This window comes from Micromonospora sp. WMMD1076, from assembly GCF_029581475.1.
GTDB lineage: Bacteria > Actinomycetota > Actinomycetes > Mycobacteriales > Micromonosporaceae > Micromonospora > Micromonospora aurantiaca.
The window spans coordinates 4,530,408-4,645,116 of sequence record NZ_CP120862.1 but is presented as its reverse complement, the minus strand read 5'-3'; the positions used below and the strand labels follow the sequence as shown (position 1 = coordinate 4,645,116).

The 114,709-nt window shown below is 73.7% G+C and carries 98 protein-coding genes and 1 pseudogene (2 of these 99 only partly in view); 53 read left to right on the top strand and 46 right to left on the bottom strand.

Translation table 11 applies throughout. The features are described 5' to 3' along the window. The 4 genes from O7622_RS22070 to O7622_RS22055 all read left to right on the top strand — a co-directional run. Positions 1–1,233, top strand: the 3' portion of a protein-coding gene (locus O7622_RS22070) for an iron ABC transporter permease (RefSeq protein WP_282310096.1). The gene continues 516 nt to the left of window position 1, outside the view; the window shows 1,233 of its 1,749 coding nt (coding positions 517–1,749); its start codon lies beyond the left edge, outside the window; it ends in the stop codon at positions 1,231–1,233. Beyond that, positions 1,221–2,042, top strand: coding sequence for a creatininase family protein (locus O7622_RS22065; RefSeq protein WP_282310095.1), 822 nt, complete (start codon positions 1,221–1,223; stop codon positions 2,040–2,042). Before O7622_RS22070 ends, O7622_RS22065 begins: the two co-directional genes overlap by 13 nt. 41 nt (positions 2,043–2,083) lie before the next feature. Beyond that, complete coding sequence (locus O7622_RS22060) at positions 2,084–3,538, top strand: lyase family protein (protein ID WP_282310094.1); 1,455 nt, start codon at positions 2,084–2,086, stop codon at positions 3,536–3,538. A 95-nt stretch (positions 3,539–3,633) separates the two neighbouring features. Beyond that, positions 3,634–4,533, top strand: coding sequence for an ROK family protein (locus O7622_RS22055; protein WP_282310093.1), 900 nt, complete (start codon positions 3,634–3,636; stop codon positions 4,531–4,533). A gap of 136 nt (positions 4,534–4,669) precedes the next feature. Here the strand turns inward: O7622_RS22055 and O7622_RS22050 are convergent, their stop codons facing one another. The 18 genes from O7622_RS22050 to O7622_RS21965 form a co-directional block, all read right to left on the bottom strand. Further along, positions 4,670–5,527, bottom strand: coding sequence for a CoA ester lyase (locus O7622_RS22050; RefSeq protein WP_282310092.1), 858 nt, complete (start codon positions 5,525–5,527; stop codon positions 4,670–4,672). 12 nt (positions 5,528–5,539) lie between these two features. After that, complete coding sequence (locus O7622_RS22045; protein WP_282310091.1) at positions 5,540–7,003, bottom strand: dihydroorotase family protein; 1,464 nt, start codon at positions 7,001–7,003, stop codon at positions 5,540–5,542. Positions 7,004–7,025: 22 nt separating this feature from the next. Further along, entirely contained in the window at positions 7,026–8,432 is a 1,407-nt protein-coding gene (locus tag O7622_RS22040; protein WP_282310090.1) for an MmgE/PrpD family protein, read from the bottom strand. After that, the gene (locus tag O7622_RS22035) at positions 8,425–9,264 is read right to left on the bottom strand and encodes a cyclase family protein (RefSeq protein ID WP_282310089.1); all 840 of its coding nucleotides are present in this window, start codon (positions 9,262–9,264) and stop codon (positions 8,425–8,427) included. Before O7622_RS22035 ends, O7622_RS22040 begins: the two co-directional genes overlap by 8 nt. A gap of 31 nt (positions 9,265–9,295) precedes the next feature. After that, on the bottom strand, positions 9,296–10,495 hold the full coding sequence (locus O7622_RS22030; RefSeq protein WP_282310088.1) for a CoA transferase: 1,200 nt from the start codon (positions 10,493–10,495) through the stop codon (positions 9,296–9,298). Further along, on the bottom strand, positions 10,488–11,345 hold the full coding sequence (locus tag O7622_RS22025; RefSeq protein ID WP_282310087.1) for an IclR family transcriptional regulator: 858 nt from the start codon (positions 11,343–11,345) through the stop codon (positions 10,488–10,490). The genes O7622_RS22030 and O7622_RS22025 overlap by 8 nt, the downstream gene beginning before the upstream one ends. 45 nt (positions 11,346–11,390) lie before the next feature. Further along, positions 11,391–12,380 carry an EamA family transporter gene (locus O7622_RS22020; protein ID WP_282310086.1) on the bottom strand — a complete coding sequence of 330 codons (990 nt, stop codon included), beginning with the start codon at positions 12,378–12,380 and terminating at the stop codon, positions 11,391–11,393. Continuing rightward, on the bottom strand, positions 12,367–12,831 hold the full coding sequence (locus tag O7622_RS22015) for an Ohr family peroxiredoxin (protein ID WP_282310085.1): 465 nt from the start codon (positions 12,829–12,831) through the stop codon (positions 12,367–12,369). Before O7622_RS22015 ends, O7622_RS22020 begins: the two co-directional genes overlap by 14 nt. Further along, the gene (locus O7622_RS22010; protein WP_282310084.1) at positions 12,828–13,655 is read right to left on the bottom strand and encodes an alpha/beta fold hydrolase; all 828 of its coding nucleotides are present in this window, start codon (positions 13,653–13,655) and stop codon (positions 12,828–12,830) included. The genes O7622_RS22015 and O7622_RS22010 overlap by 4 nt, the downstream gene beginning before the upstream one ends. Continuing rightward, the gene (locus tag O7622_RS22005) at positions 13,652–15,016 is read right to left on the bottom strand and encodes a M20/M25/M40 family metallo-hydrolase (protein WP_282310083.1); all 1,365 of its coding nucleotides are present in this window, start codon (positions 15,014–15,016) and stop codon (positions 13,652–13,654) included. The genes O7622_RS22010 and O7622_RS22005 overlap by 4 nt, the downstream gene beginning before the upstream one ends. Positions 15,017–15,051: 35 nt before the next feature. Then, positions 15,052–15,798, bottom strand: coding sequence for an SDR family NAD(P)-dependent oxidoreductase (locus tag O7622_RS22000; protein ID WP_282310082.1), 747 nt, complete (start codon positions 15,796–15,798; stop codon positions 15,052–15,054). Positions 15,799–15,898: 100 nt separating this feature from the next. Continuing rightward, positions 15,899–16,750 (bottom strand): ABC transporter permease, encoded by an 852-nt coding sequence (locus O7622_RS21995; protein ID WP_282310081.1) that lies wholly within the window; start codon positions 16,748–16,750, stop codon positions 15,899–15,901. A 12-nt stretch (positions 16,751–16,762) separates the two neighbouring features. Continuing rightward, positions 16,763–17,542 carry an ABC transporter ATP-binding protein gene (locus tag O7622_RS21990; RefSeq protein WP_120573737.1) on the bottom strand — a complete coding sequence of 260 codons (780 nt, stop codon included), beginning with the start codon at positions 17,540–17,542 and terminating at the stop codon, positions 16,763–16,765. Between the two features lie 76 nt (positions 17,543–17,618). Continuing rightward, the gene (locus O7622_RS21985; RefSeq protein ID WP_282310080.1) at positions 17,619–18,728 is read right to left on the bottom strand and encodes an ABC transporter substrate-binding protein; all 1,110 of its coding nucleotides are present in this window, start codon (positions 18,726–18,728) and stop codon (positions 17,619–17,621) included. A gap of 99 nt (positions 18,729–18,827) precedes the next feature. Next, positions 18,828–19,214 carry a hypothetical protein gene (locus tag O7622_RS21980; protein ID WP_282310079.1) on the bottom strand — a complete coding sequence of 129 codons (387 nt, stop codon included), beginning with the start codon at positions 19,212–19,214 and terminating at the stop codon, positions 18,828–18,830. After that, positions 19,214–19,525, bottom strand: a complete 312-nt coding sequence (locus O7622_RS21975) for a hypothetical protein (protein WP_120569453.1) — start codon at positions 19,523–19,525, stop codon at positions 19,214–19,216. The genes O7622_RS21980 and O7622_RS21975 overlap by 1 nt, the downstream gene beginning before the upstream one ends. Beyond that, positions 19,525–20,601 (bottom strand): class I SAM-dependent methyltransferase, encoded by a 1,077-nt coding sequence (locus tag O7622_RS21970; protein WP_282310078.1) that lies wholly within the window; start codon positions 20,599–20,601, stop codon positions 19,525–19,527. The genes O7622_RS21975 and O7622_RS21970 overlap by 1 nt, the downstream gene beginning before the upstream one ends. A 64-nt stretch (positions 20,602–20,665) precedes the next feature. Then, positions 20,666–22,693 carry an FAD-dependent oxidoreductase gene (locus O7622_RS21965; RefSeq protein WP_282310077.1) on the bottom strand — a complete coding sequence of 676 codons (2,028 nt, stop codon included), beginning with the start codon at positions 22,691–22,693 and terminating at the stop codon, positions 20,666–20,668. A 195-nt stretch (positions 22,694–22,888) separates the two neighbouring features. Between O7622_RS21965 and O7622_RS21960 the strand changes: the two genes are divergently transcribed. The 4 genes from O7622_RS21960 (at position 22,889) to O7622_RS21945 (ending at position 26,093) form a co-directional block, all read left to right on the top strand. Then, on the top strand, positions 22,889–23,101 hold the full coding sequence (locus O7622_RS21960; RefSeq protein WP_282310075.1) for a hypothetical protein: 213 nt from the start codon (positions 22,889–22,891) through the stop codon (positions 23,099–23,101). A gap of 77 nt (positions 23,102–23,178) precedes the next feature. Further along, positions 23,179–24,432, top strand: a complete 1,254-nt coding sequence (locus O7622_RS21955) for a cytochrome P450 (protein WP_282310073.1) — start codon at positions 23,179–23,181, stop codon at positions 24,430–24,432. 96 nt (positions 24,433–24,528) lie between these two features. Next, positions 24,529–24,789 carry an acyl carrier protein gene (locus O7622_RS21950; RefSeq protein ID WP_013286876.1) on the top strand — a complete coding sequence of 87 codons (261 nt, stop codon included), beginning with the start codon at positions 24,529–24,531 and terminating at the stop codon, positions 24,787–24,789. 65 nt (positions 24,790–24,854) lie between these two features. Beyond that, positions 24,855–26,093, top strand: coding sequence for a beta-ketoacyl-[acyl-carrier-protein] synthase family protein (locus O7622_RS21945; protein WP_282310071.1), 1,239 nt, complete (start codon positions 24,855–24,857; stop codon positions 26,091–26,093). A 35-nt stretch (positions 26,094–26,128) separates the two neighbouring features. Here O7622_RS21945 and O7622_RS21940 read toward each other — a convergent pair whose 3' ends face one another. The 3 genes from O7622_RS21940 to O7622_RS21930 all read right to left on the bottom strand — a co-directional run bounded on the left by O7622_RS21940 (position 26,129) and on the right by O7622_RS21930 (position 28,503). Continuing rightward, positions 26,129–27,442, bottom strand: a complete 1,314-nt coding sequence (locus O7622_RS21940; RefSeq protein WP_282310069.1) for a glycosyltransferase — start codon at positions 27,440–27,442, stop codon at positions 26,129–26,131. A 12-nt stretch (positions 27,443–27,454) separates the two neighbouring features. Further along, complete coding sequence (locus tag O7622_RS21935) at positions 27,455–27,736, bottom strand: phosphopantetheine-binding protein (protein ID WP_030268419.1); 282 nt, start codon at positions 27,734–27,736, stop codon at positions 27,455–27,457. An 86-nt stretch (positions 27,737–27,822) separates the two neighbouring features. Beyond that, positions 27,823–28,503, bottom strand: a complete 681-nt coding sequence (locus tag O7622_RS21930; RefSeq protein WP_282310066.1) for a 4'-phosphopantetheinyl transferase superfamily protein — start codon at positions 28,501–28,503, stop codon at positions 27,823–27,825. A gap of 65 nt (positions 28,504–28,568) precedes the next feature. Between O7622_RS21930 and O7622_RS21925 the strand changes: the two genes are divergently transcribed. Continuing rightward, on the top strand, positions 28,569–29,978 hold the full coding sequence (locus O7622_RS21925; protein WP_282310065.1) for a condensation domain-containing protein: 1,410 nt from the start codon (positions 28,569–28,571) through the stop codon (positions 29,976–29,978). 4 nt (positions 29,979–29,982) lie between these two features. On the opposite strand, the gene O7622_RS21920 is transcribed toward O7622_RS21925, so the two are convergent. Continuing rightward, on the bottom strand, positions 29,983–31,185 hold the full coding sequence (locus O7622_RS21920; protein WP_282310064.1) for a cytochrome P450: 1,203 nt from the start codon (positions 31,183–31,185) through the stop codon (positions 29,983–29,985). 10 nt (positions 31,186–31,195) lie between these two features. Beyond that, a complete protein-coding gene (locus O7622_RS21915) occupies positions 31,196–32,359 on the bottom strand; it encodes a nucleotide disphospho-sugar-binding domain-containing protein (RefSeq protein ID WP_282310063.1) in 1,164 nt (387 codons plus the stop codon). Between the two features lie 157 nt (positions 32,360–32,516). Here O7622_RS21915 and O7622_RS21910 point away from each other — a divergent pair, with 157 nt between their 5' ends. Further along, complete coding sequence (locus tag O7622_RS21910) at positions 32,517–33,728, top strand: cytochrome P450 (protein ID WP_282310062.1); 1,212 nt, start codon at positions 32,517–32,519, stop codon at positions 33,726–33,728. A gap of 7 nt (positions 33,729–33,735) precedes the next feature. Here O7622_RS21910 and O7622_RS21905 read toward each other — a convergent pair whose 3' ends face one another. Further along, on the bottom strand, positions 33,736–34,599 hold the full coding sequence (locus O7622_RS21905; protein WP_282310060.1) for a TauD/TfdA family dioxygenase: 864 nt from the start codon (positions 34,597–34,599) through the stop codon (positions 33,736–33,738). 161 nt (positions 34,600–34,760) lie between these two features. On the opposite strand from O7622_RS21905, the gene O7622_RS21900 reads away from it, so the two are divergent. The 6 genes from O7622_RS21900 (at position 34,761) to O7622_RS21875 (ending at position 42,084) form a co-directional block, all read left to right on the top strand. Continuing rightward, positions 34,761–35,786: a methyltransferase gene (locus O7622_RS21900; protein ID WP_282310059.1), complete on the top strand. Its 1,026-nt coding sequence runs from the start codon at positions 34,761–34,763 to the stop codon at positions 35,784–35,786. A gap of 251 nt (positions 35,787–36,037) precedes the next feature. Beyond that, the gene (locus O7622_RS21895) at positions 36,038–37,057 is read left to right on the top strand and encodes a polyprenyl synthetase family protein (RefSeq protein WP_282310058.1); all 1,020 of its coding nucleotides are present in this window, start codon (positions 36,038–36,040) and stop codon (positions 37,055–37,057) included. Further along, entirely contained in the window at positions 37,054–38,091 is a 1,038-nt protein-coding gene (locus O7622_RS21890) for a UbiA family prenyltransferase (RefSeq protein ID WP_282310057.1), read from the top strand. The genes O7622_RS21895 and O7622_RS21890 overlap by 4 nt, the downstream gene beginning before the upstream one ends. After that, positions 38,088–39,788, top strand: coding sequence for a prenyltransferase/squalene oxidase repeat-containing protein (locus tag O7622_RS21885; protein WP_282310056.1), 1,701 nt, complete (start codon positions 38,088–38,090; stop codon positions 39,786–39,788). Before O7622_RS21890 ends, O7622_RS21885 begins: the two co-directional genes overlap by 4 nt. Then, positions 39,785–41,059, top strand: coding sequence for an NAD(P)/FAD-dependent oxidoreductase (locus tag O7622_RS21880; RefSeq protein ID WP_282310055.1), 1,275 nt, complete (start codon positions 39,785–39,787; stop codon positions 41,057–41,059). Before O7622_RS21885 ends, O7622_RS21880 begins: the two co-directional genes overlap by 4 nt. Then, positions 41,059–42,084, top strand: coding sequence for an aminotransferase class I/II-fold pyridoxal phosphate-dependent enzyme (locus O7622_RS21875; RefSeq protein ID WP_282310054.1), 1,026 nt, complete (start codon positions 41,059–41,061; stop codon positions 42,082–42,084). Before O7622_RS21880 ends, O7622_RS21875 begins: the two co-directional genes overlap by 1 nt. Here the strand turns inward: O7622_RS21875 and O7622_RS21870 are convergent. Together O7622_RS21870 and O7622_RS21865 are read right to left on the bottom strand one after the other, a co-directional pair. Continuing rightward, a complete protein-coding gene (locus O7622_RS21870; protein ID WP_282310053.1) occupies positions 41,989–43,014 on the bottom strand; it encodes a 2-hydroxy-acid oxidase in 1,026 nt (341 codons plus the stop codon). The genes O7622_RS21875 and O7622_RS21870 overlap by 96 nt on opposite strands. A 20-nt stretch (positions 43,015–43,034) precedes the next feature. Beyond that, a complete protein-coding gene (locus O7622_RS21865; protein WP_282310052.1) occupies positions 43,035–43,973 on the bottom strand; it encodes a 3-oxoacyl-[acyl-carrier-protein] synthase III C-terminal domain-containing protein in 939 nt (312 codons plus the stop codon). A 71-nt stretch (positions 43,974–44,044) separates the two neighbouring features. Between O7622_RS21865 and O7622_RS21860 the strand changes: the two genes are divergently transcribed. From O7622_RS21860 to O7622_RS21820, 9 genes and pseudogenes are all read left to right on the top strand, one after another. Continuing rightward, positions 44,045–45,205 (top strand): glycosyltransferase, encoded by a 1,161-nt coding sequence (locus O7622_RS21860; RefSeq protein WP_282310051.1) that lies wholly within the window; start codon positions 44,045–44,047, stop codon positions 45,203–45,205. Between the two features lie 85 nt (positions 45,206–45,290). Then, positions 45,291–46,268 carry an ATP-binding cassette domain-containing protein gene (locus O7622_RS21855; protein WP_282310050.1) on the top strand — a complete coding sequence of 326 codons (978 nt, stop codon included), beginning with the start codon at positions 45,291–45,293 and terminating at the stop codon, positions 46,266–46,268. A 23-nt stretch (positions 46,269–46,291) separates the two neighbouring features. Beyond that, complete coding sequence (locus O7622_RS21850) at positions 46,292–47,056, top strand: ABC transporter permease (RefSeq protein ID WP_282310049.1); 765 nt, start codon at positions 46,292–46,294, stop codon at positions 47,054–47,056. A gap of 116 nt (positions 47,057–47,172) precedes the next feature. Next, the gene (locus O7622_RS21845; RefSeq protein ID WP_282310048.1) at positions 47,173–48,825 is read left to right on the top strand and encodes a class I adenylate-forming enzyme family protein; all 1,653 of its coding nucleotides are present in this window, start codon (positions 47,173–47,175) and stop codon (positions 48,823–48,825) included. Positions 48,826–48,879: 54 nt separating this feature from the next. Next, positions 48,880–49,359, top strand: a complete 480-nt coding sequence (locus O7622_RS21840) for a hypothetical protein (protein ID WP_282310047.1) — start codon at positions 48,880–48,882, stop codon at positions 49,357–49,359. A gap of 538 nt (positions 49,360–49,897) precedes the next feature. After that, positions 49,898–50,899, top strand: a complete 1,002-nt coding sequence (locus O7622_RS21835) for a glycoside hydrolase family 11 protein (protein ID WP_282310046.1) — start codon at positions 49,898–49,900, stop codon at positions 50,897–50,899. Positions 50,900–51,038: 139 nt separating this feature from the next. Further along, positions 51,039–51,467, top strand: coding sequence for a Fur family transcriptional regulator (locus O7622_RS21830; protein ID WP_013286851.1), 429 nt, complete (start codon positions 51,039–51,041; stop codon positions 51,465–51,467). Positions 51,468–51,490: 23 nt separating this feature from the next. Then, positions 51,491–53,767: a catalase/peroxidase HPI gene (katG, locus tag O7622_RS21825; RefSeq protein ID WP_282310045.1), complete on the top strand. Its 2,277-nt coding sequence runs from the start codon at positions 51,491–51,493 to the stop codon at positions 53,765–53,767. 83 nt (positions 53,768–53,850) lie between these two features. Then, positions 53,851–54,003: pseudogene (locus tag O7622_RS21820) on the top strand (carbohydrate-binding module family 20 domain-containing protein); the annotation flags it as partial. Positions 54,004–54,164: 161 nt separating this feature from the next. On the opposite strand, the gene O7622_RS21815 reads toward O7622_RS21820, so the two are convergent. The 4 genes from O7622_RS21815 to O7622_RS21800 all read right to left on the bottom strand — a co-directional run bounded on the left by O7622_RS21815 (position 54,165) and on the right by O7622_RS21800 (position 57,015). Continuing rightward, positions 54,165–55,385 (bottom strand): MFS transporter, encoded by a 1,221-nt coding sequence (locus O7622_RS21815; protein WP_282310044.1) that lies wholly within the window; start codon positions 55,383–55,385, stop codon positions 54,165–54,167. Positions 55,386–55,464: 79 nt separating this feature from the next. Further along, positions 55,465–55,938, bottom strand: coding sequence for a hypothetical protein (locus O7622_RS21810; protein WP_282310043.1), 474 nt, complete (start codon positions 55,936–55,938; stop codon positions 55,465–55,467). A 34-nt stretch (positions 55,939–55,972) separates the two neighbouring features. Then, positions 55,973–56,161 carry a hypothetical protein gene (locus tag O7622_RS21805; protein ID WP_030268462.1) on the bottom strand — a complete coding sequence of 63 codons (189 nt, stop codon included), beginning with the start codon at positions 56,159–56,161 and terminating at the stop codon, positions 55,973–55,975. A 41-nt stretch (positions 56,162–56,202) separates the two neighbouring features. Next, the gene (locus O7622_RS21800) at positions 56,203–57,015 is read right to left on the bottom strand and encodes a hypothetical protein (RefSeq protein ID WP_282310042.1); all 813 of its coding nucleotides are present in this window, start codon (positions 57,013–57,015) and stop codon (positions 56,203–56,205) included. Positions 57,016–57,157: 142 nt separating this feature from the next. On the opposite strand from O7622_RS21800, the gene O7622_RS21795 reads away from it, so the two are divergent. Together O7622_RS21795 and O7622_RS21790 are read left to right on the top strand one after the other, a co-directional pair. Next, positions 57,158–59,821, top strand: coding sequence for a cation-transporting P-type ATPase (locus O7622_RS21795; protein ID WP_282310041.1), 2,664 nt, complete (start codon positions 57,158–57,160; stop codon positions 59,819–59,821). Further along, positions 59,818–60,699, top strand: coding sequence for a universal stress protein (locus O7622_RS21790; protein ID WP_282310040.1), 882 nt, complete (start codon positions 59,818–59,820; stop codon positions 60,697–60,699). The genes O7622_RS21795 and O7622_RS21790 overlap by 4 nt, the downstream gene beginning before the upstream one ends. 84 nt (positions 60,700–60,783) lie before the next feature. Here O7622_RS21790 and O7622_RS21785 read toward each other — a convergent pair whose 3' ends face one another. Continuing rightward, positions 60,784–61,083: an STAS domain-containing protein gene (locus O7622_RS21785; RefSeq protein ID WP_282310039.1), complete on the bottom strand. Its 300-nt coding sequence runs from the start codon at positions 61,081–61,083 to the stop codon at positions 60,784–60,786. Further along, positions 61,080–65,225 carry a SpoIIE family protein phosphatase gene (locus tag O7622_RS21780; protein ID WP_282310038.1) on the bottom strand — a complete coding sequence of 1,382 codons (4,146 nt, stop codon included), beginning with the start codon at positions 65,223–65,225 and terminating at the stop codon, positions 61,080–61,082. The genes O7622_RS21785 and O7622_RS21780 overlap by 4 nt, the downstream gene beginning before the upstream one ends. A gap of 294 nt (positions 65,226–65,519) precedes the next feature. Here O7622_RS21780 and rph point away from each other — a divergent pair, with 294 nt between their 5' ends. The 11 genes from rph to O7622_RS21725 all read left to right on the top strand — a co-directional run bounded on the left by rph (position 65,520) and on the right by O7622_RS21725 (position 79,711). Then, positions 65,520–68,117 carry a rifamycin-inactivating phosphotransferase gene (rph, locus tag O7622_RS21775; RefSeq protein WP_282310037.1) on the top strand — a complete coding sequence of 866 codons (2,598 nt, stop codon included), beginning with the start codon at positions 65,520–65,522 and terminating at the stop codon, positions 68,115–68,117. 48 nt (positions 68,118–68,165) lie between these two features. After that, positions 68,166–68,534: a MerR family transcriptional regulator gene (locus tag O7622_RS21770; protein ID WP_282310036.1), complete on the top strand. Its 369-nt coding sequence runs from the start codon at positions 68,166–68,168 to the stop codon at positions 68,532–68,534. A 42-nt stretch (positions 68,535–68,576) separates the two neighbouring features. Next, positions 68,577–69,671 carry a 12-oxophytodienoate reductase gene (locus O7622_RS21765; protein WP_282310035.1) on the top strand — a complete coding sequence of 365 codons (1,095 nt, stop codon included), beginning with the start codon at positions 68,577–68,579 and terminating at the stop codon, positions 69,669–69,671. A 233-nt stretch (positions 69,672–69,904) separates the two neighbouring features. Then, on the top strand, positions 69,905–71,587 hold the full coding sequence (araB, locus tag O7622_RS21760) for a ribulokinase (protein ID WP_282310034.1): 1,683 nt from the start codon (positions 69,905–69,907) through the stop codon (positions 71,585–71,587). Beyond that, the gene (locus O7622_RS21755; RefSeq protein ID WP_282310033.1) at positions 71,584–72,255 is read left to right on the top strand and encodes an L-ribulose-5-phosphate 4-epimerase; all 672 of its coding nucleotides are present in this window, start codon (positions 71,584–71,586) and stop codon (positions 72,253–72,255) included. Before araB ends, O7622_RS21755 begins: the two co-directional genes overlap by 4 nt. A 100-nt stretch (positions 72,256–72,355) precedes the next feature. Then, positions 72,356–73,351 carry an ABC transporter substrate-binding protein gene (locus tag O7622_RS21750; protein ID WP_282310032.1) on the top strand — a complete coding sequence of 332 codons (996 nt, stop codon included), beginning with the start codon at positions 72,356–72,358 and terminating at the stop codon, positions 73,349–73,351. Positions 73,352–73,423: 72 nt separating this feature from the next. Beyond that, entirely contained in the window at positions 73,424–74,965 is a 1,542-nt protein-coding gene (locus tag O7622_RS21745; RefSeq protein ID WP_282310031.1) for a sugar ABC transporter ATP-binding protein, read from the top strand. Continuing rightward, positions 74,962–76,032: an ABC transporter permease gene (locus O7622_RS21740; RefSeq protein WP_282310030.1), complete on the top strand. Its 1,071-nt coding sequence runs from the start codon at positions 74,962–74,964 to the stop codon at positions 76,030–76,032. The genes O7622_RS21745 and O7622_RS21740 overlap by 4 nt, the downstream gene beginning before the upstream one ends. After that, the gene (gene yjfF, locus O7622_RS21735; protein ID WP_282310029.1) at positions 76,029–77,021 is read left to right on the top strand and encodes a galactofuranose ABC transporter, permease protein YjfF; all 993 of its coding nucleotides are present in this window, start codon (positions 76,029–76,031) and stop codon (positions 77,019–77,021) included. The genes O7622_RS21740 and yjfF overlap by 4 nt, the downstream gene beginning before the upstream one ends. Positions 77,022–77,047: 26 nt before the next feature. Next, positions 77,048–78,550, top strand: a complete 1,503-nt coding sequence (gene araA / locus O7622_RS21730) for an L-arabinose isomerase (protein ID WP_282310028.1) — start codon at positions 77,048–77,050, stop codon at positions 78,548–78,550. Between the two features lie 171 nt (positions 78,551–78,721). Then, on the top strand, positions 78,722–79,711 hold the full coding sequence (locus O7622_RS21725; protein ID WP_282310027.1) for a LacI family DNA-binding transcriptional regulator: 990 nt from the start codon (positions 78,722–78,724) through the stop codon (positions 79,709–79,711). 129 nt (positions 79,712–79,840) lie between these two features. Here the strand turns inward: O7622_RS21725 and O7622_RS21720 are convergent, their stop codons facing one another. From O7622_RS21720 to O7622_RS21710, 3 genes are read right to left on the bottom strand one after another with little or no spacing between them, the layout of a single operon-like run. Next, entirely contained in the window at positions 79,841–80,473 is a 633-nt protein-coding gene (locus O7622_RS21720; RefSeq protein WP_282310026.1) for a copper resistance CopC family protein, read from the bottom strand. Between the two features lie 20 nt (positions 80,474–80,493). Continuing rightward, positions 80,494–81,711, bottom strand: a complete 1,218-nt coding sequence (locus tag O7622_RS21715) for a Dyp-type peroxidase (protein WP_282310025.1) — start codon at positions 81,709–81,711, stop codon at positions 80,494–80,496. Continuing rightward, positions 81,708–82,277, bottom strand: coding sequence for a copper chaperone PCu(A)C (locus O7622_RS21710; RefSeq protein ID WP_282310024.1), 570 nt, complete (start codon positions 82,275–82,277; stop codon positions 81,708–81,710). Before O7622_RS21710 ends, O7622_RS21715 begins: the two co-directional genes overlap by 4 nt. Positions 82,278–82,506: 229 nt before the next feature. On the opposite strand from O7622_RS21710, the gene O7622_RS21705 reads away from it, so the two are divergent. Beyond that, the gene (locus O7622_RS21705) at positions 82,507–82,911 is read left to right on the top strand and encodes a transcriptional repressor (RefSeq protein ID WP_282310023.1); all 405 of its coding nucleotides are present in this window, start codon (positions 82,507–82,509) and stop codon (positions 82,909–82,911) included. 74 nt (positions 82,912–82,985) lie between these two features. On the opposite strand, the gene O7622_RS21700 is transcribed toward O7622_RS21705, so the two are convergent. Next, positions 82,986–88,451, bottom strand: a complete 5,466-nt coding sequence (locus tag O7622_RS21700) for a carboxyl transferase domain-containing protein (RefSeq protein ID WP_282310022.1) — start codon at positions 88,449–88,451, stop codon at positions 82,986–82,988. 236 nt (positions 88,452–88,687) lie between these two features. Next, positions 88,688–88,918, bottom strand: coding sequence for a DUF2188 domain-containing protein (locus O7622_RS21695; RefSeq protein WP_013286814.1), 231 nt, complete (start codon positions 88,916–88,918; stop codon positions 88,688–88,690). Between the two features lie 181 nt (positions 88,919–89,099). On the opposite strand from O7622_RS21695, the gene O7622_RS21690 reads away from it, so the two are divergent. After that, on the top strand, positions 89,100–89,750 hold the full coding sequence (locus O7622_RS21690) for a class I SAM-dependent methyltransferase (protein ID WP_282310021.1): 651 nt from the start codon (positions 89,100–89,102) through the stop codon (positions 89,748–89,750). Positions 89,751–89,762: 12 nt separating this feature from the next. Here O7622_RS21690 and O7622_RS21685 read toward each other — a convergent pair whose 3' ends face one another. From O7622_RS21685 to O7622_RS21660, 6 genes are all read right to left on the bottom strand, one after another. Beyond that, entirely contained in the window at positions 89,763–90,965 is a 1,203-nt protein-coding gene (locus O7622_RS21685; protein ID WP_282310020.1) for a sugar efflux transporter, read from the bottom strand. A gap of 67 nt (positions 90,966–91,032) precedes the next feature. Next, positions 91,033–91,338, bottom strand: coding sequence for a DUF2470 domain-containing protein (locus O7622_RS21680; RefSeq protein ID WP_282310019.1), 306 nt, complete (start codon positions 91,336–91,338; stop codon positions 91,033–91,035). After that, a complete protein-coding gene (locus O7622_RS21675; protein ID WP_282310018.1) occupies positions 91,335–92,873 on the bottom strand; it encodes a heme ABC transporter ATP-binding protein in 1,539 nt (512 codons plus the stop codon). The genes O7622_RS21680 and O7622_RS21675 overlap by 4 nt, the downstream gene beginning before the upstream one ends. Next, on the bottom strand, positions 92,870–93,973 hold the full coding sequence (locus tag O7622_RS21670) for an iron ABC transporter permease (protein WP_282310017.1): 1,104 nt from the start codon (positions 93,971–93,973) through the stop codon (positions 92,870–92,872). The genes O7622_RS21675 and O7622_RS21670 overlap by 4 nt, the downstream gene beginning before the upstream one ends. Beyond that, the gene (locus O7622_RS21665; RefSeq protein WP_282310016.1) at positions 93,970–95,001 is read right to left on the bottom strand and encodes an ABC transporter substrate-binding protein; all 1,032 of its coding nucleotides are present in this window, start codon (positions 94,999–95,001) and stop codon (positions 93,970–93,972) included. The genes O7622_RS21670 and O7622_RS21665 overlap by 4 nt, the downstream gene beginning before the upstream one ends. Next, entirely contained in the window at positions 94,998–95,837 is an 840-nt protein-coding gene (locus tag O7622_RS21660; RefSeq protein ID WP_282310015.1) for a hypothetical protein, read from the bottom strand. The genes O7622_RS21665 and O7622_RS21660 overlap by 4 nt, the downstream gene beginning before the upstream one ends. 189 nt (positions 95,838–96,026) lie before the next feature. Between O7622_RS21660 and O7622_RS21655 the strand changes: the two genes are divergently transcribed. From O7622_RS21655 to O7622_RS21645, 3 genes are all read left to right on the top strand, one after another. Further along, positions 96,027–97,526 (top strand): HtaA domain-containing protein, encoded by a 1,500-nt coding sequence (locus tag O7622_RS21655; protein WP_282310014.1) that lies wholly within the window; start codon positions 96,027–96,029, stop codon positions 97,524–97,526. 95 nt (positions 97,527–97,621) lie between these two features. Continuing rightward, positions 97,622–98,830: a DUF916 domain-containing protein gene (locus O7622_RS21650; protein WP_282310013.1), complete on the top strand. Its 1,209-nt coding sequence runs from the start codon at positions 97,622–97,624 to the stop codon at positions 98,828–98,830. Next, positions 98,827–99,729 carry a hypothetical protein gene (locus O7622_RS21645; RefSeq protein ID WP_282310011.1) on the top strand — a complete coding sequence of 301 codons (903 nt, stop codon included), beginning with the start codon at positions 98,827–98,829 and terminating at the stop codon, positions 99,727–99,729. The genes O7622_RS21650 and O7622_RS21645 overlap by 4 nt, the downstream gene beginning before the upstream one ends. Here O7622_RS21645 and O7622_RS21640 read toward each other — a convergent pair. Then, complete coding sequence (locus tag O7622_RS21640; RefSeq protein WP_282310010.1) at positions 99,726–101,300, bottom strand: FMN-binding glutamate synthase family protein; 1,575 nt, start codon at positions 101,298–101,300, stop codon at positions 99,726–99,728. The genes O7622_RS21645 and O7622_RS21640 overlap by 4 nt on opposite strands. A 40-nt stretch (positions 101,301–101,340) precedes the next feature. Here O7622_RS21640 and O7622_RS21635 point away from each other — a divergent pair, with 40 nt between their 5' ends. The 4 genes from O7622_RS21635 (at position 101,341) to O7622_RS21620 (ending at position 103,842) form a co-directional block, all read left to right on the top strand. After that, positions 101,341–101,952 carry an RNA polymerase sigma factor gene (locus O7622_RS21635; RefSeq protein WP_282310009.1) on the top strand — a complete coding sequence of 204 codons (612 nt, stop codon included), beginning with the start codon at positions 101,341–101,343 and terminating at the stop codon, positions 101,950–101,952. Continuing rightward, positions 101,945–102,658 (top strand): hypothetical protein, encoded by a 714-nt coding sequence (locus O7622_RS21630; protein ID WP_282310008.1) that lies wholly within the window; start codon positions 101,945–101,947, stop codon positions 102,656–102,658. The genes O7622_RS21635 and O7622_RS21630 overlap by 8 nt, the downstream gene beginning before the upstream one ends. 67 nt (positions 102,659–102,725) lie before the next feature. Continuing rightward, positions 102,726–103,244 carry a hypothetical protein gene (locus O7622_RS21625; protein ID WP_282310007.1) on the top strand — a complete coding sequence of 173 codons (519 nt, stop codon included), beginning with the start codon at positions 102,726–102,728 and terminating at the stop codon, positions 103,242–103,244. Positions 103,245–103,281: 37 nt separating this feature from the next. Then, positions 103,282–103,842, top strand: coding sequence for a DUF5872 domain-containing protein (locus O7622_RS21620; RefSeq protein ID WP_282310006.1), 561 nt, complete (start codon positions 103,282–103,284; stop codon positions 103,840–103,842). A 69-nt stretch (positions 103,843–103,911) separates the two neighbouring features. Here O7622_RS21620 and O7622_RS21615 read toward each other — a convergent pair whose 3' ends face one another. After that, on the bottom strand, positions 103,912–105,105 hold the full coding sequence (locus O7622_RS21615) for an endo-1,4-beta-xylanase (RefSeq protein ID WP_282310005.1): 1,194 nt from the start codon (positions 105,103–105,105) through the stop codon (positions 103,912–103,914). Positions 105,106–105,313: 208 nt separating this feature from the next. Further along, positions 105,314–106,318 (bottom strand): LacI family DNA-binding transcriptional regulator, encoded by a 1,005-nt coding sequence (locus O7622_RS21610; protein WP_282310004.1) that lies wholly within the window; start codon positions 106,316–106,318, stop codon positions 105,314–105,316. A gap of 136 nt (positions 106,319–106,454) precedes the next feature. Between O7622_RS21610 and O7622_RS21605 the strand changes: the two genes are divergently transcribed. From O7622_RS21605 to O7622_RS21580, 6 genes are all read left to right on the top strand, one after another. Beyond that, positions 106,455–107,765, top strand: coding sequence for an extracellular solute-binding protein (locus tag O7622_RS21605; RefSeq protein ID WP_282310003.1), 1,311 nt, complete (start codon positions 106,455–106,457; stop codon positions 107,763–107,765). Then, positions 107,762–108,760: a sugar ABC transporter permease gene (locus O7622_RS21600; RefSeq protein ID WP_282310002.1), complete on the top strand. Its 999-nt coding sequence runs from the start codon at positions 107,762–107,764 to the stop codon at positions 108,758–108,760. Before O7622_RS21605 ends, O7622_RS21600 begins: the two co-directional genes overlap by 4 nt. After that, the gene (locus O7622_RS21595) at positions 108,757–109,623 is read left to right on the top strand and encodes a carbohydrate ABC transporter permease (protein ID WP_282310001.1); all 867 of its coding nucleotides are present in this window, start codon (positions 108,757–108,759) and stop codon (positions 109,621–109,623) included. Before O7622_RS21600 ends, O7622_RS21595 begins: the two co-directional genes overlap by 4 nt. A 39-nt stretch (positions 109,624–109,662) precedes the next feature. After that, entirely contained in the window at positions 109,663–111,987 is a 2,325-nt protein-coding gene (locus O7622_RS21590; protein ID WP_282310000.1) for a glycoside hydrolase family 3 N-terminal domain-containing protein, read from the top strand. A gap of 206 nt (positions 111,988–112,193) precedes the next feature. Further along, the gene (locus O7622_RS21585; protein WP_282309999.1) at positions 112,194–113,300 is read left to right on the top strand and encodes a glycosyltransferase family 39 protein; all 1,107 of its coding nucleotides are present in this window, start codon (positions 112,194–112,196) and stop codon (positions 113,298–113,300) included. A gap of 225 nt (positions 113,301–113,525) precedes the next feature. Then, positions 113,526–114,709: the 5' portion of a glycosyltransferase family 2 protein gene (locus tag O7622_RS21580; protein WP_282309998.1), read on the top strand. 565 nt of this gene lie beyond the right edge of the window; 1,184 of the gene's 1,749 nt are visible here — the first part of the coding sequence; it begins with the start codon at positions 113,526–113,528; the stop codon falls past the right edge of the window.

Sequence of the window (114,709 nt, the reverse complement as noted above, 5' to 3'; positions counted from 1 at the left end):
ACCATGTACCCGTTCTTCTTCCTGGCCGCCTCCGCGGCGCTGGCCGGGATGGACCCGTCGGTCGAGGAGGCGGCGTACAACCTCGGCGCGGGCCGGGTACGCGTGTGGCGCACCGTCCTGCTGCCGATGCTCACCCCGGCGCTGATCTCGGCGTCGCTGCTGGTCTTCATGACGTCGCTGGCGTCCTACACCGCGCCACTGCTGTTCAACGTCAGTCAGACCATGACGATGCAGATCTACATCAACCGCACCAACGGCGACCTGCCGATGGCCTCGGCGTACGCCTCGGTGCTCGGCATCGTCTCGATCATCTTCCTGCTGGGCATGCGCTGGTACGAGGGGCGGCGCAACTACCAGTCGCAGTCCAAGGGCGTCTCGGCGGTCCGGCGGGAGATCACCAACCCGATCGGCCGCTGGCTCGCCCCGCTCGCCTCGGTGCTGGCCACGCTGGTCCTGCTCGCCCCGGTCGGCGCGATCGCGCTCGTCGCGTTCTCCGAGGACCGGTCCTGGACCACCGAGGTGCTCCCGCCGACGTACACGTTCGAGAACTTCGTCACCATCTTCACCGATCCCAAGGCGTTCCAGCCGATCCTCAACTCGGTGCAGATGAGCCTCATCGCGGTCGTGGGCTGCGTGGTGATCGGCGTGCTCATCGCGTACGCGGTGCGGCGGCTGAAGTTCGTCGGGCGCGGCCTGCTCGACGTGGCCGTGATGATCGCCTGGGCGCTGCCCGGCACGGTCGTCGCGATCAACCTGATCTCGGCCTTCAGCACCGGCAACGCGTTCAGCTTCGGGCAGGTGCTGGTCGGCACGTTCTGGATCCTGCCGCTCGCCTACTTCGTGCGGTTCCTGCCGATCGTGTTCCGGTCCAGCTCCGCGACGCTGGCCCTGATCGACCCGTCGCTGGAGGACGCCGCGCGCAACCTGGGTGCCTCCTGGCTGCGCGCGTTCTACACGATCACCGTGCGGCTGATGCTGCCCGGCGTACTCGCCGGCGCGCTGCTGGCGTTCGTGCACGGCGTCGGCGAGTTCGTCGCCTCGGTGCTCATCTACACCTCGTCGACGGTCCCGATCTCGGTCGCCATCAACAACCGCATGTACAGCTTCGAGCTGGGCACCGCGGCCGCCTACGGCATGCTCCAGGTGCTGCTCATCTTCGTGGTGATGTGGTTCTCCGGACGGCTGGAGAGCAGCCGCACCGCGACCCGGAGGGCCGAGCAGTGGACGAACTGATCGAGCGGTGGGAGACCGGAGGAGGACTGCTCCCGGTCACCCGGGTACCCGGGCACGCGTTCGCCGCCGTGACCGAGGCGGCCGACCTGGCGGTGCTGCCGGTCGGCGCGGTCGAGTGGCACGGTCCGCACCTGCCGATCGGTACCGACCTGATTCTGGCCGAGGGCTTCGCCGGGGAGCTGGCCACCGGTCCGGCCCGGGCGGTGCTGTTCCCGGCCACGCCGTACGCCGCCTGCCCGGGTCAGACCCGGCCCTGGCCGGGCACTGTGGCGCTGCGGCCGGAGATCGCCGTCGGCTACCTCGCCGACGTGCTCGCCGGCATCGTCGAGGCGGGCTTCACCCGCGTGCTCGTGGTCAACGGGCACGACGCCAACATGTCCACCGTCCGGGCCGCGATGGAGTGGGTGTCCGGCCGGCACCGGGCCAGCATGATGCTGGTGAACTGGTTCCAGCTCGTCGGCCCGGACGAGACGGCCGAGATGTTCGGCGACCTGCCGGCCCGCGGGCACGGCGGCGCGTACGAGAGTTCCGCCGTGCTCGGCTTCGACCCGGCCGCGGTACGCCTGGACGCGGCGCCGGACCTGCCGCCGAAGCCGAAACTGCCCACCCCGTACCCGTACGTGCTGGTGGAGTCGCGCCCCGACCCCTGGCAGGGCTGGTCGGGCCACGTCTCGCTGGCAGGTGAGGAGGCCGGCGGACGGATCCGCGCCACCGCCGGCACCCGCCTGCGCGAGCTGGTCGGGGCGTGGCTCGCCGCGCCGCTGCCGGGGCCGCCCGGCGCCGACCGGCCCGACCAGCCGGCCGGATGACAGTCACGCTCCAGGATCACGCACCACCTCGGGAGGCCTCCATGAGCCCGTCACTGACCGTCTACCAACAGCACCACCTGCGCGTCGTGTTCGACCACCACGTCGCCCACCTCTACCCGGCGATGGTCACGGCCAGCAAGGCCCACGTCGTCATGCTCGCCGAGCAGGGGCTGATCTCCGACGACGCCGCCGCGACGATGCTGCGCGGCCTGGTCGCCCTCGCCGCGGACCGGCCCGAGGAACTGGAGTACGACGGCAGCGTCGAGGACGTCTACTACACGCTGGAGAAGCGCCTCGCCGCCGCGGCCGGCATCGAGGTGTCGCAGTTGAGCGTGCAGCTCGCGCGCAGCCGCAACGACCTCGACGCCGGCGTCTTCCGGATGGTGCTGCGCGACCAGCTGCTCCAGGTGCTCGACGCGCTGCTGACGACCGGCCGTACCGTGCTGGACCGCGCGGACCGGCACGCCGACGTGGTGATCACCGGCTACACGCACCGCCGCCCGGCCCAGCCGACCAGCATCGGGCACGTCTTCGCCGGCTACGCCGAGGCGCTCGCCGGCGAGGCCGCCGCGTACGCCTGCCTGCTGGACGAGATGAACCGTTCGCCGCTGGGCTCCTGCGCCTTCGCCGGCACCGACCTGGACATCTCGCCCCGCCGGCTGGCCGACCTGCTCGGCTTCGACCGGCTCATCGTCAACTCGTACGAGGCGGTGGCCGGCGCCGACCACCTGGTCCGGGTCGCCACGCTCAACGCGCAGGCGCTCGCCACCGGCGCCCGGCTCGCCCGCACCCTGATGGACTGGCTGAGCTGGGGCTGGGTGGTCACGCCCGGCGAGTTCACCCAGGGCAGCAGCATCATGCCGCAGAAGCGCAACCCGGTGGTGCTGGAACACCTCGTCTCGATGGCCGGCGCATCGGCGGCCGACGCGGCGAGCGTGCTCAACAACGTCGGCGCCGCCTGGTGGGAGGACTCGAACAACGCCACCACCGACGTGCAGGCCCGGCTCTGGGACGGCGACGACCGGGCGTACCGGTTCTTCTCCCTGCTCGGCGGCCTGATCGAGAAGCTGGACCCGCGGCACCCGCCGTCCGGCGAGGAGATCGTCGCCTCCGGCGCCACCACGACCGCGGCGGCCGACGCGCTGGCCCGCCACGGCGTGCCGTTCCGGGGCGCCCACTCGCTGCTCGGCCGGCTGGTCCGCGGCGGAGCGCCGGCGACCTGGACCGAGGATCTGGTCCGGTCCACCGCCGCCGACCTCGGTCTGACGGTCGGCGACACCGCGGTACGGGACCTGCTGGCCGCCGCGGTCCGCCCGGAACTCGTGCTGCGCCGCGCCCAGGCCGACGGCCCCGGCGAGGCGGCCGTCCGGGACCAGGTCGGACGACTGTCTACAATGCTCGACGCGGTGCAGGAGCGGGCGCAGGCGTTGCGCGAGCGGCTGACCCGTGCCGACGCGGCTCTCGCCGAGGCGGTCGCGGCGAGGGTAGGCCCGTGACGGGGCGGCGGACGCAGCTGGCCGTGGTCGCGGACGTCGTGTCGCGGCGACCACGCGATCTGGACCGACGGCCCGAAGGGCGATCTGACATCACCATGGAACGACCGGCAAATCCACGCCTGCTCGGCATCGACTTCGGCGGCACCAAGATGGCGATCGGCGTGGGCGACACCGACGGCCGGCTGCTCGCCTCCGAGCGCCTGCCCACGATCGCCGAGCAGGGCGCGCAACAGGCCCTCACCCGGGCGCTGGACCGGGCGTGTGAACTCGCCGAGCAGACCGGCGGCACGATCGTCGCGGCCGGCATCGCCTCGCCCGGCGTCGTCCACGACGACGGCGTCGAGCTGGCGCCGAACGTCCCCGGCTGGGAGCAGCTGCGGCTGGGCGAGGCGGTCCGCGCCCACCTGAACCTCGCGCACGTGCGGGTGACGAACGACCTGAAGGCCGCCGCCCACGCCGAGCTGCGGCTCGGGGCCCTGCGCGACGCCGATCCAGGGCTCGTCGTCGGGCTCGGGACCGGGGTGGCCGCCGCGGTGACGGTCAACGGCGAGGTGCTGCCGGGCCGCCACGGCGCGGCCGGCGAGATCGCGTACGGACTGACCGACCTCAGCTGGCCACCCCGCCTGGAACCGATGCTGGAGGCGACGTTCTCCGGCCGGGCCCTGGACGAGCTGGCGCAGCGCCTCGGCGTGCACGGCCGGGCCGCTGGCCTGTGCGCGGCAGCGGAACAGCCCGGCCCGGTACGCGAGCAGCTCCGCCTGCGCGTCGACGAACTGGCCCGCCAGCTGGTCACGTGCTGCCTGTTGCTCGACCCGCAGCGGATCGTGCTGGTCGGCGGCGTCGCCGGCAACGACCTGGTGCGGGAGTTGCTGACCGAGCGGCTCACCCACACGCTGCCGTACCCGCCGGAGATCGTGCTGTCGGACTTCGCGCAGGACGCCGCGCTGCTCGGCGCGCTCGCCATGGCCGGCGAGGCCCAGCCCGCCGTGGTCTGACCGCGCCGGGCGCCGGGCTGGGTGCGGTGGGGCTCCCTGTCCGGCGCCGTCCTCGGCGCGCCCCGACGCCATGTCCACGACACGCCACGGCCGGGGCACGCCGCACCTGTCGGCGGTCCCGGCCCGGCGTCACGGGTCAGCCGGCGGACGCCTCGGCGCGGCGTACCACCTCGGTGGCGGCGCGCACCACGGCCCGGTCCAGCAGTCGGCCGGCGGCGTCGGTGGCCACCCCGGAGCCACCGCGTTCGGCCCGCTCCAGCGCCTCCAGCACGGCCCGGGCGGAGGCCACCTCGGCCTCGGTGGGGGTGAACACCTCGTTGATCGTCGCGATCTGCCCGGGGTGGACGGCGCTGCGGGCCCGGAAGCCCTGCCGCAGCAGCGCCCAGGTGGTCCGCTCCAGTCGTTCCGGATCGCGCAGCGTGGTCTCCACCGGCCCCACCGCGGGGGCGATGCCGGCTGCCGCCGACGCGACGACGACCTGGGAGCGGATCGGGGCGAACTCGGCGCGGTCCGGCCCCGGCTGCAACCCCAGCTCACCGGCGAGGTCCGCCTCGCCGAGGCCGAGCCGCAGCACCCGTGGCGCGGCGGCCACCCGCGGCGCGGTGAGCACGCCAAGGGCGGTCTCGATCAGCGCCACCACCCGGAACGCCGGGGCGTCCGGGCCGAGCCGCCGCTGCACCCGGGTCAGCGCGGCGTCGACCTCCGCGAGCAGGTCCGGCTCGGCCTTCGGCACCCACACCCCGGCCGCGGCGGGGGAGAGCACCTCGACGTCCGCCTCGACCTGGTCGCTGTTGATCCGCACCCACAGCGCGGGGCCGGACGGCGCGGCGGTGCCCAGGAACCCGGCGACCGTCTCCCGGGCCTGCGTCTTGCGGGCCGGCGTGACCGCGTCCTCCAGGTCGAGCACGAGCGCGTCCGCGCCCCGCCCGGCAGCCTTGTCCAGCAGGTCCGCCCGGTCGCCCGGCACGTACAGGTAACTGCGCGCCACAGCCATCCGTCGGTCCCCCTACCGCTGCGGGCGGGCGAGGTAGCGGCCGGCCGGCTCGCCGGTCACCTTGCCGTCGACGAGCACGTGCTGTCCCCGGACGAAGGTGTCGGTGACCCGGGCGGTCAGCTCGAAGCCCTCGAACGGCGTGTACTCCTGCGCCGACTCGGAGTCCTCCGCGCGTACCGTCCAGGTCGAGTCGGGGTCGACCAGGCAGACGTCGGCGTCGTAGCCCTGCACCAGAGCGCCCTTGTTGCGCAGGCCGAAACGCCGCGCCGGGTTCCAGGAGGTCAGCTCCGCCACCCGCTGGTACGACAGGCCGCGCCGGCTGCCCTCGGTGACCAGGCCGGGCAGCAGGTACTCGGCGCCGCCGAACCCGGACCTGGCGACGAAGATGTCGTCGCGCGGCTCACCGAACTTGACCTCGTCCCGGCAGCAGGCGTGGTCGCTGACCACCCAGTCGATCTCGCCGTCCAGGACGTACCCCCAGAGCGCCTCGACGTCGGCGCGCGGGCGCAGCGGCGGGTTGACCTTGCCGCCCAGACCGTGCGCGGTGTCGATGTCGGCCACCAGGTGGCCGATGGTCACCTCGCGGCGGAAGTCGATGTGCGGGAACGCCCGCGCCATCCGCAGCGCCGCGTCGACAGCCTTCTCCGACGACAGGTGCAGCAGGTTGATCTTCGGCAGCCCGGTCTCGTGCGCCAGGTACGACGCGATCGACACGGCCAGTCCCTCGGAGTGCGGCGGCCGCGAGGCGTGGTACGCCTCCAGCCCGCGCAGCGTGCCGTCCTGCTCGACCTGCCTGGTGTACGCGCTCATGATCTCGGCGGTCTCGCAGTGCAGCGACAGCGAGATCTCGTCGGCCAGCTCCGGGAACCGCTCGCGGGCCGCCTGGACGCCCCGCATCACGAACTCGAAGTGGGCGTAGTCGTACCGCTCGCCCTCCGGGATCATCAGGAACGAGTTCTGGTCGGCGGAGCGGCCGTGCAGGCCGTGGCTGCCGTAGAACATGAAGATCTTGAACGAGGTGACCCCGTGCTCCTCGACCAGCGACGGCACCTCGCCGATGTGCTCCCGCGACATCGGTGCCAGGTGGAAGCCGTAGTCGATGTGGGAGCGGCCCTCCGTGGCGGCCAGCACCTCGGGGAAGAAGTCCGCGTACCGGCCGCCCCGGTTGAGGTAGTACTGCCCGGTGCGCATGTAGTTCAGCGCCGTGGTGACGCCGCCCTGCACCGAGGCGCGGCTCTCCGAGACGGCGTCCTCGCTCAGCGGGTTGTAGATGCCCCAGTGCTGGTGCGCGTCGACCACGCCGGGGAAGGCGAGCCGGCCGCCGCCGTCGACGACCTGGGCGGCCTCCGCCCGGTCGATCCGCGGGGCGACGCGGCTGATCCGCCCGTCGGTGACGCCGATGTCCATCAGCTCGGGCTCGGGCCGGTCGTGCCGGACCACGCGGACGTTCGTCAGCAGCAGGTCGTAGGTGCTCATGGTGTTGCTCCTCGTGCTCGGTTCAGCGGCGGTTGATCAGGCCCATCAGGCCGTGGACGTCGGGGGCCCGGTCCAGCCGGTGGACCTCCTCGGTGATGCGGTCGGCGGTCGCCTCCGGCAGGGCGGCGGCGTTGGTGCGGAACTTGACCGCCAGGTCGGCGTCGCTGAGCGGACGCTGCGGCCCGCCCCGGTTGGTGAGCACCTCCTGCACCCACTCCCGCCCGTCGCGGGTGACCACCCGCAGCACGGCCGGGAACTGGTGCGGGAAGATCGCGTCGCACCGCTCGTCGCCCACCACGTCGACCAGCGCCATCAGCGCCCGCCGCTGCGGGTCGTGTGCCAGGGCGTCGGTGAAGTCGGCGAGGTCCACGCCGAGACCGCCGCCGCCGATCAGGCCGGCGACGACCGCGTACGGGCCGCTGAACTGCGCCTCGTAGCCGGTCTGCGGGGCGCGCTTGCGTTCGATGGGCTGGCCGATGGTGCGCACCGTCGGCGTCGGCACGCCGAGCGTGATCGACTCGATGTCGTCCAGCGGCAGCCCGTGCTCGCGCAGCGCGATCGCCGCGTCGATGGCGGCGTGGGTGAAGTGGTTCGCCGGGTACGGCTTGACGAAGATGCCCGGTACCGCCCAGTCGGTGCCGAGCCCACGGACGACCTCGTCGCCGTCGAACTCGCCGCGCAGGAACGCCTGGAAGAAGCCGAAGCGTCCCTCCAGCACCGTCGCCGGGCCGGTCACGCCGTGCCGGGCCAGCTGCGCGGCGCTGACCGCCGCGTGCGCCGCCCAGCCGCAGTGGATCCGCTTGACGGTGCCGCCGTTGCGGTTGGACTCGATCAGCCCGGCCGCCATCGAGGCGGACACGCCGAGCGCGTCGAGCGCGCCGTCGGCGTCCAGCTTCAGCAGCCGGGCCGCCGCGACCGCGCCGCCGAGCGTGCCGCAGATCGAGGTGGCATGCTGCCCGTGCTCGAAGAAGACGGAGTTGCCGGCCGCCGGGTCGTAGCCGGCCATGCCGAGCCGGACGCACACCTCCAGGCCGACAGCGATGGCCGCGACGGTCTCCCGCCCGGACGCCCCGGAGGCCTCGGCAGTGGCGAGCGCGGCCGGCACCACCGACGCGCTGGGGTGCAGCACCGACGGCAGGTGCGTGTCGTCGTAGTCGAGCGAGTGCGCCAGCACGCCGTTGGCGAACGCGGCCAGCGCCGCCGGAACCTTCTCGTCCAGGCCGACAGCGGTGGCCTGGCCCCGGCCGCCCTGCTCGGCGACGTAGTCAAGGGCCGCCTGGCTGGTCGGCAGCGGCCGGGCCGCCACACACAGCCCGAGCACGTCCAGGACGCGGGCCCGGACGCTGGCGACCACCTCGCCGGGCAGCGTCTCGGCGGCGGTGTCGGCGGCGAAGGCGGCCAGGTGGCGGCCCAGGGTCGGCTCAGCCACGGCCGATCACCGCCAGCGGGCGCACCGGGGAGCCGGTGGCGCCGTACAGCGGTAGCGGCGCCACGACGAAGGTGAACTCGTGCACCCCGTCGCGGGCCAGCTCCTCCAGCGCCATCGTCTCGATCAGGTAGACGCCGTGCTCGACGAGGAGGATCCGGTGCGCCGGCAGCGAGCTGTGGCCCTTGCCCGGCGGCAGGCACTCGAACGCGATGGTGTCCGCGCCGGCGGCGTGCACCCGGCGCTGCGCCAGCCACGTCGCGCCGTCCGCCCCGACGCCGGGTACGCCGGAGTCCTTGCCGACGTACACGCTGCGGTCCTCGTGGTCGAACAGCCGGCCCCACCCGCTGCGGATGAGCACGACGTCACCAGGGCCCACCGGCGTGCCCTGCCGGGACACCGCGGCGTCCAGGTCGGCGGGGGTGATCTCGTAGCCGGGCTCGCAGCTCTGGACGCCCAGCGCGGCGGGCACGTCCAGCAGCACGCCGCGGCGCACCATCGGCGCGACCGTGTGCACGCCCAGCTCGTCGAACCGGCCGCCGACCTGCGCCACGGCGGCGTCGGCGCCGCCGTGCAGCCGGCCGTCCTGGGAGACGTGCGCGAGCGCGTCGACGTGCGTGCCGACGTGCGTGCCCATCACCAGCAGGTCGTTGGCGGCGGAACCGCCGTCGGCCCGCACCATGTCGCCGTGGCGGCGCGGCAGGGTGAGCCCGAACGCCGGGTGGTTCGGTGACTGCGGCATGCCGACGGTCAGCCGCCGGCCCAGGTCGTAGATCGTGACGCCGGCCTGCACGGCGTCGAGCAGGCGGTCGGCGGTTCTGGCTGTGGTGCCCACGGGGTTCCTCGCGTTTCGGCTGTCGGCGTCGTCAGGCGACGACGCCACGGGCTTTCAGGTCGGCGATCTCGGCCGGGTCGCAGCCGAGTTCCCCGACGAGCAGGGCGTCGGTGTCGGCGCCGGGGGAGCGGCCGGTGAACCGGATCCGGCCCGGCGTCTCCGACATCCGCCACATGACGTTGTGCATCCGCATCGGGCCGAGGTCCGGGTCGTCGACCGTGGTGATCATCTCGGTGGCCTGGACGTGCGGGTCCTCGACGATGTCCTTGGCGCTGTAGACCGGGGCGACAGCGGCACCGGCCTCGGCGAACGCGGCGGCGACCTCGTCGCGGGTCCGCTCGGCGATCCACGAGCCCACGTACTCGTCGAGCAGGTCCGCGTGCGCCACCCGCCCGACGCCGGTACGGAACCACGGCTCGTCGATCACCTCGGGGTGGCCCACCAGCCGCAGCACCCGTTCGGCGATGGCCTGGGCGCTGGTGGAGATCGCCACCCACGAGCCGTCCCTGGTCTGGTACGTGTTGCGGGGCGCGTTGTTCGTCGAGCGGTTGCCCTGCCGCTGCTCCACCACGCCGAGCTGGTCGTAGACGGTGGGACCGGGACCGACAGCGGTCATGATCGGTTCCAGCAGGTTCATGTCGACGACCTGGCCCCGGCCGCCGGAGCGCTCCCGGTGCCAGAGCGCCATCATCACGGCCGACGAGGTGGCGATGCCGCAGATGCTGTCCGCCAGCCCGAACGCGGGCAGCGTGGGCGGGCCGTCGGCGGCGCCGGTCAGGTGGGCGAAGCCGCTCATCGCCTCGGCCAGCGTGCCGAACCCGGCGCGGGAGGCGTACGGGCCGGTCTGCCCGAAGCCGGTGACCCGGGCGATCACCAGACCGGGGTTGACCCGGTGCAGCTCCTCCGGGCCGACGCCCCAGCGCTCCAGCGTGCCCGGCCGGAAGTTCTCCACCAGCACGTCGGCCCGCTCGGCCAGCCGCAGCAGCAGCGCCGCGCCCTCCGGCGCGGACAGGTTCAGCCCGACCAGCCGCTTGTTGCGGGAGATCTCCTTCCACCACAGGGGATGGCCGTCCCTGGCCTTGCCGTGGCCGCGCATGCTGTCACCCATGGTCGGGTGCTCGATCTTGATCACGTCGGCGCCGTAGTCGCCGAGGATCTGACAGCACAGCGGCCCGGCGAGGATCGTCGAGACGTCCAGCACCCGCAGGCCCGTCAGCGGTCCGTCATTCACCTGTTCCACCTCCCCGGTTCTGTTCCTGACCCGTCCGGCCGCCGACACGCTGCGCCGGCGGCCGGAAACCCAGTTCGGCGGAGATCTCCGCCGCCGCCGCGGCGACCAGCGCCCCGTGCGCGGCGCACACCTCCGGGGTGAACCGGTTCTGCGGCCCGCACAGCGAGATCGAGCCGAACACCTGCCCGGTCGCGTAGCGCACCGGCGCTGCCACACTCCCGGCGCCGTTCTGCCGTTCGCCCATGCTCACCGCGTACCCCTGGCGCCGGACCCGGGCCAGCTCGGCCCGCAGCTTCGCGGTGGAGGTGATGGTGGCCGGGGTGACCGCGTCCAGCGGGTGGTGGCCGAGGTAGTCGTCCACCTCGGCGTCCGGCAGCGCCGCCAGGATCGCCTTCGACGACGACCCGGAGTGCAGCGCGTGGCTGGTGCCCAGGGACACCGACATCCGGACCTCGTGCGGCGAGAGCACCTGGTCGATGTAGACGCGCGACCAGCCCTGCCGCACCGACAACGTGGCGGTCTCGCCGCTGTCGCGGACCAGCCGGACCAGGTACCGGCGTGCGATGTCCGGCACGTCCAGGGCGCGCAGCGCGGCCAGTCCCACCGCCAGCGCGCCGGTGCCGAGGCGGTACCGCTTGGTCTCCTCGTTGAAGGTGAGGAAGTTGTCGGCCACCAGCTCCTTGAGGATCCGGTGGGCGACCGCCTTCGGCAGGCCCAGTTCCCGCGCGATCGTCGACACGCCGAGGGTCTCCGGTGCCCGTTCGGCGATGATGTTGACGATGTCGAGGGCACGTCCCAGACCGGAGCGGGTCCGGCCGGCGGTGCTCTCGACGACCGCTGTCGTGATCATCTCTGTTCCTCCAGTGTCGACGTACGTGGGCGGGGTCGCCGGGCGTCAGGCGGGCGCGACGGGGGTCTTCCCGGGCGGGAGGCCGCCGGCCTGCCGGGGTCGCTCCCGCGCGATGACGAGCGCCACCGAGGCGAGCACCACGGCACCGGCGAGCACCTGTCGTCCGGACAACGATTCATCCAGCACCATCATGCCGAGCAGGACCGCCACCACCGGGTTGACGTACGCGTAGGTGGACGCGAGCTGGATCGGCGCGTTGCGCAGCAACCACGTGTAGACGCTGAAGCCGACCACTGTGCACACCAGCATCAGGTAGCTCCACGCCAGCCAGGAGCGGCCGGTCACGTCGCCCGGATCGAACCGCCCCAGCTCACCGCTGACCACGCCGGCCACCGCCACCGCGACGCCGCCGACGAGCATCTGCCAGCCGGTGCCGACCAGGTGGTCGGCCGGCATGTGCAGCCGCTGCGACAGCGTCGAGCCCAGCGCCCACACCATCGTGGAGACCACCACCAGCAGCATCCCGCCCAGGTGCCATCCCTGCGTCGGCACCGAGAACAGCAGCGCCAGCCCGGCCACCCCGCCCAGTACACCCGCGGCCGCGAGCGCCGACGGCCGTGGACCGACGGCCAGCCGCAGCACCAGCACCCACAGCGGCATGCCGGCCACCAGCAGCGACGTCAGCGCCGTCGGCACGTACTGCTGGCCCAGTGCGAGCAGCGCGCTGCCCGCGCCGACCATCAGCAGCCCGCTGGCCCCCACCCCGCCCCACTGCCGCCGGGGCAGCAGCAGCCCGGCCGGTCCCCGGCGCAGCGCCGCCACCGCGAACAGCAGCAGCGCGGCGGCCAGGAACCGGGCCGAGGTGGCGACCAGCGGCGGAATGCTGTCCAGGGCCACCCGGTTGCCCAGGTAGGTCGAGCCCCAGATCAGGTAGACCGCGCCGAGTCCGGCGGCCAGGGCCATCGGGCCGGCGGGCCGCGGCGGATCCGCCGGGTGGTGGACCGCTGCGGGCCGGGTCAGGTCAGCGGTGGCCATCGACCCGGATCGCCACCGCGGTGTTGCCTCGCAGGGCGTTCGAGTAGGGACACATCCGGTCGGCCAGCTCCACCGCGCGTTCCAGGTCGGCCTGCGGGCACTGCGGCGCGGACACGTCCAGCACCACGGCGATCGCGTACCGCCCGTCCTCGGTCTGCCCGAGGGAGACCGAGGCGGTGACGGTCGCCGGACCGGGCCGGATGCCGGTCTGCCGGGCGGCCACGGTGAGCGCGCTGTCGAAGCAGGCCGCGTACCCGGCCGCGAACAGCTCCTCCGGATCGGTGCCGGGCGCGTCCGGTCCCCGCTCGGCGGGACGGGTCAGGTCGACCCGCAGCGACCCGGTCAGCGACCGGGCGCTGCCGCCCCGGCCGCCGGAGACCTCGACGGTGGCGGTGTAGAGGGTGTTCGCGGGTACGACCTTCGCCTCGGTGACCGGGGTGCCGGCGCTCATGCCGCCACCTCCCGCCCGAGGTCGGCGTGCACCTGCGCGGCGACCGCGTCGGCGAACGCCTCCGGCTGCTCGTCGGCCACGAAGTCGGTGCCGCGGGGGATGGTGACCAGCTCGGCGCCGGGCAGCGCGGCCCGCACCTGCGGCGTCATCCGGTCCAGCAGGTCCTCGGCGCCGTGCAGCAGCACGATGGGCAGCGCGTCCAGGGCGACGGTGTCGACGTGGTGGTCGAACACCGCCCGGTACGCGGTGGCGTAGTCCGGGCCGGTCAGCAGGTACTCGGTGACCTGGCGGTCCGCCTCCTCCGGGGTCAGGCTCGGGTACAGGCCGTACACCCGGTCCCAGATCACCGTCAGGTGCCCGCCGTCGCGCGCCGGCACGTAGCCGGGCGCGTACGACCGCTTCTTCTCCGCCCGCTCCTGCTCGTCGTAGAGCGGGATGCCCTGGAGGATCAGCCGGTGCACCCGCTCCGGCGCCGACATCAGCGCCTCCGCGCCGACGATCGCGCCGGTGTGCTGCCCGAGCAGGTGCACCCGGGACAGTCCGAGGGCGTCGGCGAACTGCCATACCCCGGCCGCGTACTCCGGGATGGACCACGGGCGCGGCGGCGCGTCGGACATGCCGAAGCCCGGCGTGTCCGGGGCGATCACGCGCAGGCCGCGGCGGGCCAGCGGCTCGATCACCGCGTCGTAGGTGGCCGAGGAGAGCGGGGACTGGTGCAGGATCAGCAGCACCGGGGCGTCGGCGTCGCCGCCGTGCCGGTAGTGCACCTGACCCCACGGCACCTCGACGTAGGCGCGGCGGGCCACGCCGCGGGCCCGGGTCACTCCGTCACCGCCAGCGCCGCCATGACCTCGATGACGTGCTTGATACCGGCCTTGTAGTCGTCCAGCCGGATGTTCTCGTTCGGGCCGTCCACACCGGAGTCGGCGCGGGACACGCCGACGCCGACGATCGGCCGGTCGGCGATCACGCCCTGGTTGCCGATCCACTGCGTGTACGGCTCGATCACCGGCTCGGTCCCGTACACCCGGCGGGCCGCGTCGGCGACCAGCGCGACGAACGGGTCGCGGTGGTCGGTGAGGTTGGGCCGGCTGGTCGCCATCACCTCGATGCGCAGGTCACCGAAGCCGGTCGCGGCCAGGTGGTCGCGGACGCAGCCGAGTACCCGGTCCGGGTCCTGGCCCGGCACCAGCCGGATCTCCAGCTTCGCCGAGGCGGTCGACGGGATGCCGAGCGTCACGTCGTCGCGCATGTCGCCACCGGCGAAACCGGCGACGGTGAGCGTCGGCACGGTCCGGATGGCGATCGCCGCGCCCTGGTCGTCCAGGTCACCGGTGAACCGGTCGACCTGGGCCCGCTTGCGCAGGAAGTCCCCGTCGAACGCCACCTTCTCCAGCAGCGCCCGCTCCTCGTCGGTCGGCGGCCGGGCGTCGTCGGCGAAACCGGGGATCGTCACGGTGCCGTCGGGCCGCTGCAACTGCGCCAGGGCGGCGGCCAGCCGGGCCGTGGCAGCCGGCAGCAGCGCGGTGTTCTGGCTGGTCAGGTCGCGCGGCAGGGTCTGCGCGGTGAGCCGCAGGTAGAGCACGCCCTTCTCGGCGAGCTTGAGCAGCAGCCGGTCCTCGCCGTCGAGCCAGGAGTTCTCCCACAGCGCCGCGTCGCTGGTGATCCGGTCGGCGTGCGCCGGCACGAACGAGCCCAGACCTGGGCTGTGCAGCCACTTCTTGCCCTCGAAGATGATCCGGCTGGTCACCGGCGGGGTCAGCCCGGCCAGCTTCCAGGCGGCCGCCGCGTGGATGCGGGACATGACGACGCCCTTGTCGTCGGCCACGCCCCGGGCGTACAGCCGGCCGTCGCGGATCTCCGCCGCGTACGGCGGGCTGATCCAGTCGGCGTCGTCACCGGCCGGCTCGACCTCCACGTCGTAGTGGGTGAAGTGCAGCAGCGCCTTGTCACCCTCGCCCGGCACCTCGGCCAGCACGTACGGGTACGACTGCTCCCACGGGATGATCTCGGCTTCGCCGCCCCAGCGGCGGACCGACCCGGCGATGAACTCGGCGGTGGCCTCCATCTGCCCCGGCTCCTGGCGGCGGCTGCGGATGCGGCACAGCTGCTGGAGTTCCTCGACGAACTCGTCGAAGTGCGCGTCGACGGCCGCCAGCGCGGCCGCGGTATCCGGTTTGGGCATGGTGGTCCTCACAGAAGGGGTCGGAGAGGGGGAGGTCAGTGGATGGTGACGCCGCCGTCGACGAAGATCGTCTGCCCGGTGGTCATGGCGGCGGCGTCACTGAGCAGGTGGGCGACCGCGTTGGCGACGTCCTGCGGCTGCGCCATCCGGCCCAGCGGGATCGACGCCAGCTTGTCGGCCAGGTACGCCTCGTCGCCGCGGACGTCGGCGGTCATGTCGGTGGGTACGATCGTGGGTCCGACGGCGTTGACCCGGATCCGGTCCGGCGCCCACTCCAGGGCCAGCACGCGCGCCATGTGCATCACGCCGGCCTTGCTGACGCAGTACCCGAGCGTGTCCAGCACCGCGATGTGCCCGTTCGTGGAGCCGATGTTCACCACCGAGCCGCGGGTCTGCCGCAGCGCCGGGTACGCGGCCTGGCACATCCGGAACGTGCCGGTCAGGTTGACGTCCAGGACGGTGGTGAAGTCCTCCTCGGACATCGTCGCGGCCGGTCCGCGCCGGACGATCCCGGCGTTGTTGACCAGCAGGTCGAGGCGGCCGTGCGAGTGCAGGACCTCGGCCACCAGGCCGGCGCAGGAGGTGGCCGACCGGACGTCCACCCGGTGCCGGGTGTGCGCGCCGCTGGTCAGCTCGGCCTCCGCCCAGTCGTCGAGCAGGTCGGCCTGCGCCACCGTCGCGCCGCGCTGCGCGAGGGTCGCGGCGATACGGGCGCCGATGCCGCGGGCCGCGCCGGTGACCAGTGCCACCCGCCCGTCGAACCGGTTCGGGTCGGTCTTCATGTCTCGTGTCCTGCCTTTCCCGTTCGGCCACCGGCCGGGCGGGCGTGAACCACGCCCGGCCGGTGCTCGGCACGCGTGACGACGGTCCCGTCAGCTGTCGTCACGCGCCGATCACCTTCGTGTCCTCGGCCCAGAAGGCCAGGCGCTTCTGCAGCAGCCGGATCACGAAGTGCGCCACCAGACCCATCACCGACAGGACCACCAGGACGGCGAACATCCCGGCGATGTCGAAGTTGTAGTTGGTCTGCAGCAGCAGGTAGCCCAGGCCCTCCTTCGCGCCGATGAACTCGCCGACGACCGCGCCGAGGATGGCGAAGACGATGCCGATGTCCAGGCCGGCGAAGATGAACGGCAGCGCGCTGGGCAGCCGGACCATCCGGAAGATCTGGGGCTTGCTCGCGCCGAACACCGTCAGCATCTGGATCTTGTCGGCGTCGGCGGCCCGCAGGCCCTCGATGACGTTGACCAGCATCGGGAAGAACGAGATCACCGCGGCCATGACCACCTTGCTGGTCAGGCCGAAGCCGAACCAGACCACGAACAGCGGGGCCAGGGCGACCTTCGGCACGGTCTGGAAGGCCACGATGTACGGCATCATGGTGGCTTCGACGATCTTGATCTGGGAGATGAACGTGCCGAGCAGCAGCGCGGCCCCGACACCGATCACGAACCCGAGCAGCGCCTCCTGGGTGGTCACCCAGAAGTGACCCCAGAACTGGTCGTCGCCGAGCTGCTGCCACAACGACTCGACCACGCTCGACGGCAGCGGCAGGACGTACTCGTCGACGCCGACGAGCTGGACGCCGTACTCCCAGGCCAGCACGACCACGACGAAGACCGTCGGGACCAGCCAGAGCTGGGGCTTCTCGCGGAGGTCGAACCTGCGCCGGGCGGGCCGGGCGGACGGCGCCGGTGGCTGGGCCGGCTCGCGGACCAGGTTGCTTGTTGCCATGGCTGTCCCTCGTCAGTCGATAACGCCGGCGGCGTTGAAGTGTCGGCGGATCCGCTCCACGTAGACCCCGGCCCGGTCGGACGACATGACGCCGAGGTCACGCGGCCGCTCCAGGTCGATGTCCATGACCTCCGCGATACGGCCCGGCCGGGGGCTGAGCACCACCACCCGGTCGGAGAGGAAGACCGCCTCCGGGATGGAGTGCGTGACCAGCACGATCGTCTGGTTGCTCTCCTGCCAGATGCGCAGCAGCTCCACGTTCATGTACTCACGGGTCATCGCGTCGAGCGCGCCGAACGGCTCGTCCATCAGCAGTACCGCCGGGTCGTGCACGAGCGCCCGGCAGATGCCGGCCCGCTGCTGCATGCCGCCGCTGAGCTCGTGCGGGTACTTCTGCTCGAAGCCGTTGAGACCGACCATCTCGAGCAACTGCTGCGCGCGTTCCCGGTGCCGGCGGGGATCCAGTCGCTGGATCTCCGCCGGCACCATCACGTTGTCGAAGATGGTGCGCCACGGCAGCAGCGTCGGTGCCTGGAACACCATCCCGACCTCGGGAAGGGGCTTCGTCACGTCCCGCCCGGCGATCCGTACCGCGCCGCCGGACTTCGGGCTGAGCCCGGCGAGGATCTTCAGCAGAGTGGTCTTGCCGCACCCGGACGGTCCGACGACCGAGATGAACTCGCCGCGACGTACCGTCAGGTTGATGTCGCTCAGCGCCTGGGTCGGTGCCGACTTCCGGGGCCGGTACTCCTTGTCCAGCCCGTCGATCTCGATCCAGGAGTCTTCCGACACCGATGCCGGAGCCTGCGTCTGCGCCCGGCGGGCCGTCGCCTTGATGGCCATCGAAATCCCTTCCGCAGTCCGCTGCCTAGGCGGTGTAGTTCGCGGCCTTGCTCAGCACCGCGGCCTTGTCGAAGTCGTTCGCGCCGGAGAGCAGGCTCGGATCCCACAGCTTTTTCAGGTCGACGTCGCCGGTGATCTGCCCGGCCTCCTTGGTGTACGCCTGGGTCTTCGCCCACTCCTCGTCGCTGATCGCGCCCCAGTCGCCGAACTGCTCCGGGTCGCCGCCAGCCGGGGTGGCCGTCTTCAGCCAGGCGGTGAGGCTTTCGGTGTCGGCCTTGAGCCGCTCGTCGGCGGACTTGCCGGCGAGGATCTGCGGGAAGACCTTGTAGCCGATCCTCATGGCGGCCTCGGGGTTCTTCGCCGAGAAGAGCATCGCCTTGTACGCCGCGCGCAGGAACCGCTCGTACGAGTCCTTCTTGGCGTCGAAGTCGCGGGCGCCGACGCTGAAGGTGAGCGACCGGATGCCGGTGAACACGTCCGGATTGGTCAGGTACTTCAGCTCGGTGCCGGCGTTCTCGATGACCGCGTACGCCTGGGTGTAGAGCGCCAGCAGGTCGACCTTGCCGTCGTTGAGCGCGGCGGCGGCCTGCGCGCCGACACCCACCGGCAGCAGCTCGACGTCCTTTGCCGGATCCAGTCCGGCCGCCCTGACGTAGGCGCGGGCGTACGGGGCGGAGCCGGAGGCCAGGCTGATCACGCCGATCTTCTTGCCGCGCAGGTCCGCGCCGCCGGTGATCGTCGAGTCCGGCTTGACCGCCATCACCCACGGCCAGTTCTGCACCAGGCCGCCGACGGCCTTGACCGGCACGTTCTTCTCCGCCGCGCCGAGCACCGAGCCGGCGTCGGCCGGGGTGATGTCGCCGCTGCCGGAGGCGACCGCCTGGAGGGCGGCGACCGAGCCGTCGGTGTTGATCGTGTCGACTGTCAGCTTCTCCTCGGCGAAGTAGCCGAGTTCCTTGGCGACCGCGTAGACGGCCACCTCCTCCTTCGGGCCGATCACGGCGGAGGCGATGGCCATGGTCAGCTTCGCCTCCTTGCCCTCGCCACCGGCGCCGTCGTCGGAGCCGCCGCCGCACGCGGACACGACCAGCGCGGCGGCCAGCGCCGCCGGGAGCAGAGCCCACTTCCGTTTCATATGCACACACCTCGTCATGAGTCGGGGGAGACCACCTCCGCCGCCGAGACGGCGGAGGTGAGGGAATCAGCCGTCGCGCTGCTGCGCGACCAGTGCCGGTCAGGCGTCGCGCTGCTGCGCGACCAGGGCCAGATCGTTGTAGACGTGCTGCTCGACGATCAGTCCGCCGTCGAGCACGAACACGTCCGCGTAGCGGATGTCCTCGAACGGAGTGCCGTCGAGCCATTCCCCGTACAGCCGCCCGAGCGAGGTCACGGTGACCCGCCCGTCGGCGTCACCCACCAGATAGCGGTCCCGGTGCTTGCGCACCCACCGGTAGGTTCCGGTCGACGCGGCCGCCATCTCCCGCAGCGACGAGTACTCCCGGCCGCCCGGGAAGACCAACCGCGCCTGCGCCGCGAGAAAGCGGCCTGCTTCGCCGAGCTCGCGGTCCTCGCACAGTTGCAGGTACCTGTCGATCAGGCCGGGCGCGTCCGGTGTGCTCATCAGCCGGTCTTCTCGCTCAGGGCCGCCTCCCACTGGTCCCGCAGCGGGTGCTCCGCGGGGCCGTGCTCGGTGAGGATGCGCATGAGACGGGCCAGCAGCTCGTCCCGCTCCCGGTCGAGGACCCGCTGTTCCTCCTCGGTCGAGACGAACCCGTCGACGGCGCCCGCGGTGAGCGCGCCGGAACGGACCAGCAGCGCCTCGACGACGCGTACCCGCTGGCGGGTCACGTGCAGCTCGGTGGAGAGCTGCAGCACCAGGTCGAGCAGCTTGCCGACCTTGGGGTCCCCGAAGTAGTCGAACTCGGTGCTCATCACGCCTCCGGCTTGGTCGCGGCCAGTACGGCCCAGGGGAAGTGCCACTCGGGACGGTCGCCCCAGCCCTGCGGCTGGACGCCGTTGCGGCGCTCGTCGAACGGGGTCCACGACGCGTCGGTCAGACCGGCCTCGGTGCAGACCTCGATCAGGTCCGCGCCGAACAGGTCGTGGAAGAACGGCTCGTTGTTGCGCTCGGCGTGCTCGTAGACGGTGGCGTCGCGCAGCGGGTCGCCGGTGAGCATGAACTCCAGGAAGCGCAGCGAGCCGCCCGGCTTGAGCAGGCGCGCGGCCTCCACGATCGTTTCCCGGACCGCGGCGGCCGGCATCTCGTGCAGCACCATCGTGCCGGTGACCACGTCGCAGCTGCCCGGCTCGATGCCGGTGGACCGGCCGTCGGCCTGCCGGTAGTCGATCGCCACTCCGGTCGCCTCGGCCTCGGCGTGGGCCAGGCGCAGACCGGGCGCGGCCAGGTCCACGCCGATCACCTGCGCCGTCGGGTACCTGGCGGGCAGCGGGCGGGTGCTCTTGCCGAAGCCGCACCCGATGTCGACGATCCGGGTCGCCGCGGGCACCTCGGGCAGCGCGGTCCTGGCGAACAGCGTGTGGAACTTGTAGCCGTCGTTGTCGCGCAGCATGACGATGCGCGCGCCGAACTCGTACACGTAGGCCGACATGTCGTCGGAGAAGAAGCTGCCGGGCTGGATGTGGATGTCGTAGTCGGTGTACCAGTCGGGCAGGTCCAGGTCGGGGTTCAGCTCCAGCGAGCCCGTCGGCTGCTCGGGCAGCGAGGTGAGCTGGTCGGTCAGCTCCTCGCGGCGGCTGAGCACCGCGTCGCCGGCGACCTTCCACAGCATCTTCTGCTGCACCCGCTCCAGGTGGCTGAACCACGGGTAGAGCGGGAGACCGCGCAGCACCTGACCGGCGTCGGCGACTGTGGTGGCCGACGCCCCGGTGGTGCCGTACTCCTCGCGCAGCGCCGGGTAGACGGTGTCCGCCCAGCGCTTGCGCAGGCCGAGGACGAAGTCCACGGCGGAACGCTCATCCAGGGTGAGGCGCTCCTCGACATCGAACATGCCTTGTCTCCTCTACAGGTGGGGGAGGTCCGGCCTGCGGTACGCCGCGACCGGGGTGGACGGGTCAGTGGGCGTACCGCACGCGTCCGGCGGACGCGGTGTCGAAGGCGCCGAGGAAAGCGCCCGCCATGCGTCCCTCGTAGACGGCCTCGAAGGCGGTGCGGGGGGCGTTCGCGTCGCCGACGACGTGGATGCGGGGGCCGTCGGGCAGCGCGTCGAGCTGCCGGTACAACTCGTCCGCGGCCCGCGCCGAGCCGCCGTCGACGACTGTGGTGACGTCCTCGACGATCGTCTCGCCGCCGGCGAGCGGGCCGCCGAGGGCCACCGCCGTGGCACCCGCCGCGCGGGCGGTCCGCATCGGGTGGACCGCGATCCCCAGGTCCGCGAAGCGCTTGAGCAGCGCCAGCCGCGAGTACGTGGTGATCTTGGCGCTCACCGTGGCGGTGGGGGAGACGAGGTGGACGCGGGCGCCCCGGCGGGCGAGCGCCTCCGCGACCGAGGCCGCCGACCAGGTGCCCTCGTCGTCGAGCACGACGACGGTGCCGGCGGGCCGGTATCCGGGGGCGGCCAGGTGGTCGACGACCTGCCAGATGTCGATCACCGGCGGGCCGCCCGGCAGCTCGCGACGGGCGGGGCGGGAGCCGGTGGCGAGGACGACGTCCTGGTAGTCGCCGGCCAGCACGCCCTCGACGCCGGCGCGGTGGCCGAGCCGGACCGGGATGCCGGTGGCCGCCACGTCGCGGGCCAGGTCGCGGGTGAGCAGGCCGAGCCGCTCCCGCCCGGGTACGCGCGCGGCCACCTCCACCTGTCCGCCCAGGTGGTCGCGCGCCTCGACCACCGTCACCCGGTGCCCGGCCCGGTGCGCGGAGAGGGCCGCCTCCAGCCCGGCCGGCCCGCCGCCGACGACGAGGACGTTCCGCGCGCCGGACGGCCCGGGCAGCTCCGGCCATGCCTCGGCCCACTCCCGCTCGGCGCCGACCTCCGGGTTGACCACGCAGGAGATCGGCAGGCTGGTCTCCAGACGGCTGATGCAGCCCTGGTTGCAGGCCAGGCAAGCGCGTACCTCGTGCTGGCGGCCCTGCTCGGCCTTGCGCACCAGGTGCGGGTCGGCGATGTGCGGGCGGGCCAGGCCGACCAGGTCGGCCTCGCCGGCGGCGACGAGTTCGGCGGCCTCCGGCAGGCTGTCCAGCCGGCACACCGCGAGCACCGGCAGGTCCGGGAACGCCTGCTTGAACAGCGCCGCGTGGTGCCGGAACGGGGCGTGGCCGAAGCTCATGTCCGCCATCTGCGTCGCGAGCGACCAGCTGCCGTGGTAGGCGGAGTGGCTGACATGCACGTAGGCGAGGGGGAACTCGGCGCGCAGCTTCCCGACGATCTCCAGCACCGCGGCCGGGTCGAGGCCGCCGGGCAGGAACTCGTCGGCGCTGACCCGCAGCCCGACGGGCAGTTCGGGGGTGGCGGCGAGCACCGCTGCGAGCACCTCGCGGGTCAGGCGCATCCGGTTGTCGAGGCTGCCGCCGTACGTGTCGTCGCGGGTGTTCGTGTGCGGCGAGAGGAACTGCTGGAGCAGGTGGCCGTGGCCGGCGTGCACCTCGAGGCCGTCGAAGCCGGCCTCGCGCATCCGCCGCGCGGCGGCGGCGAACGCGGCGACGACGACGGCGATGTCCCGGCGTCCCATCGCGTGCGGCACGTGCGAGCCGGCCGCCCACGGCACCGGCGACGAGGACCAGGCGGCGGTACGGGTCGCGTCGCCGTTGGCCTGCCGTCCGGCGTGCATGATCTGGGCGAACATACGTGCCCCGTGCTCGTGCACGGCCTCGGTCACCGCTGCGTACGCCGGGATCGACGAGTCGTCGAAGCTGCCGAGGCTGATGCTGCGGCCCGCGCTCGTGGGGTGCACGCGGATCGCCTCGGTGATGATCAGGCCGGCGCCGCCGCGCGCCCGCTCCGCGTGGTAGGCGACGTGGCGGCGGGTGGGCACGTTGTTCAGCCCGAAGTTGGTGGTGTGGCCGGGGACGAAGACCCGGTTCCGCAGTGTGAGACGACCGAGCCTGGTGGGGGAGAGAAGAGCGAGAAGCTTGTCGTCAGCCATGCCTCGAACTTCCTGTTTCGGGCCGCACTCGGCGGGGCCGAGAGCGTTCGGATGAACCGTACGCCGTTCGATTGAGTGGAACGGTAGGGGTGACGCCGGTCTCCGTCAACGGGCTACCGATCGGTAACTTGTCCCGGCGTACTGCCTCTGACCTGCTGTTCCGCTGGGCGGAACGCAAGCCGGCAAGGTTTGTCGATGCGTCGTTCGATCGTTCGGGCCGTCCGGCAGGAACGGCACGCGCTGAAGCCCGCCACGGTCACCGCGTCGACCTCGACCCGCCGGTCGTCGGCGCTGAACAGGAAGCTGCCGCCGGCGGCGCGGCCGATCGCGTACACGATCAGGTTGACGACCACCGCCGACATGCTCGCCGGCGTACGCGGGGACGGCTGCGCCACGCCTGCGGGCTGACCGCGACAGTCGCGCGTGGACACATCGGCGGCGGTGAGTCTAAGGTCGCGGCACCCGGTATCCCGCGAGGAGCGGCCATGCGCGTCACCATCTCCCTCGACGAACTGCTCGGTGACGAGGTGCGGCGCGACCCGTACCCGTTCTACGCCCGGCTGCAAGAGGCGGGGGAGGCGGTCGCGCTGCGGCCCGCCGACCCGCACGCGCTCGTCGTGCACGGATACGACGCGGTCAACCGGGTGCTGCGCGACCCGGTCTTCCGGGTGCTCGGCGCCGACTACCTGGACCGGGCCGGGGTGCGCTGGCGCGAGCACCAGGTCATCCGGATCCTCCAGTCGTCGATGCTCAACGCCGCCGAGGGCGACCACCTGCGGATCCGGCACCTGTTCTCCCAGGCGCTCACCCCGCGCCGGGTCGCCGCGCTGGAGCCGGCCATCGGGCGCATCGCCGACGGCCTGCTCGACGGGCTCGCCGCCGAGGGCGCGGACGGCCGGCCGGTCGACTTCATGGCCCGCTTCGCGCTCCGGCTGCCCAGTGACGTCATCGGCGAGCTGCTGGGCGTGCCGGAGGCGGACCGGGAGTGGTTCCCGTCCCGGGTCCGCGCGTTCGACGCGGTGCTGGAGATCGGCCGCCGGTCCATGCGCGAGGTCCGGACCGCCAACGTCGCGGCGGCGGAGCTGACCGCGTACTTCACCGACCTGGTCGCCGCGCGCCGGGCGGCGCCGCGCGACGACTTCGTCTCGGCGCTGCTGCGCGGCCTGGACGACGAGCCCGGCCGGCTGACCTCCGACGAACTGCTGGCCAACCTGATCATCATGTACAACGCCGGGTTCCGGACCACCGCGAACCTGCTCGGCAACGGGCTGGTGCTGCTCACCGAGCGGCCGGACGCCCGGGAAGCGCTGCGCGCCGATCCGTCGCTGGCCGCGTCGTACGTCGAGGAGATCCTGCGGTACGAGCCGCCGGTGCACTTCGCGGTCCGGTACGCCGCCGAGGACACCGAGGTCGCCGGCCTGCCGGTGGCGGCCGGCCGGACGGTGGTGGTGCTGACCGGCGCCGCGAACCGGGATCCGCGCCGCTTCCCCGACCCGGACCGGTTCGACCCGTCCCGCGCCGACAACCGGCACCTGGCGTTCAGCGCCGGGCCGCACTACTGCTTCGGGGCGACGCTGGCCCGCGCCGAGGGGCGGCTGGTGCTGCCCCGGCTGCTGGACCGCTTCCCGGCGCTGGCCGCCGAGCCCGGCCCGCGCCGCGCGCTGATGCTGCGCGGGTACGACCGGCTGCCGGTACGGCTGACCGACCGGATGTCTTGCCAAACCGACCTGATCGAGTAAGGTCGATGCTACGCGGAGTGTCCGCTCCGCGCCGCACAGGTTCCGTCGAGCAGGTCGAGCGCGCCGCCAGGACACCGTGGAAGGGAAACACCGGACATGACCGACGAGATCCGCGCGTTCCTCCTCGCCGCACTCACCGAGATGAAGTACGACGTCTCCGACGTCGACGACGACACCGTCTTCGGTCCCGCCGGGCTCGACGTGGACTCCCTCGGCCTGGCCGAGCTGGCCGTACGCGTGGAGGACCGGTTCGGGGTCGCCTTCGACGACGACGAGGCGGAGGACCTCGCCATGATGACCGTCGGCGAGTTCAGCCGGACGGTGGCGGCGCGCATCGCGCCGGCCTCGGCGCACTGACCGATGTCGGGGCACGGCACCCGGCCGCGCGGCGTCCCGGCGCCCACGCCGGCGCGGCGGGTCCGGTGAGCGTGCGCGAACCGGTCACCGTCACCGGGATCGGACTGGTCAGCCCGGTCGGCGCGACCGCCGCCGAGGTGTTCGACGCGGTCTGCGACGGCCGGTCCGGGCTCTCCCGGCCCCCGGCCGGCCATCCGCTGCACGGAGTGGTCGACGTCGCCGCGTTCGCCCCGGCGATCGACCCGGCTAGCGTGCTGCCCGGCCCGGAGTCACGCGTCGTGGACCGGTCGATCGTGATGGTGCTGCGCGCCGCCGAGGACGCGCTCGCCGACGCCGGACTCCGGATCGGCCACGACGTCGACAGGTACCGCGTGGCGGTCGTCGTCTCCGGCGTCGGCGGTCTGTCCACTCTGGAGGAGCAGGTGCTCGCCCGCGCCGGGCGGGGCCGGTTCGGGGTCAGCCCGTACATGCTGCCCGGGACGCTGCCGAACATGGGCGCGGCCCGCATCGCGATCAAGTTCGGCATCCACGGCTACACGTCGTCGATCGGCACGGCGTGCGCCGCCGGCGCGCAGTCGATCGGGGAGGCGCTGCGCATCCTGCGCGCCGGCGAGGCGGACGTGGTGCTCGCCGGATGCGCCGAGGCGCCGCTGTTCCCGACGTTCGCCGACGCGTTCGGCAACGCCCGCGCCCTGGCCCGCGGCTGGGCCGACCCGGCCGCCGCGAGCCGTCCCTTCGACCGCCGCCGCAACGGGCTCGTCCTCGGCGAGGGCGCCGGGGTGTTCGTCCTGGAACGCGCCGCGCACGCCGCCGCTCGCGGCGCCCACCGGCACGCCGACGTGCTCGGCTGGGGCGCCACGAACGACGCCCACCACCCGACCACGCCGCGCCCCGACGGCGCTGGCGCGGCCCGGTGCATGCGGATGGCCGTCCGCGACGCCGGGCTGCTGCCCGCCGACATCGGGTACGTCAACGCGCACGGCACCAGCACCCGGGCCGGGGACGCCGCCGAACTGGCCGCGCTCGCCGAGGTCTACGGCGCCGCCCCGCCGCCGCTGAGTTCGACGAAGGGCGTGACCGGGCACATGCTCGGCGTCTCCGGTATGATCGAGGCGGCCGTCGCGGTCGAGGCGCTGCGCCACGGCCTGCTGCCGCCCACGCACAACCTGGACGACCCGGAGCGCGACGGCGAGGTCGACCACATCCGCGGGCGGGCACGCGAGACGGCGGTGGACGCGGTGCTGTCCAACTCGTTCGGCTTCGGCGGGCACAACGTCAGCCTCGTCCTGGCCCGGCCCGCCTGAGCGGCGGGCACGTCCGACCGGCGTCGGCCGGGATCTCAGCGGAGCGTGATCACCGTGGCGGTGTCGGACGCGGCGACGGCGACTGTGAAGTGCGGGCGCAGCATCTCGGCCACGTAGTCGAGGTCGGCGACCAGCGGCACCGGCAGCAGGGCGCGCTGGTCCGGGCCGCTCCGGGTGGCGGCCAGCTCGATCCGGTCGGCCTTGAGCAGCCCCCGGGTGAGGAACGCGGGCAGGTCCTCGGGGAGCAGGCACCGCCACATGTCGACGTTGACGATCACGTCCAGCGCGCCGGCCTTGAACTGCTGGAGCACGGTGCCGAGCAGGTGGGAGTTCGTCTCGCCGACCGGCGCGTCGTGGTCGTACGTGTGCGACCCGGCGCCCAGGTCCAGCGCGGACACGCCGTTGCCGACGACCAGCGCCGCGCTCCCCGCCAGTTCCTCGCGCAGCGACGCGGGCAGGACGTCCGGCCGGCCCAGCCCACCCGCCCGGTACGCCTCGATCGCCTGGCCGTAGAGCCGGATCCGGCCCAGGTGCCGGCCGAACGTGTTGAGCCCGTACAGCACCTCGACGTCGTAGCGCAGGTGCTTACGCAGCAGGTACTTCATGTTGTCCATCGAGGCGAGCCCGTTGGACGTCTTGCGGAAGTGCGGCAGGTGGTACGAGAGCGCGTCGACGTCCAGCCGGAACAGCTCCGGCGGCGCGCCGTGCAGGTGGAACACCCGGTAGAAGAAGTCGAGGTCCTCGAACCCCCACTTGACCATCGCCTCGTCGAACCCGCCGACCCGCCGGAACGACTCGTGGTCCACCGACGCGTTGTGGGTCAGGCCCAGCACCCAGGGCGCGCTCGGGAAGTCGTCCGTCCGCTGCAGGAGGGCGATGTCCTCCAGTCGAGGATCGCCGCGTTCGGCGTCGAGCATCGCCGGGGCGACCGGTTCGCCCCGGCGCAGCGCGTCCGCGCCGGCCCAGTCCAGGTCGTACCGCTGCCCGAGCAGCACCCCGGGCCGGCCGGCTCGCCTGGCGTGGAAGTCGCGGTGCCGCTCCAGCAGCCCGGGATGCGCCACCGTGTCGGCGTCCAGGAACATCAGCGTGTCCGCGCGGGCCCGGGCCGCCGCCGCGTTGCGGTTGGCGCTGCGGCCGCGGTTCCGCTCGCTGCGGACGTAGTCGATCCGCAGCCGGTCCCGGTAGGCGTCCACCACCGGGCCCAGCGCTACGGCCGAGCCGTCGTCGCCGACGATCACCTCGAAGTCGCCGGGTGGCAGCGTCTGCCGGGTCAGCGACCGCAGCGTCGTGTCGAGCGCGGAGCCGTTCTCGTGCGCGGGCACCACCACGCTCAGGCCGGGCCGGTCCATTTCTCGGCCTGCTCAGCGCGGGGTGGAGTTGGCGGTGATGTAGTCGGCCAGGTCGCCCAGCGTGGCCATCCGATCCTCGTCCAGCTCCTCGACGTCGATCTGGATCTCCAGCTCGTCCTCCAGCGACAGCAGCAGCTCCAGGCCGAGCGAGGAGCTGAGGCCGAGGTCGTCCATCAGCTGGGTCTGCTCGGTGACCGGCGCGTCCGGCCGGAGCATGCGGGTCAGCAACACGGTCAGGCGGTCCACGACCTGGTCACGGGGTGGCGCGTCGGCCGGCGCGTCGTGTTCTAGCACCGGGCGTCCCACGAGTCGATCATGCGCGTCGGCATGGAGTCATCAGAACAGGGGACATCGGCAGGTGTCAACGGGTGCGACGATCGTCACCGATCGTGACCGGGGCCGGTGTGGCACTCGACGGCGTACCGCCGCTCACCGGCGAGCGCGACCGCCACCGCGTACCCGGCGGGTGTGGGCAGGTCGGCGAGCCGGTGCGGGCCGGCCGGCTCGACGCACTCGACCACGTCGCCCCGGTGCACCGGCACGGTGAGGTTGGGCCACAGGCGGCCCCCGGCCGCCTTGACCGCGGCCTCCTTGCGCGCCCACAGCCGGGTGAACCGCAGCGCCCGGCCGGCGTGGTCGGGTCCGGCGGCGACGTGCCGCGCCTCCCGCGGGTCGAAGAAGCGCGCGGACGCCGAGACCGGGTCACCGCCCGGCGCGACGTGCTGGATGTCCACCCCGATCGGGCGGCCTTCGCTGAGCGCGACCGCCACCAGGTCGCCGGAGTACGACAGGCTCGTGTGCAGGCCGCTCCACGGGCCGGTCAGCGCCGGTTTGCCGTACCGGCCGCGGCGCCAGGTCAGCGCCGCCGGTGGCGCGCCGGTGGCGCGCCCGGCCAGGACCCGCAGCGCGCCGTGCGCCACTGTGAACCGGTCCCGCAGCGCCCCGGCGCCGAGCCGCGCGGCCCGGTCCCGCTCGTCCGCGTCGAGCATCGCCCGGTACCGGGCCAGCTCGTCCGCAGGCACCGCCACCGGAACGATCCAGACCCGGACGGCGTCCCGCATGGACGGCAGCGTAACCGTGCGCCATTACGTTGACACGCGACGATACGCGTTGCTCTGATGAACGGGTGTTCGCGCAGACGGTCCAGGCCCAGGTTCCCGTGTCGTTCGCCGGGCCGGGCGCCGGCACCGCGCCCCTGACCTGGGGGCAGAAGGCCATCATGCAGGACATGCGGGAGACCGGCTGGACGCACAACGTCAGCGGTGCCCACCCGATGCCCGCGGGTGTCACGATCGAGCAGGTGGCGGCCGAGTTCGCCGCGCTGATGGCCCGGCACCCGGCGCTGCGGATGCGGCTCGGCGCCGGCGCCGGCGACGGCCCGTGCCAGGTGGTGTCGGCGAGCGGCGAGACGGTCCTGGACGTGGTGGACGTACCGGAGGACGCCGACCCGGCCGACGTGGCCGCGTTCGCCTACGACCTGGGCCACGCCCGCCTGCTGAGCCACTACGACCTCTACCGGGACTGGTCGGTGAGGATGGCGGTGATCCGGCACCGCGGCGCGCTGGTGCACCGGGTGCTGACGATCGACCACCTCGTGGTGGACGGCGCCGCGACGTCCCTGGTCCTGGCCGACCTCGGCCTGGCCGGCCGGCCGGTCCGCCGGGTCGCCGACCCGCGTACCGTGCAGATCCTCGACCTGGGCCGGCGGGAGGAGACGCCGCCGCTGCGCCGGGTCAGCGACCGGGCCGTGCGCCACTGGGCCGAACACCTGCGGGACGTCCCGCCGCTGACGTTCGGCGAGCCGGCGGCCGGTGGGCGTCGGGGCCACCGGTACTGGCACGGCCGGTTCAGCTCGCCCGCCGCGTACCTGGCGGTGCGGGCCATCGCGGCGCGGACCCGCACGGACACCTCGCGCGTGCTGCTGGCGGTCATCGCGATCGCGATCGGCCGGGCCACCGGCGTCAGCCCGCTCACCGCCAAGCTCATCGTCGGCAACCGGTTCCGGCCGGGCTTCGCCGAGGCCATCGCCCCGCTCAGCCAGAACGGCGTGCTCCGCGTCGACACGGCCGACACCACAGTGGACGAGGTGGTGGCGCGTGCCCGCCGGGCCGCGGTCTCCGCCGGGAAGTACGCCTACTACGACCCGGCGCAGCTCGCCGAGGTCTCGGATCGGCTGGACGCCGAACGCGGGTACCCGGCCCGGATCAGCTGCCGGATCAACGACCGGCGGGTGACCACCCGGCAGGCGGCCGACGGCGGGCTGCACGACGACCCGGTGACCGCCGAGCGGATCCGCCGCCGGGCCGACGAGACGTTCCTGGTCTGGGACGGCCCGCTGGACCACCTGCCCGAGCAGGTCTTCATCACCGTCGAGGACCAGCCGGAGACGGTCCACCTCCAGGTCATCTTCGACTTCGGCTGCTTCACCGAGGAGCAGGCGGAACGGCTGCTGCGCGGCGTGGAGGAGGTGGCGGTGGAGGCGGCGCTCGACCCCGCCGCGCCGACCCGGGTCGTCCCCGGGTCGGCGGCCGGCTGACCGGTCACCGGTCCCAGGTCACCGGCAGCGACTCCAGGCTGCGCACCACCAGCCCCGGCCGGAACCGCAGCTCCGCCTCGTCGACAGCGAGCCGCAGCCCTGGCAGCCGCCGCAGCAGCGCGCCCAGCGCCTCCTGCAACTCCATCCGGGCCAGCGCCGCGCCGAGGCAGTGGTGCGGGCCGGCGCCGAACGCCAGATGCGGATTGTGCACGCGGGTCAGGTCGAGCGTGTCCGCGCCCGGGAACACCGCGGCGTCCCGGTTGGCCGACGCGATCGCCGGCAGCACCGCGGCACCGGCCGGCAGGCGTACGCCGCCCAGCTCCACCTCCTCGGTCGTGACCCGGGGCAGCAGCACCCCGTTGTCGCCGAGCTGGATGAATCGGGACAGCTCCTCGACCGCCCGGGCCACCGCCACCGGATCGTCGCCGCGCAGCCCGGCCAGTTGCTCCGGATGGCGGGCCAGCACCAGCAGGAACAGGTTGAGCTGGTTGGTGGTGGTCTCGTGCCCGCCCACGAAGATTCCGGCGGTGACCGACACCAGCTCCCGTTCGGTCAGGTCGTCGTGGTCGTCCCAGACCGTGATGAGCGCGCTCATCAGGTCGTCGCCGGGCTCGCGCCGCCGCTCGTCGATCAGCTCGCGGAACGCCTCCAGCGCGGCCCGCGGCGCGTCCGGGTCGGCGTCCCAGTCGCCGACGAGCGCGTCCGACCACTGGCGTACCCGCTCCCGGTTCCGCTCCGGGATGCCGAACAGCGTGCTGATCACGGAGATGGGCAGGGGACCGGAGACGTGCGTGATCAGGTCGGCCGGCGGCCCGGCCGCCTCCAGGTCGTCGATCATGCGGTCGACGAGCGCCGCCACCCGCGGGCGCAGCTCCTCCACCCGGCGGACGGTGAACGCGTGCGAGACGGCCCGGCGCATGGTGGTGTGCCGCGGCGGGTCCATGCCGATCAGCGAGTCCTCGGCGAGCGAGCCGAGTTCCCGGGTCGGGCGGTTCGGGCCGGCCGCGGCGGCCCGGCTGAACCGCTGGTCGGTGAAGACCCGGCGTACGTCGGCGTGCCGGGTGGCCAGGTACGCGCACGCCCCGTCGGGCAGCTCGACCCGGGCCACCGGGCACGTCTCCCGCATCCGGGTGTAGTCCGGCGACGGGTGGTAGATCGTCGGAGCCGGTGCGAGCGGGTACGGGATGGCCGGTGGCTCCTGCGTCATCTGCGACTCCTCAGATCGGGCCGCCCCGGGCCAGGGCGGCAAGCGTCGGCACCAGATCCGCGGGGGCGGGCATGGCGTGGACCCGGTCACGCATCGACGTCGCGGCCCGTCGCCGGGGCCCGTCACCGACCAGCTCGCCGACGAGTTCCCGGACCGCGTCGGCGGTGGCCTGCTCACCCGTCAGCCAGGTGCCGGCGCCGGTGGCGGCTAGCCGTTCCGCGTTGAAGTGCTGGTCGCTGACCTGCGGCAGGACGAGCTGTGGCACGCCGTACGCGAGCGCGGTCATGGTGGTGCCGGCCCCGCCCTGCTGCACGAGCGCGGCGCAGGTCGGCAGCACCAGCCGTACCGCCAGCGGCCCGTCGACCAGGCGGACCCGGGCCGGCAGCGGGCCCAGCCCCTCGTGCTGGCGCGGTTCGACCACCACGACGACCTCCACGTCGAGCCCGGCCACCGCCCGGATCACCCCACCCAGGTCGAGCCGGTCGTGCAGCCCGGCGCCGGCCATCATGGTGCCCGCCGTGACGCACACCCGGGGCCGGTCCGTCGGGCGACGCAGCCAGTCCGGCACCACGGCCGGACCGTTGTACGGCACGAACCGCACCGGACCGCCGGGGCGCCGCATCGGCACCTGCATGGGCGGCGGCACCGGGTCGAGTGTCAGGACGCCGTCCAGCGGCACGTCGGCGGCGCGCAGCCCGAACCGGTCGGCCAGCGGCCCGACCACCTCATCCGGGTCCAGGCGCAGCGTGGTCGACGAGTCCGGCCCCCACAGGTTCAGCACGCCGGGCACGCCCAGCGCGGCGGCGGCCACCGGGGCGGCCAGGTTGAACGGCTCCCAGAGGACCAGGTCCGGCCGCCAGGACCGGCCGTACGCGACCAGGTCGTCGAGGACGGCGTCGGCGAACCGGACCACCCCGCCGTCGGCGGTGATCGCCGGCTCGACGGCGCCGGCCGGCGCGGAGCCGGTGAGCGGGGCCACCGCGCCGATCCGGCCGGCGAACGCCTCGGCGAAGTCGACGTCCTCGCCCAGCGGTACGGCGGCCAGCCCGGCCGCGCTGATCGTGGCGGCCATCGACGGGTGACCGGCCACCCGCACCTCGTGGCCGGCGGCCTGCAACGCCCAGCCGAGCGGGACCAGGCTGTAGAAATGCGACCGCCAGCCCCACGTCGACATCAGAATTCGCAGCGGCGCAGTCAAATCCCACCAATCCGCGCGGTGAAACGGCAGCCCTGGAGAACCGATGCTAGGGGATCGACACCGGTACGCGGAAGGTCACGGACGCATGCGGCGGATATTGACGCCGGACTAACCGATGCTGGACCCTTAGCCGATGTCGGACGTGGACCGCGATCAGCCGGCCGGCGGCCCGGTGACAGTCAATTCCGGGCTGCGTTCCTATCCGTTCGAACCGTTCACCGGTGACCTTCCCGCCGAGTTGCTGGAGATGGTCGTCGCCGAGCCGGTCTGCCGGGTGCGGCTGCCCGACGGCCGGGCGGCCTGGCTCGTGCTCGGCTACGAGGACTGCTGCACCGTCCTGGCCGACCCCCGCTTCTCCCGGCTGCCGCTGGGCGCGACGGCGACACCGGACGGCGGCGGCCCCCGGGAGCTGAACATGGACGGTCCGGCGCACGCCGTGGTGCGGCGGGTGGCCGGCCGCGCGTTCACCGCCCGGCGCATCGGGACGTTCCGCCCCCGGGTGCAGCGGTTGGTGGACGAGCTGGTCGACGCCATGCTGGCCGGTCCGCGCCCGGCCGACGTGGTGGCCGGGCTGGTGGCGCCGCTGCCGGTGCTCGTGGTGTGCGACGTGCTCGGCGTCCCGGCCGCCGACCGGCCCCGGTTCTACGCCTGGATCGAGGGGCTGAACTCGGTCACCGCGTACGGCTCGGCCGCCGCCGCGACCGCGCAGGCCGAGCTGCGGGACTACCTGGCCGGGCAGTTGGCGCGCAAGCGGGCCGAGCCCGGCGACGACCTGCTCTCGGCGTGGGTCCGCGGCGGCGGCGCGCACGAACTGGTCGACGCCGAACTGGTCGAGCTGGCAATGGGCGTACTGCTGGGCGGCCTGGAGATCAACGCGACGAGCGCGGGCCTGCGCGCGTTGTTCCAGCACCCGGAGCAACTGGCGAAGCTGCGCGCCGCGCCGGGCAGGCTCGCCGCGGCCACCGACGAGATCCTGCGCTACACGTCGGTGAGCGCCATGTTCCGGGTGCAGGTGGTCCGCGAGGATCTGGTCCTCGGCGGGGTCGGGATGCGGGCCGGCGACTGCGTCATGGCGATCCCGTGGGCCGGCAACCGCGACCCCCGGTTCTTCCCCGAGCCGAACGTCTTCGACATCGACCGCCGGCCCGGTGTGCCGCATCTGACCTTCGGCTTCGGGCCGCACTTCTGCCTCGGCACGGCGCTGGGCCGGATGCAGGTGGAGCTGTCGCTCGGGGCGCTGCTGAACCGGATGCCGGCGCTGTCGCCGGCCGTGCCGCTGGCGGAGATCCCGTGGCGGCACGACCGGATGAACGGCGGCATCGCCTCCTTCCCGGTCACCTGGTGACCGGCGGTCAGTAGCTCTCCACGGCGTTGACCCGGCCCGGCCAGTAGCGCTCGCCGGGCGCCGGGACGTAGTGCTCCCACCGGGGCTCGTTGCCGGTCGGGTGGTCGCCGAGCACTGTGATCCGCTGCCCGCGCCGCAGCCCTTCGTAGTCGTTCACGGCGTAGTGCTGGGTGACCCGGTTGTCCCACACCGCGACGTCCCCGGCCCGCCAGCGGTAGCGGCAGGTGAACTGGGGACTCTCGGAGAAGGTGAACAGGTGCTCCAGCAGCGCGTCGCTCTCGTTGCGGGTCAGCTGCGGGATGTGCGAGGTGAACAGCCGGTTGACGTACAGCGAGCGGCGCCCGGTCTCCGGGTGCACCCGTACCACCGGGTGTTCGGCGCGGCTGGTGAACTCGGTGCCGATCCGGATGACATGGATGGCGGTCAGCCCGTCGAGCAGGTCCCGCATCGGCGCGGAGAGCGCCTCGTAGACCCGGTACTGGTTGGTCCACATGGTGTCGCCGCCGACCTCGGGCAACTGGATCAGGTGCAGGATCGAGGCGATCGGCGGGCTCTGGTGGAACGTCATGTCGGTGTGCCAGACGTCGACCTTGCCGCCGTCGGCGGAGTCGATGACGACGATCTCCGGGTGCCCGTCCAGCCGGGGCAGGTACGGGTGCAGCTCCACCTCGCCGAAGCGGCGGCCGAACGCGACGTGCGCCTGCGGCGTCAGCCCGGTCTGACCGGCGAGGAAGACCACCTGGTGCTTGAGCAGCAGGTCGTGGATCAGCGCGAAGCCCTCGTCGGTGAGCGTGTTCAGGTCGATGCCGTGGATCTCGGCGCCCAGCGCGCCGGAGACGAGCCGGACCTCGGCCGCGATGGATGTGGTCATCGATGATCCCTCCGGTCTGCGCGCCACGGCTGGTCCGCGAATTGTTCCACGTCCATGAATGTCCTCACCAGCCGTCGTCGTTGACTCACCCGCCGTCCGCCTGGAAGCATGCGCACCGGCGGGGGCGGCGGTGCCGGCCCGCGACGCGGGAGGAGGCGCCGGTGTCGATCGATGCCCCGATCGAGGGTGACGCGGGGGAGCGGCTCGACCGGCTCACCGACCTGGCCACCCCGTTCGCGATCCGTACGGCGGTGACGCTGCGCGTGCCGGACCGGATCGCCGCAGGCGTCACCGGCCTGGTCGAGCTGGCCGACGCCTGCGGCGCGGACGCCGCCGCGCTGGGCCGCCTGCTGCGCTACCTCGTGCACCGGGGCGTGTTCGTCGAGGTGTCGCCGGACGTCTTCGGCCTGACCGACGTCGGCGAGCTGCTCTGCGACCGCGACGGCGGCGGCCACGGCGCCTACCTGGACCTCGCCGGCCTCGGCGCGCGGATGGACCTGGCCTGGACCGGCCTGCCGCACGCGATCCGCACCGGCGGGCCCGGCTACCGGCAGGTGCACGGGCGCGACTTCTGGACCGACCTCGACGCCCACCCGGGCCACCGGGCCTACTTCGACGCGCTGATGCTCAGCCAGCAGCGGTTCACCGCCCCGGAGGTCGCGGCGCTCTACCCCTGGCACGAGGCGGGGCACGTGGTCGACGTGGCCGGGGGCGCGGGCGGGCTGCTACGGGAGGTGCTGGGCGCCCATCAGCACCTACGCGGCACCCTCGTCGACCGAGACGAGCCGGTGGCCACCGCCGCCGCGACGTTCGCCGAGTGCGGGCTCGCCGGCCGGGCCGAGACCGTGGTCGGGGACTTCTTCGCCCCGCTGCCGCCCGGCGCCGACGTGTACGTGGTCTCCCGCGCGCTCACCGACTGGAGCGACGCCCACGCCACCGCGATCCTGCGGCGCTGCGCCGAGGCGGCCGGGACCACCGGCAGGGTGCTCGTCATCGAGGTGCTGCCGACGGTGCCGCACGTGCCGCACCTGTCCCCGTACGACCTGCGGATGCTGGTGCTCGTGGGCGGCCGGGAGCGCGGCGTGCCCGAGTTCGCCGCGCTCGCCGCCGCCGCGGGCCTGGCGCCCAGGCGCACCTACCACGGCACCGACGGGCTGACGCTCATGGAGTTCGCCGCCGGCGCCTGAGCGGGCCGGGGGAGTCGAACCTGTCCGGTGCCGTCCCGTGCGCCCGAACATCGACGTATATGCGTCGACGTGGCGGCCGTGGGTCAAACGGCGGATTTCTCTGCGCATCGGCCAATGTGCTGAAGAATGCTGTCGCGACATTTGCGGCCACCCATGTCCATGCGCATTTATCAATGGTTGTTCCGGGGAGGGCCTGCCGGTAACGTCTCGCGTGGCGACTAGCCGATCCCGGGCGAAAGGGTCGACGCGTCATGACGGTTGCTGGCTCCACGCGATATCCGCCCTTCATCGACGACCTGGCCCGCAGCGAATCGGGGCGGCTGCTGCGCGCCGAACTCGGCCGGCGGTGGCCGGAGACGCCCGACCAGCTCGACGCGATCGTGCGCTACGCGCTGCTGCCGGCGGGCAAGATGCTCCGCCCGATGATGACGCTGCACGCCGCCGAGGCGGTGGGCGGATCACCACGGGACGCCCTCGCCGCCGCGCTCGGCACCGAGTACCTGCACGTCGCGACGCTCGTGCACGACGACATCATCGACGCCGACACGCTGCGCCGGGGCCGCCCGGCGGTGCCGGTCGCGTACGGCATCCCCGGCGCCATCGTGGCCGGCGACCACCTCATCTTCCACGCCTTCCAGGCGATGGTGGAGGGCGGCCGGGCCGTCCCCGCGGCCTCGGTCGTCGCCGCCGTCACCGCGCTCGCCGAGGCGGGCCAGGACCTGTGCCGGGGCCAGGCGCTGGAGGCGCGGCTCGTCGGCGACCTGGACGCGGGCGCCCGCTGGTACCCGGAGATGATCCGGCTCAAGACCGGCTCGCTGTTCCGCGCCGTGTGTCACATCGGCGCGCTGCTCGGCGGCGCCGACCCGCTGGTGTCAGCCGCGCTGGCCCGCTACGGGGAGCACGTCGGCACCGCGTTCCAGATCCGCGACGACCTGCTGTCCTACCTGTCCACCCCGGAGCAGACCGGCAAGCCCGCGACGAGCGACCTCAACAACGGCCGGCCCACGCTGCCGCTGCTGCTGGCGTACGACGCGATCGGCGACGCGGACCGGGTGGAGCTGCTGGCGGTGCTGCACCGCCGTGGCGCCGGTCCCGGCGACGTCGAGTGGGTCACCGCCCTGCTCGACGACGTGGGCGCGGTCGACGGTGCCCGGCGGCTGATGGTGGAGCACGCCGAGCGGGCCCGCGCCGAGCTGGCAGTGCTCACCCCGTCCGCGAGCGCGGACGTGCTCACCGGCATCGCGGCCTGGATGACGAGCGAGATGGCGTGAGCACGGCCGGCGCCGTGCGAGCACTGCGGGCCCACGTGGAGACCTGGCGGCCCTACACCCTCTGGTACGTCGGGCTGGTCGGCCTGGCCGGCGCGGCAGTGGCCGGTGGCCGCCACGATCCGTGGCTGCTGCTGTCGGCCTGGGCCGCGCCCACCGCCGGCTGGCTGGGCGGCCACTATCTCGGCGACTACTTCGACCGGGACCTCGACGCCGGCAGCAAACCGCACCGGCCGATCCCGTCCAGCCGGCTGCGCGCGGGCACGGCACTGTGGTGCGGCAGCGCCTGCTTCGCCGCGCTCGGCGTCCTCGCCGTGCTGGACGGATGGGGCACCACGCTGGCGGCGCTGCTGGCCGGGTGCGGAATCGTCGCGTACAGCAGGTGGTTCAAGGCCCGGGGGATCGCCGGCAACCTGGTCCGCGGCGCGCTCGGCGCGGTCGCGCTCGGCTACGGCGCGCTCGCCGCCGGGATCGCGCCGGACCGGGACTGGGCGGTGCCGGTGCTGCTCGCGCTCGTCGTCGCGTTCTGGTCGCACGACGCCATGTCCAACCTGGTCGGCGCGCTGCGCGACATCGACGGTGACCGCGCCGGCGGCTACCGCACGCTGCCGGTGGGGCGGGGCGTGCCGGTGGCCGTACGGACCGTGGTGGCGCTCTACGCCGTCACGATCGGCGCCGCCGTGACCGCCGGGCTGCTGGCCGAGCCGGGCACGCGCGTGGCGTACCTGGCCACTGTGCTCGTCGTCCTGGTCACCGGCGTCGTCGCGCTGGCCCCGCTGGTGGCGCACCGCGACGGGATGCCCGTCCTGGTGGCGCTGCGCGCCCACTCGGTCCTGGTCGTCGAGCGGGTCGTGCTGGCCTCGGCGGCGGTCGGGCTCGGCCTCGGCGTCGCCGTGCAACTCGCGCTCGCGCTGCCGATGGTGCTGCTGACCTGGCTGGCGCAGCGCGGCATGCGCGTCCGGCACGAACTCGGCCCGCCGGTCGCGGGCCTGACCCTCGCCACCCGCAGTCGACTGCCTCTGGAGGACGCGCCATGACCGCTGTGACCGCCGAGGCCGTCGGGAAGGCCCTCACCGCCGGTGCCGAGGCGCTGTTCCGTCGCCGCCGCCCCGACGGCGCCTTCGGCGACGACCCACCCGCCTCGGTGCTCGGCACCGCTGGCGCTGTCGCCGCCCTGCACGCCGCCGACCCGTCCGGCTGCGCCGACCTGGTCGACGCCGGAACCGCCTGGCTGCGCCGCGCGCAGCACGACGACGGCGGCTGGGGTGGTGTCGTGGGCGCCGGTACCGCCGTCGTACCGACCGCCGTGGCGGTCGCGGCGCTTGCCCTGAGCGCGCCCGCCGACAGCGCCGACGCGACAGCGGCGGGCCGGGCCCGGCTGGCCGCGCTCGGCGGCGTCGACACCATCACCGATCCGGCCATCTCGCTGCTGTGCCGGCAACTGCTCACGATGGCCGGGATGACCGCCGAGGCCGGCCCGCTGCGCCGGCTGCCGCTGGAGATCGTCCTGTTCGACCGGGTACGCCGGCAGCGCCTGTCGTTCCGTACCGCGCCGTTCGTCGGGCTGGCCCTGATGCAGGCCGGGATGCTGCCCGCGGGCCGGCTGCGCCGGGCCACGCTGCGGCGGGCCCGTCCGGCGGCGGTACGGCTGCTGCGGTCCATCCACGACCACGAGGGCCGCACCGGCGCGCTCAGCGAGGACCCGTGGCCGGCCGCGCTCGTCCTGCTCGGCCTGGCCCGCAGCGGCGAGGCGCCCGACATCGCCCGCGCCGTCGTCGGCTGGCTGCGCCGGGCGGCCCGCCCCGACGGGTCCTGGGACGCGGTCAGCAACCTGGACCTCACCCGGTCCGGGTACGCGGCGACCGGGCTGATCGCGGCCGGTTACGCCGACGACCCCCGGCTGCACGCCACCCGGGAGTTCCTCCACGCCGCCCGCAAGACGGAGGCGTTCGAGGTGCTGGACGTCCCGCCGGGCGGGTGGAGCTACTCCGACGCCCGGGGCTGGCCGGTCACGCTGGAGTCGGCCGAGATCCTCTCCGCGCTGGCCGGACTCCCCGGCGCCGGCGCCGACCCGGTGCTGCGCCAGGGACTGGCGTGGCTCGTCGGCCGCCAGGACAGCCGCGGCTCGTGGAGCCTGTGGGTACGCGACACCCGGCTCGCCAACGACGGACCCTGCCCGGCCATCACCAGCCAGGCGATCCTCGCGCTGCACGAGGCCGGGCACCCGGACGAGCATCCGGCGATCGCCCGCGCGGCGGCCTGGCTGCTCACCCGGGCCGCGCCCGACGGCACGTTCGAGAACCTCTGGTACCGCGACCACACCTCCGGCACGGCGGTGGTGGTCGCCGCGCTGTCCCGAGTCGGGCACGCCCGGCACGATGTCGTACGACGCGCGGCCCGGTGGCTGCGCGACACCCAGCTGCCCGACGGCTCGTGGGGACCGGGTGACGGCACCGGCGGCACCGTCGAGGAGACGTCCTGGGCGGTACAGGGCCTGCTCGCCACCGGCGATCCGGACGCCGCCGACGCGGTGGACCGGGGCGTCGCCCGGCTGGTGGCCGCCGCCGGACCGGACGGCGCCTGGCCCGCCGCCCGGGTGTGCAACTACATCCGCCACCACATGCGCTACCCGAACGCGGTGATCACCCAGGCGCTCGCGCTGCGGGCGCTCGGCGAGTACCGCCGGGCCGCCGCCACGCGATCCGGCGCCGCATCGGGCGCGGTGGCCCGATGACCGCCGACGTCGTGGTGGCCGGCGCCGGCGCCGGTGGCCTGGCCTGCGCCCACGCGCTCGGCACGCTCGGCCTGCGGGTGCTCGTGCTCGACCGGCAGCGCGCCCCCGCGTCGATCGCCAAGGGCGAGATCCTCCAGCCCGAGACGGTACGCATCCTCGACTCCTGGGGCGCGCTGGACGCCCTGCGGGCCACCGGCGCGCGCCCGGTCGGGCGGCTGGCCATCCGCGACGCGTACGGCGAGCCGCTGCTCTGCCTGGACTACGCCGGCCTGCCCGGGGCGTACCGGCAGATCCTCTGCGCCGACTACGGCGACCTGCGCGCGGTGCTCGCCGGCCGGCTGCCCGCCACGGTGGAGGTCCGGTGGGGCGCGCGGGTGACAGGCGTCCGGCGCGACACCGGCGGGCGGGTCGGCGGCGTCCGGGTCGTCGCGGACGGCACCGAGCGGGACATCCCGGCGCCGCTGGTGGTCGCGGCAGACGGCATGTCCTCGCCGCTGCGCCGCGCGGCCGGGATCGGCGTGGAACGCCGGGAGTACCCGCACGGCCTGGTCGCCTTCGACGTGGACGGGGCCGAGGTGGCCGACGAGGTGTCCGCCTACCGCACCGGCCGGGGACTCTGCCTGGTCTACCCGCTGCCGGGCGGGCGGTGCCGCCTCTACGCGCAGGTCACACCGGACGAGTTCCGGGGCCGCGTGGACCTGGCCGCGTGGTGCGAACGGCTGCTCGCCGACGTCCCGGCGATCCGCCCGCTGGCCCCGGCCGTGCGCGCGAGCCTGCACCGGCGCCAGTTGCTCGCGGTCTACCGGCTGCGCAGCGCACGCCTGGCCGTGCCGGGGCTCGCGCTCGCCGGCGAGGCCGCCCACGCGGTGCACCCGATGGCCGCACAGGGCGTCAACAGCTCCCTCGGCGACGCCGAGACGCTCGCCGCCTGCCTGGCCGCCGAGGGCGGCGCGCCGGAACCCGCCGCCGTGGACCGGGCGCTGCGAGCCTTCGAGGCGGCCCGGCGGCCCCGGCTCGACCACGTCGCCACCGTCAGCCACAACGCCTCCCGCATGATCACCGCCGTGTCCGGGCTGCCGAAGCTGCTCGGCGCGCGGATGATGCGCCGTACCGCCGCCAACCCCCGGCTGCTCGGGCTCACCGCCGGCAACCTCTCCGGCACCGACGTCCGGCCGCTGTCAGCCGTCGACCGGCTGTACCAACTGGGGTTGCTGGCCGACCGGCACGCGCACACCACGTCCCCGCCGGTCCCGTCGGAAAGTGAGCGATGATGACGCCTGCCACCGCCGTCGGGACGCAACCGCCGGCCGACCTGTCCATGAACGAGACGCCCTACCCGCCGCTGCCGGGGATCCGGCGGGTGGTCGAGGACGCCGCCGCGACGCTCCAGCGCTATCCGGACCGCACGTCGTCGGCGCTGGTGGCGGCGCTGTCGGCGCGGCTCGGCGTGGGCCCCGAGGCGATCCTCGTCGGGCCCGGCTCGGCCGGGCTGTGCCAGCACCTCGTGCAGTCCCTCGGGCCGCGCCCGGACGTCGTCCACCCGGCCCTGTCGTTCGAGGGCTACCCGCTGATCATCGGCAACGCCGGCGCCCGCGCCGTCCCGGTCCCGATGAACGGGTACGACCACGACCTGCCGGGGATGGCGGACGCGGTCACCGACCGGACCCGGTGCGTGCTGCTGTGCAACCCCAACAACCCGACCGGTACGGCGCTGCGCCGCGACGACGTCGAGGCGTTCCTGGACCGCATCCCGGCCGACGTGCCGGTGATCGTGGACGAGGCGTACCGCGAGTTCGTCACCGACCCGCGCTCACCGGACGGGATGGACCTGTACCGCGCGTACGGCAACGTCTGCGTGCTGCGTACGTTCTCCAAGGCGTACGGCCTCGCCGCGCTGCGCGTCGGGTACGCGGTGGTGCCGCCCCGGCTCACCCGGGCCGCCGCGCTCACCGGGGCGGTGTTCTTCCCCGGCGCGCTCGCCCAGGCGGCGGCGGTGGCGAGCCTGACGCCCGAGGTGGGCGCCGAGCTGACCCGGCGCTGCACCGAGCTGGTGGCGGCACGTACCGGACTGGTCGGCACGCTGCGCGGCCTCGGGCTCACCGTGGCGCCCAGCGAGGCCAACTTCGTGTGGCTGCCGCTGGGGGAGCGGGCCGTGCCGTTCGCCGGGCGGGCCCGGGAGGCGGGCATCCTGGTGATGGCGCTACCCGGCGCCGGGGTCCGGATCACAGTCGGCCCCCCGGAGGCGAACGAGCGGCTGTGCGCGTTCGTCCGCGCCGCGCTCGCCGACGGGCTCTGACCGGACCGCCGGCGCCAGCGCGACCACGCTCAGGTAGCCCAGGCCGGGCTCGTAGTCGGCCGTCACCACCGGCCGGGGCCGCGCCGCGTCCTCGGCGAGACGGTCCAGCAGCGCCCACCAGACGCCCGTCGACGGCTGCCGCTCCGGACCGGTGGTCACCGCGCCGCCGCCGGGACCGGGCCACACGGCCGCGAGATCAGCGCCCAGCACGACCGCGACATCGGTACGTCCGGCCGTCAGCTCGCGCACCTCGGCCGCCGCGAGCGCCGCGACGTCGTCCGCGCGCACGTCCGCGTGCTGGCGCAGCGCCGTGACCCCCGCGTCGCCGCCGAGATCGATCCGCTCCGGACCGCAGCCGGTCCCGCCGTCGCCGTTGTCGGTCCCGCTGGCGCCGCCGCCGCTCCGGGTGCTGTCGTCGGCCGCGGTGCCGTAGAGCATGGCCACGGTCCGGTGGCGAGCCGGTCCGGGCACCGCCGTGTCGTACGGCAGGACCGCCTGCTCGGCGGTGACCAGCAGGGCACGGCGGCACCCGTACTCGCGGGCGATCCGCAGCCCGGTGAACGCCGCCGCCGAACCCTGGTCGCAGAGCGCGAACGACATCGGCGTGCCCGGGCAGACGTGACTGAGGTACGCCGCGGTGGCCCGGCCGGGCAGCACGTCGTGCACGGCGAACGCCAGCACCAGCAGGTCCACCGGCTCGTCCGGCGGCACGACGGCCGGGATCAGCTCGGCGGCCATCTCCCCGTACGACTGCCCGAACGCCCCGGACGGCGCGTCGAACAGGCCGCCGGGCACGCTCAGCCCGTACGGCCGGGTCAGGTCCGCCAGGTAGCCGGCGGTGCGCTCGCGCAGCACGGGATCGCCGAGCAGCGCGGCCGGGCCGGTGGTCGTGCTCCGTGCGGCCCGCAGCAGGCGCAGCCCGTCGTCCAAGGTGGCCTCCCGTACGCCGGTCAGTGCTCGAACACCATGGCGGCGAACGTCGCGCCGTCCCCGGCGCCGACCGCCGCGACCAGGTACCGGTCACCCGGCCGGAGCAGGTCGCGCTGCCGCGCGGTGCGGTAGTTCACGAACGCGTCGGCGCAGAACACGTGCCCGGTCTCGGTCACGTTGTCCAGCAGCACCCGGTCCAGCGGCAGCCCGATCAGCCGGCACAGCCGCTTCCAGGTCATCAGGTTGACGTTGTGCGGCAGCACCAGCCGCAGCTCGGACAGCGCCGTACCGGCCCGGTCCAGCGCCCGGCCGATCACCTCGGCCAGCGCCGGCCGGTACGCCCGCTGGAACCGCGCCGGGGACTCGCCGCCGGCCACGTCGAACTCGCCCCGCTGACGGCAGGCGTACGCGAGGAGCCGGTCCCGGCCGCCACCGGCGCTCAGCAGGCAGGCCGACGAGCCCTCGCTGAACACCGACGTCTCCGGGATGAACTGGGCGTCGCGGGTGAACGCCTTCTCCCCGGTGAGCACGAGCGCGAGCGGAGGGCCGTCCGGCGTGCCCGGTTCGGACGCGAGCAGCCGCCCGGCCACGTCGATCGCGGCCAGCGCGCTCGCGCAGGACTGCTGGGTGAGCGTGAACGCGAGCGCGTGGCCTAGTCCGAGCGTGCGGCACACCTCGTGCAGCGGGTTGACCGGATAGGGGGTGACCACCGGGAACGCCCGCCCGTACACCACGAACCGCACCCGGCTCCGCAGCGCGGGCAGCACGGTGAGGCCGTCCGCCGCGCGCAGCAGCAGGTCGGTCAGGGACAGCCCGGGGTCGCGGCGGACCTCGGTCAGGCCGTGGAAGCGGCCGAACAGGCGGACCTGCATGTCGTTCAGGCCCAGCGGCGCGGCCAGGCTCTCGACCGGCACCCGGCGCTGCGGCAGGAACACCGAGACGGCGTCGATCGCCGTCATACGCGTACCGTCACGCCACGGATCAGATCAGTGACACCGGTGGATGTCAACGCACGTGCGATCATATCGACGTGGCTCGCTTCTTGTTTGTCGTGTTGCCGGTGGAGTCCCATCTGCACGCCCCGGTCGCCATCGCCCAGGAGTTGGAGGCGGCCGGGCACGAGGTGGCCTGGGTCGGGCCGCGCAGCGACCTGCGCCCGCTGGTCGGCCCCGATGCCACGCTGTTCCCGACCGGCAAGCGCTACTACCGCCCCGACGGCGCGTCCGGGCCGGCCTCGGTGCGCAGCCTCTGGGAGGGGCACGTGCTGCCCGCCAACCGGTTCATCCGCGACGCCGCCGACTCGGCGGTCGAGCGGTACGAGCCGGACGTGGTGGTGGCCGACCAGTACGCGCTGGCGGGTGCGCTCGCCGCGCACCGGCGCCGGCTGCCGTGGGCGACGTTCTGCGTCGGCATGCTGGAGCTGACGCCGCCCACAGGGGAGATGCCCGAGTTCACCGACTGGGTGGACGCCCAGGTCCGCCGGGTGTGGGCGATGACCGGCGTACCAGTGGACGAGACGATCGACCTGCGCTTCTCGCCGTACCTCGTGATCGGACTGACCACCACGGCGCTGACCGGCCCGGCGCCGCTGCCGCCGGGCTGCGTGCTCACCGGGCCGGCACTGGGACGGCGGCCGAACGCACCCCCGTTCGCCTGGGAGGCGTGGGATCCCGGCCGCCGGCACGTGCTGGTCACCGTCGGCACGATGGCCGAGCACCTCGCCGCCGACTTCTACCGGCGGATGACGGCGGCGACCGCGCCGCTCGCCGGCCGGGTCCAGGTGATCCTCACCGCCGCACCCGGCCTGGTGCCAGACCCGCCGCCGCACGTGCTGGTCGCGCCCCGGGTGCCGGTGCTGGAGCTGATGCCCCGGCTGGACGCGCTGGTGTCCCACGGCGGTCTGGGCACCGTCTCCGAGGCGCTGGCACACGGTGTGCCGGTGGTGGTCGCGCCGATCCGGCACGACCACCCGGCGGTCGCGAGCCAGGTGTGCCGGGCCGGCGCCGGTCTGGAGGTCGCCTTCCACTCGGCGACCCCGGCGGAGCTGACCGCCGCGCTGAGCGCGGTGCTCGACGAACCGGCGTACCGGGCCGGGGCGCACCGGGTCGGGAAGTCGTTCGGGGCGGCCGGCGGCGCCCGCGCCGCCGCGGCGCACCTCGCCGCGTTGACGCGGACGGCTCCCGACGCCTGACGCATCGACCGTTGTCCAACAGTCGGCGCGGAACTAGCCTGACCTGACGCACCCGCGCCGGCGTCGTGCCGCACGAGGAGGCTCGATGATCGAGGCCACCGGCCTACGCAAGTCCTTCCGGGTCGGACGCGGGCGCGGCGCCACCACGGTCGACGCGGTACGCGGCGTCGACTTCGCGGTACGGCGCGGTGAGATCGTCGGGTTCCTCGGCCCGAACGGCGCGGGCAAGTCCACCACGCTGCGGATGCTCGCCACGCTGATCCGGCCCAGCGGGGGAGCGGCCACCATCGCCGGTGTCGACCTGCTGCGCGCGCCCGCGCAGGTCCGGCGGCGGATCGGCTTCGTGGCGCAGGCCAGCGGCACCTACGACGACTCCACCGCCCGGCGGGATCTGGTGCTCCAGGCCCGGATGCACGGGCTGTCCAAGTCGGTGGCGCAGGAGCTGGCCGCCGGGGCGATCCGCGCGTTCCAGCTCGACGACTTCGCCGACCGCAAGATCAAGACGTACTCGGGCGGGCAGCGCCGCCGTCTCGACGTGGCGCTCGGTGTCATCCACTCGCCGCAGGTCATGTTCCTGGACGAGCCCACCGCCGGGCTCGACCCGCCCAGCCGGGTCCGGATGTGGCAGGAGGTACGGCGGCTGCGCGAGGAGGGCATGACCATCTTCCTCACCACGCACTACCTGGACGAGGCCGACAGCCTCTGCGACCGGGTCTCGATCATCGACGCCGGGCGGATCGTGGCCGAGGGCACCCCGTCGGCGCTCAAACGGGAGATCTCCGGCGACGTGGTCGCCATCGACTTCGCCACCGCCGACGTCGCGGACGAGACCGGCGGCGACCTGCCCGCAGCGACGAAGCTGCTGGCCGAGGCGCCGTACGTGCACGCGGCCGAGCCGGTCGACGGCACGCTGCGGCTCTACGTGGACAGCGCCGCCACCGCCATCCCGCAGATCATGCGGGCGCTCTACGACAGGGGCATCGAGCCCGGCGCGATCGAGGCCCGCCGGCCCAGCCTCGACGACGTGTTCCTGGCCAAGACCGGCCGGTCGCTCGCCGAGTGACCGGACGCCGAGAGGAGTACGGCGTGAAACTCGTCCGCGACACCTGGCTGATCTTCCAGCAGGAGGCCGGCCTGATGGTGCGCAACCCGGTGATGGTGGCGTTCAGCCTGGCCCAGCCGATCACCTACCTGATCCTGTTCGCGCCGTTCCTCAAGGTGGTGATGGTCGACCGGGGCGCCGCGTCCTACGCCGACGCGTACCGGATCTACGTGCCCGGCCTGTTCGTGGCGATGGGCCTGTTCGGTGGCCTGTTCGCCGGCTACGGGCTGCTCGGCGCGCTGCGCGCGGGCATCATCGACAGGTGCCGGGTGACGCCGGTGAGCCGGACCGGCCTGCTGCTGGGCCGGGCGCTCATGCACGTGTGCCTCAACGTGGTCCAGGCCGTCGTGGTCACGCTCGTGGCGCTGCCGTTCGGCCTGCGCGTGCACCTGGCGAACCTGCTCGTCTCGTACGCGCTGCTGTCGGTGATGGTGCTGCTCAGCACCTCGATCTCGTACGACATCGCGTTGCTGGTGCGCAACGAGAACAGCCTCGGCGTGCTGGTGAACACCGTCGGGCAGCCGGTGTCGCTGCTCGCCGGCGTGCTCATCCCGCTCGTGCTGGCGCCGATGTGGATCCAGCGGGTCGCGGTGTGGAACCCGTTCGCCTGGGCCACCGACGGCATGCGGGCGCTGTTCGCCGGCCAGATCGCCCAGACCGTGGTGTGGCAGGGCGCGCTGATCATGTCCGGGCTGGCCGCCGCCAGTCTGTTCTGGTCGTCGCACCTGTTCAACCGCGAGGTCTCCTGACCGTTCGTGCATCGACCATTGTCTCAGCGTGGCGGGCGCTCTAGCCTGATCGTGTCCCCGCTCGGCGGCCGGTACGGGGCGCGGCCGTGACGTGTGTCAGCTGAGGAGGCCACTCGTTGGGTGCCGACAACTTCCGGGCGACGCTGGCGGCCGACACGGAGCTGGGCGCGGGCAACGTGCTGCTCCGGCTGGCCGAGCACGGCGCCGACATGGACATGCCCCGGGTGACGTTCGACGCCGACGTCGACGGCATCCCCGCCTGGACGCCGCTGTCGCTGGCGACGCTCACCGACCGGGTCGCGGCCCGGGCCGCCTGGTTCCGGGCGCGCGGCGTCCGCCGGGCCGACCCGGTCGCGGTGTACGTGACCTCCGCGCCCGACGTGTTCCTCAACTTCCTGGCGCTGACCTGGCTCGGCGCGATCCCGGCGCTGATGAACGGCAACATGCCGGTCCCGCTGGCCGCCGAGTTCGTCAGGCGGCTGCGCGGGGCCGGGGTGGTGGTCGACGCCGACCACGCCGCCCTGGCCGAGCACGACCTCGGCGTGGAGATCCTCGGCGACGCGGCACAGACCGGCAGCGGCGACCCGGCGCAGGCGCCGCCGCACCACCGGCACCACCCCGGGGAACCGGTGGTCATCACCCACTCCTCGGGCACCACCCGGGTGCCTGCCGCGATCGTCCACTCGCACCACGGCCTGTTCGCCGCGATCCGCGCGGTCCGGCTCACCGAGTCCCGGCCGTACGGCGAGGTGCGGGAGATGTCCGCGCTGCCGGCCGCGCACGCCGCCGGGATCATCACGCTCAACCAGGCGCTCTGCAACGGTTACCAGCTGCTGTGCCTGTCCGCGCAGGGCGGGCCGTTCGAGCGCAGCGCGGAGACGATCCTGGACGCGATCGAGCGGTGGCGCCCCACCGGCGTCTTCGGCTTCGCGGTGACCTGGTCCGAGCTGGCCCGGGTCGACCTGACCACCCGCGACCTCAGCTCGGTGCGCAACTGGTTCAACACCGGTGACTGCGCCCACGAGGCGCACGTACGGCGGCTGGTCGCCGTCGGCAGCCACCCCGCGTACACCCGCGACGGCATGGTCGACGTCCCCGGCTCCAAGTTCGTCGACATGCTCGGCTCCACCGAGATGGGCCACGGCGCGTTCCGGATCACCCACCGGCTCGGCAGCGACCGCTACGACCGCTGCGTCGGCAGGCCGTACCCGTTCGCCGAGATCGCGCTGCTCGACGTGGACACCGGCGAGGAGGTCCCGCCGGGGCAGGTGGGGCACGTCGGCCTGAAGTCGCCGACGCTGGCGCTCGGCTACTGGAACGACTCGGTCACCACGTACCGGACGCGGCTGGGTGGCTACTACCTGACCGGTGACCTGATGTACCGCGACGCGGCCGGCGACTACCACCACGTCGACCGGGCCAGCGACGCGGTCGACCTGGGCGGCGGGACCTGGCTGTACACCGCGCTGTCCGAGGAGCGCATCCTCCGGCACTGCCCGGACGTCCGCGACTGCACCGTCCTCGCGGCGGCGGGGGAGGACGGCACGACAGTGACCGACGTGCTGCTCCTGCTCGCCGCCGACGCCGATCCGGCGCACGACCGTACCGGCCGGGTCCGGGCCGCGCTGGGGCCGGCGGTGTCCGCGACGCTGCGCCGGGTGGTGACGGTCCCCGACGACGACGTGGTCATGGGGCCCACCGGAAAGGTCCGCAAGTTCCTGATGCGACAGCGGCTGCTGGCCGACGCCGGAGCGCCCGGCGCGGGCTGACCGGCGGAGACCGACGGAGACCGACGGCTGGCGTGGCCGTGCCAGAATCCGGCCGTGTCCTACCTCCCCTCGCAGCCGTATCCGCCGATGCCCGGCGGCGTCAGCCCGCTGATCGCCTACCCGCACCCGATCACCCCGCCGCCCGGCTGCGGTGTGCTCGTCGTCTCGGTGAACCGCGGGCCGTACCTGATCCCCGTGCCGGTGACCAGCCGCTTCAAGATCGACCGCCGGGTGGTCGCGATTCCCGGCGAGGGGACGTGGCACGTCGCGGTCCCGGCCGGCGCGCACGACGTCCGGTACACCGACTTCATGGGTGTTCCGATCGTCACCACGACGCTCGCTGTGCAGCCCGGCGCCGCGCACCACCTCTCGTTCCGCTTCGGCGGGTGGCGCAACCGGGTGCACGACGGGTACGGCACCGATGTCACCCGGTTCGGCATGTGGTCCAACTACAGCGTCACGCTGGTCCTGCTGGCCGTCGTCGGCCTGGTCTGCTGCGGGGTGCTCGGGCTGGTCGTGGGCTCGAATCCCTGATCCCGTCCGGCCTGCGGGCCTGGTCGCTCCGCCAGCGCAGCGACCAGGTCTGCTTCACGCCGAACATGCAGGCCCAGGCGTTCAGCGGCGTGCCCGTCGACGTCCGGGTGGTGATCGGTCACCCGGTCGAACGGCGAGCCGTCAGATGTGGACGGTCCGGTCGGGCCCGCTCGTGTGCGGAGCGGCACCGGCGGTGTTGATCCGGAACAGAGCCGAGAAGTTTCGGAATCTTGTCGCCTCCATCGGTGGTCGAAAGCCCGTCGCCGATCCGTCGGTGCTGATCGGATGCCCTTTCCGGCAGCCGTGACGCCCGTTCAGTGCTTGGGTCGGGGTTACCAAAACATTTCCGGAACTTGTTGACAGGGTGAATCGGCGCTCCAATACTGTGGCCATCGGCATATCTCGATCGATGTCGATGTCCGACCACCACCGTGGCGCGGTTGTCGCCCCGGTCCCGCCGTCCGCGGGCGGGCGAGCGCACCCGGCTCGCGCCACCCGGCTGGCCGCCCGCCAGCCGTCACAGGGAGGAAACCCGTCCATGAAAGACGCCCCCGTCCGCACAGGCATCCGCAGGCGCGGACGCCTCAGGATGGTCCTCGGCGGCGCCTGCGCCGTGGCGCTGATCGCCGCCGGGGCGACGGCGGTCACGTCAGGCCCGGCCTACGCCGACACCACCGTCACGTCGAACTCGACCGGCACCAACAACGGCTACTTCTATTCCTTCTGGAAGGACAGTGGCAACGTCTCCATGACCATGGGCAACGGCGGTCAGTACAGCACCCAGTGGAGCAACATCAACAACTTCGTCGCCGGCAAGGGCTGGAACCCGGGCGGCCGCCGCACGGTCGGCTACTCCGGCAGCTTCAACCCGTCCGGCAACGCGTATCTGACGCTCTACGGCTGGACGCGCAACCCGCTCGTCGAGTACTACATCGTGGACAGCTGGGGTAGCTGGCGCCCGCCGGGCAGCGGCTACATGGGCTCGGTGTCCTCCGACGGCGGCACGTACGACATCTACCGCACCCAGCGGGTCAACGCCCCCTCGATCGAGGGCACGCGGACGTTCTACCAGTACTGGAGCGTCCGGCAGTCGAAGCGCGTGGGTGGCACCATCACCTCCGGCAACCACTTCGACGCCTGGTCGCGCTACGGCATGAACCTCGGTTCGCACGACTACCAGATCCTGGCCACCGAGGGCTACCAGAGCAGCGGCAACTCCAACATCACGATCGGCGGGACCGGCGGTGGCAACCCGACCACCCCGCCGCCGAACAACGGTGGCTGCACGGTCGGTGTGAACCGGGCCGAGGAGTGGGGCGACCGGTTCAACGTGACCTTCTCGGTCAGCGGCACCAGCAGCTGGGTGGTCAGCATTCAGACCCAGGGCGGGCAGAGCCTGCAGAACAGCTGGAACGCGTCGATCAGCGGCACCAGCGGCACGCTCACCGCGCGCCCGAACGGCAACGGCAACAACTTCGGCATCACGCTCTACAAGAACGGCAACAGCAACACGCCGACGGCGACCTGTTCCGCCGCCTGAGCCCTTTTCCGGGGAGGGGATGCCGCGCGCAAGGCGCGCGGCATCCCCGTTTTCGTGCGCCCGGACCGTGCCGGTGTGACGGCCGACACACCTGGACAGAAACTTGATTCATTCCAAAAGAGCGGACTAAGGTCGTCGCATGACGGCCGACTTCGAGACGCAGCTCCGGGCGGTCTCGTTGCGGGTGACCCGGCCCCGCGTGGCAGTGCTGGCCGCGCTGCGTGACCACCCGCACGTCGACACCGACACGGTGATCGCCCTGGTCCGCGCCGAGCAGCCCACCGTGTCCCACCAGGCGGTCTACGATGTGCTCCGGGCACTCACCGACGCCGGGCTGATCCGGCGCATCCAGCCGGCCGGCGCCACGGCCCGCTACGAGTCGCGGGTGGGAGACAACCACCACCACGTCGTGTGCCGTTCCTGCGGCGCCATCGCCGACGTCGAGTGCGCAGTCGGCCGCGCCCCCTGTCTCACCGCCTCCGACGACCACGGCTTCGTGGTGGACGAGGCGGAGGTCGTCTACTGGGGCACCTGCCCCGGCTGCGCGGCCGACCGCACCGCCCAGTGATCCGCCAGCTCGGAAGGAAGCAGATGAGCGACACCCAGGACAACCGGCCCGTCAGCCCGCAGGGCGTGGACGCCAAGGAGGCGGCCGGCTGCCCGGTCGCGCACGACTCCGTGACCGCGCACGGCAGCGAGAGCGAGAATCCGGCGATCGACTCGCCGACCCCGAAGACCGGCGGTCGTCCGCGCAGCAACCGCGACTGGTGGCCCAACCAGCTCGACCTGTCGGTGCTGCACGCCCACTCGTCCAAGGGCAATCCGCTGGGCCCGGAGTTCAGCTACGCCAAGGAGTTCGCCAAGCTCGACGTCGAGGCGCTCAAGCGGGACATCACCGAGGTCCTCACCACCTCGCAGGACTGGTGGCCGGCCGACTTCGGCCACTACGGCGGCCTGATGATCCGGATGAGCTGGCACGCCGCGGGCACCTACCGCATCGAGGACGGCCGCGGTGGCGCCGGCGACGGCGGGCAGCGGTTCGCCCCGCTGAACAGCTGGCCGGACAACGCCAACCTGGACAAGGCCCGCCGGTTGCTCTGGCCGGTCAAGCAGAAGTACGGCCAGAAGATCTCCTGGGCCGACCTGCTGGTGCTCGCCGGCAACGTGTCCCTGGAGTCGATGGGCTTCAGGACCTTCGGCTTCGGCTTCGGCCGTGAGGACGTCTGGGAGCCGGAGGAGATCTTCTGGGGCCCCGAGGACACCTGGCTGGGCGACGAGCGCTACGCCTCCGAGAAGGACATGGTGGCCGGCGTCGGCGCGACCGAGATGGGTCTGATCTACGTCAACCCGGAGGGCCCGCGCGGCAACGCCGACCCGCTCGCCGCGGCGCACTTCATCCGCGAGACGTTCCGCCGGATGGCGATGAACGACGAGGAGACAGTCGCGCTGATCGCCGGCGGCCACACGTTCGGCAAGACCCACGGCGCCGGGCCCGCCGACCGGCACGTCGGCGCCGAGCCGGAGGCCGCGCCGCTGGAGGCGCAGGGCCTGGGCTGGCTGAGCACGTACGGCGAGGGCAAGGGCGGCGACACGATCACCAGCGGTCTCGAGGTGACCTGGACCGACAAGCCGACCCAGTGGAGCAACCGGTTCTTCGAGATCCTCTTCGGCTACGAGTGGGAGCTGACCACCAGCCCCGGTGGCGCCAAGCAGTGGGTCGCCAAGGACGCCGAGGCGATCATCCCGGACGCGCACGACCCGTCGAAGAAGCACAAGCCGACGATGCTCACGACCGACCTGTCGCTGCGCGTCGACCCGGCGTACGAGAAGGTCTCCCGCCGCTTCCTGGAGAACCCGGAGGAGTTCGCGCTGGCGTTCGCCAAGGCCTGGTACAAGCTGCTGCACCGGGACATGGGCCCGGTCAGCCGCTTCCTCGGCCCGTGGGTGCCGGAGGCCCAGCTCTGGCAGGACCCGGTTCCGGCCGCCGCGCACGACGTGGTGAACGACGCCGACGTCGCCGCGCTCAAGGCGAAGGTGCTGGAGTCCGGCCTCACCACCGCCCAGCTGGTCTCCACCGCGTGGGCCTCGGCCGCGAGCTACCGCTCCACCGACAAGCGCGGCGGCGCCAACGGCGCGCGGATCCGGCTGGAGCCGCAGCGCAACTGGGAGGTCAACCAGCCGGAGCAGCTCGCCGCCGTGCTGGCCACCCTGGAGGGCGTCCAGCAGGAGTTCAACGCGGCCGGCGGCGCCCAGATCTCGCTCGCTGACCTGATCGTGCTGGCCGGCTCGGCCGCTGTCGAGCAGGCGGCGCGCGACGCCGGCGTCGAGGTCACGGTGCCGTTCCACCCCGGTCGTACCGACGCCATCCAGGAGCAGACCGACGTCGAGTCGTTCCGGGTGATGGAGCCGCGCGCCGACGGGTTCCGCAACTACCTGCGGCCGGGCGAGAAGACCCAGCCGGAGGTGCTGCTCGTCGACCGCGCGTACATGCTGAACCTGACCGCGCCGGAGATGACCGTCCTGGTCGGCGGCCTGCGCGCGCTCGGCAACAACGTAGGCGGCGCCGCGCACGGCGTGCTCACCGACCGGCCGGGCGTGCTCACCAACGACTTCTTCGTCAACCTGCTCTCCCCGGGCACCCGGTGGAAGGCGGCGGAGTCCGAGGAGCACGTGTACGAGATCCGCGACCTGGCGACCGACCAGGTGAAGTGGACCGCCACCGCGGTCGACCTCATCTTCGGCTCCAACTCGCAGCTGCGGGCGCTCGCCGAGGTCTACGCCAGCGACGACGCGCGGGAGAAGTTCGTCCGCGACTTCGTCGCCGCCTGGACGAAGGTCATGGAGCTGGACCGCTTCGACCTGGCCTGATCCGCCACATCTGAGCGAGCCCCGGTCCGTCGCGCCGCGACGGACCGGGGCTTCTCCGTGTCCGGCGGGGTGCCGGGCGCACCCGGCCCACCGTCGACCTACCCGCGAACATCGTTGTCGAGTACAAGTACGTCAAGAAGAACCCGGACGGCACGGTGATCTGGGAGTCCGGCGCGAACCGGACGCTCACCACGCCGGCCGGCGGCACCCGGGCCGTCAGCGACACCTGGCGCTGACGATCGTGCGGCCCGTCCCCCTACGGGCCGCATCCGCGCCGGTCAGACGGCCGCGAACGACCGGACCCGGGCCGGGTTGCCGCAACCGGCCCGACGAACCCGGAGATCGCGGCCCGGGTGTTCCTGTCACCGAAGCCCGTCGAGTACCACCTCGGCAACATCTACCGGAAGCTGCGGCTGCGCTCCCGGCCGGAGCTGACCGGCCACCTGTCCGGCCCGCCGGCTGCGGGCCGACCATCCGGCCGGACGGCCGCCGCCAGTGCCGCGGCCAGGCACGCCACCGCGGCGAGCACCAGCGGCGGCCGGCCGCCGACCGCGACCGCCGCCGACCCGAGCGGGATGGCCAGCGTGATCGGGCCGAACATCACGGTGTTCGCGGTCCCGGCGACCCGACCGAGCATCGCCTGCGGCGTGTACGTCTGCACGGCGGTGACCGCCGCCACGAGCGTCCACGGCAGACCCGCACCGACGACGACCGAGGCGGCCACAGTGCCCGGCCACCAGGGCAGGCAGCGCCCCAGACAGCCGGCGGCGAACAGGACCGCGCCCGCGGCACCGACAGCGATCCCGCCGTGGCGACGGACGAGCCGGCCGACGACGAGCCCGCCGAGCAGTGACCCGCCGCCCTGCGCACTCGCCAGCACACCGAGGAACGTCGACGGCAGCGCCAGGTCCGTCACCACCACGTCGTACAGCGCCGCGGTGGTGAGGCCGGACATCGCGATGGACACCGCCGCGAGCGCCACCGGTACGCGTACCGCCCGCCGGGCCAGCAGCGCGGCGAGGCCGTCCCGCACCCCCACCGGGCGTGCGGCCGGGGGAGCGGGGACGGGCCGCGTCAGGCGCAGCGCGCCGTACAGGGCGGCCACGAGCACCGGTACGACGGCGGCGAGCACCGCGACGACGTGCCCGCCCCGCCACGCGTACAGGCCCGCCCCGGCCAGCGGCGCCACCAGCTTCATGCCCTCCTGTGCGCTGGACCGCCAGCCGTTGACGTCGGCCAGCCGGGCCGGGGGGAGCGCGGCGGGCAGCAACGCGGTCTCGCCGGCGTCGACGAGCACGTAGCCGATGCCGTAGGCGAGCGAGACGGCGTAGATCAGCCACGCCTCGCCGGGCCCCCGTACCGCCAGCAGGCTCAGCAGCGCGGCGGCGAGCGCGAGGTCGACACCGATCACCAGCGGACGCCGGGGCACCCGGTCGAGCAGGCCGCCGAGCCACGGGCCGGCCAGCGTCGGGGCGTAGACGCAGAGCCCGGCCAGCGCGGCGAGCCCGGTGGACCCGGTGAGATCGAGGATCCAGATGCCGGAGACCAGGGCCATGGCGCTGCCGCCGAGGCCGGACAGCAGCGAGACGGCCACGAACAGGACGGCGTTGCGGCGCATGGATCCCCCGAGAGGTTGAGTCTGATGGACTCATATCCTCCGGAGTTGAGCCTTCCCAGGGCAATGCCTCCGACGATCGTCAATGCGATGTTGACAGTGCGGCGGTGATGCGCCGGGCCGCGTCGCGTGCCGGAACCGGCAACCGGCGTCCGGCCCCGGCCAGGTCGTCGGCGAGGTGCGCGGCCAGCGCGTGCAGCGGCCCGGCGGGGGCGTCCAGCGCGAGTGCGCAGGTGCGGCGCGTCAACGCCGCGCGGGGGAAGCGGCCGTCCCACGCGCGGTCCGTCTCGAACCAGCGGTGCAGGTCGGTGACCGCCGCCCGCAGCACGGGCAGGTCGGGGGAGCCGGCCGGATCGAGCCGGGCCAGGCGGGTCCGCCGGGCCGCGACGAGGCGTTGCCGGCGCTGCTCGGCGGCCTGCCGGCTGCCCAGGCCCAGCGCCCGCGCGATGTCGGTCCAGGTGGCGCCGTCGTGCCGGGCCCGGTCGATCAGGTCCAGCTCGCGGTCGTCCAGCCGGACCCGGGCCGCGGCGATCTCGGACAGGCGGTCCAGGGTCACCTGTCAATGCTACATTGACATCGGCCCGGGAGCGTCAGTCCTCCGGGACGCCCGGGCCCACCTCGCCGCGCGCCAGGTGCTCCGCGTTGCGGTCGGCCTCGCTCTCCGCGTTCTCCGCCCCGGCGCCCGGATCCCGGGTACGCCGCCCCTCGGCGTCCTGGAACACCTGCCCGCGCTCGAGCGCGCCCTCCTGCTGCCGCTGGAACTGCTCCGGATCAGTCATGTCCGTCAGGTGCCCCGGCGACCGCGCGGCAAACCGGTACGTCAGCGCGGCGGCGAGACGTACAGGCCCGTCCGGCAGCCGGTCTCGCCGGGCTCCAGCCAGATGCGGTCGTACCCGGGACTCTCGATCTTCCCGGCCGGCGTGCGGACGAGCAGGAGGCAGTCGCGTTCGGCCGGTACGCCGACGGCGGCGACGAGCGCGCCCTCGTGCACTGTCGTGTCGACGGTGATCCAGTCCTGTGGGAAGGCCGCCCGCACCGCGCCCGCCAGCGTGTCCGGGGTGGCGCTGCGCAGCACGGCGGTGAGCCGCTGCCGCCCGTCCTCGGGCACCCTCGGCACCGGTGCGGCGGTGGGCGGTGGGGGAGCGGCCCCGCTCGGACAGTCGATCTCCCGGTAGGTCGTGTAGCGGTAGAGCTGGAACTCGTACCGGTAGCAGCGCGCGGCCTCGCCGGCGGTGTTGCTCGCGCCGCCGATCGACACCGGCGGCCGCTCCAGCACCGTCACCACGAACCGTACGTCGACGGTGGCCCGCTCGTCGCCGGCCGTGCGGCCGGACCAGGCCACCGCCTCCCGCCGGACTGTCGCACCGCCGCCGGACGCGGCGTCCTCCGGCTCCTGGACGATCTCGGCCGCCGCGATCGACCCGGCGTCCCGTGACCGGTTGCGGTGCCCCAGCTCCGTGTTGAGCTGCTTCGCCTCGGCCGCCGCGGTGTCGCGCGCCAGAGCGTCGCCGCTCTCCTCCCCGATCCCCTTCCCGCACCCCGCCGACGCGAGGAGGAGCACCGCAAGCGTCCAGCGGATCCACAGGTGACGGGACGGAGGTGTCCGCCCGTCAGCGCTGCGTGTCCGGTTCACCGCGCGGACGTTACCGGCGCGCCGGGCGCCGCGCTGCCCCGTACGCGGGGGCCGTTGGTCCCGGGTCCGACAGGCCCTCGGCCCTGCGACCCACCTAGGGCCGCGCGGCATGCTGGGATTGCCCGGCGCGGGTGGCGACGACATGGAGGACGATGTGCTGATCAACGGCGGGCCCGCGACAGCGACGACGCCCACCGAGATCTCTCCGGCCCCCGCGACCGGGCTCGGCTCGGCCGAGGCGGCCGCCCGGCTGCGCGCCGACGGGCCGAACACCGTGGCCGCACCGCGCAAGCGCGGGCTGGCCGGCCGGGTGTTCCGCCAGCTCACCGATCCGCTGGTGGCGCTGCTGCTGGCCGCCGCCGTGGTGACCACGCTGCTGCGCGACTACCCGGACACCGCGGTGATCGTGCTGGTCGTCCTGATCAACACGGCGATCGGCGTGGTGCAGGAGGTACGCGCCGACCGGGCGGTCGCCGCGTTGGACCGGCTCGCCGCACCGACCGCGCGTGTGGTCCGCGACGGCCGCGACCTCGTGCTGCCCGCCGCCGACCTGGTCCGCGGCGACCTGGTCCGGCTGGAGGCCGGCGACGTGGTGCCCGCCGACCTGGACCTCACCGACGCGGTACGTCTCAGCCTGGACGAGTCGGCGCTGACCGGCGAGTCGGTGCCGGTGGCCCGGCTCGCGGGGGAGGAGGCGAGCGCGGGCACCGTGGTCACCACCGGCCGCGCCACCGGCACCGTGGCGCGCACCGGCGCGGCGAGCGCGCTGGGCCGGATCAGCGCCCTGGTCGCGGCGACCCGGCCGGCGCCCACCCCGCTGCAACGGCGCCTGTCCTCGCTCGGCCGGGTGCTCGGCCTGACCGCCGTGGTGCTCTCCGGGCTGGTCTTCGCGATCGGCGTGCTCGACGGGCGGCCGGTCACGCAGATGGCGGTCACCGCCGTCAGCCTCGTGGTGGCGGCCGTGCCGGAGTCGCTGCCCGCCGTCGTCACGCTCGCGCTCGCCCTGGGTGCGCGCCGGATGGCCGGCAGCCGGGCCATCCCCCGCCGGCTGCACGCCGTGGAGACCCTCGGCTCGGTCACCGTGATCGCCTCCGACAAGACCGGCACGCTCACCGAGGGCCGGATGGCCGTGCAGTACGCGGTCGTCCCCGGCCGTGACCGCTACGCCGTCACGGGCACCGGCTACGCGCCCGACGGCGAGGTGCGCCATCGGGGCGAGCCGGTGAGCGCCCCGGACGAGCTGCGCGCTCTCGCCCGCGCCGGGCTGCTCTGCAACGACGCCACGGTGACGCCGCCGACCGACGAGCGGCCCGAGTGGACCGCGATCGGTGACCCGCTGGAGGCGGCGCTCGTCACGTTCGGCGCCCGATGCGGCCTGGACCCGGACACCACCCGCAACGCCTGGCCCCGCGTGACGGAGGCCCCGTTCGACCAGGACCTGCGCCGCATGACCACAGTGCACCGCCGCTGCGACGGGCGCTACCTGGTGGTCTGCAAGGGCGCGCCGGAGAACCTGCTGGCCGCGCCGCTGGTGGACGCCGACGCCGGGGAACTGGCCGAGCTGACCGACGCCGCGGACCGGCTCGCCGCCGAAGGGCTGCGGGTGCTGGCGGTGGCCTCGGCGGTGGTCGACACCCTGCCGGACCCGGCCCGCCCGGCCGGCCTGCGCCCGCTGGGCCTGGTCGCGGTCGGCGACCCGCTGCGCGCGGCGGCCCCCGGCATCGCCGCGGGCTTCGAGGAGGCCGGCATCCGGCTGGTCCTCATCACCGGCGACCACCCGGCGACCGCCGCCGCCATCGGCGGGCGGCTCGGGCTCTGGCGTGACGGCGACCCGCTCGCCAACGGCGACGACGGCGACCCCGGCCGCGCCCACCCGGAGACCCGGGTGTACGCGCGGACCCAGCCGGAGCAGAAGCTCGACATCATCGCCGGTCTCCAGACCCATGGGCACGTGGTGGCGATGACCGGCGACGGCGTCAACGACGCCCCGGCGCTGCGCCGCGCGGACATCGGCGTGGCGATGGGCGGCGGCACCGAGGTGGCCCGGCAAGCCTCCGACCTCGTGCTCGTCGACGATGACCTGACCACCGTGGCGACCGCCATCGGCGAGGGCCGCCGGATCTACGACAACATCCGCCGGTTCCTGCGGTACGCGCTCGCCGGTGGCGTCGCCGAGATCGCGGTGATGCTGCTCGGCCCGTTGTTCGGCCTGCCGGTGCCGCTGCTGCCGGCGCAGATCCTCTGGATCAACCTGCTCACCCACGGCGTTCCCGGTGTGGCGCTCGGCGCGGAACCGGCCGAGCCGGGCACGCTGCGCCGGCCGCCCCGCTCGCCGCAGGAGTCGGTGCTCGGCGCCGGCCTGGGCCGGGACGTGCTGCTCACCGGCGGGCTGATCGCCGCGGCGACGCTGGGCGCCGGCGTGTGGGCCGCGGCGGCGGACCGTCCGTGGCAGTCGGTGGTGTTCGTGGTCCTCGGCCTGGCCCAGCTCGGCGTGGCGCTGGCGGTCCGCGCGATCCGTGCCCCGGGCTCGCGCGAGCGCAACCTCGCGCTGCCGGTGGCGGTCGCGGTCTCCGCTGTGCTCCAGGTGGCGGGCGTGCTGCTGCCGCCGCTGCGCGAGCTGCTCGGCACGTCCCCGCTCAGCGCGCTCGACCTGCTCGCCTGCGCCGCGATCGGCGTGCTGCCCGGGCTGGTGCTGAGGCTGACCCGCCGCTTTCGCGGGACCAACGGCCCCACGCCGGGACCGCCGGCCCTGCCGGGCCGGCCGTCTGACGGGCAGGCTGAGGACGAGCGAAGGAGGACGACATGACGATCCACTCGCAGGCCCCCGTCGTGGTGGGTGTGGACGGCTCCGCCGCCTCGCTGGACGCGGTCCGGGTGGCCGCCCGCGAGGCCGCCGACCGGAACCGGCCGCTGCAGGTGGTCCACGCGTTCATCTGGCCGCTGACCCGCGCGCCGCTCACCCCGGCCCCGGGTGCGCCCGCCGGCGCCGGCCTGCGCAACCAGGCCGAGCGGTGCGTCGCCGAGGCGGTCACCGAGGCCCGCAAGGTCGCGCCGGACGTACCGGTCACCGGCGTGGTTGTCGACGGCGCTCCGGCGCCGGTGCTGGTCGCCGAGTCCCGCGACGCGGCGCTGATCGTGCTCGGCCACCGCGGCCTGGGCGGATTCGCCGGTCTGCTGATCGGCTCGGTCACGCTCCAGGTGTCGGCCCGCGCGCACTGCCCGGTGCTGGTGACGCGCGGCGAGGCGCGCGCCGACGGCCCGGTCGTGGTGGGTGTGGACGGCTCCGAGCTGTCCACGGCGGCGGTCGGGTTCGCGTACGAGGAGGCCGACCGCCGGGGCGCGTCGCTGATCGCTGTGCACGCCTGGCTGTACCCCACTCCGATCGGCCCCGGCGACATCCTGCCCCTGGTGTACGACCCGGAGGCGCTCGCCGAGGAGTCCCGGCGCGTCGTCGCCGAGTCGATCGCCGGCTGGGCCGAGCGCTACCCGGACGTGCCGGTGCGGCAGCGGTCGATCTCCGGCGCCCCGGCCCGGGTGCTTGTCGAGGAGTCGAAGGACGCCCAGCTGGTGGTGGTCGGCGCGCACGGCCGGGGCGCGCTGGGCGGGCTGCTGCTCGGCTCGGTCAGCCACGCGGTGCTGCACCACGCCCACTCGCCGCTGGTGATCGTGCGCAACGGCGCCTGACCCCGCGACAGCGCCCGACCAGGCGACAGCGCCGGACACCGTGACGGCCCCCGACCCGCGGCAGCGCCGGACACCGTTACTGCGTCAGGCGCTGCGGACCGTGGTGAGGTCGGCCAGCCCGGAGATGGTCAGCAGCGGCTCCAGCAGCGGGCCGGCGATCAGCGCGATCCGGCCGGCGTGCGGGAACAACGCGGCCAGCCCGGCGCTGTCCAGGTACTCCACCCTGGTGAGGTCCACGACCAGGGGTTCGCCGTCGGGGCGTACGGCTTCGGCCAGCGCGTCGGCGAAGGCGGACGCGTTGCTCATGTCGATCTCACCGGTGGCTGCCAGCACGCGGACGCCGTCCGTGCTGTCGCTCGTGGTCAGGGTCAGGGACGTGCTCATGGCGTGATCCTCGCCTGCATGTCGACTGTGGTGCCGGTGGCCCCCGGGGTGACGCTGATGCTGTCCATCAACGCGCGCATGAGCACGAGCCCCCGGCCGCGGTGCGGGTCGGAGGGTTGGTCCCGGTCCCGCCAGTGGCCGCTGTCGGTGACGCTCAGGCGAAGGGCGCCGGCGGTGGCGGCGGCGCGCAGCCGGATCCGGCCGCCCGGGTCGTCGCGGTGCCCGTGCTCGATGGCGTTGGCGCACGCCTCCCCGGCCGCGACCAGGATGTTGTAGGCGTGGGCCGGGGCGAGCCCGCAGCGGTCCAGCCATCCCCGCAGCGCGCTGCGGACCTCGGTCAGCCGCGTCGACTCGGCCGGGAACTCCAGCTCCAACGGCCCGGGATGGCGGTAGAGCAGCAGCGCCACGTCGTCGTGGTAGCCGCCGTCGGGGGTGAGCCGCTCCATGATCTCGGTCGCCAGGACCTCGACCGGCGCGTGGTGCCCCTGCTGGATGGCGTCGGTGGCGCGGGCGATGCCGGCGGTGATCGGCTGGCCGCGGCGTTCCACCAGGCCGTCGGTGTAGAGCATCAGGGTGGCGCGCGGCTGCACCGTCGCCTCCGCCTCCGGGCGTTCCTGGCCCGGACGGACGGCCAGCGGCCGGGACCGGCCGTGTTGCAGCAGCTCGGGAGTGCCGTCGGCGCGGACCACGATGGCCGGCGGATGACCGGCGCTGGAGTAGCGCATCAGGCCGGTGGCCGGGTCGAGGACACCGCAGAAGACGGTGGCGCAGGACGCTCCCGGCAGCAGCGCGGCGAACCGGTCCAGCGCCACCAGCGTCCGTGCCGGGCTCGGGTCCTGCAACAGCAGGGCGCGGCAGGCGCTGCGCAGCTGGCCCATCACCGTCGCGGCCTGAAGGCCGTGTCCCACGCAGTCGCCGACCACGATGCCGATGCGCCCGTCCGGCAGTTCCACCGTGTCGTACCAGTCGCCGCCGACCTTGAGTGGCATCGCGGCGGGGGAGTACCGCACCGCGAAACCGGCGGGGAGCTGCGCCGGGCCGAGGATCGCCCGTTGCAGGGCCAGCGCGGTCTCCCGCTGCTGGTCGATCTGGTGCACCCGGTGCAGCCCCTGGCCGATGTGGCCGGCCAGCAGCGCCAGCAGCGTCTGGTCCTGTTCGGTGAAGGGCCGCTTCTCGCCCAGGTCGATCCAGAGCGCCATGGCGCCGTGCGGGTGCTCGACGGCGATGCCGGCGCCGTGCGTACGCGTCGCCACCGGCGTCAGCAGCGGGGTGTCCCGCAGCGCGAGCAACGCCTGCCGGCGCTCCGGCGGCAACGTGTCCCACCGTGCCGCCGGGTCGGTGGCGGTCACCTCGGGGGCGGGTGGGTCGCCGAAGACGGCGGTGAGCACGCCGGCCGCTCGCCACAGCTTGCGCAGCTCGTCCAGCACCCCGAGCAGCGCGTCGGTGAGGTCGTCGGCCTGCGACAGCCGCATGCTGAGCCCGGCCAGGGCGGTCTCCCGCTGCACGGCGTAGTGCTCGGCGGTGACGTCGCGGAACGTGCCGACGATCATCCGGCGGCCGGTGTCCGGGTCGTCGACCTGGTTGAACGCGGCCGAGATCCAGATCCGGTGCCCGTCGCGGTGGGTCACCGGCACTGTGTACGTGCCACGGGTCTGCCCCACGAGTCTCGAGAACGCCTCCGCCACCTGGCGATGCGCCTCGGGCTCGGCCTCCCGGTCCGGCCACCACGGGTGCACCGCCGGGTAGGGCAGGCCCTCGATCCCGTAACCGAGGATGCCGGTGAACGCCGTGTTGATCTCGACCACCGCGCCGTCCTCGTCGCAGACGAAGAACGCCTCCTGCAACGAGTCGACGAGCGCGGTACGCCAGCGGGCGTGGTGGTTGCGCAGCCGGGCCAGCTCCACGTTCGCGCGTACGCGGGCCAGCAGCTCGGCGGCCGGGAACGGCTTGACCAGGTAGTCGTCGGCGCCGGCCTCCAGCCCTTCGATCGAGGCCTCCTGCCCGGCGCGGGCGGACAGCAGCAGCACCGGGGTGCCGGCCGTCCGCTGGTCGGCGCGTAGCGCGGCGACCAGTTGCAGGCCGTCGAGCCGGGGCATCATCACGTCGCTGACCACCAGGTCGGGGGTGTGCGCGCGGGCGGCGTCCAGCGCGGCCTGCCCGTCGGCGACCGCGTGGACCTCGTGCCCGGCCGAGCGCAACAGCCGGGTGAGGTACTCCCGCATGTCGGCGTTGTCGTCGGCCACCAGGACGCGGGCCGGCGCCGCGCCGGGCAGCGGCTGGACCGGCCCGCCGGCCGGGTCGTCAACGTCGGCGGCGGTGCCCGGTTCGGCCGGCAGCCAGCGCAGCGCCTCCTGCACGAACGGCTCGGCCGACGCCGGCGTCCGGCCGGTGCCCGCCGGGGCGAGCGCGTCGGCCGGCAGGTGGGCGGTGCCGAACGGCAGCCGGATGGTGAAGGTGGTGCCCCGGCCCACGGTGCTGAGCGCGTCGATGTCGCCGCCGTGCAGCGTGACCAGCTCCCGGACCAGGGCCAGGCCGATCCCGCTGCCCTCGCCGGAGCGGGAGCGGGCGTTCTCGATGCGGTGGAACCGCTCGAACAGGCGCGGCATCTCGTCGGCGGGTACGCCGATGCCGGTGTCGGAGATCCGCAGCACCGCCGTGTCGCCCTCGCCGCGCAGCTCCACCCGGACGGCGCCGTCGAATGTGAACTTCAGCGCGTTGCTGAGCAGGTTCAGCACCACCTTCTCCCACATGCCGCGGTCCAGGTGCACCGGCTCGGGCAGGGGCTGGCAGTCCACCTCGAAGGACAGACCGGCCCGTTCGATCGCCGACCGGAAGACGCTCGCCAGGTCGGCGGTCACCTCGGCCAGGTCCACCGGCTCGTAGCGGGCCTGCATCCGCCCGGCCTCGATCCGGGAGAAGTCGAGCAGGCTGTTCACGAGCTTGCCCAGGCGCAGGCCGTTGCGGCGGATGACGTCCAGCTCGGCGCGGACCTGCTCGTCGGCGTCCGGCAACCGGCCGCGCAGCTCGTCCAGCGGTCCCATGATCAACGTAAGCGGGGTGCGGAACTCGTGGCTGATGTTGGAGAAGAAAGCGGTCTTCGCGCGGTCCAGCTCGGCGAGTTCCTCGGCCCGCCGCTGCTGCGCCTGGTAGCTGCGGGCGCTGGCGATCCCGGTGGCCAGGTGCCCGGCGGTCAGCTCGACGAAGCCACGGTACCCGTCGTCCAGCGCCCGGTAGCGGTTCAGTCCGGCGACCAGGAACCCGTACGGCGCTCCGCCCTGCTGCCGCAGCGGCACCAGGAGCGCCTCGGCCGGCGCGGCGGGCCAGACGCCCGCGGGCAGGTCCGTGAAGGCGGCGCCGTCGAGCGCGACCCGCACCGGCTCGCCGTCGGTGAGGGCGCCGGCCGGCCACGGTGCGGCGGGGTCGCCGAGGGACAGCGTGGCCGGGGCCGCCGGGTGGCCCGCGGCCAGCCCGGTCGTCTCCACCAGCCGGGCGTCACCGTCGTCGTACAGGTAGGTGAGCGTGAACGGCAGGTCCTGCGGGTTGCGGGCCAGCTGACGGCTGACGAACCCGAGCGTCTCCTGTTCGGTGCGGATGACGCTCGGGTCCGAGCCGAGGTCGCGCAGCGTCGCCAGCCGTCGTTCACCGATGACCCGCTCGGTGTCCTCGCTGACCACACAGAGCATCCCGACCAGGCTGCCGTCGTCGGCGCGCAGCGGGCTGTAGGAGAACGTGTGGTACGTCTCCTCCCGGTAGCCGGCGCGCTCCAGGAACAGCAGCAGGCCCTCGTCCCAGGTCGCCTCGCCGGTGCGCAGCACGGTGTCGACGCGGGGGCCGATGTCGTCCCAGATCTCCGCCCACACCTCGTTCGCCGGACGCCCCAGCGCCCACGGGTACTTGCGGCCGAGCGTGTCCCGCCGGTAGGCGGCGTTGCAGAAGAAAGTGAGCTGCGGCCCCCAGGCCATCCACATCGGGAACCGGGAGGACAGGAGGATCCGCACCGCGGTCCGCAGGCTCTGCGGCCAGGTGCCCGGCGGGCCCAGGGGGTGCGCCGACCAGTCGATGCGCGCCAGGTCCGGCCCGATCTCACGGTCGACGGCGAAGACGTCGGCACGCGTACGCGGGTCGGTGTCAGCGCCGCTCATCGCCCGAGTCTCCCCCCACCCCGTCCGATCCCGCTCGTCCGGGCCGCGTCGCGGCCTCGTGATCGCTTCTTGCCCCGTCACGCCCCCGGCACTCCACCCGGGGCGGGGAGATCTGACTCACGTGACGGCATCGGGGCAGGGCAGGGGTTCGTGGCGCGGCAAAGAGAAAGGCGAGGAGACAACTCTCCTCACCACTATCAACGTATATCGCACCCCGGGTCTTGCCGCAAGGCCCCGGTCATGCCGCAGAATCATCGGCCGATGCGGGTCGAGCTGCGAAAACGGGGGCACGGCATGACCGGACGGTACGTGTGGCAACTGCACGAGGTCGACGGGACGCGGATCGCCGCGTTCGGTGGCAAGGGCGCGCGTCTGGGGGCGTTGACGCGGATCGACGGGGTGCGCGTACCTCCGGGTTTCTGCGTCACCACCGACGCGTTCCGGCTGGCCGTGGCGCGGACGCCGGCGTTGGCCGGCCCGCTGGACCGGCTCGCCCGCGCGGACGCGGACGACCCGGCGGCGATCCGCACGGCCGCCGCCGACCTGCGTCGCGCCGTCGAGCGGACCGCGCTACCGGGCGACGTCGCGGCGGCGGTCACCGCCGCGCTGGCCGGGCCCGGTGTGGACGCCGCGTACGCCGTGCGGTCGAGCGCGACAGCCGAGGACCTGCCGACCGCCTCGTTCGCGGGCCAGCAGGACACCTACCTGAACGTGGTCGGCACGGCCGAGGTGCTGCGCCACGTGAGCCGCTGCTGGGCCTCGCTGTTCACCGACCGGGCGGTGACCTACCGGCGGCGCCACGGCATCGACGACCGTGCCGTGGACATGGCCGTGGTGGTGCAGCGGATGGTCGTACCGGACGCGGCCGGGATCATGTTCACCGCGGACCCGGTCACCGGCGACCGGACGGTGGTCTCGGTGGAGGCCTGTTTCGGTCTCGGCGAGGCCCTGGTCTCCGGCCTGGTGAACCCGGACGTCTTCACGGTGCGCGACGGCGCGGTGGCCGGACGGACGATCGGCGCGAAGGCGCGGGCGGTGCACGCGGCGCCCGGCGGCGGCACCCGGGAGACGCCTGTCGACCCGGCGCGGCAGGCCCAGCCCGCGCTGACCGACGCGCAGGCGGTACGCCTCGCCGCGCTGGGCCGGCGGATCGAGGCGCGCTTCGGGTGTCCGCAGGACATCGAGTGGGCCCTGACCGGCGACGACGTCCACATCCTCCAGAGCCGGCCGATCACCACGCTGTTCCCGGTGCCGGCGTCCGCCGCCGACGGGCGGTTCCACGTCTACCTGTCGGTCGGCCACCAGCAGATGATGACCGACGCGATGAGGCCGCTGGGCCTGTCGACGTGGCGGCTGACCGCCGTGGCACCGATGCACGAGGCGGGTGGGCGGCTGTTCGTCGACGCCACGCCGCACCTGTCCACCCCGATGGGTCGTACCGCGTTCCTGGGCATGATCGGCCGGGCCGACCCGCTCACCCGGGACGCGCTGGACACGGTCCTCGCCCGGGACGTCGTGCCGACGGTGCCGGACCCGGTCCCGGCGGGCCCGCCCGCGGGCGGGCCGCCACAGCCGATCGACACCGACCCGGCGGTCGTCACCACGCTCGTCGAACGCAGCCGGGAGTCGCTCGCCGCCCTGCGCCGCGACATCGGCACCCGGTCCGGGACCGAGCTGTTCGACTTCCTGATCGAGGCGTTCGCCGAGCACAAGCGGGTGCTCACCGACCCGTTGAGCGGCCAGGCGATCATGGCGGGGATGCAGGCCACCTGGTGGCTCAACGACAAGCTGGGGGAGTGGCTCGGCGAGCGCGACGCCGCCGACACGCTCACGCTGTCCGCGCCCGGCAACGTCACCTCCGAGATGGGCCTGGCGCTGCTCGACGTGGCCGACGTGATCCGCGCGTACCCCGAGGTGGTGGCGTTCCTGCGGGACGCGGCCGACGACGGGTTCCTGGACGAGTTGCCGAGGCTGCCGGGCGGCGTCGAGGCGCGCGACGCCATCGCCGGCTACCTCGACCGGTACGGCATGCGCTGCGTCGGCGAGATCGACATCACCCGGCCACGGTGGAGCGAGCGTCCCGTGACGCTCGTGCCGCTGATCCTGGACAACGTCCGCAACTTCGCCCCGGGCGCCGCCGCGCGTCGTTTCGCGCAGGGCCGGGAGCAGGCCGAGACGAAGGCCCGGGAGGTGCTCGACCGCCTGCGCGCGCTGCCCGACGGGGAGCGCAGGGCCGCCGAGACGCAGGCTGTGATCGAGCGGGTACGGACGTTCGCCGGCTACCGGGAGTACCCGAAGTACGACATCGTGAGCCGCTACGCCGTCTACAAGCAGGCGCTGATGGGTGAGGCCCGCCGGCTGGCGCGCGCCGGTGTGCTCGCCGGTCCGGAGGACGTCTTCTACCTCACCTTCGACGAGTTCCGCGAGGTCGCGGCCACCGGATCGGTGGACGCCGCGCTGATCCGCAGGCGCCGGGAGGAGTTCCGGGCGTACCGGGCGCTCACCCCGCCACGGGTGCTCACCTCCGACGGCGAGGCCCTCGACGGCTCGTACCGGCGCGACGACGTGCCACCGGGCGCCCTGGCCGGGCTGGCGGTCTCGGCCGGCGTCGTCGAGGGGCGGGCGCGGGTCGTGACGGACCTGGCCGGTGCCGATTTGGAGCCGGGCGACATCCTGGTGACCGCGCACACCGACCCGAGCTGGACGCCACTGTTCGTGGGCGCCGCCGGGCTGGTGACGGAGGTCGGCGGGCTGATGACGCACGGCGCGGTGATCGCCCGCGAGTACGGCCTGCCCGCAGTGGTGGCGGTGCCGGACGCGACCCGGCTGATCCCCGACGGCGGGCGGATCCGCGTGCACGGCATCGACGGGTACGTCGAGCTGCTGCCCTGACCGCTGCGGCATGCTCGATGATGGAGGTCCGGCGAGCGGGGAGGCGCGATGCGGATCGGGGAGCTGTCGGCGCGTACCGGGGCCAGCGCCCGGTCCATCCGGTACTACGAGCAGCAGGGCCTGCTCGCCGCCGTGCGCACCGCGAGCGGGCAGCGGGTCTTCGCCGACTCGGCGGTGGCCCGGGTCCGCCTCATCCAGCGGCTGTTCGACGCCGGGCTGAGCAGCCGCCGGATGGCCGAGCTGCTGCCCTGCGTGACCGATCCGGAGATCCGCACCTCGTGGCTCACCGACCGGCTGCGCGAGGAGCGGACCCGGATGACCGCCGAGATGGCACGGCTCGCGCACGCCGTCGCGGTGCTCGACGACGTGGTGTCCGACATGACGGTGACCGAGGACACCCGGGATCCGGCCGCCTGAGCGCTTGCCCTTGACACCGGTGTCAACTCCTAGCGTCGGGTCATGAACGCGACCCTGGACACCGCATCGCCGGTGACGCCGCTGCTGGCACCCGTCACCGTCGCCGGGCTGCCGTTGCCGTCCCGCTTCGTGATGGCGCCGATGACCCGTAACCGCGCGCCGGGCGGCGTGCCGACGCCGGAGATGGCCGGCTACTACCGGCGCCGCGCCGCGGCGGGCATCGGCCTGATCGTCACCGAGGGCGTGCTGGTCGACCACCCCAGCGCGGGGCACGAGGACACCGTGCCCCGGATGACCGCCGGCGCGGCCGAGGCCGGCTGGCGGGGCGTGGTCGAGGCCGTGCACGCCGCCGGCGGCCGGATCGCCGCGCAGCTGTGGCACCTGGGCAGCCTGCGCGAGCCGGTCGACGGCCGTCCGGCGTGGACCCCCTCGGGGGTACGCGAGCCGGGCCGCCCGGTGCCGCACGCGATGGCCGCCGCCGACGTGGACACCCTGCTTGAGGCGTACGCGGACGCGGCCCGGGTCGCGGTCCGGGCCGGGTTCGACGCGATCGAGATCCACGCCGCGCACGGTTACCTGCTCGATGAGTTCCTGTGGCCGTACACGAACCGCCGGACCGACGCGCTCGGCGGCTCGCCGGAGCGGCGGGCGGCGTTCCCGGCGGCGGTGGTGCGCGCGGTACGCGCGCAGGTCCCGGCGCGTCACCCGGTGATCGTGCGGTTCTCCCAGTTCAAGGAGCGGGCGTTCGACGCGCGGATCGCCGAGACTCCGGCCGAGCTGGCGCGGATCCTCACCGCGTTCGCCGACGCCGGCGCGGACGTCCTGCACGCCTCGCAGCGCCGCTTCTGGCAGCCGGCGTTCCCCGGCTCGCCGCTGAACCTGGCCGGCTGGGCCAAGCGTCTCACCGGCCTGCCGTCGATCACCGTCGGCTCGGTCGGGCTGCGGCGGGACTTCCTGCGCCCGGACGGCCCGGAGTCGGTGGCGGGCCTGGCCGCGCGGCTGGCGGACGGGGAGTTCGACCTGGTCGCGCTGGGCCGTGCGCTGCTGGGCAACCCGGCCTGGGTGACGCACGCCGCGACCGGCCGGCTGGACGAGATCGTCGACTACCGCAAGGCGCACGAGGACGTCTATCCCTAGGCGGCATGGGTTGAAGCCGGGGATGTTGGCGCTCACAGTGGCACCACCACCATCGTGCAACCCCCGGAAGCGGAGTCCGGATGAGACGCAAGCGAGCTTGCCGGCCACCGGTCCGTTCCGCCCGCGGTGGTCCGGCGAAGGTGGCTCCTCGTTACGTAGCTGTTGCCCGGAGATGTCTTGACGGGCATGTATGTGAGCGCTAACACTAACTCCGTGACACGGCGGAGGTGCAAGTGAGCGAAGTGGACGCGTCCGACCGGTACGTGATCGGTGTCGATTTCGGCACGCTGTCCGGGCGGGCGCTGGTGGTCCGCGTCCGGGACGGCGCCGAACTCGGTACGGCGGTGCACGAGTACCGGCGCGGGGTCATCGAGACCGCGCTCCCCGACGGCGGCCCGGCGCTGCCCCCGGACTGGGCCCTCCAGGACCCGGACGACTACCGCGACGTGCTGCGCCGCGCGGTGCCGGCCGCGCTCGCCGAAGCCGGCGTGGACCCGTCCCGGGTGGTGGGCGTCGGCATCGACTTCACCGCCTGCACGGTGCTCCCGACGCTCGCCGACGGCACGCCGCTGTGCGAGATCCCGGAGCTGCGCGACCGGCCGCACGCCTGGGTGAAGCTCTGGAAGCACCACGCCGCGCAGCCGCACGCCGACCGGATCAACGCGCTGGCGGCCGAACGCGGCGAGCCGTGGCTCGGCCGCTACGGCGGCAAGATCTCCGCGGAGTGGCAGTTCGCCAAGGGCCTGCAGATCCTGGAGGAGAACCCGGAGGTCTACCGCCGGGCCGAGCGCTTCGTCGAGGCCGCCGACTGGATCGTGTGGCAGCTCTGCGGCGCCGAGACGCGCAACGTCTGCACCGCCGGCTACAAGGGCATCCGGCAGGACGGCCGGTACCCGTCGGCGGACTACCTGGCCGCGCTCGACCCCGGCTTCGCCGACTTCGTGAGCAAGCTGGACGGTCCGCTGCTGCCGCTGGGCGCGCGGGCCGGCTCGCTCGGCGCCCGCGCCGCCGCCTGGACCGGGCTGCCCGAGGGCGTCGCGGTCGCGGCCGGCAACGTCGACGCGCACGTCACCGCCGCCGCGGCCCAGGCGCTGCGGCCCGGGCGACTGGTCGCCATCATGGGCACCTCCACCTGCCACGTCCTCAACGGCACCCACCCGGCCGAGGTGCCGGGCATGTGCGGCGTGGTCGACGGCGGCATCAGCCCCGGCGCATGGGGCTTCGAGGCCGGGCAGAGCGGCGTGGGGGACATCTTCGGCTGGTTCGTCCGGCACGCCGCCCCGGCCGGCTTCGACTCGCACGATCGGCTCACCGAGGCCGCCGCCGCCCAGCCGGTCGGCGCGCACGGGCTGGTGGCGCTGGACTGGTGGAACGGCAACCGGTCCCTGCTGGTCAACCACGACCTCAGCGGGATGATCGTCGGGCTGACGCTCGCCACCCGGCCGCCGGACGTCTACCGGGCGCTGCTGGAGGCCACCGCGTACGGCACCCGGATGATCGTCGAGGCGTTCGCGCAGGCGGACGTACCCGTCGACGACCTGGTGGTGGCCGGCGGGCTCACCTCCAACCGGCTGCTCATGCGGATCTACGCCGACGTGATGAACCGGCCGCTGAGCATCATCGGCTCCGCCCAGGGCCCGGCGCTCGGCTCGGCCATCCACGCGGCGGTGGCCGCCGGGGCGTACCCGACGATCCACGAGGCGTCCGCCGCGATGGGGCGCATCGACGAGGCCGTCTACCGGCCCGTACCGGAGAACGTGCGGGCCTACGACGCCCTGTACGCCGAGTACCGCGCGTTGCACGACCACTTCGGCCGCGGCGCGAACGACGTGATGCTCCGCCTGCGGGCGATCCGCAACGCGGCGGTCGACGCCGCCGCGGACCGCGCCGCCGCGACCCTGGAGGTGGTCGGATGAACAGCCAGGTCGACGCGCTGCGCGAGACGGTGGCGCGCCTGCACCGCGAACTGACCCGCTACGACCTGGTGGCCTGGACCGCCGGCAACGTGTCGGCCCGCGTACCCGGTCAGGACCTGATGGTCATCAAGCCCAGCGGTGTCGACTACGACGACCTGACCGCGGCGGCCATTGTGGTCTGCGACCTCAACGGCGCGGTGGTCGACGGCGACGGCGCCCCGTCCAGCGACACCGCCGCGCACGCCTACGTCTACCGGGCGATGCCCGAGGTCGGCGGCGTCGTGCACACGCACAGCGGGTACGCCACCGCCTGGGCGGCCCGAGGCGAGGCGATCCCGTGCTGGCTGACCGCGCAGGCCGACGAGTTCGGCGGGGAGATCCCGCTGGGGCCGTTCGCGCTGATCGGCGGCGACGACATCGGCAAGGGCATCGTCAGCACGCTGTCCGGGCACCGCTCGCCCGCTGTGCTCATGCGCAACCACGGCGTCTTCACCATCGGCCGCGACGCCCGGGCGGCGGTCAAGGCCGCGGTGATGTGCGAGGACGTGGCCCGCACCGCACACCTGGCCCGCGCGCTCGGCCGGCCGGTGCCGATCGCGCCGGCCGACATCGACTCGCTGCACGACCGCTACCAGAACGTGTACGGCCAACGCCCGCCGGCGCACTGACCCCGGACCGTGCGCCGCGCACTCCCCACCACCACACCCGGGCCGCTCCGGCTCCCCGCCGGACGTGCGCCCGGAACATCCAACCCCCGGAGGAGAACCGATGAGAAGCAGGAGCACGGCACGCACTGTCGTAGCGGCGTTCGCCGGCGTGCTGCTCGCCGCCAGCATGGCCGCGTGCGGCAACAGCGACACCGGCGGCGGTTCCGGCGACGGCAACGACAAGATCGTCCTGGGCTTCTCCCAGGTGGGTGCCGAGAGTGGCTGGCGCACCGCCAACACCACCTCGATCAAGGAAGCGGCGGCCGAGGCGGGCATCGAGCTGAAGTTCGACGACGCCCAGCAGAAGCAGGAGAACCAGATCAAGGCGATCCGCAACTTCATCCAGCAGAAGGTCGACGTGATCGCCTTCTCTCCGGTGGTGGAGTCCGGCTGGGACACCGTGCTCAAGGAGGCCAAGGACGCCAGGATCCCGGTGATCCTGACCGACCGCGCCGTCGACTCGGCCGACAAGTCGCTCTACAAGACGTTCCTCGGCTCGGACTTCGTCAAGGAGGGCCGCCTCGCCGGTGAGTGGCTGGTGGAGCAGAAGAAGTCGGCGTCCGGCCCGGTCAACATCGTCGAGCTGCAGGGCACGACCGGCTCGGCACCGGCCAACGACCGGAAGAAGGGCTTCGCCGAGGCGATCGCCGCCAACCCCAACCTGAAGATCGTCGCCTCGCAGACCGGTGACTTCACCCGTGCCGGCGGCAAGCAGGTGATGGAGCAGTTCCTCAAGGCCAACCCGAAGATCGACGTGCTCTTCGCGCACAACGACGACATGGGCCTGGGCGCGCTCGAGGCGATCACCGCAGCCGGCAAGACGCCCGGCAGGGACATCACCGTCATCACCGTCGACGCGGTGAAGGACGGCATGCAGGCCCTCGCGGACGGCAGGTTCAACTTCATCGCCGAGTGCAGCCCGCTGCTCGGCCCGCAGCTGATGGACCTGGTCAAGAAGGTCAAGGCCGGTGAGGAGGTGCCCGCCCGGATCGAGACCGAGGAGACCACGTTCACCCAGGAGCAGGCCAAGGAGGCACTGCCCAACCGTAAGTACTGAGCCACCCGGGGGCCGCCGTCGCAACCGACGGCGGCCCCCGTACCTCCACCGTCGAAGAAGAGGTCCGATGGGATGACGGGTAACCGTCCGGTCCTGACCATGACCGGTATCAGCAAGACCTTCCCCGGGGTCCGCGCGCTGCACGACGTCGGCTTCCGGCTGTTCCCGGGCGAGGTCCACGCCCTGATGGGCGAGAACGGCGCCGGCAAGTCCACCCTGATCAAGGTGTTGACCGGCGTCTACGGGACCGACGCGGGCGTCGTCACGCTCGGCGGCGAGCAGGTCTCGTTCACCGGTCCGATGCAGGCCGCCGCGGCCGGTGTCAGCACCGTCTTCCAGGAGGTCAACCTCTGCACCAACCTGTCGGTGGCGGAGAACGTCTTCATCGGCCGCCAACCCCGCCGGTTCGGCGCGGTGCGCTGGGGCGAGATGCGCCGCCGGGCCCGCGACCTGCTGGCCCGGCTCGACCTCGACCTCGACGTCGCCGCGCCGCTCGGCTCGTACTCGCTGGCGGTGCAGCAGATGGTCGCCATCGCCCGCGCGATCGACGTGCGGGCCCGGGTGCTGATCCTGGACGAACCGACCTCCAGCCTGGACGCCGGCGAGGTGGCACAGCTGTTCCGGATCATGCGGCAGCTGCGTGACGAGGGGATCGCGATCCTGTTCGTCACCCACTTCCTCGACCAGGTCTACGGCATCGCCGACCGGATCACGGTGCTGCGCAACGGCAGGCTCGTGGGGGAGTACCGCACCGAGGAACTGCCGCAGTTCAGCCTGGTGGAGAAGATGATCGGCCAGGAGCTGGACGTGCTGGAGCGACTCGACGAGCAGCAGAAGCGCGCCCCGGTCGACGCCGGCGGCGCGGCCCCGCTCGTGGACGCCACCGAACTCGGCCGGCACGGCGCTGTCGCCCCGTTCAGCCTGCGTATCCACGCCGGCGAGGTGGTCGGCCTGGCCGGCCTGCTCGGCTCCGGCCGGACCGAGGTGGCGCGGCTGATCTTCGGCGCGGACCGGGCCGACCACGGCCAGGTCCGGCTCGACGGCGGCCGGGCGGCGGTGCGCAACCCGATCCAGGCCATCGGCCAGGGCGTCGGGTTCTGCTCGGAGAACCGCCGGGCCGAGGGCATCGTCCCGGAGCTGACGGTACGGGAGAACATGATCCTGGCGATGCAGGCCGCACGCGGCTGGCTGCGCCCGATCCCGCGCCGCCGCCAGGACGAACTGGTCCGCAAGTACGTCGAGGCGCTGAGCATCCGCCCGGCCAACCCGGAACTGCCGGTGCGCAACCTGTCCGGCGGCAACCAGCAGAAGGTGCTGCTGGCCCGCTGGCTGATCACCGAGCCGCGCCTGCTGATCCTGGACGAGCCGACCCGCGGCATCGACGTCGGCGCCAAGGCCGAGATCCAGAAGCTGGTGGTGCGGCTCTCCGACGGCGGCATGGCGGTGCTGTTCATCTCCGCCGAGCTGGAGGAGGTGCTGCGCCTGAGCCACCGGGTCGCGGTCATGCGCGACCGGGAGATGGTCGCCCAGCTCGACAACGACGACACGCTCGACGCCGACCGCGTCATGCGCACCATCGCCGGTGGAACGCCCCGGGAGGAGGTGACCCCGTGACCGCCGTCGCCGACCGCCTCCGCCCGCTGACCGGCCACCGCCTGTTCTGGCCGGCGCTCGTGCTCATGGTCATGATCGCCGCGAACACCGTCCACCGTCCCGGCTTCCTCGCCGTCGAGGTCAAGAACGGCCACCTGTACGGCACGCCGATCGACATCCTCCGGCTGAGCGCGCCGCTGATCCTGGTCGCGCTCGGGATGACGCTCGTCATCGCCACCGGCGGCATCGACCTGTCCGTCGGCTCGCTCTGCGCGATCAGCGGCGCGATCGCCTGCCTGCACATCAGCGGGGCGGCCGACCAGAACAGCCCGGCCACGGTGGCCACCGCGCTGGCCCTGGCCTTCGGCGCCGCGCTCGTGCTCGGCGCCTGGAACGGGATACTCGTGGCGGTCATCGGCATCCAGCCGATCATCGCCACGCTGATCCTCATGGTGGCCGGGCGGGGCATCGCCCAGCTGGTCACCGAGGGCCAGATCATCACGATCAACTCCGGTCCGTACCGGGCGATCGGGCTCGGGCACCTCCTGACGCTGCCGCTGGCCATCCTGATCGCGCTCGCCGCCGCGCTGCTCGTGGCCGCGTTCACCCGCCGCACGGCGCTCGGGCTGATCGTCGAGTCGGTCGGCGGCAACGCCGAGGCCAGCCGGCTCGCCGGCATCCGGTCGCGGCGCATCGTCTTCCTCGTCTACGTGATCAGCGCCGTCTGCGCCGCGCTCGCCGGTTTCATGGTCACCGCGAACGTCTCCAGCGCCGACGGCAACGCCGCCGGCCTGTGGATCGAACTCGACGCGATCCTGGCGGTCGTCATCGGCGGCACCTCACTGGCCGGCGGCCGGTTCTCCCTCGGCGGCACCGTCCTCGGCGCGCTGATCATCCAGACCCTGACCACCACCGTGTACGCGATGAACATCTCGCCGCAGACGTCGCTGCTGTTCAAGGCGGTCGTCGTCATTGCCGTCTGCCTCGTCCAGGCCCCGGCGTTCCGGGCCCGGCTGCGCCGGCGACGGCACGGCGCCGAACCCGGCCCGGCGGCCCCGCAGCGGGAGAAGGAGCAGGTGCCGGCATGAGCAGCACGTCGTTGACCACCGGCCGGTCCTGGCGGCCCAGCCTGCCCCGCCGGCACGTCCCGGTGCTGGCCACGCTCGCCCTGCTGCTGGTCATGTACGGCATCGGCGTGTCCCAGTACCGCGCCTTCTCCAACGTCCAGGTCGTCTTCAACGTCTTCATCGACAACGGCTTCCTGCTCGTCGTCGCGGTCGGCATGACGTTCGTGATCCTCACCGGCGGCATCGACCTGTCCGTCGGCTCGGTGGTGGCGATGACCGCGATGGTGTCGGCCGCGCTGCTGCGCGACGGCCTGCCCGCGGCCCTGGTGCTGGTGATCGCGCTGCTGATCGGCCCGACGCTCGGATTCCTGATGGGCTGCGCGATCCACTTCTTCGAGATCCAGCCGTTCATCGTGACACTCGCCGGGATGTTCTTCGCCCGGGGCATGTGCACGTTCATCAGCGACGCCTCGATCTCCATCACCGACGGTTTCTGGACGTCGATGTCGCAGCAGCGCGTCGGCGACCCGGCCGGCAACTTCGTGTCGATCAGCGTGCTGATCGCGTTCGCGGTGGTGCTGATCGCGGCGTACGCGCTGGCGTACACCCGGTTCGGCCGCAACGTGTACGCGGTCGGCGGCAACGCGCAGTCGGCGCTGCTGATGGGCCTGCCGGTGGCGCGGACCCGGATCGCCGTCTACACGATCAGCGGGCTCTGCTCGGCGATCGGCGGCATCCTGCTGTCGTTCTACACGCTCTCCGGCGCGCCGCTGATCGCCGTCGGGATGGAGCTGGACGTGATCGCCGCCGTGGTGATCGGCGGCACCGTGCTCACCGGCGGTTCCGGGTACGTCTTCGGCACCGTGCTCGGCGTGCTGGTGCTGGGCGTGATCCAGACGCTGATCACGTTCGACGGCAGCCTCAACTCCTGGTGGACCAAGATCGTGATCGGTGGCCTGCTGTTCGCGTTCATCCTCCTCCAGCGCCTCATCGGCATCCGGTTCAAGTGACGGTTCCTAGCGCGGAAGGCGACGACATGGCAACTCACCCCCAGCCCGAGGTCTGGTTCCTCACCGGCAGCCAGGGCCTCTACGGCGAGGACACCCTGCGGCAGGTCGCCGAGCAGTCCCGGCAGATCGCCGCGCGCCTGGACGAGTCGCCGGACATCCCCGTACGCGTGGTCTGGAAGCCGGTCCTCACCTCCAGCGCGGACATCCTCGCCGCCTGCCGGGACGCGGCCGCGCAGGGCGCGGTCGGGGTGATCGCCTGGATGCACACGTTCTCCCCGGCCAAGATGTGGATCTCCGGGCTGGACGCGCTGCGCACGCCGCTGCTGCACCTGCACACGCAGGCCGACGTGGCGCTGCCGTGGCACGAGATCGACATGGACTTCATGAACCTCAACCAGGCCGCGCACGGCGACCGGGAGTTCGGGTTCATCCAGACCCGGCTCGGGGTGGCCCGCAAGACCGTCGCCGGGCACGTCACCGACCCCCGGGTCGTCGGGCGGGTCGCGGCCTGGGCCCGCGCCGCGATCGGCTGGTCGGCGGTGCGGACGCTGCGGCTGGCCCGCTTCGGCGACAACATGCGCGACGTCGCGGTGACCGAGGGGGACAAGGTCGAGGCGGAGCTGCGCTTCGGCGTCTCGGTCAACACCTACGGCGTCAACGACCTGGTCGCCGCCGTCGGCCAGGTGCCCGACGCGCAGGTCGACGACCTGGTCAAGGAGTACGACGACACCTACCGCGTGGCCGCCGAGCTGCGGCCCGGCGGGAACCGGCACGACTCGCTGCGGTACGCGGCGCGCCAGGAGCTGGGCCTGCGCGCGTTCCTCGACGCCGGCGGTTTCCGGGCCTTCACCACGAACTTCGAGGATCTCGGCGGGCTGCGCCAGCTCCCCGGGATCGCGGTGCAGCGCCTGATGGCCGACGGCTACGGCTTCGGCGGCGAGGGGGACTGGAAGACCTCGGTGCTGGTGCACACGCTCAAGGCGATGGCCGTCGGCGTGCCGGGCGGCACCTCCTTCATGGAGGACTACACCTACGACCTGACGTCCGGCCAGGAGCTGATCCTCGGCGCGCACATGCTGGAGGTGTGCCCGAGCATCGCCGCCGACGTGCCGAGCGCGGAGGTGCACCCGCTGAGCATCGGCGGGCGGGAGGACCCGGTACGCCTGGTCTTCGACGCCGCGCCCGGCCCGGCGGTCGTGCTGGGCATGGCGGACATGGGGGAGCGGTTCCGGCTGGTCGCCAACGCGGTGGACGTGGTGCCGCCGCCGCACCCGCTGCGCCGGCTGCCGGTGGCGCGCGCGGTCTGGCGCCCGCAGCCCGACCTGGGCGGCTCGGCGGAGGCGTGGATCACCGCGGGCGCGCCGCACCACACCGTGCTGTCCCAGGCCGTCGGCGTGGAGGAGTTGCGCGACCTGGCCGCGATGGCCCGCACCGAGCTGGTGGTCATCGACGCCGAGACGCGCCCGCACCGCTTCGCCGACGAGCTGCGCTGGAACCAGGCGTACTACCGCCTCGCCCGGGGCTTCTGAGCCGCCTCGGGCATGGCAGTCGCCGTGCCACGGCGGGAACGGTCGATCGACGGCGCCGATACCGATGGGACCGCTGGCGTAGACTGTCGCCACCCGGGCCGGTCCGGTCGAGACCGAACGGGTGTGGCCGCGGGCAGTGGCGAAAGTGAGGTGGCCGTGCGCGGTCCTGCGATGACGGACGTGGCCCGCCTCGCCGGGGTGTCGCACCAGACGGTCTCCCGGGTGCTCAACGGGCATCCCAACGTGCGTGAGCAGACCCGGCTGCGGGTTCAGGCCGCCATCACCGAACTCGGCTACCGGCCCAACCGCGCGGCCCGCGCGCTGGTGACCGGCCGGTCCCAGGTGATCGGCGTGGTCGCGCAGAACACCACGCTCTACGGCCCGGCGTCGCTGCTCGCCGCGCTGGAGCAGACCGCCGCCGAAGCGGGTTTCGCGGTGAGCGTCGGCAGCGTCCGCGACCTCGACCACCGCTCCATCTCGGCCGCCGTGGAGCGGCACCTGGCACACCGGGTCGCCGGCATCGTGGTGATCGCGCCGGTCGAGTCCGCCGGGGAGGCGCTGGAACGGCTGCCCCAGGACGTACCGCTGGTGACTGTCGACGGCGACCCGCGGCGACCGATCCCGCTGGTGACAGTCGACCAGGTCGCCGGCGCCCGGGCCGCCACCGAGCACCTCCTCGCCGCCGGGCACCGTACGGTGTGGCACGTGTCCGGCCCGTCGGACTGGTTCGACAGCGCCGGCCGCATCGAGGGGTGGCACGAGGCGCTGCGGCAGGCGGGCGCCGAGATCCCGCCGCTGGTCCCGGCCGACTGGTCGGCGGCGGCGGGCTACCGGTGCGGGCAGATGCTGGCCCGGATGCCGGAGGTCACCGCCGTCTTCACCGCCAACGACCACCTGGCGCTGGGCGTGCTGCGGGCGCTGCACGAGCACGGCCGCCGCGTACCCGACGACATCAGCGTCGTCGGGTTCGACGACGTGCCCGAGGCGGCGTACTTCATCCCGCCGCTGACCACAGTCCGGCCGGACTTCGGCGCTGTCGCCGCGGCGAGTCTCGACCTGCTGCTGGCGCAGATCGAGTCGCAGACCGCCGGGCCGCTGCGGCAGACGATCGCGCCGACACTGGTGCCGCGCCGCAGCGTCGGCCCGCCGCCCGTCCGCTGAGGCGGCCGGGCCCGCTCACCCGTTCCCGGCCCGCTGTACCGGATGTCGCGGCCCGCGCACAGCGATGGCCGGTCCGCCCACACCCGGTGTCGCAGTCCTCTCCGCCGTTGCCGGCCCGCCGCCCAGTCGTCAGTGATTCGAGCGACGATCGCGCGCCCGGCGCGCGACGAGCAGCACGATCCCGGCGACCAGGACCAGTCCGGCGGCCGCTCCACCGGCCAGCAGCGCCACCGGCGGACCGTCGTCGCCGGCCCGCGTCCCGGAGGCGACCGCCCGGCCCGCGTCCGCCGGGCCGCCCGACGCCGCGGTGCCGCCCGCGCCAGCCGCGGTGCTCGCGCCGGTCGACGCGGGAGCCGACGGTGAGGCGGGAGCCGACGGTGCGGGCGCGGCCGGGTCGGCGACCGTGAAGCGGTACGACCCCTGGACCGGATGGCCGTCGCGGGACACCACCCGGTACGCGACCGTGTAGGTGCCGTTGGCCAGCGGCTCGTCGATCGTCACCGTGCCGGTGGTGCCGTCCACAGCCGGTGCGGAGGTGGGCACCGTGCGCTGGGCCGCGTCGCTGACCGCGATGGTGGTGAAGGAGGGGTTCAGCCGTTGCAGGAACCGCAGCGTGACCTGCGTGGGCGCGGCGGTGAGCCGGGCGTCGCGCGCCGGCGTGGCCTCCTGGAGCGAGTTGTGCGCCGCCGCGGGCGCGGCCGGGACCAGCAGCAGCGCGGTGAGGACCGCGGCGAGCAGCGCGGTGACGGAACGGGTACGCATGACGCGCCTTCCTGTGCTGGTCAGCCGAGCAGTGGCGAGCCGATCCAGCCGCCCTCGGGGCAGCCGGGCGGTACGGCGAACACGGCGGAGCCGATCGGGGTGGTCCACTCGTTGAGCAGGTCGCGCTCGGCGAGCCGGCGTTGGACGGGCAGGAACTGGCGGGCGATGTCGGCCTGGTAGGAGGCGAAGACGAGCCCGCTGTCGGCGTTGCCCTCGGGAGTCGGCACGCCGTCGTAGTTGTAGGGCCGGCGCAGGATCTTCTGCCGGTCGCCGGTGACGCGGGCGCGGGTCAGGTGCGAGAAGTCGGGGATGACGGTGAGCCCGTCCGGGCCGAGCGCGGCGAAGTCCGGCTCGTCGTGTTCGGCCCGGCCGGTCAGCGGCGCGCCGGTGTCGAGGCGCCGCCCTGCGGCGAGTTCCCGGTCGGCGCGGCCCAGCAGGTCCCAGGTCTCCAGGTTCATGCTGATCCGCCGCACCACGAGCGTGGTCGAGTCCCGCAGCCAGTCCGGTCCGCCGGTCACCCACACCGCCGTGTCCGCGGGCGTGCCGGGCTCCGGGTTGGCGGTGCCGTCGAGCTGCCCGAACAGGTTGCGCTGGGTACGCCCCGGCTCGGCGCCGGCCGCCCGGCGGAAGCCCTGCTGCACCCAGCGGACGACGGCGAACGGGCGACTGTCCTTGACCAGGACCCGCTGGGCGTGGGCGACGGTGAGCGGGTCGTCGGCGCAGATCTGCAGCAGCAGGTCCCCGCCGGACCAGCGGGGTTGCAGCCGGTCGATGCCGAACGCCGGAAGCTCGGTCACCGAGGCGGGCCGCCTGTCGTCGAGCCCGGCGGCGGCGTAGAGCCCGGGACCGAAGCCGAACGTGACCGTCAGCCGGGCCGGCAGCACGCTCAGTTCCGGCTCGGTGTCGGCCAGCGCGGGGCGGCCCTGGGTGAGCCGGGCCGCGTCGTCGGAGAGCAGCCGCAGCATCCGCCCGAGCGCCGCCCGGTCGGTGCCGGGGCGCAGCGTGAACGCGACGAACGCCGCGTGCGCCTGCGGGTCGGTGGTGACCCCGGACTGCCGGGCACCGTGGAACGGCTCGACAGCGCTGCCCACCTGGGCCACCGGGACGGTCTCGTCGGAACGTACCCGGGGAGAGCCGGAACGGACGGCGGTGAGGGCGCCGGCGCCGGCCAGCGCGCCCCCGGCGGCCATCGCGCCGCCGGTGAGCAGGCCGCGCCGGCTCACCCGCCTGCCGGTCATGACGCGGGGCTCGCGCCGTGTCCGGGCGCGTAGCTCTCCTGGGCGCCGGTGAACGGCTTCGCCACGGCGGTGAACGTCTGGGTCCGCCCGTCGGCGAAGGTGAGCGTGATGTCGAGCTGGTCGCCGGCCCGCACCGGGCGGGTCAGGTCCATCAGCATCAGATGGTCGCCGCCGGGTTCCAGGGCGGCCTGGGAGCGGGCGGCGACCACGACGCCGCCCTGCTTCTGCCGCATCGCCATCTTCCCGTCGGTCATGGCCATCTCGTGGATCTCGGCCCGGGACACGCCGGTGGTCACGCCGGTGATCGTGACGTCGGTGTCGCCGTCGTTGGCGAGCGTGGCGAACGCGGCGGTCATGCCCTTGTCGGCGGCCTTCACCCACGGGTCGCGGACGGTGAGCACGCCCGCCGCCGCGCTCGCCGGGGCCGACGCCGGGGCCGAGGTCGAGGCCGGCGTGGCGGCGGACGGCGTGCCGGCGGACCCGCAGGCGGTGACCGACGCGGCGAGCACGGCGGCGCCGATCAGGGCCGCCGGGCGCAGGAACCGGCGGCTGGTGGTGCTGGACATGACGTCGTCCCCTCGAAGATCCGGTGTTCGTACCGTTTGTCGGCGCGGTACGCCGGATAGTTCCGGCCGGGTCGGTCGGGCATGTCACACCCCGGGCGGCGGGCCGTCGCGGACCCGGGATCGGCGGTGCGCCCGGAAGGCATAATGGTTCCGGGTGTCACGTGGCGCGCCGGGCGCGGCCGCGGCCGGACGAGGGTGCCGGGCGGGCGCCCGGAGGAGGGAGGCGACGGTGACCCAGGCGACGACCGGGGCGACCCGCAACACCCGTCAGCGCGCCGAGGTGCTGGCGCTGCTGCGGGAGTTGGACAGCTTCCACAGCGCGCAGCAGCTGCACCAGATGCTCGTCCAGCGGCAGGCGAAGGTCGGCCTCACCACGGTGTACCGGACGCTCCAGATGCTCGTCGACAACGGCGAGATCGACTCGGCGCGGCTGCCCGGCGGCGAGCACCGCTACCGCCGCTGCAGCCAGAGCCGCCATCACCACCACCTGGTCTGCCGCCGCTGCGGCCGGGCCGTGGAGGTGGCCGGCCCGGCCGTGGAGCGGTGGGCCGACCAGGTCGCCGCGCAGCACGGCTTCACCGACGTCGGGCACACCCTGGAGATCTTCGGCACCTGCGACCGCTGCGCCGCCTGAGCCGCCGCCGCGGGCGGTGACCCGCCCGCGGCGTGCAGCAGTCGCCCGCGCTCGCCCTCCGGTGGTGGAACGTGTCAGCGCAGGCGCGCTCCGATCGCCTCGATGACGCGGGGACGCAGCTCGGCGGCGCGGACCACCGCGTCGACCGAACCGACCTCGACCGCGCGCTGGATGCTGTGCACCCGGTCGAACTCGGCGGCCACCTCGCCCAGCTTCTCCGCCCGCACCGACGAGCGCAGCTCGTCCAGCTCGGCGGTGAGCGTCGCCCGCTCGGTGCCGGCCGCGGCGGCGACCTTCGCCTCCAGGTCGCGTACCCGGGGATCGGCGGCCGTACGGGCGGCGACCTCGCCGGCGAACACCACGGCGGCGGCGGGCGCGCCACCGAGCACCGAGGCGAACGACCCCTCGATCGCCAGCACCGTCATGTCCGGGTTGAGTGCCTTGGAGAACACCACGAACGCGCCGCCGTGGTAGCGCGAGATCACGCAGAACACGATCGGGCCGCGGAAGTTGACGATCGCCCGGCCGATCTCCGCGCCGTACTCCAGTTGCAGCTTGCGCATGGACTCGGGCGAGCCGTCGAAGCCGGAGAGGTTGGCGAGCACGACCAGCGGCCGGTTGCCGCTGGCCGCGTTGATCGCCCGCGCGGCCTTCTTCGACGAGCGCGGGAACAACGTGCCCGCGGTGTACGTGTCCGGGCCGTCGGTGGGCGGGAAGCCGTGCCGGGGCACCGAGCGGGACTCGATGCCGAGCAGGCACACCGGGATGCCGCCGAGGTGCACGTCCTGCACCACCGCCGTCTCCGCGTCGGCCATGCCGGCCCACCGTTCCAGCACCGGGTGGTCCTGGTCGGCGAGCGCCCGCATCACGGTACGGATGTCGAACGGCTTCTTCCGGTCCGGGTTCGCGGTGGCGGAGAAGATCTCGCCCACCGTGGCGAAGTCGCTGCCGGCCACCGCGTGCGGGTAGCCGCAGATGTCCCGGTCCACCGGGTCGATCGTGACGGCCCGGCGCGGCGCGTCCTCGCCCGGTGCGACGTACGTGTGGTCGTAGTGCGCCATCAGCACGTCCCGCGCGGCCGGCAGGTCCGGCGCCCAGTACTGCGCCTGCCCGTTCGGGCCCATCACCCGGTCGTAGCCGCCGATGCCGAAGTTGTCCTCGGCCGAGACGCCGCCGGAGAAGTCGAGCGACTGCTTGCCGGTGAGCACCATCGCCGAGTCCGGCGTCATGACCAGCACGCCCTTGGTGTGCATGAGCATCGTCGCCTCGGCGTTCCAGTACGGCTGGGCGCCGACGTTGATGCCCGCCACCACGATGTTGACCTCACCGCCGTCCTGGGTGAACTCGACGATGCGCTTGAGCGCCGCGGCCACCCAGTCCATGTTCTCGGTGCCGGAGGTCATCGAGATCCGGGCCCCGGCGGACAGCGCGTACCACTCCAGCGGCACGCCCATCCGCTGCGCCAGGTCCAGCGCGGCGATCACCCGCCGGCACTCCGGCTCGGACAGCGCGCCGAGCGACTTGGTCGGGTCGCCGAGCAGCACCACCCGGGTCACGCCCTGCGGATGCCGCGGAGTCGGCGTGGTGACCACACCGGCCACGATCGCCGCCGTGTTGCGGCCCTTCGGCCGGTCCACCGGCACGAGCCGGTGGTCGGTGTCCAGGTCGTGCTCGACGAAGTCGCCCAGCAGGCCGGTCAGCTCGTACGGGTACACCGTGTTGCGGCCGGCCGCCCGCAGCACCTTCAGCCGGTAGTCGTCAAGCGGCTCGACCGGCTCGGCCGGCGGCTCGCCCACCGTCAGCCGCGCGTGCCCGGTCACGTCGAACGTGATCCGCACGCCCACCTTGGTCAGCTCGCCGGTACGGCGGTCGCGCTGCCGCGCGATGAACAGGATCTCCTCCAGTTCGGCGCCCACAGTGGTCGGGCGCACCCGCCCGGCGATCAGCTCCATCTCCTCGCGGGTCAGCTCGCTCGGCGGCCACACGTAGACGACGATCCGGTTGGTCGGGAACCGCGACTTCGACGGCCGCCGCGACTGCGCCCGGCGGATCGAGTCGATGCAGGCCGCCACCGTGTCCTCGGTGGTCGGCAGCGCCACCAGCCGGCCGTCCTGCTCCCGCAACCCGGTCAGGTCACGCACCTGCGCGAACGCCACCAGCCGCTGGTCGGACGGGTTCTGCCGGGCGACCGCCTGGAACAGGTAGACCTCCTCGTCCAACGAGGGCAGCCGGGTCAGGTCGAACTCGCGCAGCCGTTCCAGTTGCATCCGCTGCGCGATGTACGGGTGCAGGCCGCGGATCAGCCGCTCCTCGGCCATCCCGCCGCCCTCGGCCGGACGGAACGTGACGTGGTGGTGCATCACCGCGCCGCCGCGCCCGGCGACGGTGGTGGTGAGGCGGCGTACCTGCTGCGGCAGCGGGTGCGCGTTCACCACCTCCAGCAGCGCGGCGGCGGCGGCGTCCAGGTCCTCGGGCTGGTTCTCCCACGCCAGGTAGACGTCCGCGTCGACGGCCTCGCAGTCCCGGGCCACCTCGGCCAGCCCGCGCAGCGCGTCGCCGAGCGCGTCGAAGCGGACGGCGGCCGAGACGACACTCGACCCGTCCCGCCCGGCCACCACGAACGTGCAGCCACCGGCGGTGCGGGTGCGGACCTCCGTGAGCGCCTTGTTGCCGTAGTACCGGCGGGTCAGCACCTCCAGCATGGCCGCGTTGTCCAGGTCGTTGCGGACCAGGCGCTGACCGAGCAGCCGGACCAGCGGTTCGGTGCTGCGCACCATCTCCGCGATCCGCTCGGCGCGGTCCGGCGCGTCCGGCTGCGTGTCGAGGTACCGCAGGTGGGTGCGGACCTGGGCGTAGACGCGGGCCCGGTTGCGGCGCAGCAGCGGCTGGGCGAACCAGGCGAACACCAAGCCCCGGGCCAGGTCGGCGACGACCGGGAAGCGGACCTGGGTGGCCGCGACGAGGCGTTCCAGCGTGAGACCGGCCGGCTCGCGCAGCGCCTCGTCCGGCGGCGGCTCGCGCAGCCAGGAGCGCAGCAGCGCGGCGATCACCGTGGCGTCGGCGGCGGCCCGCTGCTGGGCCAGGAAGATCCGGAAGACCGCGGCCTCCAGCTCGGGGGAGCGGTCCAGTTCGGTGACGCCGTAGTGGGCGAGCGCCTTGGCCAGGCGGGCCCGGAACGACTCCGGGGAATTGGCCCGCTCGACGTCGAGGCTCTGCAGGTAGGTGTGGAAGTACTCGCGGGCGCTGTGCACGTGCCCGCTCGGCCCGTCGTCGCCGCCGGGCCGGTTACGGCTCAGCTCGGCCAGGTCGGCGAAGACGTTCACCAGTTCCAGTTCCTCGGCCAGCGGCCGGTGCCCGGCCTCGGTGGCCGCCCGCCGCGCGTCCAGGTAGTCGTCGAGCACCCGGCGCTCGTCGTGCGGGTCGACGTCGTAGCCGAGCAGCAACGAGCAGAGGTCCTCCTGGCCGCGCTCGGCGCGGGACCGCGCGGGCACGTCGGCGGGCGCCGTGGGCAGGTCCAGCTCGACAGCCGGTCCGGCCGGCCCGGCGGCCGCCTCGGCGTCGTCCTCCGCGACCGGCTCCAGGCGCAGCAGCGGCGCTCCGGCCTCGACCTGGGTGCCCACCGCGACCGACGACTCCTTGAGGCGGGCCCGGAACGGCGCCCGCAGCACCGTCTCCATCTTCATCGCCTCCAGCACCAGCACCGGCGCGCCGGCCTCGACCTCCGCGCCGACGGTGAGCGGCGTGGCGACCACGAGCGCCGGCATGGGGGAGCGCAGCACGCCGCCCTCGTCGCGGCTGATCCGGTGCGTCACGCCGTCCACCTCGACCAGGTGGACCGGGCCGTGGGTGTCGGTGAGCAGGCGGAACCGGGCGCCGTTGACGGCGATCTGGCCGGTGTGCCGGTCGAAGCGGTCCAGCTCGACGTCGGCGGTGCGGACGTCGCCACCGGTCTCGACACCGACCCGGAACCGGTGCGCGCCGACCCGGGCCACCCGCATCCGGTAGGTCACGCCGCGCAGCTTCAGGTCCAGCGGCCGGCCGCTGCGGTGCTGCACCTGCGGCCGTCCACCGGCCGCGGTGGACAGTAGCCGCTGCCGCTCGGCGGTCTCGTCCTCCTCGTACGCCTCGATCGCGGCTGCCGCCAGCGCGACGGCGGAGTGCCGGTGCGTGATCAGGCGGCCCTCGCCGCGCACCCGGTCGATCCAGCCGGTGTCAGCGCTGGCGTCGATCACCTCGGGCTGGTCGAGCAGGTCGAGCACGAAGCTCTTGTTCGTCGCGCCGCCGGCGATGACCACGGTGGTGTTCGCCATCGCCCGGCGCAGGCGGCCCAGCGCCTCGTCCCGGTCCCGGCCGTACGCGATGATCTTCGCGATCATGGAGTCGAAGTCGGCCGGGATGGTGTCGCCCTCGCTGACCCCGGTGTCGACCCGGATGCCCGGCCCGGCGGGCAGGTCGAGCCGGGTGATCCGGCCGGGGGAGGGCGCGAAGTCGCGGTCCGGGTCCTCGGCGTTGAGCCGGGCCTCGATCGCGTGCCCGCGCTCGACCGGCGGCTCACCGGTCAGGCGCCCGCCGCCGGCCACGTGTAGCTGCGCCTTGACCAGGTCGAACCCGGTGGTGGACTCGGTGATCGGGTGCTCGACCTGCAGGCGCGTGTTCACCTCCAGGAAGGCGAACAGCCGGTCGCCCGGGTGGTAGAGGAACTCGACCGTGGCCGCGCCCCGGTAGCCGACGGCGACCGCCAGCCGCTCCGCCGACGCCTTCAGCTCCGCGGTCTGCTCCGGGCTCAGCACCGGTGACGCTGACTCCTCGATCACCTTCTGGTTGCGCCGCTGCACCGAGCAGTCCCGGACGCCGAGCGCCCACGCGGTGTCCTGACCGTCGGCGATCACCTGGACCTCGACGTGCCGGGCGCCGGTGACCAGGCGCTCCAGGAACACCACGCCGCTGCCGAACGCCCGCGCCGCCTCCTGGCTGGTGCGCTCGTAGGCGTCGGCCAGTTCGGCGTCGCTGCGGATCACCCGGATGCCGCGCCCGCCGCCACCGGCTGTCGCCTTGAGCATCAGCGGGTAGCCGATCGAGGCCGCCGCGCGTAGCGCGTCCTCCAGGCTCTCCACGGCGCCGCGGCTCCACGGCGCGACCGGCACGCCGACCTCCTCGGCGATCAGCTTCGCGCCGATCTTGTCGCCGAGCTTGCGCATGGCGTCCGGGCTCGGCCCGACGAACGTCACGCCGATCTTCTCGCACAGTTCGGCGAACGCCGGGTCCTCGGCCACGAAACCCCAGCCCACCCACGCGGCGTCCGCGCCGGTCTCGACCAGCGCGCGCTCCAGGGCCTTGAGGTCGAGGTACGGGCGGGCGGACGCGGGGCCCAGGTCGTAGGCGACGTCCGCCTCGCGGACGAAGGTGGCGGTACGGTCGACGTCGGTGTACAGCGCGACGGTCTCGATCCGGCTGCCGGTCTCCGCGGCCAGTTCCCGGACCGCGTGGATGAGCCGCATCGCGGCCTCACCACGGTTGACGATGGCGACACGGGTGAACACGTGACCGTCCCCTTCGGTTGACCCACGGTGGCGCGCCGGGCGCGGCGATGCCCCCGGCTCGCCTCACCTTTCCGGCTGCGCGCGGGCGGCGCCATATCGTAACGGCCGAAGCCTGAGCGGGGACCGTTGTAGGAACCGAACAAAAGTTTTTAGCCTGCCACTCACTACCCGCCGGTACGCGATACGGCGCCGGACCCGAGCGGGTCCGGCACCGTAGCGTGCCTGCGCCGTCTTCCTCAGCCCGGGATCTCCCGGGGGTCGCGGCTGCGGGGGTACGTGTTCTTCTCGCCGATCGTGCCGTCCTGCTTCTTGATCACGTGCTCGGCGCCGCGCTCGGCCGCCATCTCCCGGCCGGCCGCCTCGGCCTCCGCCTTGGTGTCGTGGCGGCTGGTCGCGCGCTCGTTGCCCTCCGGGCGGTTCTTCCACTGCCCGTCCTGCTGGTAGGTGTCGATGTCGCCCTTCGCCATGCCGTCAGCTCCCTCTGTCGCGTGCCTGATGACAAATGTCTGCCCACGGGTGCGGTGCGCTAATCCTGCGGTCGCTCAGTGGTTTGGTTTGCCGGAACGGCAAGGCTCCTTGCTGTCCCATCGGCGGCGACGCACGATGGCGGGGCCCGGACACCAGAGGTCCGGCGGCGAGGAGGCAGACATGACGGGGCACCACCACGAGCACCCGGCGGCGGACACCGACCCGGCCCGGTTCTGGGACGAGCGGTACGGCCAGCGGGACCGGATCTGGAGCGGCCGGGTCAACCCGGTCCTGGCCGAGGTCGCCGGCGTGCTGCCGCCGGGCACCGTGCTCGACCTGGGCTCGGGCGAGGGCGGCGACGCGGTGTGGCTGGCGTCGAAGGGATGGCGGGTCACCGCCGTGGACATCTCGTCCGTCGCGCTGGACCGGCTCACCGTCGAGGCCGAGCGCGCCGGGGTGGCGGACCGGATCACCCCCGTCCGGCACGACCTGACCCAGGGCTTCCCGCCCGGCCGGTACGACCTGGTGTCCGCGCAGTTCTTCCAGTCGCCGCTGGTCCTGCCCCGGGAGAAGATGCTGCCCCCGGCGGCCGAGGCGGTCGCGCCCGGCGGCCGGCTGCTCGTCGTCGAGCACGGCGCGCCGCCGCCCTGGGCCGGGCCCGACACCGGCCACCACCGGTTCGCCCGCCCGGAGGAGATCCTGACCGCGATGAGCCTCGACCCGGACGGCTGGGACACCGAGCGGCTGGGCGCGGCGAGCCGCACCGCCACCGGCCCGGACGGACAGACCGGCGAGCTGGTCGACCACGTGGTGCTGGTGCGGCGCCGCTGACCGCCGCGCCGGTCAGGCCCGCGCCCGCGGCCGGGTCAGCAGCAGCACCAGCAGCCCGGCCGCGCACAGCGCGGTGCTCATGCCGTACGCCCACCGGTAGCCGACCTGGGCGGAGAGCCCGAGCAGCGGCCCGGCGAGCATGGCGCCGATCGGGAACGTGTTGGTGAACAGCGTGGTGGCCCGGCCCGGCTCGCCCGGCAGCAGATCCTGCACGTAGGCGATGCCGACGCCGGACACCGCGGCGATGAACAGCGCGTTCACCGGCTGCGCGAGCAACAGGACCGCCACACCCGGCGCCGTCGCGGCGGTCGCGTAGTAGGCGACCCCGCAGGCGCCGCCCACCAGGATCAGCGGCCGCAGGCGGACCCGCGCGGTCAGCGCGCCCAACCCGAGCATCAGCGGGATCTCCAGCGCCGCGCACATGCCCAGCACCAGCCCGGCGCGGGAGGGGTCGTCGTCCAGTTCGGCGTCGATGAACAGCGGCAGCGCCTGCACGGCGAGCGTCAGCGGGCACTGGAGCAGGACGAACGCGAGCGCCGTCAGCGCCAGCCGCAGCCGGGACGCGCCGGGCGGGCCGGGCGCCGCGCCGTCCGGATCGCCCGCGACCGGCCGTGCCGGCAGCGGAAGCGCCTCCAGCCGGAACGCGGCCACCAGCGCGGCCAGCGCGTACATGACGGCGGCCACGCCGTAGACCAGGCGGAAGCCGCCGACGTCGAGCAGCACCGCGGCCAGCGCCGGCCCGGCCACCCAGGCCAGCGAGAACACGGTACGCATGAGGCTGACGCCGAACGCGGCCCGCCCCGGATCGTCCCTGTCGAACAGCGCCCGGGTGTACGCGAACGACTGCGGGAACAGCGAGTTCGCCAGCGCCGTGGCTGTCGCGGTCAGCCCCAGCAGGATCCAGTAGTCGCGGACGTACGCGGTCGTCCCCGCGCCGACCACTCCGGCCAGCGCGGCGCCGACGAGAAGCGCGCGCCGGATCGGCAGGCGGTCCGACAGCCGGCCGATCAGCGCGGAGGCGACCACCCCGGACAGCGGGGCGACGACCAGGAACACGGTCACCCGCAACGGACTGGCGTGGACCTCGCGGTCGAGGAACAGCGACAGGAACGGCAGCACCACGGCGGTGGACAGACCGACTGTCAGGAAGACCACGCCCAGCGGGAGCAGCCGGAATCGGCCGGCGCGCACCGCCGGCCTCGTGTCCACAGCCATGCGGCGGACTGTACGCCGCGGCGGTGCGGCAGCCGACCGGGTTTCCGCGCCCCGGAGGTCCCGGTGCTCAGCCCGCCGGCCGGGGCGGTACACCGGCCCGGTCGCAGGCCTCCCGGTACATGCGCACCACCTCCCGGCGGATCTGCGCCCGTTCGGTGAGGCGGTGGGCGAACGGGACGCGCACCGGAGCCTCCGTGCCGTCGACTGTGACGGCGAAGTCGATGCCGTCGGCGTCCAGACCGGTGGTGCGGGCCGCGGTGGCGTCCGGCCGGCCGCCGAGCGTACGGCAGATCAGCAGCGCGTCCCCGGCGTGGTCGTCGTTCATGTGCCGGCTGACGGCGGCGACCACCTCCGGCGGGAACCCGGCGCTCACGCCGCACCCTCCCGGCCGCTCGCCGCCACCAGGCGACCCAGGTCGGTGAAGACCGCGATGTTGTGCTCGTACGCCACCAGCACCTCGTCGCGCAGCGCGGCGCGGCCGGCCTCGTCCAGCGGCAGCGCGTCGAGCCGCGCCCGGTAGGCGTCCTTGTACGCCCTCGGGTCGCTGATCCCCGGGAACGTGTAGAACGACGCCCCGGCCTCGGCGGTCACCCCGTAGTTCCGGGCCACGCAGCGCCCGATGTGCCGCCCACCGGACAGGTCGCCGAGATAGCGGATGTAGTGGTGCGCGACGAACCGCTCGGGCGACCCGGCGCAGGCCGAGGTGATCCGCGCGGCGTACGCGGCCGCGGCCGGGACCGGCTCCATCACCTCGCGCCAGCGCGGGCCGAGCAGGAACCGCAGGTCGGCGGCGAGCGCGGGCAGCCGGGTCAGCGCGTCGTCGACGAACGGGCCGGCCAGCGGGTCGTCGCGCATCGTCTCCGCGACGCCCTCCAGCGCCTCGTATATGACGTGGTGCGCGGCGACGAGGGCGGTGTAGCCGGCCACGTCGAGTTCACCCGAGGTGAGCGCGGAGACGTACCGCTGGGACTCGGCGCTCCGGTGCGCCTCGCGGGTTTCGGCGCGGAGCCGGGCCGCGAACGTCTGTGTATCCATCTGCTGTCTCTCCTCGTCGGCTGACAGTCTTCCGGACCGGCCGCGTCGGGGCACGATCAGCGGCAGCTCGTCACGGGGGTGGGGGACGACGTCGATGTCGTACCGGTAGACCTCGCTGAGCAGCGCGGCGGTGAGGACCTCGCGCGGTGCGCCGGCGGCGCGGACACACCCGTCGCCGAGCAGCGTAACGGTGTCCGCGTACGCGCCGGTCAGCGTCAGGTCGTGCAGCACCACGACCACGGCGTCTCCGGCGCGCGCCCGCTCCCGGGCGATCCGCATGACCAGTTCCTGGTGGCGCAGGTCGAGCGCGGCGGTCGGCTCGTCGAGCAGCAGCGTGGTGGCCCGCTGCGCGAGGACCCGGGCCAGCGCGGCGCGGGCCTGCTCGCCGCCGGAGAGCGCGGGATACGGCCGGTCCGCGAAACGGGCGACGTCGCAGCGTTCGAGCACGTCGGCGACGACGGCGTCGTCCTGTTCCCGCTCGGGCCGCCCGGCCCACGGCGCCCGGCCCATCCGCACCACCTCCCCGACCGTGAACGGGAAGCTCAGCGTGTTGCGCTGGGTGAGCACGGCGCGGCGCCAGGCCAGCTCCACCGCGCTCCACGACTCGCGGGGCAGCCCGTCGACCTCGATCCGGCCGGCGGCGGCCGGCACGTCACCGCTGATCGCGCCGAGCAGCGTCGACTTCCCGGCGCCGTTCGGCCCGACCAGGGCGTGCACCTCACCGGCGCGTACCCGGAGGTCGATCCCGTCGAGCACGGTCCGGCCGGCGCGCTCGACGCGCAGCCCGGTCACCCGGATCCGGAGGTGCCCGGCGGGCGCCGGGCGCGGCGGCCGGGCGGCGGCGAACCGGCGCGGTGTGCGCGGGCGGCTCATCCCCAGCCTCCGGCCCGGTCGCGGGTGCGGCGCAGCAGCCAGAAGAACGCCGGGCCGCCGATGACCGCGGTGAGCACGCCGAGGGGCAGCTCCTGGTGCTCGACGAGGGTACGCGCCGCGAGGTCGGCGCCGATCACCACGACGGCCCCGCCGAGCGCGCTGGCGGTCAGCAGCACCCGGTGGCCCGGTCCGGCGACCATCCGGACCAGGTGGGGCACGACCAGTCCGACGAAGCTGATGATGCCGGTGAACGCGACAGCGGCGGCGCCGAGCAGCGCGGTGACGACGATCAGCCGCAGCCGCAGGCGTTCCACGTTCACGCCGAGGTGCCGGGCGGCGGGTTCGCCGAGAGCGAGCAGGTCGAGGCGGCGCGCGTCGGCGCAGGCGACGGCGAGGCCGGCGAGCAGGCACGGCGCGGCGAGACCCACGGCCGTCCAACTGGCCTGAGCGAGGCTGCCGAGGTTCCAGAACGCGATGGCCTGCACGCCGGACTGGTCGGTGACGAACATGAGCAGCCCGATCACCGATCCGGCGACCGCGTTGACCGCGACGCCGGTCAGGACCAGCGTCACCACCTCGGTCCGGCCCCCGGAGCGGGCCAGCGCGTACACCAGGTAGGTGGTGGCCAGGCCGCAGGCGAAGGCGGCGAGCGGCACCGTCCATCCGCCCAGGACGGTGACGCCGGTGACGATGGCCAGCGCGGCGCCGACGGCCGCACCGGCCGACACCCCGATGACGCCCGGCTCGGCGAGCGGGTTGCCGAAGACGCCCTGCATGACCGCGCCGGCGCAGCCGAGGGCGGCGCCGACGACAGCAGCCAGCAGCACCCTGGGGAAGCGGACGATCCAGAGCGCGTTCTCGCCCTGCGCCGCCGACGGCAGCGGACCGAGGTCCAGGCCGAGGCGGTGCAGTACGGAGCCGAGCACCTCCGCGGGGGAGATCGCCACTTGGCCGCGCCCGGCCGCCAGCAGGGCGACGAGCACGAGGGCGGCGCCGAGCCCGGCCAGCAGTACGGTGCCCCGGCGGCCGGGTGACCGGGGCCCGCCGGTGACTGTCGCCGGGGCGGCGGCGGGCGCGGGCCGTCTCCGTAGCGTGGTCACGACGGGTTCTCGCACGAGTAGACGGCGCGGGCGAGGGCCTGGACGACCCGCCCGGAGCGGACGCCGAAGCTGAGCAGGGTGCCGTCGGCCATGTCGACGACGCGCCGGTTCGCCCCGGCCGGCGTCTGCGCCACGCCGGGCAGCTTGACCAGGCCGTCCACGCCGCCCACGGAGGCGAGCCCGGCGCTCATCACCAGGATCACGTCGGGTGCGGCGTTGATGAGTCCCTCGCTGGTCAGCGGGCGGAACTTGGACAGCCCGGCGGCGCTGCCGGCGTCGACGCCGCCGATCGCCTCGATCATCGCGTCGGAACCGGCGCCCCGGCCGCCGATCAGGTACACCCCGGCGGTGCCGCGCAGGTAGAGGAACGCGATCCGCGGTGCCCGGCCCGCCGGGGCGGTGCGCCGGGCCGCGGCGGTCTCGTTCTGCACTCGGGTCACCAGCCGCTCCCCGGCCTCGGGTACGCCGAGGGCCGCGGCGACCGCGCGGATGTGCGCCGGTACGCCGTCGAGGGTCGGCTCGGCGCGTACCTGCACGACCGGGATACCGGCGGCGCGGAGCTGGCGCAGCACCTCGGGCGGCCCGACGCTGTCGTCGACGAGTACCACGCTCGGGTCGAGGTCGAGCACCGCCTCGGCGGAGAGGTCGTGCCCGCCCGGGGTGACCACCGGCAGGTGCGCGGCGGCGGGGAACGTGGTCGAGGTGTCCCGCCCGATGACGTTGCCGCCGAGGCCGAGGCCGAAGACGATCTCGCCGATCGAGCCGTGCAGGTTCACCGGGAGGATGCGGCTGACGTCGTCCACAGTCACAGTCGTGCCGTCGCCGGAGCGTACGGTGGCCGGCAGCGCTGGTGTGGGCGCCGGGCGGACCGGGTCGACGTCGGCGTCGTCCACAGTGGCGGTGACCGGCCCGCAGCCGGCGGCGGACGGCGTACCCGATCGGGGCGCGGCGCAGCCGGTCGCCGCCACGGTCAGCGCGAGCAGCGCGACGAGCGGTCTCCGGCCCCGTCGCCGGTGCGGGCGGCTCACCGGCCGGCACCGCGACGGCGCCGCCACCGGCCGAGGCCGAGCAGGACGACCAGGGCCAGTACGGCGGCCACCACCCCGACGGTCCATCCGCGTCCGGCCCCGGCGGTGTCGCTGACCCGTGTGACGTGGAGGTCGCCGGCCGCGGCCTGCGACGGCGCCCCGGCTCCGGTCGCGGCGCCCGCCGCTCCCGTCGCACCGGCCGCCCCCGCTGCGCCGGGCGCGCTGCCGGAGGCGGCTGGGGCCGGCGCGTCCCGACCGGTGGTGGCCCGGGGCGCTGCGGCGGCCGGCGTGGTCGCCTGCGGCGCCGGGCCGGCCTTCGGCGGGGCGCTCGTGGCGCCCGCGGCGAACGTGATCGGCACCCGCACGTCCTGGGACCGGTCGGCGGCGCGGGTGTGGTCGGCGCGGGTGACGACCGCGCACCGCCGGACGGTGCAGTCGACGTCGCCGATGGTGGGGGTCACCTTGATCGTCACCGAGAAGGAGCCGCCGGGCCCGTACGGCTTGGTCAGGCCCTCGGCGTAGCTGGGCGGGTTCGACGAGATCCAATGTGAGGCGCCGAGGCTGCCGGTGGTGTCGGCGCCGCCGCCGCACGGGGTGGGCAGCACGCCGGGCCCGTTGTCGACGCAGTACGCGACGTAGATGCCCTTGCCGACGTCGTAGCCGCGGCCGGAGACGGACACGGTGGCACCGGACCGGCTCAGACCGGCGCTCGGGGTGACTGTGAGCTTCTGACCGCCGCTGCCGGTGGCGGTGCCGGCGTGGGCCGGCGCGGGCATGGCGACGACGGCGGCGGTGAGCAGAACTGTGGTCCAGATGGTGCGGCGCCGTGCGCGCATCGGGCTCCTCACACGACAGGTGGGCCGGGATACCGGCCGAGTGCAGATTAGGTTTGCCTAACCTAATCGGCAAAGCCGCAGGTGGCAAGGGGTCCATTCGGTTGAAGATCTTGGGACGCTTCGAGGATCGTTCGGCGGTTTAGGGTTGCCTAACCTAATGCTCTCACTCCCCCTCCCGAAAGGAACAGCATGTTCAGATCCAGAGCCGGAGCCCTCCGGCACCGGTCGGTGCGCTGGGCGGCGGTGCTCGCCCTCGGCGTGTCGAGCGTGCTCGTGGGCACCGGCCCCGCCTCGGCGGCCGAGGCCGAGATCACCGGCGGCAGCCTGACCTGGGGTTTCAAGGCCAGCTTCCGCAACTACGTCAATACCGGCAACGGGAACCCGCCGATCGCGGTCAGCGAGGGCGCCACTGTCAACGCCGACGGGACGTTCACGTTCCCGTCGACCGGCGGCACGCACGACGCCGCCGCCGGCACGACAACCGCCACCTACGGCGGGACTGTGGTCTTCTCGTACCCGGCGCACCTGTTCACCATCACGCTGGCCAACCCGACCGTCGCCGTCTCCGGCGGTGCCGTCGCGCTGAAGGCGGACGTCGACCTGGCCACCACCATGGCCGAGCCGGTGTCGGTGAAGCAGGCCACCATCGCCACCCTCACCGGCAGTCCCGCCACCAGCGGGAACACGGTGACCGGCAGCAACCTCGCCGCAACGCTCACCAGCACGGGAGCCGGCGCGTTCAACGGCTTCTACGCCGCCGGTGAGGCGCTGGACCCGGTGTCGTTCACGTTCACCACCGGCGGCGGTACCACACCCGCCACCCCGGCGGTGACTGTCGACCCGGCCCAGGGCCTCGACCCGGCTGGGGCGACTGTCACCGTGCGCGGCACCGGCTTCGACCCGGACTTCAACAACGGGGCCGGCATCTACGTCTCGTTCGGACCGAAGGTCGACGAGCACTGGGCCAACGCCGGCGTCCTCCAGGTCACCAAGTGGGTGAGCAAGACCAACGAGCCGACCGAAGCCCGGGACCGGATGGCCGCCGACGGCAGCTTCACCACGACGCTGCCGATCAGCGCCGTCTACACCGACCGCAACGGCGACGAGGTGGACTGCACCGAGGTGCAGTGCTACGTCATCACGTTCGCCGCCCGCGGTTCGGCCGACCGCCGCCAGGACACGTTCACCCCGATCACCTTCACCCGGGCCGGGGCGGGCGGGAACTCGGCCCAGCAGCGGATCACCAGCACCGTGACCGGCGGTCCGCTCAGCCTGAGCGTCGCCGGCGCGACAGTCACCCTGCCGCCGGTCGGCAAGGGCGAGTACGGCCGGGCGCCGCTGAACACGGCCACGGTGGCCGACCTGCGGGGCGCCGGCACCGGCTGGAGCCTGGTCGGGCAGGTCTCCGACTTCACCTCCGCCGCCGGTGGCGTCATCGCCGGGAACTACCTCGGCTGGGCGCCGACGGCGAGCGTGGTGAACGACCCGCTGGGCGGCACCACGGGCGCCGTCACCCCGGGCGCGGTGGCCGCTCCCGGCGCCGGTCTCGGTGAGGCCCGTGCCCTGTGCACGGCCGGCGCCGGGACCAGCAACGGCGTCTTCGCCTGCGGCGCCGAGCTCAACCTCGGTGTGCCGGCGTCCGCCGCGGCGGGTGACTACGTCGCCACGCTCACCCTGACCCTCTCCTGATTCACCGACCGGGTCGGACCTGGTGGGGTGCGGGCACGTCGCCCGTGCCCCACCAGCGGCGTCCGCCCGGCCACCACCTCGCAGCGGAGCACGGTATGCCCCTCCTCACGCCCTCCACCCGCGCCGCGCGGCGGCGTCCGCCCGGCCGGGTCGCGCGGTCCGGCGCCGCGCTCGCCGCCGCGCTGCTCGCGGTGCTGCTCGGGCCGCCGGCCACCGGCGAGGCCGCCCCCCGGCCCGCACCGTCCGCCGACCCCGGCGCCGCCCGCTGGGCGGTCCAGCCGTCCGGGCCCGGCGGGCCGACCGGGCGCAACTACTTCACATACGACCTGGCTCCGGGCGCCACGATCACCGACCACGTCGGCGTCACGAATCTCGGCGACCGCCCGCTCACCTTCGCGGTGTACGGCACCGACGCGTACACCACCACCGACGGCGCCTTCGCGCTGCTGCCCTCCGACCGGGCCGCCACCGACGTCGGCGCCTGGATCGGCGTCGACCGGCGAAGCTGGACCGTCCAGCCCGGCAAGCGCGCGGACATCCCGTTCCGCCTCACGGTGCCGCGCAACGCCACGCCGGGCGACCACACCGGCGGCGTGATCGCGGCGGTCGCCCAGGACGGCGTGACCGCCGACGGGCAGCGGGTCCGGCTCGACCAGCGGATCGCCGCCCGGGTCTACCTCCGTGTGGCCGGCGAGGTCCGCCCCGCCGTGACAGTCGAATCGGTACGTGTCGACTACGACACCCCGCTCAACCCGATCGGCCGCGCCGACCTCACAGTCACCTACCGGATCCGCAACAGCGGCAACGTCCGAGTCGGCGGCACCGGCGCGGTGGTCGTCGACGGGCCCGGCGGCTGGACGCTGTCCCGGACCAGCCCGGTCGACCTGCCCGAGCTGCTGCCCGGCGCCGAGTTCACTGTCACCGAGCGGGTCACCGGGGTGCCGCCCGTGCTGCGGCTGACCGCGACGGTGGACCTCGCACCCACCACGGTCGACACCGCGCTGCCCCCGGTGCAGCGCACCGCGAGCGTGTGGGCGCCGCCCTGGCTGCTGATCGCCGCACTGGTGGCCGCCGGAGCCTGGCTCTACCTGCGCCGTCGCCGCCGCCGTCCCACCTCGGCCGCACCCTCCACCACGCCCGGGCCGGCGCCGGTGTCCGAGCCTCCGGCGACGGGTGCACCCGCCGGGCCGGCGTCGGTGTCCGAGCCCGTGGCCGCTCCCGCCGGGCCGGCGGACAGGTCCGGGCCTCCCGTCGCCGGGACGGCCGAACCCCCGGCGGACGGCACGGCGGCCGGTGCCCGGTGACCCCGGTCCTGCCGGCCGCCGCCGCGATCCTCGCGCTGGCCGCGCCGGTCCCGGCACCGCCGTCCACCCCGGACGGCACTGCGGTCTCCGTCCCGGCCGCGCCGTCGTTCACTGCGGCCTCCGCGGCGCCGCGGCCCGCTGTCGTCGTGCCGTCCGGCCCGCTGACTGTCGGGCAGCGGGTCACCGTCACGATGCGCGGCTGGCCGTCCGGCCCGGTCCACCTCACTGTCTGCGGCAACGACGCCCGCCGGGGCGCGCTCGACTGCGCCAACGAGCAGGCCACCACCGTCCAGGTGCCGGCGGGCACGACGGCGGCCCCGATCGTGCTGGCGGCACCACCCGTCGCCTGTCCCTGCGTGCTGCACGCGCATGCCCTGACCGGCGCCGTCCAGGCCACCGCCGCGTTGCCGGTCCGGGGCGTGACCGCCGCCCCGGCGCCCGCGCCGGCCGCCACGCCGCGACTGCACCTCGACGAGTTGCGCGTCGCCGGCCGCCACCCGCTGCGGGAATGGTTCGGGCTGCCCGAGACGCTCACCGTACGCGTCGCGCTGCGCAACCCCGGCCCGGCCGACGTGGTCGACCCGACGTTCACGCTGCTGTTCGGCCGGCCCGGACGGGCGCAGACCATCGTCGCCGCCCCGCCCCTGGGCACCATCGGCGCCGGTCAGGTCCGGACGTACGAGATCCCGGTGCCGGTGGACGTCGCCGTGCTCGGTGCACACGAACTCCACGGCCGCGTCGACCTGCCGGAACGGCCGGTGGCGTTCGTGGTCGAGACCAGCCGCCACCCCTGGGGACTGTTCGGCGTGGCGGCCGTCCTGGTCGCCGCGCCGATCGTGCTCCGGGCGCGCCCGCCGCGCCGCCGCGGCCGGCACCGCACCGCCGAGGAGACCGGCTAGCCGACGGCGGTGGGTGAGGGCGGCGCGCTGCCGCCCTGCGGCGCCTCGCCCGTCATCAGCCGGACGATCGTCGCTCGGTCGGCTGCCGACGGCATCCCCCACTCCGGCCGGTAGCCGAACGCCCGGTCCAGCGGGATCGACGAGGTCCGGCCGTCGAGGATCTCCACCGAGTCGGTGCCGATCAGCCCGGGATGCTCGACGCCGCACGCCTCGGCCACCTTGACCAGGTCGCGGCGCAGCGTACGGATGTAGTTCGCGGCCCGTACCGACTTGCGGGCCGGGTCCAGGCCCCGGGCCAGCCAGGTGTTCTGCGTGGCGACGCCGGTCGGGCAGGTGTCGGTGTGGCACTTCTGCGCCTGGATGCAGCCGATCGCCAGCATCGCCTCCCGTCCGACGTTGACCATGTCGGCGCCGAGCGCGAACGCCACCACGGCGTTGTCCGGCAGGCCGAGCTTGCCGGCGCCGACGAAGACCACGCTCTCGTGCAGGTCGCGTTCGGCGAAGGTCCGGTAGACCCGGGAGAAGCCCTGCTGGAACGGCAGCGAGACCGAGTCGCTGAAGATCAGCGGCGCGGCGCCGGTGCCGCCCTCGCCCCCGTCGATGGTCACGAAGTCCACGCCGCGCCCGGTGTCGCGCATCAGCGTGGCCAGCTCCTCCCAGAACCCGAGGTCACCGACGGCGGACTTGATGCCGACCGGCAGGCCGGTCTCGGCGGCGAGCAGCTCCACCCAGTCGAGCAGACTGTCGCAGTCGGAGAACTCGGCGTGCCGGGACGGGCTGACGCAGTCCCGGCCGGCCGGGATGCCCCGGGTGGCGGCGATCTCGGCGGAGACCTTCGCCGCCGGCAGCAGGCCGCCGAGGCTCGGCTTGGCGCCCTGGCTGAGCTTGATCTCCAGCGCGCGTACCGGTGCCGACGCCACCAGGTCCTTGAGCCGTTCCAGGCTGAACCGGCCCTGCTCGTCGCGGCAGCCGAAGTACGCGGTGCCGAGCTGGAAGACCAGCTCACCGCCGTTGCGGTGGTACGGCGACAGCCCGCCCTCGCCGGTGTTGTGCAGGCAGCCGGCCAGTGCGGCGCCCCGGTTGAGCGCCTCCACCGCGTTGCCGGACAGCGACCCGAAGCTCATCCCGGAGATGTTCACCACCGACTCCGGCCGGAACGCGTGCGCCCGGCCGCGCGCCGCGCCGAGCACCTTGGCGCAGGGCAGCGTCACGTCGTGCCCGGCGGTCGGCGCCGACGGCGGGACCGCCCGGCCGAACGTACGGTGCTTGATGATCGGATAGCCGGAGGTGTGCTCGATGTCGTTGTCGGTGCCGAAACCGAAGTAGTTGTTCTCCTGCTTGGCCGAGGCGTACACCCAGCGCCGCTGGTCGCGGCTGAACGGCCGCTCCTCGTCGTTGCCGGCCACGATGTACTGCCGCAGCTCCGGGCCGATCGACTCGATCAGGTACCGCGCCCGGCCCAGCACGGGGAAGTTGCGGCGCAGTGCGTGGTCGCGTTGCAGCAGGTCCCGCGCCGCCAGCGCGGCGACGGCGGCGACGGCTGCGGGTACGGCTTTTCTCGCCCAGCTCATCCCGCCACTCTTTCCGGCCCGGCACCCGGTCAAACGCCTGATGGAACCCGGCCGCCCCGGGCGGTGTCATGAAAGCGGACCGACGGCGGAGGCTGCCCTGGACGACGACGAACTCGTCACCCGTGTACGCGCCGGCGACCGGGAGGCGTACGACGCCCTGGTCGCCCGGCACACCGCGTCCGCGTACCGGACGGCGGTGCTGCTCGGCGCCGGTCCGGACGCCGAGGACGTGGTCCAGGAGGCGTTCGTGAAGGCGTACCGGAAACTGTCCCGCTACCGGGCCGAGGCGTCGTTCCGGTCCTGGCTGCTCGCGATCGTCGCCAACGAGACCAGGAACCTGCACCGTACCCGGACCCGGCGGGACGGGCTGACGCTGCGCGTGGCGGCGGCGGAGCCGGTCGCGGCGGTCACCGGCGACGACGGGCTCGACGCCGTGCTGGCGGCCGAGCGCCGCGCCGCGCTGGTGGGGGCGCTGCGGCGGTTACCCGTCCGCGACCGCGAGGTGATCGTCTGCCGCTACCTGCTCGACCTCGGCGAGGACGAGACGGTGACAGTGCTGGGGCTGCCCCGGGGCACGGTGAAGTCACGGACCCACCGGGCACTGGCGAAGCTGCGTGCCCTGCTGGACCGGGAGGTGGCGCACCGTGGATGACCTGGAACGGGAGCTGCGTGAGCTGACCGGCTGGCTGGAGCCCGCGCGTACGCCCGACCTCGCCGCGCGGGTCCGGGCCCGGATCGACGCGCCCGCGCCGCGCCGCCGGTGGCGGTACGTGCTGGCCGGCACCCTCGCCGTCCTGCTGGTGGCGGCGCTGCCGCCGGGGCGGGCCGCGGTCGCCGACGCGGTGACCGGGCTGCTGCGGTTCTCCGGGGTCGTCATCGACACCGCACCCGCCCCGCCACCGACGGGTACGCCCTCGCCGTTGCCCGCGCAGCACCAGGTCGCGCTCGCCGAGGCGCAGCGGCAGGTCCGCTTCCCGATCCGCGTTCCGGCCCGCCTCGGCCCGCCGGAACGCGTGCTCGTCGCCGATCCGGACGGTGCCAGCGCCCACCGGGTCGTCAGCCTGCTCTACCGGGACGGGGCGGTACGGCTGGACGCGTTCGACGGCTCGCTCGACATCGTGTTCCACAAGCGGTCGGCCGGGGCGGACGTGACGCTCACCCACGTCGGTGGCGAGTTCGCGATCTGGGTCGGTGGGCCGCACGCACTCGCGTACGTGGACCGCTCGGGGACGGAACGGGTCGCGACCGCGCGGTTGTCCGCCGCCACGCTGATCTGGGAGCGGGCCGGGGTGAGCTACCGGCTGGAGGGCGACCTGACCCGCGAACAGGCGCTGGACGTCGCGTCCTCACTGGAGTGAGGTCGGCGGGAACCCCGGGGCGCCGGGCGGTGTCGTGTTGACGAGAGTCGTCGACGGGGGAGGCCGGATGTCCGTTCCGAGAAGAGTCCTGCTGGTGCCGGTCCTGCTGCTGGCCGGGTGCACCGAACCGGCCGGCGCGCCCGACACGGCCCTGGGCACCACGCCCGCCACCGGACCGGCCGCGCCGGCGGCCTGCGCCGAGCGGCTGGAGACCGGCCGGCTGCCGGACTGGGCGGACGCCGGATTCACCGGCGACACCCGGGTGCGGCACGTCTTCGGCACCGGGGGCGACATCGTGGCGATCCTGTTCGCGTACCCGCTGGTGCACGCGCGCGGCGACGGCGCGAACAACAAGATCCTCTGGGTGGCGCGCCCCGAGCCCGGCCGGTCCGAGCCGGGGCCGCGGACCCCGCTGGTGATCACCGCGACGCGGGACGGGACGGACACCGCAGTCGTCCGGGAGGTGGAGGGCGGACCCGGGCCGTCCATCGTCGACCTGCCGGCCGCCGGGTGCTGGCGGCTGCGGCTGGACTGGTCCGGCCGCACCGACGCGATGGATCTGGTCTACCGGCCGGCGTCCGGCTGACTGGCATGGCCGCTGCCGGGCCGGGTAACGCTGCGTCATGGCGAAGTACACCGAGCCGGAACTGCGCGAGCGCCTTAAGGCCGAGATCCGCGCCTCCGACAAGGGCGGACGGCCGGGGCAGTGGTCGGCCCGCAAGTCGCAGCTGCTGACGAACGAGTACAAGAAGGCCGGCGGGGGATTCGAGGGCCCGAAGGACGCACGGCAGCGCTCGCTGCAACGCTGGGGCGGCGAGAAGTGGCAGACCCGCAGCGGCGACACGCGCGCCCGCAACGGCGGCGAAACCCGCCGTTACCTGCCCAAGAAGGCGTGGGAGGAACTGTCGGAGAAAGAGCGGCGCGCCACCGACACCCGCAAGCGCCGTGCGTCGCGCTCCGGCCGCCAGTACGTGCCGAACACCGGTCCGGCGAAGCAGGCCCGCCGGGACGCCACGGCCGCCGAGCAGATCAACGAGTTGCCGGTGACCGAGGCGGTCAAGCTGGTCCGTGGCCTCGACACCCGTCAGCTCGGCGCGGCGCTGCGCCGGGAACGCGGCGGCAAGGCCCGCAAGACGCTCGTCGGGCGGCTGGAGTCGGAACTGGGCCGGCGCCGGGCGGCGTGAGCGCGTACCGGCCGGGCACGGGCGGCGGGGCCGGTCACCGGACCGGCCCCGCCGTGGTGCACCAGTCGTCTAGCGGCGCGGGTGCTGCGGGATGCGCGGCAGCACGTACGGCGGACCGGAGAAGATCAGGTCGGCCTTCAGTTCGTGGTAGGCGCGCTTCGGCTGGTAGTTCTCGTCGTAGACGGTGGCCAGGCCCTCCGGCGGGTCGGAGAACGCGCCGGGCACCCAGGAGTGCTTGTCGGTGAAGCCCCAGAGGGTGAACGACAGGCAGTGCCGCTCGGCCAGGCATGCCTGCATCAGCACGCTGAAGTTCGCCGCGGACGCCTGCAGGCGCGGGTTGATCTCCGCGGAGTCGCCGGCCTCCACCCCCTCGGTGATCTGGCTGCGCACGTCCACCTCGGTGAGGGCCGTGGCCAGCCCGAGCCCGGCGAACTTGCGCAGGGACGCGGCCACCTGGAGCGTGCTGAAGTTGCCGTACTGGGTGCCCAGGTGGCCCTGTGCGCCCACGCCGTCGATCGGCACGCCCCTGGCCCGCAGGTCACGGGCCATGTCGTAGACGAACTGCGTCTTGTCGTCGGCCGGGTTGCCGGAGCCGAACGCCTCGATGTTGTAGTCGTTGTAGAACAGCAGCGCCTTCGGGTCGGCGGCGCGGGCCCAGCGGAACGCGTCGGCGATGTAGCCCGGTCCGAGGTTCTGCGCCCAGAACCCCTTGTAGTGCAGGGTGGACGGGGTGTCCCAGGGGTCGCTGACCGCCTCGTTCACCACGTCCCACTGCCAGATCTTGCCCTTGAAGTGGGTGACCACGGCGGTGATGTGGTCGCGCAGGATCCGGCGCAGCTCGGCCTTGCTGATCGAGCCGTCCGCGACGCCGCCGGTCAGCCACGCCGGCAGCTGGTTGTGCCACACCAGCACGTGGCCCCGGACCCGCTGGTCGTTCTTGCGGGCGAAGTCGACCAGCTCGTCGGCCGGGCCCCAGTTGTATGTGCCCCGGGTCGGTTCGAGGCTCTCCCACTTCATCACGTTCTCGGCGGTGACAGTGGAGAACTCGGACGCGGCCAGCTCGCGGTACCGCGGCTCGGCGGTGTCGTTGAGGGCGGCCATGTCCACGGCGGTGCCCACGTACAGGCCGTGGCGCTCGGCCAGCTCGCGCAGGCTCTGCGCGGCCGGGTCGTACGGCCGTCCGGCCGTCGCGGGGACGACGTTGAGGGCGGTGGCGGTGATGACGGCGACGGCGCCGGCGGCGAGCCAACGTCTCAGCTTCATGGTCGTTCCTCTCGGAGGGTACGCGCGGCCGGGGCCGGCGGTGGCGGTGCCGGGAACGCCGCGGCATGGAACGGACCGGCGGGCGCCCGGGTGGACGGACGGTGCGGGCTTCCGAAACTTCCGGTCTGACTTCCGGAAGTAGCCCGAAACATTACGGAGGCAGATAGCCGTCCGTCAATCACCCGGATCGGAGGGGTGAGGTGGCGCCTCAGCGCAGCGGGCGGCAGGAGGCCCGGACGACCAGCTCGGTGGGGAGCTGGATGTGCGTGTCCCGTTCGACGCCCGCGATGAGGTCGATCAGCAGGCGCAGCGACTCGGCGCCCATGCGTTGCAGCGGCTGCCGGATCGTGGTGAGCGGTGGGTCGACGAGCGCCGACTCCGGGATGTTGTCGAAGCCGATGACCGACAGGTCGTCCGGTACGCCGAGGCCGAGGCCGCGGGCGACGTCCACTGTGGAGATCGCCGAGAGGTCGTTGCCGGCGAAGATCGCGGTCGGCCGGTCGGGGAGCGTGAGCAGCTCGGCGGCCGTGCTCGCGGCGCTCTCGGTGCGGAACCCGCCGATCCGTACGAGCCGCTCGTCCACCGCCAGGCCCGCGTCGGCCATCGCCTTGCGGAACCCGGCCTCGCGCAGGCGGGCCGACTCCAGGTCGGGGCGGCCGCTGATGTGCGCGATCCGCCGGTGCCCGAGCGACAGCAGGTGGCCGGTGGCCAGCACGGCGCCGGCGAAGTTGTCGGAGTCGACTGTGGGCAGGCCGGACGGGCCGGTGTGCGGGTCGACGGCCACCACGTGGAATCCGTGCTTGGTCTCGACCACCGTCGGCGTCACGATCACCGCGCCGTCGATGAGCGTGCCGGACAGCCGGGCCAGCGAGCGCCGCTCCCATCCTATGGCCGCGCCCTCGCCGTCACCGCTGGAGTAGGCGAGCAACTGGTAGCCGCTGCCGGCGACCTCCCGGGACGCGCCCTTGAGCAGCTCGGTGGAGAACGGCTCGAACTCGGCGACCAGGATGCCCAGCACGTTCGTGCGGTGGCTGCGCAGGCTCTGCGCCCCCAGGCTGGCCTCGTACCCGAGTTCGTGGATGACCTGCTGGACGCGCTCGACGGTGGCCTGCGCGACGCCGTACCGGCCATTGACAACCTTGGATACGGTTGCCACCGAGACGCCGGCCGTACGTGCCACGTCCGACATCTTGACGCGCTCCTGGAACACCACGCCGACGATGATAGAGGGCCTCCCCCGGGGCGATCGAAGACGATGTCGAAAACGTTATCGATACCGATTGACTTCACGTTACGGCCCTGTAAAACTCCCCGGCAGGTAACCCGACTGAGTGGTCGAGGAGACATCCATGCTGATGAAGCGCCGTGCTGGCGCCGTCCTGGCACTGCTTGTGACAAGCGCTCTGCTGGCCTCCGCGTGCAGTGGTGGTGGCGAGGAGGAGAAGGCCGCCGAGAGCGAGCTGTACAAGAACCCGGTGACGTTGACCTGGTGGCACAACGCGTCGCAGGACGGGCCCGGCAAGACGTACTGGGAGAAGGTCGCCAAGGACTTCTCCGCGGCCCACCCGACCGTCAAGATCGAGATCGAGGCGATCGAGACGAACCAGCTCCAGCGCACCCGGCTCCCCGCCGCGCTGCTGAGCAACGACCCGCCGGACATCTTCCAGGCGTGGGGCGGCGGCGAGATGCGCGAGCAGGTCGAGGCCGACTACCTCAAGGACATCACCGGCCAGGTGAAGGGCGAGGTCGCCGACATCGGCAACGCCGCCGAGATCTGGCAGGTGGAAGGCAAGCAGTACGGCCTGCCGTACCGGATGGGCATCGAGGGCATCTGGTACAACAAGGACATGTTCGCGAAGGCGGGCATCACGGCGCCGCCGACCACCTTCGAGGAACTCGACGCCGCGGTCACCAAGCTCAAGGCCGTCGACGTCATCCCGATCGCCCTCGGCGCCGGTGACAAGTGGCCCGCCGCGCACTGGTGGTACAACTTCGCGCTGCGTGCCTGCTCGGTCGACACGCTGAAGACGGCGACCAAGGACCGGAACTTCGACGACCCGTGCTTCGTCAAGGCCGGCCAGGACCTCAAGACCTTCATCGACACCAAGCCGTTCCAGAACAACTTCATCGCCACGCCGGGTCAGAACGACCCGACCAGCGCCAACGGCCTGCTCGCCAACGGTAAGGCCGCGATGGAGCTGATGGGTGACTGGAACCGCGGCACCCTGGACACCGTCGCCACCGACAAGGCGGCACTGGGCAAGTTCCTCGGCTGGTTCCCGGTGCCGGCGATCTCCGGCTCCGCCGGTGACCCGAAGGCGGCCCTCGGCGGCGGCGACGGGTTCGCCTGCGCCAAGAACGCCCCGGCCGAGTGCGTCGAGTTCCTCAAGTACCTCGTCAGCCCCGAGGTGCAGAAGGGCTACGCCGCCACCGGCACCGGCCTGCCCGTCGCCAAGGGCGCTGCCGACGGCGTCACCGACCCGGCCCTGAAGTCGATCCTCCAGGCCACGTCCGACGCCACCTACGTGCAGCTCTGGCTGGACACCGCCTACGGCAGCACCGTCGGCACCGCGATGAACGACGCGATCGTCGCGATCTTCGCCGGCAGCGGGACACCCGAGAAGGTCGTCTCGGCCATGAAGGCGGCCGCAAGCAAGTGACGTCCGCATCGCAGATCCGTACGCCCGCCGGCGCTGCGCAAGCGCCGCCGGCGGGCCTCCGGCCCGGCGCACGGGCCGCCTCCCGCCGCGCCGAGACCCGTCGCAAGTGGTACGAGATCATCGGGCTCACCACGCCCGCGATCGTCGTCTACGTGATGTTCGTGCTGGTGCCGATGGGCTTCGCGTTCTACTACAGCCTGTTCCGCTGGCGCGGCGTCGGCCCGCCCACCGAGTACGTCGGCTTCCGCAACTACACGCTCGCCTTCCAGGACCCGATCTTCCTCGACGCGCTGCGCAACAACGCGATCATCGTGTTCGGGTCGCTGCTGATCCAGGGCCCGGTCGCGCTGGGCGTCGCCCTTCTGCTCAACCGCCGCTTCCGCGGGCGCTCGGCGTTCCGCCTGCTGGTGTTCGTGCCGTACGTGCTGGCCGAGGTCACCGTCGGCATCATGTGGAAGCTGATCCTGACCGAGAACGGCACGCTCGACGCGCTGCTGCAGTCGATCGGCCTGGGCGGGCTGGTGCAGGCGTGGCTGGCCGACCTGGACGTGGTGATCTGGACGCTGCTGTTCGTCCTCACCTGGAAGTACGTCGGCTTCGCCATCATCCTCCTGCTCGCCGGCCTGTCGAACGTGCCGCCGGAGCTGAACGAGGCAGCCGAGATCGACGGCGCGAGCTGGTGGCAGATCCAGCGCCACGTCACGCTGCCGCTGCTCGGCCCCACCATCCGGATCTGGATGTTCCTGTCGATGATCGGCTCGCTGCAGGTCTTCGACATGGTCTGGGTGACCTCCGTGCCCGCGGTGCGCTCGCTCGGCGCCTCGGCCACCATGGCCACGTACATGGTGGACAACGGCTTCTTCGCCCGGCTGTGGGGCTACGGCAACGCGGTGGCCGTGATCCTGTTCGTCATCTCCTTCGTCGCGGCGCTGCTGTTCCAGCGGTTCCTTCTCCGCCGTGACATCGAGGGCGCCATCACCCGGAAGGGGAAGTGACAGTGGCCGTGAACTCCGTACCCGCCCCCTCCGCCGGGCGCCGGCCGGTGCAGTGGAGCTCGCCGCTGACGTACGCGCTGGCGCTCGCGGTCGCGGCCGTGTCGATCGCACCCGTCGTGTACGTCGTCGTCGGCGGTTTCCGGACCACACCGCAGATCGTGGACGACCCGGCCGGCCTGCCGGACCCGTGGGTCTGGGAGAACTACTACCGGGTGCTGACGCAGAGCGGTTTCTGGAGGCAGGCGTTCAACAGCGCCGTGGTCGCCCTCGGCACCACGCTCGGCGTGGTGGTGCTCGGCATGGCCGCCGCGTTCGTGCTCGCCCGGTACACGTTCCGGGGCCGTGAGGGGCTCTACACCTTCTTCACCCTCGGCCTGCTGTTCCCGGCCGGCGCGGCGATCCTGCCGCTGTACCTCATGCTGCGCGACCTGAACCTGATCAACTCCTACTACGCGGTGATCCTCCCGCAGGTGGCCTTCTCGTTGCCGCTGACGATCGTCATCCTGCGGCCGTTCCTGTCGGCCATCCCGCGGGAGCTGGAGGACGCGGCCGCCATCGACGGCGCCGGCCGGCTCGGCTTCCTCTGGCGGATCGTGCTGCCGCTGTCGCGGCCCGCGGTCGTCACCGTCGGCATCCTCGCGTTCGTGGCGAGCTGGAACGCGTTCCTCCTGCCGCTGCTCGTCCTGGGGGACGTCAACCTGCACACCCTGCCGCTGGGCGTGCAGAACTTTTCCAGCCAGTACACCACCGACACCGCGGGCGTCCTCGCCTTCACGTCGCTGGCGATGTTGCCGGCGCTGCTGTTCTTCACCCTGGCGGAGAAGCAGATCGTGGGCGGCCTCCAGGGCGCCGTCAAGGGCTGAGCGGCAGCGGTACCAGCACAACCAGTGGAAAGGCACACCATGACAGAGGTCCACGCGGTGGTGGACGGGCCGGTACCGGCTCAGGCAGGTTCGGACCACGACCGGCCGGACGGGCACGACGCCGACGCGCGCGTACGGGAACTGCTCGCTCGCATGACGATCGAGGAGAAGGTCGCGCAGCTCGTCGGGTTCTGGGAGAAGGAGGACGGTGAGGCGGTCGCGCCCCTGCAGGGCGAGTTCGCCGACACCGGCCGCCTCGAGGACTTCTCCCGGCACGGGCTGGGCCACCTCACCCGCGCCTACGGCACCCGCCCGGTCGACGCCGCGGCCCGCGCGGCCTGGCTGTGGAAGTTCCAGCGGGACCTGGTGACCGGCACCCGGCTGGGCATCCCGGCGATCGTGCACGAGGAGTGCCTGACCGGCCTGTCGGCGTGGAGGGCGGCCACCTTCCCGACGCCGCTGGCCTGGGGCGCCGCGTTCGATCCCGACCTGGTCGCCGAGATGGCGGCGGCGATCGGGGCCACGATGCGCGCGCTCGGCATCCACCAGGGACTGTCCCCGGTGCTGGACGTGATCCGGGATCCCCGCTGGGGCCGGGTCGACGAGTGCATCGCCGAGGACCCGTACCTCGTCGGCACCATCGGCACCTCGTACGTGCGAGGGCTCCAGTCGCAGGGCGTGTTCGCGACGCTGAAGCACTTCGCCGGCTACTCCGGCTCGCGGGCCGGGCGCAACTTCGGCCCGGTGCACGCCGGTCCCCGGGAACTCGCCGACGTGCTGCTGCCGCCGTTCGAGATGGCGATCCTCGACGGTGACGCGCGCAGCGTCATGCACTCGTACGCGGAGATCGACGGCGTGCCGGTCGCCGCCGACCCGACGATGCTCACCGGTCTGCTGCGGGACCGGTGGGGGTTCGACGGGACCGTGGTGGCCGACTACTACGGGGTCGCCTTCCTCAACCTGCTGCACCACGTCGCGGCCGACAACGCGGACGCGGCCGTGCAGGCGCTGAGCGCGGGCCTCGACATCGAGCTGCCCACCGGTGACGCCTACCTGACCCTGACCGAGACGGTGCGGGCCGGAAAGGTCGACGAGGCGCTGGTCGACCGGGCGGTGCTGCGGGTCCTGCGCCAGAAGCAGGAACTCGGTCTGCTCGACGCCAGGTTCGACGACGAGCCGCCGGGCGCGATCGACCTCGACTCGCCGGAACACCGGTCGATCGCCCGCCGGCTCGCCGAGGAGTCGGTCGTCCTGGTCGCCAACGAGGGCGTGCTCCCGCTGCCGGCGGGCCGCCGGGTGGCCGTGGCCGGCCCGAACGCCGACCGGCAGGGCGCGCTGTTCGGCTGCTACTCGTTCCTCAACCACGTGCTGGCCCACCACCCGGGTGTGGAGACCGGCTTCGAGGTGCCGACAGTGCTGGAGGCGGTGCGCGCCGAGTTCGGCGCCGACCGGGTCACCTTCGCAGCCGGCTGCGAGGTGGACTCGGCGGACCGGTCCGGGTTCGACGAGGCGGTCGCCGCCGCGTCCGCCGCCGACGTGGCGGTTCTCGTGGTCGGCGACCACGCGGGCCTGTTCGGCCGCGGCACAGTCGGCGAGGGCTGCGACCGGGACGACCTGGAGCTTCCCGGCGTGCAGCGGCAGCTCGTCGAGGCGGTGCTGGACACCGGCACCCCGGTCGTCCTCGTGCTGCTCACCGGCCGCCCGTACGCGCTCGGCTGGGCGCTGTCCCGGTGCGCGGCGGTGGTGCAGACGTTCTTCCCGGGCGAGGAGGGCGCCGGGGCGATCGCGGGTGTGCTCTCCGGGCGGGTCAACCCGTCCGGCCGGCTGCCGGTCAGCCTGCCCGGCTCGGCCGGCGCGCAGCCGTACTCGTACCTGCACCCGGAGCTGGGGGAGGGCATGAACGGCACCAACCTGCCGGCGACTCCGGTGGCGCCGTTCGGGCACGGGCTGTCCTACGCCACGTTCGCGTACACCGATCTGACAGTGCCGGCCGAGGTGCCGACCGACGGGGCGTTGCGGGTGTCGGTGCGCGTGACGAACACCGGCCCGGTCGCCGGTGACGACGTGGTGCAGCTCTACGGCCGCGACCTGGTCGCCTCGGTGACCCGGCCGGTCGCGCAGTTGCTCGGCTACCGGCGGGTGCGCCTGGAGCCGGGCGCCTCGGTGATCGTCGAGCTGACCGTCCCCACCACGAGGCTGGCGTTCACCGGCCGCACGCTCACCCGGGTGGTGGAGCCCGGGGAGGTCGACGTCTGGGTCGGCACGAGCGCCCGGCGTGACGCCCAGGCGCGGACGACGCTGACCGGCGACACCGCCGCGATCACCGCCGCCTCGCCCCGCTGGACGACGACCCACCTTCGCTGAGCCGGGTCCGCCGATCGTCCACGGGGTGGTCGGCGGACCCTTTCAGCGCATATCGACGTTATGTCGTTTTTGACTCAGTAGGCTCCAGGATGTCATCCAGCCCGTGACCCGGGGCTCCCGGTGCCGCCCGCCACGCGCGGGTCGCGTCTCGCCGCCCGGCCGGCTGGATCCCCGTCGCCGGCACCCACAGGGATGCGTGAGTCACGATGATGGACGCGGACACCATGGTCCTGCCCCGGCTCGGGGACGCCGCGGTCGAGGACCCGTGGGGCGAGGACCGGCCGCGCCGGGTCACCGTCCGCGCCGCGACCGGCGTGTTCCTGTGGCGGATCGCGGCGTGGCTGGTGCCGGCGGTCCTGACGGGCGCGCTCGGCGCCGCGCGGATCACGGAGTCCGGGCCGAGCGCCGGGGAGCTCGCGACCCGGCGCGCGGCCACGTCGCCCTGGCCGGGGATCGGCGTCGCGCTGACCGGCGACGACCTCGCGCTCGGGCCGTACCACCTGCTCGTGCGCGGCTGGGCGGCGCTGTTCGGCGCGGCGGACCTCGCGCTGCGCGTACCGTCCCTGCTGGCCATGGTCGGTGCCGCGGCGCTCGTCGGCGCGCTCGCCACCCGGATCGCCACGCCCGCCGCCGGCCTACTCGCCGGCGCGATCTTCGCGGTGCTGCCGGCCTCGATCCGGTACGCGCAGGAGGCGCAGCCGTACGCCCTGGCGGTGTTCGCCGCCGTGCTCGCCACCTGGCTGCTGGTGCCCGCGCTCGACCGGCCGCGTCTCCGGCGACTCGTGCCCTACGCGGGCGCGGTGCTGCTGCTGGGCCTGTGCCAGCCGGTGGCGTTGCTGCTGCTCGCCGGCCACGGCTGGGTCGTGCTGGCGTTCCGCCGCCGCTGTGCTCTCCGGTGGCTGGCCGCCGTGGCCCTCGGGCTGCTCCCGGTCGCCGCGCTGCTCGCCTCCGGCCTGAGTGACGGCGGGCGCCTCGCGTCCGGCGCCCGTCCCGGCGCCGCGGTGCTCGCGGCCACACCCGGGGACCTGTTCGGCGTCGCCGCGCTCGGCGGCGTGCTGGCCGGGCTGGCCCTGTTCAGCCTCCCGCTGCGGTACGCCGCCGCGATCTGCACCGCCTGGGCGCTGGTGCCGGCGCTCGGGCTGCTGGCGCTGGCGCAGGCCATGCCGGTCTGGTCGGCGGTGAACCTGCTGTTCACGGTGCCTGCCTGGGCGGTGCTCGGCGGGGTGGCCCTGTCCCGGGCGCGTACCGCCGGGGCCGTCGCCGTGCTGGTGCTGGTCGCGCTGCTCGCCGTGGCGGCCCGGCTTCCGTCGTGACCGGTCGACGAACGGGCGATGTCTGCCTGATTAACCCATTTTACGGTTGATTGTCGGCTTAGCATTCGGGCGGCTCCTGAGCCGGAAGCAGACCATGGGGGAAACGTGGCCGTCGCCGCCGATACACGCCCGTCCCGCGCCACGACGGCCGGGACGCCGGGCGCCCGTCCGATCGCGCCCGCCCCGGCCGGGGCGCCTGACGATCCGGATCGCCGGCAGCGCAACGTGCGCGCCCGCCTGGCGTACGCGCGCTGCGGCGCCACCGCCGGTCCGCTGCGCCCGCCCCGACACCCCGACGCGGCGGTCGAGTTCCGGCCCACCGCCTCGGTCGCCGCGCGGCTGGTGCTGACGCTGCTGGTGCTCGTCAACAGCGCCGCCGGACTGGTCTTCGTCGGCTGGCTGCTGCTGCCCCAGCACGTACCCGGCCCCGGCGCCGTCGGGCTCGGCGGCTGGCAGACCGTCGCCGCCCGGCTCGCGTTCTGCGTCGTCGTCGGCGTCGAGCTGATCCGCCTGGCGCAGAACGTGGTGGTCTGGGTCTTCGCCTTCCACGCCCGGGATCCGGTGCCGGTCGACCCGCCGGTCGGCCTGCGGGTCGCCCTGCTCACCACCATCGTGCCGAGCAAGGAGCCGATCGAGGTCGCCGAGCGGACGCTGCGCCGGCTGCGGGAGATCGTCTACTGCGGGCACGTCGACGTGTGGATCCTCGACGAGGGCGACGATCCGGCGGTCCGGGCGATGGCCGCGCGGCTGGGCGTCCGCCACTTCACCCGCAAGGGCCGGCCCGAGTACAACCGGCCCGGCGGCGAGTTCCGGGCCCGGACCAAGTCCGGCAACCACAACGCCTGGCGGGCCGAGCACGAGCACCGCTACGACGTGGTCGCCAACGTCGACCCGGACCACGTGCCGCTGCCGAACTTCCTGGAACGCACGCTCGGCTACTTCCGCGACCCGGACGTCGCGTTCGTGGTGACCCCTCAGGTGTACGGCAACATGCACCAGAACTTCGTCGCCCACGGCGCCTCGGTGCAGCAGTACCTCTACAACGGGCTGATCGCCCGCGGCGGCAACGGACTGGACGCGCCACTGCTGACCGGCACCGGCCACCTCTACCGCCCGGCGGCCTGGCGGACCATCGGCGGCTACCAGGACTCGATCATCGAGGACCACCTCACCAGCATCCGCGTGCACGCCGCCGTCAACCCGGCCACCGGCAACCGGTGGAAGGGCGTCTACACCCCGGACGTGGTGGCGCTCGGCGAGGGACCGACCTCCTGGGCGGACTACTTCAACCAGCAGAAGCGCTGGGCGGCCGGGATCTGCGAGATCCTGCTCCGCCGCGAGCTGCGCACACCGCGCGACCTGCCGTCCCGTCGTCGCTGGCAGTACCGGCTGCTCCAGTTCTACTACCC

Excerpts from the sequence above, each read along its gene's own strand:
- O7622_RS22060 (WP_282310094.1), top strand. The coding sequence starts at position 2,084 with ATGAGCCCGTCACTGACCGTCTACCAACAGCACCACCTGCGCGTCGTG.
- O7622_RS22055 (WP_282310093.1), top strand. The coding sequence starts at position 3,634 with ATGGAACGACCGGCAAATCCACGCCTGCTCGGCATCGACTTCGGCGGC.
- O7622_RS22050 (WP_282310092.1), bottom strand. The coding sequence starts at position 5,527 with ATGGCTGTGGCGCGCAGTTACCTGTACGTGCCGGGCGACCGGGCGGAC.
- O7622_RS22045 (WP_282310091.1), bottom strand. The coding sequence starts at position 7,003 with ATGAGCACCTACGACCTGCTGCTGACGAACGTCCGCGTGGTCCGGCAC.
- O7622_RS22025 (WP_282310087.1), bottom strand. The coding sequence starts at position 11,345 with ATGATCACGACAGCGGTCGTCGAGAGCACCGCCGGCCGGACCCGCTCC.
- O7622_RS22020 (WP_282310086.1), bottom strand. The coding sequence starts at position 12,380 with ATGGCCACCGCTGACCTGACCCGGCCCGCAGCGGTCCACCACCCGGCG.
- O7622_RS22015 (WP_282310085.1), bottom strand. The coding sequence starts at position 12,831 with ATGAGCGCCGGCACCCCGGTCACCGAGGCGAAGGTCGTACCCGCGAAC.
- O7622_RS22005 (WP_282310083.1), bottom strand. The coding sequence starts at position 15,016 with ATGCCCAAACCGGATACCGCGGCCGCGCTGGCGGCCGTCGACGCGCAC.
- O7622_RS22000 (WP_282310082.1), bottom strand. The coding sequence starts at position 15,798 with ATGAAGACCGACCCGAACCGGTTCGACGGGCGGGTGGCACTGGTCACC.
- O7622_RS21995 (WP_282310081.1), bottom strand. The coding sequence starts at position 16,750 with ATGGCAACAAGCAACCTGGTCCGCGAGCCGGCCCAGCCACCGGCGCCG.
- O7622_RS21985 (WP_282310080.1), bottom strand. The coding sequence starts at position 18,728 with ATGAAACGGAAGTGGGCTCTGCTCCCGGCGGCGCTGGCCGCCGCGCTG.
- O7622_RS21980 (WP_282310079.1), bottom strand. The coding sequence starts at position 19,214 with ATGAGCACACCGGACGCGCCCGGCCTGATCGACAGGTACCTGCAACTG.
- O7622_RS21975 (WP_120569453.1), bottom strand. The coding sequence starts at position 19,525 with ATGAGCACCGAGTTCGACTACTTCGGGGACCCCAAGGTCGGCAAGCTG.
- O7622_RS21970 (WP_282310078.1), bottom strand. The coding sequence starts at position 20,601 with ATGTTCGATGTCGAGGAGCGCCTCACCCTGGATGAGCGTTCCGCCGTG.
- O7622_RS21965 (WP_282310077.1), bottom strand. The coding sequence starts at position 22,693 with ATGGCTGACGACAAGCTTCTCGCTCTTCTCTCCCCCACCAGGCTCGGT.
- O7622_RS21960 (WP_282310075.1), top strand. The coding sequence starts at position 22,889 with ATGCGTCGTTCGATCGTTCGGGCCGTCCGGCAGGAACGGCACGCGCTG.
- O7622_RS21955 (WP_282310073.1), top strand. The coding sequence starts at position 23,179 with ATGCGCGTCACCATCTCCCTCGACGAACTGCTCGGTGACGAGGTGCGG.
- O7622_RS21950 (WP_013286876.1), top strand. The coding sequence starts at position 24,529 with ATGACCGACGAGATCCGCGCGTTCCTCCTCGCCGCACTCACCGAGATG.
- O7622_RS21940 (WP_282310069.1), bottom strand. The coding sequence starts at position 27,442 with ATGGACCGGCCCGGCCTGAGCGTGGTGGTGCCCGCGCACGAGAACGGC.
- O7622_RS21930 (WP_282310066.1), bottom strand. The coding sequence starts at position 28,503 with ATGCGGGACGCCGTCCGGGTCTGGATCGTTCCGGTGGCGGTGCCTGCG.
- O7622_RS21920 (WP_282310064.1), bottom strand. The coding sequence starts at position 31,185 with ATGACGCAGGAGCCACCGGCCATCCCGTACCCGCTCGCACCGGCTCCG.
- O7622_RS21915 (WP_282310063.1), bottom strand. The coding sequence starts at position 32,359 with ATGTCGACGTGGGGCTGGCGGTCGCATTTCTACAGCCTGGTCCCGCTC.
- O7622_RS21910 (WP_282310062.1), top strand. The coding sequence starts at position 32,517 with ATGTCGGACGTGGACCGCGATCAGCCGGCCGGCGGCCCGGTGACAGTC.
- O7622_RS21905 (WP_282310060.1), bottom strand. The coding sequence starts at position 34,599 with ATGACCACATCCATCGCGGCCGAGGTCCGGCTCGTCTCCGGCGCGCTG.
- O7622_RS21895 (WP_282310058.1), top strand. The coding sequence starts at position 36,038 with ATGACGGTTGCTGGCTCCACGCGATATCCGCCCTTCATCGACGACCTG.
- O7622_RS21885 (WP_282310056.1), top strand. The coding sequence starts at position 38,088 with ATGACCGCTGTGACCGCCGAGGCCGTCGGGAAGGCCCTCACCGCCGGT.
- O7622_RS21880 (WP_282310055.1), top strand. The coding sequence starts at position 39,785 with ATGACCGCCGACGTCGTGGTGGCCGGCGCCGGCGCCGGTGGCCTGGCC.
- O7622_RS21875 (WP_282310054.1), top strand. The coding sequence starts at position 41,059 with ATGACGCCTGCCACCGCCGTCGGGACGCAACCGCCGGCCGACCTGTCC.
- O7622_RS21865 (WP_282310052.1), bottom strand. The coding sequence starts at position 43,973 with ATGACGGCGATCGACGCCGTCTCGGTGTTCCTGCCGCAGCGCCGGGTG.
- O7622_RS21855 (WP_282310050.1), top strand. The coding sequence starts at position 45,291 with ATGATCGAGGCCACCGGCCTACGCAAGTCCTTCCGGGTCGGACGCGGG.
- O7622_RS21835 (WP_282310046.1), top strand. The coding sequence starts at position 49,898 with ATGAAAGACGCCCCCGTCCGCACAGGCATCCGCAGGCGCGGACGCCTC.
- O7622_RS21830 (WP_013286851.1), top strand. The coding sequence starts at position 51,039 with ATGACGGCCGACTTCGAGACGCAGCTCCGGGCGGTCTCGTTGCGGGTG.
- katG (WP_282310045.1), top strand. The coding sequence starts at position 51,491 with ATGAGCGACACCCAGGACAACCGGCCCGTCAGCCCGCAGGGCGTGGAC.
- O7622_RS21815 (WP_282310044.1), bottom strand. The coding sequence starts at position 55,385 with ATGCGCCGCAACGCCGTCCTGTTCGTGGCCGTCTCGCTGCTGTCCGGC.
- O7622_RS21805 (WP_030268462.1), bottom strand. The coding sequence starts at position 56,161 with ATGACTGATCCGGAGCAGTTCCAGCGGCAGCAGGAGGGCGCGCTCGAG.
- O7622_RS21795 (WP_282310041.1), top strand. The coding sequence starts at position 57,158 with ATGGAGGACGATGTGCTGATCAACGGCGGGCCCGCGACAGCGACGACG.
- O7622_RS21790 (WP_282310040.1), top strand. The coding sequence starts at position 59,818 with ATGACGATCCACTCGCAGGCCCCCGTCGTGGTGGGTGTGGACGGCTCC.
- O7622_RS21785 (WP_282310039.1), bottom strand. The coding sequence starts at position 61,083 with ATGAGCACGTCCCTGACCCTGACCACGAGCGACAGCACGGACGGCGTC.
- O7622_RS21780 (WP_282310038.1), bottom strand. The coding sequence starts at position 65,225 with ATGAGCGGCGCTGACACCGACCCGCGTACGCGTGCCGACGTCTTCGCC.
- rph (WP_282310037.1), top strand. The coding sequence starts at position 65,520 with ATGACCGGACGGTACGTGTGGCAACTGCACGAGGTCGACGGGACGCGG.
- O7622_RS21770 (WP_282310036.1), top strand. The coding sequence starts at position 68,166 with ATGCGGATCGGGGAGCTGTCGGCGCGTACCGGGGCCAGCGCCCGGTCC.
- O7622_RS21765 (WP_282310035.1), top strand. The coding sequence starts at position 68,577 with ATGAACGCGACCCTGGACACCGCATCGCCGGTGACGCCGCTGCTGGCA.
- O7622_RS21755 (WP_282310033.1), top strand. The coding sequence starts at position 71,584 with ATGAACAGCCAGGTCGACGCGCTGCGCGAGACGGTGGCGCGCCTGCAC.
- O7622_RS21750 (WP_282310032.1), top strand. The coding sequence starts at position 72,356 with ATGAGAAGCAGGAGCACGGCACGCACTGTCGTAGCGGCGTTCGCCGGC.
- O7622_RS21745 (WP_282310031.1), top strand. The coding sequence starts at position 73,424 with ATGACGGGTAACCGTCCGGTCCTGACCATGACCGGTATCAGCAAGACC.
- yjfF (WP_282310029.1), top strand. The coding sequence starts at position 76,029 with ATGAGCAGCACGTCGTTGACCACCGGCCGGTCCTGGCGGCCCAGCCTG.
- araA (WP_282310028.1), top strand. The coding sequence starts at position 77,048 with ATGGCAACTCACCCCCAGCCCGAGGTCTGGTTCCTCACCGGCAGCCAG.
- O7622_RS21725 (WP_282310027.1), top strand. The coding sequence starts at position 78,722 with ATGACGGACGTGGCCCGCCTCGCCGGGGTGTCGCACCAGACGGTCTCC.
- O7622_RS21720 (WP_282310026.1), bottom strand. The coding sequence starts at position 80,473 with ATGCGTACCCGTTCCGTCACCGCGCTGCTCGCCGCGGTCCTCACCGCG.
- O7622_RS21715 (WP_282310025.1), bottom strand. The coding sequence starts at position 81,711 with ATGACCGGCAGGCGGGTGAGCCGGCGCGGCCTGCTCACCGGCGGCGCG.
- O7622_RS21710 (WP_282310024.1), bottom strand. The coding sequence starts at position 82,277 with ATGTCCAGCACCACCAGCCGCCGGTTCCTGCGCCCGGCGGCCCTGATC.
- O7622_RS21695 (WP_013286814.1), bottom strand. The coding sequence starts at position 88,918 with ATGGCGAAGGGCGACATCGACACCTACCAGCAGGACGGGCAGTGGAAG.
- O7622_RS21690 (WP_282310021.1), top strand. The coding sequence starts at position 89,100 with ATGACGGGGCACCACCACGAGCACCCGGCGGCGGACACCGACCCGGCC.
- O7622_RS21685 (WP_282310020.1), bottom strand. The coding sequence starts at position 90,965 with ATGGCTGTGGACACGAGGCCGGCGGTGCGCGCCGGCCGATTCCGGCTG.
- O7622_RS21675 (WP_282310018.1), bottom strand. The coding sequence starts at position 92,873 with ATGAGCCGCCCGCGCACACCGCGCCGGTTCGCCGCCGCCCGGCCGCCG.
- O7622_RS21660 (WP_282310015.1), bottom strand. The coding sequence starts at position 95,837 with ATGCGCGCACGGCGCCGCACCATCTGGACCACAGTTCTGCTCACCGCC.
- O7622_RS21655 (WP_282310014.1), top strand. The coding sequence starts at position 96,027 with ATGTTCAGATCCAGAGCCGGAGCCCTCCGGCACCGGTCGGTGCGCTGG.
- O7622_RS21650 (WP_282310013.1), top strand. The coding sequence starts at position 97,622 with ATGCCCCTCCTCACGCCCTCCACCCGCGCCGCGCGGCGGCGTCCGCCC.
- O7622_RS21640 (WP_282310010.1), bottom strand. The coding sequence starts at position 101,300 with ATGAGCTGGGCGAGAAAAGCCGTACCCGCAGCCGTCGCCGCCGTCGCC.
- O7622_RS21635 (WP_282310009.1), top strand. The coding sequence starts at position 101,341 with ATGGAACCCGGCCGCCCCGGGCGGTGTCATGAAAGCGGACCGACGGCG.
- O7622_RS21625 (WP_282310007.1), top strand. The coding sequence starts at position 102,726 with ATGTCCGTTCCGAGAAGAGTCCTGCTGGTGCCGGTCCTGCTGCTGGCC.
- O7622_RS21620 (WP_282310006.1), top strand. The coding sequence starts at position 103,282 with ATGGCGAAGTACACCGAGCCGGAACTGCGCGAGCGCCTTAAGGCCGAG.
- O7622_RS21615 (WP_282310005.1), bottom strand. The coding sequence starts at position 105,105 with ATGAAGCTGAGACGTTGGCTCGCCGCCGGCGCCGTCGCCGTCATCACC.
- O7622_RS21605 (WP_282310003.1), top strand. The coding sequence starts at position 106,455 with ATGCTGATGAAGCGCCGTGCTGGCGCCGTCCTGGCACTGCTTGTGACA.
- O7622_RS21590 (WP_282310000.1), top strand. The coding sequence starts at position 109,663 with ATGACAGAGGTCCACGCGGTGGTGGACGGGCCGGTACCGGCTCAGGCA.
- O7622_RS21585 (WP_282309999.1), top strand. The coding sequence starts at position 112,194 with ATGATGGACGCGGACACCATGGTCCTGCCCCGGCTCGGGGACGCCGCG.